The 114,097-nt window shown below is 66.0% G+C and carries 97 protein-coding genes, 1 tRNA gene, 1 other RNA gene and 1 pseudogene (1 of these 100 only partly in view); 41 read left to right on the plus strand and 59 right to left on the minus strand.

Annotation, left to right across the window (positions count from 1 at the left end; all coding sequences use genetic code 11):
- The 10 genes from ACZK3W_RS17735 to ACZK3W_RS17780 form a co-directional block, all read right to left on the minus strand.
- Positions 1-1,703, minus strand: the 5' portion of a protein-coding gene (locus ACZK3W_RS17735) for a tetratricopeptide repeat protein (RefSeq protein ID WP_197616971.1). Its footprint begins 136 nt before the window's first position; the window shows 1,703 of its 1,839 coding nt (coding positions 1-1,703); its start codon is at positions 1,701-1,703; the stop codon falls past the left edge of the window.
- Complete coding sequence (locus tag ACZK3W_RS17740; protein ID WP_197616969.1) at positions 1,700-2,704, minus strand: vWA domain-containing protein; 1,005 nt, start codon at positions 2,702-2,704, stop codon at positions 1,700-1,702. Before ACZK3W_RS17740 ends, ACZK3W_RS17735 begins: the two co-directional genes overlap by 4 nt.
- Positions 2,701-3,150 (minus strand): DUF4381 family protein, encoded by a 450-nt coding sequence (locus ACZK3W_RS17745; protein WP_197616968.1) that lies wholly within the window; start codon positions 3,148-3,150, stop codon positions 2,701-2,703. The genes ACZK3W_RS17740 and ACZK3W_RS17745 overlap by 4 nt, the downstream gene beginning before the upstream one ends.
- Positions 3,147-4,076 (minus strand): DUF58 domain-containing protein, encoded by a 930-nt coding sequence (locus tag ACZK3W_RS17750; protein ID WP_049422629.1) that lies wholly within the window; start codon positions 4,074-4,076, stop codon positions 3,147-3,149. The genes ACZK3W_RS17745 and ACZK3W_RS17750 overlap by 4 nt, the downstream gene beginning before the upstream one ends.
- A gap of 8 nt (positions 4,077-4,084) precedes the next feature.
- Entirely contained in the window at positions 4,085-5,110 is a 1,026-nt protein-coding gene (locus ACZK3W_RS17755; protein ID WP_032127852.1) for an AAA family ATPase, read from the minus strand.
- A gap of 196 nt (positions 5,111-5,306) precedes the next feature.
- On the minus strand, positions 5,307-7,280 hold the full coding sequence (locus tag ACZK3W_RS17760) for a type IV pilus secretin PilQ (RefSeq protein WP_049422631.1): 1,974 nt from the start codon (positions 7,278-7,280) through the stop codon (positions 5,307-5,309).
- A 21-nt stretch (positions 7,281-7,301) separates the two neighbouring features.
- Positions 7,302-7,808, minus strand: coding sequence for a pilus assembly protein PilP (locus ACZK3W_RS17765; protein ID WP_010484064.1), 507 nt, complete (start codon positions 7,806-7,808; stop codon positions 7,302-7,304).
- 26 nt (positions 7,809-7,834) lie between these two features.
- Positions 7,835-8,491, minus strand: coding sequence for a type 4a pilus biogenesis protein PilO (locus ACZK3W_RS17770; RefSeq protein WP_197616965.1), 657 nt, complete (start codon positions 8,489-8,491; stop codon positions 7,835-7,837).
- A complete protein-coding gene (locus ACZK3W_RS17775) occupies positions 8,488-9,384 on the minus strand; it encodes a PilN domain-containing protein (RefSeq protein ID WP_197616963.1) in 897 nt (298 codons plus the stop codon). The genes ACZK3W_RS17770 and ACZK3W_RS17775 overlap by 4 nt, the downstream gene beginning before the upstream one ends.
- Positions 9,384-10,442 (minus strand): pilus assembly protein PilM, encoded by a 1,059-nt coding sequence (locus ACZK3W_RS17780; RefSeq protein WP_010484061.1) that lies wholly within the window; start codon positions 10,440-10,442, stop codon positions 9,384-9,386. The genes ACZK3W_RS17775 and ACZK3W_RS17780 overlap by 1 nt, the downstream gene beginning before the upstream one ends.
- 219 nt (positions 10,443-10,661) lie before the next feature.
- On the opposite strand from ACZK3W_RS17780, the gene ACZK3W_RS17785 reads away from it, so the two are divergent.
- Positions 10,662-13,085, plus strand: a complete 2,424-nt coding sequence (locus ACZK3W_RS17785; RefSeq protein WP_197616961.1) for a penicillin-binding protein 1A — start codon at positions 10,662-10,664, stop codon at positions 13,083-13,085.
- Positions 13,086-13,515: 430 nt separating this feature from the next.
- Entirely contained in the window at positions 13,516-14,160 is a 645-nt protein-coding gene (locus ACZK3W_RS17790) for a hypothetical protein (protein ID WP_012511978.1), read from the plus strand.
- A 281-nt stretch (positions 14,161-14,441) separates the two neighbouring features.
- On the opposite strand, the gene ACZK3W_RS17795 is transcribed toward ACZK3W_RS17790, so the two are convergent.
- The 11 genes from ACZK3W_RS17795 to ACZK3W_RS17845 all read right to left on the minus strand — a co-directional run bounded on the left by ACZK3W_RS17795 (position 14,442) and on the right by ACZK3W_RS17845 (position 30,618).
- On the minus strand, positions 14,442-15,185 hold the full coding sequence (locus ACZK3W_RS17795; RefSeq protein WP_197616958.1) for a hypothetical protein: 744 nt from the start codon (positions 15,183-15,185) through the stop codon (positions 14,442-14,444).
- A gap of 69 nt (positions 15,186-15,254) precedes the next feature.
- Complete coding sequence (locus ACZK3W_RS17800) at positions 15,255-20,042, minus strand: ESPR-type extended signal peptide-containing protein (RefSeq protein ID WP_197616956.1); 4,788 nt, start codon at positions 20,040-20,042, stop codon at positions 15,255-15,257.
- A 61-nt stretch (positions 20,043-20,103) separates the two neighbouring features.
- Positions 20,104-20,811 (minus strand): pilus assembly protein, encoded by a 708-nt coding sequence (locus ACZK3W_RS17805; protein ID WP_197616954.1) that lies wholly within the window; start codon positions 20,809-20,811, stop codon positions 20,104-20,106.
- Between the two features lie 18 nt (positions 20,812-20,829).
- Positions 20,830-21,963, minus strand: coding sequence for a CfaE/CblD family pilus tip adhesin (locus tag ACZK3W_RS17810; RefSeq protein ID WP_197616952.1), 1,134 nt, complete (start codon positions 21,961-21,963; stop codon positions 20,830-20,832).
- A complete protein-coding gene (locus tag ACZK3W_RS17815; RefSeq protein ID WP_197616950.1) occupies positions 21,960-24,692 on the minus strand; it encodes a TcfC E-set like domain-containing protein in 2,733 nt (910 codons plus the stop codon). Before ACZK3W_RS17815 ends, ACZK3W_RS17810 begins: the two co-directional genes overlap by 4 nt.
- A gap of 51 nt (positions 24,693-24,743) precedes the next feature.
- Positions 24,744-25,253: a CS1 type fimbrial major subunit gene (locus ACZK3W_RS17820; protein WP_197616948.1), complete on the minus strand. Its 510-nt coding sequence runs from the start codon at positions 25,251-25,253 to the stop codon at positions 24,744-24,746.
- 496 nt (positions 25,254-25,749) lie between these two features.
- Positions 25,750-26,112 carry a NirD/YgiW/YdeI family stress tolerance protein gene (locus tag ACZK3W_RS17825; RefSeq protein WP_197617237.1) on the minus strand — a complete coding sequence of 121 codons (363 nt, stop codon included), beginning with the start codon at positions 26,110-26,112 and terminating at the stop codon, positions 25,750-25,752.
- A gap of 300 nt (positions 26,113-26,412) precedes the next feature.
- Complete coding sequence (locus ACZK3W_RS17830) at positions 26,413-27,483, minus strand: hypothetical protein (protein WP_125894095.1); 1,071 nt, start codon at positions 27,481-27,483, stop codon at positions 26,413-26,415.
- A gap of 291 nt (positions 27,484-27,774) precedes the next feature.
- A complete protein-coding gene (locus ACZK3W_RS17835) occupies positions 27,775-29,052 on the minus strand; it encodes a citrate synthase (RefSeq protein WP_032127838.1) in 1,278 nt (425 codons plus the stop codon).
- A 296-nt stretch (positions 29,053-29,348) separates the two neighbouring features.
- A complete protein-coding gene (locus tag ACZK3W_RS17840; protein WP_005418951.1) occupies positions 29,349-29,591 on the minus strand; it encodes a type B 50S ribosomal protein L31 in 243 nt (80 codons plus the stop codon).
- 88 nt (positions 29,592-29,679) lie between these two features.
- Positions 29,680-30,618, minus strand: coding sequence for a nucleoside hydrolase (locus ACZK3W_RS17845; RefSeq protein ID WP_032127836.1), 939 nt, complete (start codon positions 30,616-30,618; stop codon positions 29,680-29,682).
- Positions 30,619-30,842: 224 nt separating this feature from the next.
- On the opposite strand from ACZK3W_RS17845, the gene ACZK3W_RS17850 reads away from it, so the two are divergent.
- Positions 30,843-32,171 (plus strand): Fic family protein, encoded by a 1,329-nt coding sequence (locus tag ACZK3W_RS17850; RefSeq protein WP_197617239.1) that lies wholly within the window; start codon positions 30,843-30,845, stop codon positions 32,169-32,171.
- Between the two features lie 144 nt (positions 32,172-32,315).
- Here ACZK3W_RS17850 and recG read toward each other — a convergent pair whose 3' ends face one another.
- The 5 genes from recG to gmk all read right to left on the minus strand — a co-directional run bounded on the left by recG (position 32,316) and on the right by gmk (position 38,342).
- The gene (gene recG, locus ACZK3W_RS17855) at positions 32,316-34,427 is read right to left on the minus strand and encodes an ATP-dependent DNA helicase RecG (RefSeq protein WP_197617241.1); all 2,112 of its coding nucleotides are present in this window, start codon (positions 34,425-34,427) and stop codon (positions 32,316-32,318) included.
- A gap of 7 nt (positions 34,428-34,434) precedes the next feature.
- Positions 34,435-34,821, minus strand: coding sequence for a RidA family protein (locus ACZK3W_RS17860; RefSeq protein ID WP_005410875.1), 387 nt, complete (start codon positions 34,819-34,821; stop codon positions 34,435-34,437).
- A 177-nt stretch (positions 34,822-34,998) separates the two neighbouring features.
- Positions 34,999-37,161: a RelA/SpoT family protein gene (locus ACZK3W_RS17865; RefSeq protein WP_010484045.1), complete on the minus strand. Its 2,163-nt coding sequence runs from the start codon at positions 37,159-37,161 to the stop codon at positions 34,999-35,001.
- 105 nt (positions 37,162-37,266) lie between these two features.
- Positions 37,267-37,566 carry a DNA-directed RNA polymerase subunit omega gene (gene rpoZ / locus ACZK3W_RS17870; RefSeq protein WP_005410877.1) on the minus strand — a complete coding sequence of 100 codons (300 nt, stop codon included), beginning with the start codon at positions 37,564-37,566 and terminating at the stop codon, positions 37,267-37,269.
- 110 nt (positions 37,567-37,676) lie between these two features.
- Entirely contained in the window at positions 37,677-38,342 is a 666-nt protein-coding gene (gmk, locus tag ACZK3W_RS17875) for a guanylate kinase (protein WP_024958153.1), read from the minus strand.
- 290 nt (positions 38,343-38,632) lie between these two features.
- Between gmk and fdnG the strand changes: the two genes are divergently transcribed.
- Genes fdnG through ACZK3W_RS17890 form a run of 3 tightly spaced genes read left to right on the plus strand, consistent with a single transcriptional unit; the run spans position 38,633 to position 43,273 of the window.
- The gene (fdnG, locus tag ACZK3W_RS17880; RefSeq protein WP_478450133.1) at positions 38,633-41,701 is read left to right on the plus strand and encodes a formate dehydrogenase-N subunit alpha; all 3,069 of its coding nucleotides are present in this window, start codon (positions 38,633-38,635) and stop codon (positions 41,699-41,701) included.
- Positions 41,702-41,711: 10 nt separating this feature from the next.
- Positions 41,712-42,629 carry a formate dehydrogenase subunit beta gene (fdxH, locus tag ACZK3W_RS17885; RefSeq protein WP_012481154.1) on the plus strand — a complete coding sequence of 306 codons (918 nt, stop codon included), beginning with the start codon at positions 41,712-41,714 and terminating at the stop codon, positions 42,627-42,629.
- Positions 42,626-43,273: a formate dehydrogenase subunit gamma gene (locus ACZK3W_RS17890; protein WP_032127833.1), complete on the plus strand. Its 648-nt coding sequence runs from the start codon at positions 42,626-42,628 to the stop codon at positions 43,271-43,273. The genes fdxH and ACZK3W_RS17890 overlap by 4 nt, the downstream gene beginning before the upstream one ends.
- A gap of 202 nt (positions 43,274-43,475) precedes the next feature.
- On the opposite strand, the gene ACZK3W_RS17895 is transcribed toward ACZK3W_RS17890, so the two are convergent.
- A complete protein-coding gene (locus ACZK3W_RS17895) occupies positions 43,476-44,438 on the minus strand; it encodes an IS110 family transposase (RefSeq protein WP_107314971.1) in 963 nt (320 codons plus the stop codon).
- A 326-nt stretch (positions 44,439-44,764) separates the two neighbouring features.
- On the opposite strand from ACZK3W_RS17895, the gene fdhE reads away from it, so the two are divergent.
- The 7 genes from fdhE (at position 44,765) to ACZK3W_RS17930 (ending at position 51,652) form a co-directional block, all read left to right on the plus strand.
- Entirely contained in the window at positions 44,765-45,748 is a 984-nt protein-coding gene (gene fdhE, locus ACZK3W_RS17900) for a formate dehydrogenase accessory protein FdhE (protein ID WP_478450134.1), read from the plus strand.
- Between the two features lie 4 nt (positions 45,749-45,752).
- Positions 45,753-47,177, plus strand: coding sequence for an L-seryl-tRNA(Sec) selenium transferase (selA, locus tag ACZK3W_RS17905; protein WP_478450135.1), 1,425 nt, complete (start codon positions 45,753-45,755; stop codon positions 47,175-47,177).
- Positions 47,174-49,105: a selenocysteine-specific translation elongation factor gene (selB, locus tag ACZK3W_RS17910; RefSeq protein ID WP_478450136.1), complete on the plus strand. Its 1,932-nt coding sequence runs from the start codon at positions 47,174-47,176 to the stop codon at positions 49,103-49,105. The genes selA and selB overlap by 4 nt, the downstream gene beginning before the upstream one ends.
- A 24-nt stretch (positions 49,106-49,129) precedes the next feature.
- Positions 49,130-49,225: transfer RNA gene (locus tag ACZK3W_RS17915), tRNA-Sec, on the plus strand.
- Positions 49,226-49,251: 26 nt separating this feature from the next.
- The gene (selD, locus tag ACZK3W_RS17920) at positions 49,252-50,331 is read left to right on the plus strand and encodes a selenide, water dikinase SelD (RefSeq protein ID WP_478450137.1); all 1,080 of its coding nucleotides are present in this window, start codon (positions 49,252-49,254) and stop codon (positions 50,329-50,331) included.
- Between the two features lie 182 nt (positions 50,332-50,513).
- A complete protein-coding gene (locus tag ACZK3W_RS17925) occupies positions 50,514-50,870 on the plus strand; it encodes a Fic/DOC family N-terminal domain-containing protein (protein WP_478450138.1) in 357 nt (118 codons plus the stop codon).
- Complete coding sequence (locus tag ACZK3W_RS17930; RefSeq protein WP_478450139.1) at positions 50,855-51,652, plus strand: Fic family protein; 798 nt, start codon at positions 50,855-50,857, stop codon at positions 51,650-51,652. Before ACZK3W_RS17925 ends, ACZK3W_RS17930 begins: the two co-directional genes overlap by 16 nt.
- 151 nt (positions 51,653-51,803) lie before the next feature.
- Here the strand turns inward: ACZK3W_RS17930 and ACZK3W_RS17935 are convergent, their stop codons facing one another.
- A complete protein-coding gene (locus tag ACZK3W_RS17935) occupies positions 51,804-52,664 on the minus strand; it encodes a YicC/YloC family endoribonuclease (RefSeq protein ID WP_019661992.1) in 861 nt (286 codons plus the stop codon).
- Positions 52,665-52,788: 124 nt separating this feature from the next.
- Between ACZK3W_RS17935 and rph the strand changes: the two genes are divergently transcribed.
- The 7 genes from rph (at position 52,789) to pepQ (ending at position 60,035) form a co-directional block, all read left to right on the plus strand.
- Positions 52,789-53,514 carry a ribonuclease PH gene (gene rph, locus ACZK3W_RS17940; protein WP_012512000.1) on the plus strand — a complete coding sequence of 242 codons (726 nt, stop codon included), beginning with the start codon at positions 52,789-52,791 and terminating at the stop codon, positions 53,512-53,514.
- Positions 53,511-53,900 carry a VOC family protein gene (locus ACZK3W_RS17945; RefSeq protein ID WP_478450140.1) on the plus strand — a complete coding sequence of 130 codons (390 nt, stop codon included), beginning with the start codon at positions 53,511-53,513 and terminating at the stop codon, positions 53,898-53,900. The genes rph and ACZK3W_RS17945 overlap by 4 nt, the downstream gene beginning before the upstream one ends.
- The gene (gene rdgB, locus ACZK3W_RS17950; protein WP_014038346.1) at positions 53,897-54,493 is read left to right on the plus strand and encodes an RdgB/HAM1 family non-canonical purine NTP pyrophosphatase; all 597 of its coding nucleotides are present in this window, start codon (positions 53,897-53,899) and stop codon (positions 54,491-54,493) included. The genes ACZK3W_RS17945 and rdgB overlap by 4 nt, the downstream gene beginning before the upstream one ends.
- A gap of 56 nt (positions 54,494-54,549) precedes the next feature.
- Positions 54,550-55,776, plus strand: a complete 1,227-nt coding sequence (gene hemW / locus ACZK3W_RS17955; protein WP_253145461.1) for a radical SAM family heme chaperone HemW — start codon at positions 54,550-54,552, stop codon at positions 55,774-55,776.
- Positions 55,777-55,977: 201 nt separating this feature from the next.
- Positions 55,978-58,257: a DUF1631 family protein gene (locus tag ACZK3W_RS17960; RefSeq protein WP_253145464.1), complete on the plus strand. Its 2,280-nt coding sequence runs from the start codon at positions 55,978-55,980 to the stop codon at positions 58,255-58,257.
- Positions 58,254-58,628 (plus strand): PilZ domain-containing protein, encoded by a 375-nt coding sequence (locus tag ACZK3W_RS17965; protein ID WP_180838787.1) that lies wholly within the window; start codon positions 58,254-58,256, stop codon positions 58,626-58,628. Before ACZK3W_RS17960 ends, ACZK3W_RS17965 begins: the two co-directional genes overlap by 4 nt.
- Positions 58,629-58,703: 75 nt before the next feature.
- Positions 58,704-60,035 carry a Xaa-Pro dipeptidase gene (pepQ, locus tag ACZK3W_RS17970; protein ID WP_478450141.1) on the plus strand — a complete coding sequence of 444 codons (1,332 nt, stop codon included), beginning with the start codon at positions 58,704-58,706 and terminating at the stop codon, positions 60,033-60,035.
- A 504-nt stretch (positions 60,036-60,539) separates the two neighbouring features.
- On the opposite strand, the gene ACZK3W_RS17975 is transcribed toward pepQ, so the two are convergent.
- Together ACZK3W_RS17975 and ACZK3W_RS17980 are read right to left on the minus strand one after the other, a co-directional pair.
- Positions 60,540-61,862: an aminopeptidase P N-terminal domain-containing protein gene (locus ACZK3W_RS17975; protein WP_100437673.1), complete on the minus strand. Its 1,323-nt coding sequence runs from the start codon at positions 61,860-61,862 to the stop codon at positions 60,540-60,542.
- A 5-nt stretch (positions 61,863-61,867) separates the two neighbouring features.
- Entirely contained in the window at positions 61,868-62,416 is a 549-nt protein-coding gene (locus ACZK3W_RS17980) for a YecA/YgfB family protein (protein WP_032128368.1), read from the minus strand.
- Between the two features lie 153 nt (positions 62,417-62,569).
- On the opposite strand from ACZK3W_RS17980, the gene ACZK3W_RS17985 reads away from it, so the two are divergent.
- The 8 genes from ACZK3W_RS17985 (at position 62,570) to ACZK3W_RS18020 (ending at position 66,854) form a co-directional block, all read left to right on the plus strand.
- Complete coding sequence (locus ACZK3W_RS17985) at positions 62,570-62,791, plus strand: TIGR02449 family protein (RefSeq protein WP_478450142.1); 222 nt, start codon at positions 62,570-62,572, stop codon at positions 62,789-62,791.
- Complete coding sequence (locus ACZK3W_RS17990) at positions 62,788-63,084, plus strand: cell division protein ZapA (protein ID WP_005410899.1); 297 nt, start codon at positions 62,788-62,790, stop codon at positions 63,082-63,084. The genes ACZK3W_RS17985 and ACZK3W_RS17990 overlap by 4 nt, the downstream gene beginning before the upstream one ends.
- Positions 63,085-63,236: 152 nt before the next feature.
- A non-coding RNA gene (ssrS, locus tag ACZK3W_RS17995) (6S RNA) lies at positions 63,237-63,422 on the plus strand.
- 83 nt (positions 63,423-63,505) lie between these two features.
- The gene (locus ACZK3W_RS18000) at positions 63,506-64,099 is read left to right on the plus strand and encodes a 5-formyltetrahydrofolate cyclo-ligase (protein WP_107431543.1); all 594 of its coding nucleotides are present in this window, start codon (positions 63,506-63,508) and stop codon (positions 64,097-64,099) included.
- Complete coding sequence (locus tag ACZK3W_RS18005; protein ID WP_032128370.1) at positions 64,096-64,575, plus strand: EVE domain-containing protein; 480 nt, start codon at positions 64,096-64,098, stop codon at positions 64,573-64,575. The genes ACZK3W_RS18000 and ACZK3W_RS18005 overlap by 4 nt, the downstream gene beginning before the upstream one ends.
- A gap of 22 nt (positions 64,576-64,597) precedes the next feature.
- Positions 64,598-65,245: a ribose-5-phosphate isomerase RpiA gene (gene rpiA, locus ACZK3W_RS18010; protein ID WP_019338635.1), complete on the plus strand. Its 648-nt coding sequence runs from the start codon at positions 64,598-64,600 to the stop codon at positions 65,243-65,245.
- A 21-nt stretch (positions 65,246-65,266) separates the two neighbouring features.
- Positions 65,267-65,710 carry a DUF192 domain-containing protein gene (locus ACZK3W_RS18015; RefSeq protein ID WP_125894959.1) on the plus strand — a complete coding sequence of 148 codons (444 nt, stop codon included), beginning with the start codon at positions 65,267-65,269 and terminating at the stop codon, positions 65,708-65,710.
- 298 nt (positions 65,711-66,008) lie between these two features.
- The gene (locus tag ACZK3W_RS18020) at positions 66,009-66,854 is read left to right on the plus strand and encodes a SirB1 family protein (protein WP_010484022.1); all 846 of its coding nucleotides are present in this window, start codon (positions 66,009-66,011) and stop codon (positions 66,852-66,854) included.
- Positions 66,855-66,913: 59 nt separating this feature from the next.
- On the opposite strand, the gene ACZK3W_RS18025 is transcribed toward ACZK3W_RS18020, so the two are convergent.
- On the minus strand, positions 66,914-67,138 hold the full coding sequence (locus ACZK3W_RS18025; RefSeq protein ID WP_080291769.1) for a rubredoxin: 225 nt from the start codon (positions 67,136-67,138) through the stop codon (positions 66,914-66,916).
- 34 nt (positions 67,139-67,172) lie between these two features.
- Here ACZK3W_RS18025 and thiE point away from each other — a divergent pair, with 34 nt between their 5' ends.
- A complete protein-coding gene (gene thiE, locus ACZK3W_RS18030; RefSeq protein ID WP_182266644.1) occupies positions 67,173-67,799 on the plus strand; it encodes a thiamine phosphate synthase in 627 nt (208 codons plus the stop codon).
- A 16-nt stretch (positions 67,800-67,815) separates the two neighbouring features.
- Positions 67,816-69,105 carry a glutamate-1-semialdehyde 2,1-aminomutase gene (hemL, locus tag ACZK3W_RS18035; RefSeq protein ID WP_478445017.1) on the plus strand — a complete coding sequence of 430 codons (1,290 nt, stop codon included), beginning with the start codon at positions 67,816-67,818 and terminating at the stop codon, positions 69,103-69,105.
- Positions 69,106-69,236: 131 nt separating this feature from the next.
- Here hemL and azu read toward each other — a convergent pair whose 3' ends face one another.
- A complete protein-coding gene (azu, locus tag ACZK3W_RS18040; protein ID WP_049460658.1) occupies positions 69,237-69,686 on the minus strand; it encodes an azurin in 450 nt (149 codons plus the stop codon).
- 123 nt (positions 69,687-69,809) lie between these two features.
- On the opposite strand from azu, the gene ACZK3W_RS18045 reads away from it, so the two are divergent.
- Positions 69,810-70,412, plus strand: coding sequence for an HAD-IA family hydrolase (locus tag ACZK3W_RS18045; RefSeq protein WP_478450143.1), 603 nt, complete (start codon positions 69,810-69,812; stop codon positions 70,410-70,412).
- Between the two features lie 53 nt (positions 70,413-70,465).
- Here the strand turns inward: ACZK3W_RS18045 and ACZK3W_RS18050 are convergent, their stop codons facing one another.
- Entirely contained in the window at positions 70,466-71,692 is a 1,227-nt protein-coding gene (locus tag ACZK3W_RS18050; protein ID WP_006467246.1) for an acetylornithine transaminase, read from the minus strand.
- 63 nt (positions 71,693-71,755) lie between these two features.
- On the opposite strand from ACZK3W_RS18050, the pseudogene ACZK3W_RS18055 reads away from it, so the two are divergent.
- Positions 71,756-72,627: pseudogene (locus ACZK3W_RS18055) on the plus strand (ion transporter).
- A gap of 65 nt (positions 72,628-72,692) precedes the next feature.
- On the opposite strand, the gene ACZK3W_RS18060 reads toward ACZK3W_RS18055, so the two are convergent.
- The 3 genes from ACZK3W_RS18060 to ACZK3W_RS18070 form a co-directional block, all read right to left on the minus strand.
- Positions 72,693-73,658 (minus strand): YiiG family protein, encoded by a 966-nt coding sequence (locus tag ACZK3W_RS18060; RefSeq protein ID WP_071228198.1) that lies wholly within the window; start codon positions 73,656-73,658, stop codon positions 72,693-72,695.
- A 17-nt stretch (positions 73,659-73,675) separates the two neighbouring features.
- Positions 73,676-74,668 carry a YiiG family protein gene (locus ACZK3W_RS18065; protein ID WP_478450144.1) on the minus strand — a complete coding sequence of 331 codons (993 nt, stop codon included), beginning with the start codon at positions 74,666-74,668 and terminating at the stop codon, positions 73,676-73,678.
- Between the two features lie 93 nt (positions 74,669-74,761).
- On the minus strand, positions 74,762-75,580 hold the full coding sequence (locus tag ACZK3W_RS18070) for an SDR family oxidoreductase (RefSeq protein WP_071228178.1): 819 nt from the start codon (positions 75,578-75,580) through the stop codon (positions 74,762-74,764).
- A gap of 108 nt (positions 75,581-75,688) precedes the next feature.
- Here ACZK3W_RS18070 and ACZK3W_RS18075 point away from each other — a divergent pair, with 108 nt between their 5' ends.
- Positions 75,689-76,372 carry a hypothetical protein gene (locus tag ACZK3W_RS18075; RefSeq protein ID WP_478450145.1) on the plus strand — a complete coding sequence of 228 codons (684 nt, stop codon included), beginning with the start codon at positions 75,689-75,691 and terminating at the stop codon, positions 76,370-76,372.
- A gap of 141 nt (positions 76,373-76,513) precedes the next feature.
- Here ACZK3W_RS18075 and ACZK3W_RS18080 read toward each other — a convergent pair whose 3' ends face one another.
- From ACZK3W_RS18080 to ACZK3W_RS18100, 5 genes are all read right to left on the minus strand, one after another.
- Positions 76,514-77,017, minus strand: coding sequence for a hypothetical protein (locus ACZK3W_RS18080; protein ID WP_478450146.1), 504 nt, complete (start codon positions 77,015-77,017; stop codon positions 76,514-76,516).
- The gene (locus tag ACZK3W_RS18085; protein ID WP_478450147.1) at positions 77,017-78,021 is read right to left on the minus strand and encodes an RHS repeat domain-containing protein; all 1,005 of its coding nucleotides are present in this window, start codon (positions 78,019-78,021) and stop codon (positions 77,017-77,019) included. Before ACZK3W_RS18085 ends, ACZK3W_RS18080 begins: the two co-directional genes overlap by 1 nt.
- Before the next feature lie 14 nt (positions 78,022-78,035).
- The gene (locus ACZK3W_RS18090) at positions 78,036-83,294 is read right to left on the minus strand and encodes an RHS repeat protein (RefSeq protein ID WP_478450148.1); all 5,259 of its coding nucleotides are present in this window, start codon (positions 83,292-83,294) and stop codon (positions 78,036-78,038) included.
- Between the two features lie 183 nt (positions 83,295-83,477).
- On the minus strand, positions 83,478-83,966 hold the full coding sequence (locus ACZK3W_RS18095; RefSeq protein ID WP_428993073.1) for a DUF2867 domain-containing protein: 489 nt from the start codon (positions 83,964-83,966) through the stop codon (positions 83,478-83,480).
- A gap of 14 nt (positions 83,967-83,980) precedes the next feature.
- Complete coding sequence (locus tag ACZK3W_RS18100) at positions 83,981-84,643, minus strand: serine/threonine-protein kinase (RefSeq protein WP_049400706.1); 663 nt, start codon at positions 84,641-84,643, stop codon at positions 83,981-83,983.
- Between the two features lie 85 nt (positions 84,644-84,728).
- On the opposite strand from ACZK3W_RS18100, the gene ACZK3W_RS18105 reads away from it, so the two are divergent.
- Positions 84,729-86,723 (plus strand): bifunctional DedA family/phosphatase PAP2 family protein, encoded by a 1,995-nt coding sequence (locus tag ACZK3W_RS18105; protein WP_180838356.1) that lies wholly within the window; start codon positions 84,729-84,731, stop codon positions 86,721-86,723.
- Positions 86,724-87,031: 308 nt separating this feature from the next.
- Here the strand turns inward: ACZK3W_RS18105 and ACZK3W_RS18110 are convergent, their stop codons facing one another.
- The 3 genes from ACZK3W_RS18110 to ACZK3W_RS18120 all read right to left on the minus strand — a co-directional run bounded on the left by ACZK3W_RS18110 (position 87,032) and on the right by ACZK3W_RS18120 (position 89,863).
- Positions 87,032-87,610: an LON peptidase substrate-binding domain-containing protein gene (locus tag ACZK3W_RS18110; RefSeq protein WP_032128383.1), complete on the minus strand. Its 579-nt coding sequence runs from the start codon at positions 87,608-87,610 to the stop codon at positions 87,032-87,034.
- Complete coding sequence (gene mpl, locus ACZK3W_RS18115; protein WP_180838357.1) at positions 87,607-88,971, minus strand: UDP-N-acetylmuramate:L-alanyl-gamma-D-glutamyl-meso-diaminopimelate ligase; 1,365 nt, start codon at positions 88,969-88,971, stop codon at positions 87,607-87,609. Before mpl ends, ACZK3W_RS18110 begins: the two co-directional genes overlap by 4 nt.
- Before the next feature lie 328 nt (positions 88,972-89,299).
- A complete protein-coding gene (locus tag ACZK3W_RS18120) occupies positions 89,300-89,863 on the minus strand; it encodes an adenylate kinase (RefSeq protein ID WP_032128385.1) in 564 nt (187 codons plus the stop codon).
- 136 nt (positions 89,864-89,999) lie between these two features.
- On the opposite strand from ACZK3W_RS18120, the gene ACZK3W_RS18125 reads away from it, so the two are divergent.
- From ACZK3W_RS18125 to ACZK3W_RS18135, 3 genes are all read left to right on the plus strand, one after another.
- Positions 90,000-91,256 (plus strand): 6-phosphofructokinase, encoded by a 1,257-nt coding sequence (locus ACZK3W_RS18125; protein WP_125894981.1) that lies wholly within the window; start codon positions 90,000-90,002, stop codon positions 91,254-91,256.
- A gap of 205 nt (positions 91,257-91,461) precedes the next feature.
- On the plus strand, positions 91,462-92,256 hold the full coding sequence (locus ACZK3W_RS18130; protein ID WP_049400701.1) for a hypothetical protein: 795 nt from the start codon (positions 91,462-91,464) through the stop codon (positions 92,254-92,256).
- 120 nt (positions 92,257-92,376) lie between these two features.
- Positions 92,377-92,766, plus strand: a complete 390-nt coding sequence (locus ACZK3W_RS18135; RefSeq protein ID WP_032128407.1) for a DUF488 domain-containing protein — start codon at positions 92,377-92,379, stop codon at positions 92,764-92,766.
- Positions 92,767-92,838: 72 nt separating this feature from the next.
- On the opposite strand, the gene ACZK3W_RS18140 is transcribed toward ACZK3W_RS18135, so the two are convergent.
- The gene (locus ACZK3W_RS18140) at positions 92,839-93,342 is read right to left on the minus strand and encodes a hypothetical protein (RefSeq protein ID WP_032128388.1); all 504 of its coding nucleotides are present in this window, start codon (positions 93,340-93,342) and stop codon (positions 92,839-92,841) included.
- Between the two features lie 308 nt (positions 93,343-93,650).
- On the opposite strand from ACZK3W_RS18140, the gene ACZK3W_RS18145 reads away from it, so the two are divergent.
- Positions 93,651-95,678 carry a sodium-translocating pyrophosphatase gene (locus tag ACZK3W_RS18145; RefSeq protein ID WP_125894983.1) on the plus strand — a complete coding sequence of 676 codons (2,028 nt, stop codon included), beginning with the start codon at positions 93,651-93,653 and terminating at the stop codon, positions 95,676-95,678.
- A gap of 93 nt (positions 95,679-95,771) precedes the next feature.
- Here the strand turns inward: ACZK3W_RS18145 and ACZK3W_RS18150 are convergent, their stop codons facing one another.
- The 5 genes from ACZK3W_RS18150 to ACZK3W_RS18170 are packed head-to-tail and all read right to left on the minus strand — an operon-like array spanning position 95,772 to position 98,724.
- Positions 95,772-96,491 (minus strand): energy transducer TonB, encoded by a 720-nt coding sequence (locus tag ACZK3W_RS18150; RefSeq protein WP_125894985.1) that lies wholly within the window; start codon positions 96,489-96,491, stop codon positions 95,772-95,774.
- Positions 96,488-96,913 carry a TonB system transport protein ExbD gene (gene exbD, locus ACZK3W_RS18155; protein WP_478450149.1) on the minus strand — a complete coding sequence of 142 codons (426 nt, stop codon included), beginning with the start codon at positions 96,911-96,913 and terminating at the stop codon, positions 96,488-96,490. The genes ACZK3W_RS18150 and exbD overlap by 4 nt, the downstream gene beginning before the upstream one ends.
- Positions 96,914-96,922: 9 nt before the next feature.
- Positions 96,923-97,651 carry a tonB-system energizer ExbB gene (gene exbB, locus ACZK3W_RS18160; protein WP_107431601.1) on the minus strand — a complete coding sequence of 243 codons (729 nt, stop codon included), beginning with the start codon at positions 97,649-97,651 and terminating at the stop codon, positions 96,923-96,925.
- Positions 97,638-98,105: a YbaN family protein gene (locus ACZK3W_RS18165; RefSeq protein ID WP_125894989.1), complete on the minus strand. Its 468-nt coding sequence runs from the start codon at positions 98,103-98,105 to the stop codon at positions 97,638-97,640. Before ACZK3W_RS18165 ends, exbB begins: the two co-directional genes overlap by 14 nt.
- A gap of 31 nt (positions 98,106-98,136) precedes the next feature.
- Positions 98,137-98,724: a biliverdin-producing heme oxygenase gene (locus ACZK3W_RS18170; RefSeq protein WP_125894992.1), complete on the minus strand. Its 588-nt coding sequence runs from the start codon at positions 98,722-98,724 to the stop codon at positions 98,137-98,139.
- A gap of 106 nt (positions 98,725-98,830) precedes the next feature.
- Here ACZK3W_RS18170 and ACZK3W_RS18175 point away from each other — a divergent pair, with 106 nt between their 5' ends.
- Positions 98,831-99,088, plus strand: coding sequence for a DUF2789 domain-containing protein (locus ACZK3W_RS18175; protein ID WP_006390068.1), 258 nt, complete (start codon positions 98,831-98,833; stop codon positions 99,086-99,088).
- 96 nt (positions 99,089-99,184) lie between these two features.
- On the opposite strand, the gene ACZK3W_RS18180 is transcribed toward ACZK3W_RS18175, so the two are convergent.
- From ACZK3W_RS18180 to ACZK3W_RS18195, 4 genes are all read right to left on the minus strand, one after another.
- Positions 99,185-102,103: a TonB-dependent receptor gene (locus ACZK3W_RS18180; protein ID WP_478450150.1), complete on the minus strand. Its 2,919-nt coding sequence runs from the start codon at positions 102,101-102,103 to the stop codon at positions 99,185-99,187.
- Between the two features lie 267 nt (positions 102,104-102,370).
- A complete protein-coding gene (locus ACZK3W_RS18185) occupies positions 102,371-103,303 on the minus strand; it encodes a FecR family protein (RefSeq protein WP_293795551.1) in 933 nt (310 codons plus the stop codon).
- Between the two features lie 104 nt (positions 103,304-103,407).
- Entirely contained in the window at positions 103,408-103,908 is a 501-nt protein-coding gene (locus ACZK3W_RS18190) for an RNA polymerase sigma factor (protein WP_293795553.1), read from the minus strand.
- A 72-nt stretch (positions 103,909-103,980) separates the two neighbouring features.
- Positions 103,981-104,454, minus strand: a complete 474-nt coding sequence (locus ACZK3W_RS18195) for a hypothetical protein (protein ID WP_293795555.1) — start codon at positions 104,452-104,454, stop codon at positions 103,981-103,983.
- A 184-nt stretch (positions 104,455-104,638) separates the two neighbouring features.
- Here ACZK3W_RS18195 and ppa point away from each other — a divergent pair, with 184 nt between their 5' ends.
- Together ppa and ACZK3W_RS18205 are read left to right on the plus strand one after the other, a co-directional pair.
- Positions 104,639-105,175, plus strand: a complete 537-nt coding sequence (ppa, locus tag ACZK3W_RS18200) for an inorganic diphosphatase (RefSeq protein ID WP_005410935.1) — start codon at positions 104,639-104,641, stop codon at positions 105,173-105,175.
- Between the two features lie 152 nt (positions 105,176-105,327).
- Entirely contained in the window at positions 105,328-106,449 is a 1,122-nt protein-coding gene (locus ACZK3W_RS18205) for an HDOD domain-containing protein (RefSeq protein WP_100446678.1), read from the plus strand.
- A gap of 56 nt (positions 106,450-106,505) precedes the next feature.
- Here ACZK3W_RS18205 and ACZK3W_RS18210 read toward each other — a convergent pair whose 3' ends face one another.
- The 5 genes from ACZK3W_RS18210 to ACZK3W_RS18230 all read right to left on the minus strand — a co-directional run bounded on the left by ACZK3W_RS18210 (position 106,506) and on the right by ACZK3W_RS18230 (position 114,065).
- A complete protein-coding gene (locus tag ACZK3W_RS18210; protein ID WP_032128398.1) occupies positions 106,506-106,715 on the minus strand; it encodes a hypothetical protein in 210 nt (69 codons plus the stop codon).
- Between the two features lie 170 nt (positions 106,716-106,885).
- Positions 106,886-109,744 (minus strand): TonB-dependent receptor, encoded by a 2,859-nt coding sequence (locus ACZK3W_RS18215; protein WP_293795575.1) that lies wholly within the window; start codon positions 109,742-109,744, stop codon positions 106,886-106,888.
- A 49-nt stretch (positions 109,745-109,793) separates the two neighbouring features.
- A complete protein-coding gene (locus ACZK3W_RS18220; protein WP_293795578.1) occupies positions 109,794-110,693 on the minus strand; it encodes a helix-turn-helix transcriptional regulator in 900 nt (299 codons plus the stop codon).
- A 115-nt stretch (positions 110,694-110,808) separates the two neighbouring features.
- Positions 110,809-113,133, minus strand: a complete 2,325-nt coding sequence (locus tag ACZK3W_RS18225; protein ID WP_293795581.1) for a winged helix-turn-helix domain-containing protein — start codon at positions 113,131-113,133, stop codon at positions 110,809-110,811.
- Positions 113,134-113,393: 260 nt separating this feature from the next.
- Positions 113,394-114,065, minus strand: coding sequence for an ion channel (locus ACZK3W_RS18230; protein WP_032128402.1), 672 nt, complete (start codon positions 114,063-114,065; stop codon positions 113,394-113,396).
- Positions 114,066-114,097: the final 32 nt, after the last annotated feature.

Here is a 114,097-nt window from a genome sequence, read left to right on the forward strand (position 1 = left end):
TCGCTGCCTGGCACGGGCTTGCCATCCTGATCGCCTTTGCCCTCACGTGCCTGCTGAATGGCCTGCTGCATGCGCTGGCGCTGCTGCTCATCAGCCTGGGCCTGCGCTTTGGCATCCTCCACCTGTGGTGGCGCCTGCTGTCCATCGCGGCCTCGCTCGCCGGGCTGCGGGCTCGACTGGTTCTTGTCGTCACCGGGATTGGGCTGGCCCTGCTGACCCGACTGTGGCTGTCCCTGACCGGGATTCTGCTGGCCCTGCTGCGGCTGCTGGCCCTGCGGATTCTGCTGGCCCTGACCATTCTGCGGTTGTTTTTGCTGCCCGTTCTGCGGAGGCTTCTGCTGATCCTGGCCTTTGCCACCCGACTGCTTGCGCTTGCGCGCGGCATCGACCACGGCACGGTTGGCGACCGCATCTGCCATGCCGGGATGCAGTGCCAGCGCGCGGTCGTAGGCGGCAATGGCTTCGTCGTAGTTGCCCTGGCGGGCCAGCGTATTGGCCAGGTTGTACCAGCCCGCATCGCTGTCGATGCCCTCGAACTGCTTGCGGGCACTGGCGAAATCACCGTTGCGGTAAGCCTGCGCACCTTCGGCCAAGCGCTGGTACTGCACCTGGTCGGCGCGCTTCCACAGCGTGCCCGGCGCCGGCGGTGCGGCAGGCACCGCGGGCGCCTGCGCCTGCACATCACTCATCCATGGCAGCAGGCCCACCGCCAGCACCGCCGCCAGCAGCGCGCGGCGTCGGAAGGCCAACAGCGCCAGCAGCATCACCGGTGGCAGCAACCAGAACCCTTCATCACGCCATTGCTTGCCCTCGCCGGGCCGCTGCGCTGCAGTACCTTCGCGTGCATCAAGTACGCCCAGCGCACGCAGGTCACTGTCATCGGTGGCGATGCGGGCATAGCGGCCTCCGCCTGCGGTCGCCACCGCACGCAGGCTGCCTTCATCCAGCGCGGCCTGGCGGATCTGCCCAGTGCCATCCCGGTACGCCGCACCGGCAGATGTGCCCAGCCCCAGTACCGACACCTGCATGCCGAGGCTGCGCGCCTGCGCTGCGGCCAGTGCCGCTTCATCATCCGCCTGATCGCTGACCAGCAGGATCTGCCCCCGCAATGCCCCGATCTGGCGCATCAACCGCGTCGCCCAGTCGATGCCACGGTCGGCGCGTTGTCCGTCGCGCGGCATCACATCCGGCGACAGCGCGTCCAGATACAGCGCGACGTTGCTGCCGTCATCGGTCAGCGGTGCCACGGTGTAGGCATCCTCGGCATAGACCACCAGGCCCACCTGGCCACCCTGGCGGGCACGCAGCAGCTCGCCCACTTTCGCCCGAGCCTGCAGCAGGCGCGACGGCGGCAGATCGGTGGCATTGATCCGGCTGGACAGATCCAGCACGACCAGCAGCGGTGCGCTGGCCTGGAACATCGGTTGTGCCTGCTGCCGCCAACTCGGCCCGGCCATGGCCAGCGCTGCCAGGGTCCAGCCCAGCAGCACGGCCCAGGGCAGGCGTGCACGGCGGCGCGTGCCCGCAGCCAGCAGATGCGGCAACAGGTGGGCATCCACCGCTGTTCGCCACACATCGCTGCGCCGCTGCCGATACAACGCCACCACGATGATCAGCGGCAGCGCCAGCAACGCCCACAGCCATTCCGGGCGCAGGAAGTGCAGCGCGTTCCAGTCAGGAAGATTCGAAGCCAACGCGATCATCGACGGCGCTCCGGCCACAGCCAGGCCAATGCGCCCAGCAGCAACGCCAGGCCCAACGGCCAGGCATAACGCTCTTCGCGCGGACGCAGGCTCGGCCCCTTCGCAGCGATCGGCTCCAGCCGGTCCAGCTCGGCGTAGATGCCGGCCAGCTGTGCAGTGTCGCGGGCGCGGAAGAACTGGCCACCCGTCATGCTGGCAATCTTCTTCAAGGTAGCCTCGTCGACCGGATCCTGGTCGGCGGAAATGGGAATACCGAACAGGCGCATGCTGCCATCACCGCCAAAGGCGACGGTGTGGATACGCACACCCTCGGCACGCGCGACTTCGGCGGCACGCAGCGGTTCCAGCACGCCGGCATTGCTGACGCCGTCGGTCAGCAGAATCAGCACGCGCTGGCCTTCAGGCTGGCTGCGCAGGCGCTTCACCGCCAGGCCGATGGCATCACCGATGGCGGTCTCGCGCCCGGCCAGGCCGACCACGCTGTCGCGCAGCTGGTCGCGCACGCTGGCCAGATCGGCCGTAAGCGGCGTAAGCGTGTAGGCGCGGTCGCCGAAGATCAGCAGGCCGATGCGATCACCGGCACGACGATCAAGGAAATCGGCCAGCACCGCCTTCGCGGCAGTCAGGCGATCCACCGCCTGCCCGCCCAGCACCATGTCGCCCTCGCCCATGCTGCCGGACACGTCCATCGCCAGCATCATCTGCCGGCCCTCCTGCGGCGGCGTGATCGCTTCACCCAGCTGTTGCGGGCGAGCCAGTGCGACGCACAGCGCGCACCAACCCAGCCACAACAGCAGCGTGCGCAGCCACGACACATCAACGCGGCCGCCACCGGCCAGCGCTTCCAGTTCCGTCGCCGCATAGGGCACCCGCAGCGCAGCACCGGGATCGGCACGACGCTTCCACCAGCGCATCAGCAACGGCAACGGCAGCGCCAGCAGGGCCAACGGCCACGCCAGCTGCAGGTCCGGCCATGGCCAGTAACTTGCCAGCAGATTCATCGGCGCCGCTCCAGCAGCATGGCCAGATAGCGCTCGCGCGCCCAGCTGCGCAGCGCCGCCACATCGTTGGCGTCCACCCGTGGGCGATAGGCGCCTTCCGCCAGCAGACTGCGTCGTGCCGCGGGGAGCGTGCCTTTCGGATCCACGCGCTGCCACCAGGCATCATCGCGCAGGGATTCACTGCCGGGCTGCGCCTGGCGTGCGGCGCGACGCAGCAGTCCGGCGATGGCTGCCAGTTCCGCAGCAGCATCGGCGGTAGATGCCAGCTCCTGATCGAACAGCTGCAACCAGCGTTGGCGGCGACGGCGACGCTGCCACCAGAAGAAGGCCGCCACCACCAGCAACAGCAGCACCACGCCGCCGATCATCAGATAGCCCGGTGCCGGCGGCCACCATGATGGGGCGGGTGGCACCTGCACATCGCGCAGCGGCAGGTTCGCGCTCATGCCGGCACCTCGGTCGGTGATGGCGCCAGCCAGGCATCGCTGGGCGCGTCGGTGGACAGCACCTGCACATCGACGCGGCGCGCTCCCAGCTGGCGCCGCAGGTCCTGCAGCGGTTCGACGAAGTGGGCCTGCCAATGAGCCTGGACCTCGCTGCGTCGCAGGTCGAGGCCGATGCGCTGCTGCAGGGTCTGGAACTGCAGCGCGGCTGACGGAGGCTGCAGTTCCAATGGATCCACCAGCAGCACCAGACTGAGGTCGTGGTGCTGGGCCAGCGCACTCCAGCGCGCCGGCGGAATACGGATGGCCTGCTGCGGATCGGCCAGCACCAGCACACGTGCACCCGGGCGCAGGACGCGACCGGCATGGTCCAGCGCACGTTCCAGGCCAAGGTCATCGGCCGGGGGCTGCGCATACCAGCGGGTGAGCGCGTCCAGCACGCGCAATACGCCGCGCGGGCCGCCTGCCGGTGCAATCGGTGGTTCACGGTCGCTGCCACGCAGGGCGCCGATGCGATCGCCACGACGCTGCGCCGACCACGCGGCGACGGCACCCGCGCGTGCAGCCTGCACCGATTTGAAGCGCACGCGGGTGCCGAAGTACAGGGCCGGCGAGGTATCGGCCACGATCAGGCTGACCCGCTCGCGTTCGGCCTGGAACAGCTTGGTATGGGCACGTCCGGTGCGCGCGGTCACCCGCCAGTCGATATGCCGTGCATCATCACCGGCCACGTACTCGCGTGACTCGGCATATTCCATGCCACGCCCGCGCAGCGGCGACGGCGCCTGCCCGGCGTTGCCGGCACGGCCACGGCGTGGCGGCGGCGGTCGCTGTGCAAGGCGGCGCAGCGCCACCAGTTCGGACAGTTGCGGGCGCAGCCCGTCACCGTCACTGACGGAGGAGGCGTGGTGCAGGGATGGATCGGTCATGCGCAGGCTCAGGGTGCCGGCACCCGGGCCAGCAGCTCCTGCACCAGGCGTTCGCCATCCCAGCCTTCAGCGGTGGCTTCGTAGCTGGGCAGCACGCGATGGCGCAGCACGTCGGCAGCAACCGCACGCACGTCATCGGGGGTGACGAAATCGCGGCCGGCCAGCCAGGCGCGCGCGCGTGCACAGCGTTCCAGCGCGATGGAACCGCGCGGGCTGGCGCCCCATGCAATGCGGCGGCCAAGGCCAGCGTCATAGCGCGACGGATCACGCGAGGCCAGCACCAGCTCGATCAGGTAGCGTTCCAGCGCCGGCGCCATGTGCAGGTCCAGCACTTCGCGGCGGGCATCGAACACATCCTGCATCGGCAGCTTTTCCGGCGCTTGTGCGGCTTCGCCCAACGCACCACGGGCGCGCTCGCGGGCCAGGCGCAGGATCTCCGATTCGGCGGCCTGGTCCGGGTAGCCGATGCGCACATGCATCAGGAAACGGTCCAACTGCGCTTCCGGCAGCGGGAAGGTGCCTTCCTGCTCGATCGGGTTCTGCGTGGCCATCACCAGGAACAGCGGCGGCAGCGCATAGGTGTGGCGGCCCACGGTGACCTGGCGCTCGCCCATCGCTTCCAGCAGTGCCGACTGCACCTTGGCTGGCGCTCGGTTGATTTCATCGGCCAGCAGGATCGGATGGAAGATCGGGCCGGGTACGAATTCGAAGCGCCCTTCCTGCGGGCGCCAGATTTCGGTGCCGGTCAGGTCGGCCGGCAGCAGGTCCGGGGTGAACTGCACGCGGGCGAAGTCGGCCTCCAGGCGCGAGGCCAGCGCGCGGATCGCCGTGGTCTTGGCCAGGCCCGGAGCGCCTTCCACCAGCAGGTGGCCATCGGCCAGCAGCGCGATCAGCAGGCGTTCGACCAGCGCGGCCTGGCCGACGATCTCGGCCGACAATGCGTCGCGCAGCTGGCTGAAAGCGGCATGCAGGCGGGAGGTGGCCGGCGCGGACGGCGGCGAGACGGTTTCGGGCATCGGCGGTGGCAGGTTCATGGGGGCCTTTGACCGGCGCGGGACGGCACGGGTTCCCGACATCATCGCAGGGTGCCCTGCGAATGGCATCAAGAACGGCTGAACGACCCATCCACGCATGGCGTGGATCTACTGGACATGGGCGGCGTGAATCTACGGGCGGAAACGCAGAAGGGCCGCGCAGGGCGGCCCTTCTGCGTTTCGCGGAGGCGCGGGCTCAGTTCTGCTTGGCCACGCGCAGCACCTTCGGGGTCACGAACACCAGCAGCTCGGCCTTGTCCTTGTTGCGGCCGCGCTTCTTGAACAGGTTGCCCAGGAACGGCACGTCGCCCAGGAACGGCACCTTGCTGATGCTGCTGCGGTCGGTGAACTCGTACACACCACCGATGACCACGGTCTGCCCATCCTCGACCAGCACCGCGGTGTTGACCTCACGGCGGTTGATCGACGGTACCGTGCCATAGCCCTGCAGTTCGATCAGGCGGTCGACTTCGTCCTTCTTCACCTGCATGTTGAGGAACACGCGGTTGTCGTTGGTGATGGTCGGGGTCACCCGCAGTTCCAGCACCACTTCCTTGAACTGCACGTTCGGGGTGGAACCGGCGCCACCGGCAGCACCGGTGCCACTGATGGTGACGTAGCCGATTTCCTTGCCCTGCTTGATCATCGCCTCGCGCTGGTTGGTGGTGACCACGCGCGGGTTGGAGATCACCTCACCCCGCGACTCTTCCTGCATGGCCGACAGCTCCACGTCCAGCAGGTAGCCTGCGTTGAGGATCGACAGCGCCAGCGAACCCGGATTGCTGGCCGTAGCCACCGGCAGGTTCCAGTTCAGGCCACGCTTGATGGTCGGGCCGCTGGGAATCGGCGCCGGGCCGACGCTGCCACCGGCCTGCCACTCACGGACCGCCTTGGCGTTGGCCAGTGCGGTATCGACCTGCGACTTGCGGGTTTCCTCGTTGGCAGCGAGGCTGCCGCTGAAGTACACGTTGTCGCGGCTGCCGCTGATGCCGAACTTCGCACCCAGCTCGCGGGCGAAGGTATCGGTCGCGATGACGATGCGGCTTTCGATCAGCACCTGGTCGACCGGGCGGTCGATCACACTGATCAGCTCGCGCATGCGCGCGATCTTCTTCGGAATGTCGCTGATCATCAGCGTGTTGGTGCGCTCGTCGGCGACGATGCGGCCCCGCCCGGACAGGAAGCCACTCTCCTCCTGCGACGAGCCGCCACCACCGCCATTGCCGCCACCACTGCCGCCACCGATGCCCTTGGCCTCGGTCAGCGCTTTGAAGATCTGCGTGGCGCTGTGGTAGTTGATCTGGACGTAATCGGTGACCAGGTCTTCGCGGTTCTCGATGGCGATGCGCGCGTCTTCCTTCTCCTGCTCGAACTTGGCCAGCTCAGCCTGCGGAGCGACCCAGATCACGCTGCCATCGCGACGTTTGTCCAGGCCCTTGGCACGCAGCACGATGTCCAGTGCCTGGTCCCACGGCACGTTGACCAGGCGCAGGGTCACATTGCCCTGTACCGAATCGGAGGCCACCACGTTGAGATTGGATTCCTCGGCGATCAACTGCAGCACGGTGCGCACCGGCACGTCCTGGAAGTTGAAGGTCACCGGCTTGCCGGTGAAACCGCGCTGACCAACAGCCTTGGCAGCCTGGGTGACGCTGCCGGCGGTGACTGCACCGACGGCGGCCGGCGCCTGCCGCGGGCTGATCTCCACCACGTACTCGTTGCCACTCTGGTAGGCCAGTGATTCGACCGCACCGCCGGTGCTCAGCACCAGCTGGGTACCGGCACCGGACGGCTTGGCGTCGATGCGCTGCACCGGCGTGGCGAAGTCGATGACGTTCATCGGCTTCTGCAGGTTGGCCGGCAGTCGGGCGTTACCGACATCGACCACCACGCTGTTGCCCTGCGTACGCAGGTCCGGAACCGCGCCCTGGCCGTCAAACTGGACGATCAGGCGCCCGGCGCCATCATCGCCGCGCTTGAAATCGATCTTGGCCACCGACAGGCCGGCCGGCGCTGCCGCCGGTGCCACGGTGGCGCCCACCGGCTTTTCCGCCGGTGCGGCGGCCAGCGCCGGAGCGCAGGCCAGCATCAGCGCGACTCCCAACGCGCTGACACGGTTCAAGGTAAAGCGCCGGATGGGACGCAGCCCCTTGGCTTGGTGAAAGGTCATCGTGCTATCCCCAGTAAACGATCATTGATCTTCAAGCGAGAGCGTTGCCGGCCGTTCCAGCCAGCCACCCGCGCCATCCGGCACCAGTTCGATCAGCTCCACGTGGTCTTCGAAGACCGCCGTGACCCGCCCGTCGCTCTGCCCCAGGTAGCCGCCCGGGCGTACCCGGTAGGTCACCTTGTCCGGCCCCATCACCAGCGCCACGGTGGCGGCTCCGGTGCCGATGGTGCCGACCATGTCCAGTGCGTCCAGCGGGAAGCCTTCCAGCGGCTCCTTGCGCCGGTTCGGATCCGGACGCAATCCGCCATTCCCCTGCTGCGGATTGGTCCAGGCATCGGTGAACGGGTCGCGCAGACCCTGTGCGGAGTATTCGAAGGTTTCGAACTGCTGCATCACCGGCAGCGGCTCCAGCGGCTGTGCCGGTCGCGCACGCTCGCCTTCCACCCACTTTTCAAGGTTCGGCGCATCACCCGGCGTGCTGGTCACATCGCGGCCGCACGCGGCCAGCATCAGCACGACGGCAGCCATCCCACAACGCGCAAAGAGGGAACGGATCACTTCTTCTCCTCCTTGCCGGCGTCAGCCACCTGCTGTGCCTGCACCTCGGTCTCATCCAGATAGCGGTAGGTCTTGACCGTGCCGGACAGCTCCAGCGCACCGCTGCGGGCGTTGCCGCTGGTCTTGTCCTTGGGCTTGAGGTTGATGTCGTGCATGGTCAGGATGACCACGCGCGGCAGCGACGCCACGCCACTGACGAAGGCACCGAACTGGTGGTAACTGCCCACCATGCGCAGCTTGATCGGCTTCTCGGCGTAGAACTCCTTGACCTGCTCCTGTTCCGGCTCGAACAGCTCGTTGGTCAGGCCGCTGGACAGCGCGGTCTGCGAGATGTCGATGATCAGGTCCGGCATTTCGGTCTTGCTGGGCAGCTGCCGCAGCATCTGCTGCAGCACCTGTTCCATCTGTGCCAGCTGCTGCTTCAGCGGCGCCAGGTTCACCGCACGCTCCTGCTGCTTGGTGAACTCCGAACGCAGCTCGACTTCCTTCGATTCCAGGCCGGCCAGTTCCTCGCGCTTGCCACTGATCAGCAGCATCCACGCCACGAACATGATCACCAGCGCCAACAGCGAGCAGAAGACGATCTTGGCCTTCTGCGGCCAGTTGCCGATGTCGTTGAAATCCAGGTTCTTCAGATCGATTTTCTGGCTCATGCGCGATCCCCCTGCAGCGGGGCGTTGAAGGCCTGCGGCGGCTGCGCCAGGCGGCTGCCCTCGGACTTCGGCGCAGGCTTTGCAGCCGGGGCTGCCGGCTGGTTCGGCGTAGCCGGGGCCGGGGTGGCAGCAGGTGCGTTGACCGGCGCGGCGGCGGGTGCGGGTGCAGCCGGTGCAGCAGCGGGCTGGCCGGCGGCCGGTGCAGCAGGTGCCGCTGCATCCGGGCCGGCTGCAAGCGGTGCCACTGCGGGCGGAGCCGGCGTTGCCACCGAACCATCGGCGTTGAGGCCTGGCGTACCAGCCACTTCCTCACTCTGTGCCGGCAGCTTCACCTTGACCACGAACACATAGGGCAGCGCCTTGATGTCGGCCAGCGGGCCCACCTTGCCGTCCTTGTCCTTCTCGGGATCACGCGCTTCGATGATCGACAGTTCCGGGTTGGTCATCCAACCGGAGGTCTCCAGGTTGCGCATGTACGCCGAAACACGGGCATTGGACTGGGTACGGCCTTCCAGGGTCAGCACGTCGCCTTCCTGCTTCAGCGCGGTCAGCACCAGGCCATCGGGAATCGTGCGCACCAGCGCATCGAACAGGTGCACCATCTGCGAGCGCTTGGCCTGCAGTTCCTCGATCACCTTCTTGCGGGCCAGCAGGCGTTCCTTCTGCGCGTCGAGGCGGTCGATCTCCTTGTTCTGTTCCTTGACCTTCTCGATCTCGGCTTCCAGATAGGCGTTACGGTCCATCTGGCCGCTCACCTGGCGGTCGTAGTAGAACCAGATCACCAGCGACAGCAGCAGGCCACCGATCGCGGCCATGCCCAGCATTGCGTAGAACTCGCGCTGGCGTTGCTTGCGCCGTTCGGCGCGCCAGGGCAATAGATTGATGCGTGCCATCAGTCGAAGCTCCTCAGCGCCAGACCGGTGGCGATCATCAGCGCGGGGGCATCCTGGGCGAGCGCATGCGCGTTCACCTTCGGCCCCAGGGTCATCTGTGCCAGCGGGTTGGCGACCACGGTCGGCACGCCCAGCTGTTCCTCGACCATTTCCGGCAGACCGCCCAGCACGGCGCAGCCGCCGGCCAGCACGATGTGATCAACGCGGTTGAACTCGCTGCCTGCGTAGAAGAACTGCAGCAGGCGGCTGATCTGCTGGACCGTGGCTTCCTTGAACGGCTCCAGCACTTCCATCTCGTAGCTTTCCGGCAGCCCGCCCTGGCGCTTGGCCAGTCCGGCTTCCTCGTAACTCAGGCCGTAGCGGCGCATGATCTCGTCGGTCAGCTGCTTGCCACCGAACACCTGTTCGCGGCTGTACAGGCTGCGGCCGCCGCGCAGGACATTGAGGGTGGTCATGGTGGCACCGATGTCGACCAGCGCGACCACACCCTCGATGGATACCGGCAGCTCGCTGGCGACCAGGGCATAGGCGTTCTCGACCGCGAAGGCCTCCACGTCCATCACCTTGGCCTGCAGGCCACCCAGCTCCAGCGCCGACTGGCGCAGTTCCACGTTCTCCGAACGCGACGCGGCCAGCAGCACCTGGACCATCTCCGGGTTGTTCGGGATCGCCCCGATCACCTCGAAGTCCAGGTTCACTTCCTCGATCGGGTACGGAATGTAGTTGACCGCTTCCAGCTCGATCTGGGCTTCCATGTCGTTCTCGTCGAGCTCGGCCGGCATCGGGATCACCTTGGTGATCACCGCCGACCCAGCGACGGCGGCAGCGGCCAGCTTGGCCTTGCTCCCCGAGCGGTTCATCGCGCGGCGGATGGCCTCACCCACGGCCTCCACTTCCACGATGTTCTTCTCCACCACCGCATTCGGCGGAAGAGGTTCCACAGCGTAATGTTCCACACGAAAACGATTGCCACTGCGGGACAGCTGCAAAAGCTTTACCGCAGTCGAACTGATGTCGACGCCTACAAGCGGCGACTGACTTTTTGGGATGAGCCCCACGGTTTCTCCCCTGCCGACGGGCACTTGGACGCAAGACCTGCGCCCGAGCATTAATAACGTATTCTTAGCAAATGGCAACGGCCCTGCTGTGAAGTCCCTCACGGATTCACCATGCAGCCCCTGACTGTTCCCCTTGCGCTCCCCGGTGCCGACCCCAGCCGCCACCTTGCGTAATCTATACTCTGCGACCACGAAATTCGCAATCGGAATCTGAACCCGATGACTCGACTCCGCCGCTGGCTGCGCTGGATCTTCCTGATTGTCCTGGTCCTGGCGCTGATCGGCGCGGCCGCCGTGGGCGGTCTGTACTACGCCGTGTCCTCCAAGCTTCCCGACGTGCAGACCCTGCGCGACGTGGAAATGCAGGAGCCCATGTACGTCTATGCCGCCGACGGCAAGTTGATGGCGGTGTTCGGCGAGACCCGCCGTACCCCCATCACCATGAAGGACGTGCCCGAGCGCCTGAAGCAGGCGTTCCTGGCCACCGAGGATGCCCGCTTCTACGAGCATGGCGGTGTGGACTACATGGGCATCGGCCGAGCGGTGTGGCTGCTGGCCACCACCAACGACAAGCGCGTGCCGGGTGGCTCCACCATCACCCAGCAGGTGGCCCGCCAGTTCTTCCTCAGCTCCGAGTACAGCTACACCCGCAAGCTGGCCGAGATCCTGCTGGCGCGGAAGATCGAGTCCGAGCTGAGCAAGGACGAGATCTTCGAGCTGTACCTGAACAAGAGTTTCTTCGGCAACCGCGCCTACGGCGTGGCCGCCGCCGCCGAGTTCTACTACGGCAAGAAGCTGAACGAGCTGGACCTGGATGAAATGGCCTCGCTGGCCGGCATCCCCAAGTTCCCGTCTTCGGGCAACCCGATCTCCAACCCGGAACGTGCCCGCCAGCGCCGCGACAACTACGTGCTGCAGCGCATGGCCGACCTGAAGTTCGTCAGCCAGGCCGAGGCCGATGCGGCCAAGGCCGTGCCCATGCACGCCACCGCCCACGAGCCGCCGGTGCAGGTCGACGCGCCGTACGTGGCCGAGCTGGTGCGCCAGGAAATGATCGCCCGCTTCGGCGGGGATGTGGTCAACAAGGGTTACCACGTCACCACCACCATCGACTCCACCCTGCAGACCGCCGCCAACCAGTCGGTGCGCGACGGCCTGCTGCTGTACGACCACCGCCACGGCTGGCACGGCGTGGAGAAGCAGGTGCAGGTGGGTGCCGGCGAAGACGCCGCCGCCCTGGCCGAGCACCTGCGCGGCATGTACGGCCAGGCCGGCCTGCTGCCGGCGATCGTCGCCAGCACCGGCGCCGATGGCAGCGCCACCGTGGTGCTGGCCAACCGCAGCGAGATCGTGCTGCCGGCCGGTGCCGCCAAGTGGACCAACAAGACCCCGGGCAAGCTGGTGCAGCGCGGCGACATCGTGCGCGTGCGCGCCGGCGCCAAGGAAGGCGAGTGGCTGCTGGACCAGATCCCGCGCGGCCAGTCCGCGCTGGTCTCGCTGGATGCCCACAACGGCGCCCTGAAGGCGCTGGTCGGTGGCTTCAGCTTCTCCGGCAACAAGTTCAACCGCGCCACCCAGGCCCGTCGCCAGCCGGGTTCGAGCTTCAAGCCCTTCATCTACGCCGCGGCCTTCGACAAGGGCTACAACCCGGCCTCGATCGTGCTCGACGCGCCCGTCGTGTTCCGCGACCGCCGCGGCAAGACCTGGGCCCCGCAGAACGACGGCGGCGGCTTCCGCGGCCCGATGCGCCTGCGTGAGGCGCTGGTGCAGTCGCGCAACCTGGTTTCGGTGCGCCTGCTTGATGGCATGGGCGTGGACTATGCGCGCAAGTACATCAGCGAGTTTGGTTTCGCCGAATCGGAACTGCCGCCGAACCTGTCGATGTCGCTGGGTACCGCCTCGCTGACCCCGTTGTCGGTGGCCCGCGGCTACGCCGTGTTCGCCAACGGCGGCTCGCGCGTGGACACCTGGCTGATCGACCAGGTCAATGACCGCGACGGCAACCTGGTGTTCAAGGAAAACCCGGCACTGGCCTGCCGCGACTGCGCCGGCAGCAGCGACCAGCCGGTCAACCAGGTGGTGGATGGCTTCAACTTCGGTGCGCCGGCCCCGAAGGTGGACCCGGCCGCTGCCGCCAAGGCCGAAGCCAAGACCGAAACCCCGGCGGCGCCGGTCAACCCCGATGCCCGCACCGCCCCGCGCGCGATCGACGCCCGCACTGCCTACCAGCTGGTGTCGATGATGCGCGACGTGGTCCAGCGCGGTACCGGTGCCCAGGCCAAGGTGCTCGGCCGCGAGGACGTGGGTGGCAAGACCGGCTCCACCAACGACCACCGCGACGCTTGGTTCTCCGGCTTCGGCGGCCCGTACGTGACCACCGTGTGGGTGGGCCGCGACGACTTCCGCTCGCTGGGTTACCGCGAATACGGTGGCAAGGCCGCCCTGCCGATCTGGATCGACTACATGCGCACCGCGCTGAAGGACACCCCGATCGCACAGAACGAACCGCCCAGCGGCATGGTCCAGGCCACCCTCAACGGCGCCACCGAGTGGGTGAAAGTGGAAGACATGGACCGCCTGACCGACTACGACCTGAACCTCAATACCCCGCAGGCCGACGCCGCCGCGTTCGATATCTTCTGAGGAAGGGTACGGTGGGTGCCGCTCTGGTAGATGCCAACCTTGGTTGGCGCCGATGCGGCTCTGGTAGCTGCCAACCTTGGTTGGCGCCGATGCGGCTCTGGTAGCTGCCAACCTTGGTTGGCGCCCCGTGCCGACCAAGGTCGGCACCTACCAAAGCGTTGGTGGGTGCCAACCTCGGTTGGCGCCGATGCCGCCCCGGTAGTTGCCAACCTTGGTTGGCGCCCTGTGCCGACCAAGGTCGGCACCTACCAAAGCGTTGGTGGGTGCCAACCTCGGTTGGCACCGATGCCGCCCCGGTAGTTGCCAACCTTGGTTGGCGCCCCGTGCCGACCAAGGTCGGCACCCACCAAAGCAGTTGCATCCGCCATACCCACGCAGATGTCACATCCGTGCGCTAGTCTGTAGCCAGGTCGCAACAGGGAGTCATCGCATGCATCGCGCCCGTCAGCATGCTGCCAGCCAGACCCGCGAGCGGCGCCACCGCCTCGCCCACGAAGCCGCCCGCCTGATGGCCGAAGGCGGCATCCGCGACTACCACCAGGCCAAGTTGAAGGCCGCCAGCCGGCTCGGCATCCACGACGATGCCTCCCTGCCCCGCAACACCGAGATCGAAGACGCCCTGCGCGAGTACCAGCGGCTGTTCTCCGGGCCCCAGCACGGCAACGAACTGCAGCGCCGCCGCGAAGCCGCGATGCGCGCGCTGGAGTTCCTTCACGGCTTCGCCCCGCGCCTGGCTGGTCCCGTGCTGGACGGCACCGCCGACGCCAACAGCCCCGTGCAGTTGCACCTGCACAGCGACGACCCGGAGGCCGTGCACCGCTTCCTGGACGAACACGGCATTCCCGCCGAATCGCGAACCCGCCGCCTGCGCATGGACCGCGAACGCTGCCTGGATGTGCCGGTGTGGGTGTTCAGTGCAGAGGAGCTGACCTTCGACCTGGCGGTGTTGCCGTATGACGCCCTGCGCCAGGCACCACTGTCACCGGTGGATGAGAAGCCGATGCGACGCGCGTCGGTGGCACAGTTGCGGCAGGTGCTGGCCGAGGCGGAGATCACCGCGTACATCGGCGGGTGACGGTAGCGCCGGTCCATGGCCGGCGAGCGCAGCGGTGCCTGCCTTGGGTGGGTGCGGACCGTTGGTCCGCACTGTGCTTCGGGCATTTCGATGGCTGACCGGAGAGCAGTCGAGCATGGCTCGACTCTACAAGGGCGCTGCACCCGTGTTTGGTAGGTGCGGACCGCTGGTCCGCACTGTGCTTCGGGCATTTCGACGGCTGAGCGGAGAGCAGTCGAGCAAGCTCGACTCTACAAAAGCGGTGTTACCTGCTCTGGCAGATGATGCCCATCTTGCTCCCGCTACCAGACAAAACGGGTATCGCGCAGTGGGTCGCTGAGCAGCCGCGGCAACCACGGTGCGGGGGCACGCTGCGGATACTCCCGCATCATCTGTGCGTGCATGGCCTGCAGGTCCCGCAACACCCAGGACTGGTAGTAGATGTCGTTGAACCCATCCGACCAACCACTCTTCACCCGCTCATGCTCGTCTGCCTCCAACGGCGGCATCTGGTCCAGCGGCACCTCCAGGATCGTCGACAGCGCAGTGTTGATCTGCGCATTCTCAACACCCGCCTGGCGCACGTAGTCCAATCGATCGAGGACCCGCCGGCAATCGTAGGGGAAGCACCCGCCTGTGGCCATGATGTAGTCAGCGATGTCCGCCAGCATGTCGGCTTTCAGCCGCCACACCACTTCGCTGTCCATCACCTGCCGTACCCGCATCGTGCGCAGCGTGCTTGCCCGCACCTCCTCCGGCGTAGTGAACGGGGCACCCGGCGTGCTGCCCGCGTGGCGTACCAGCACGATGCGATGGATCGCCTCCCTGGTGACACCCTCGATGCGCAGCGCCGCGGTCTCCGGGTGCACGCGCGGCGTCGGCACGCTCAGCATCCGCCACATGTACCACAGCACCAGCAACAGACCGGCGATGCACAGCCCGCTCATCAGCGTCCACAGATCCAGGTTCCGCGTGTAGTAGCGATAGCGCGCCCGCCAGATATAGAACGTGCGATAGCTGATGATTCCCTTTACCCATCTGTACATCGCCATCTCCTGGGCAAGGACCCCGGCGCGGCGGGGTGGATTACGCGCGTCACGCCGGGGCTCCATGGCTTACCAGCCGATGCCCACACCGACGCCCATGCTGCGCTCACCGCTGTTGGTGAACGCACCATTGAGGCTGAAGGTGGCCGAGCCCTTCTCGTTGAGCACGCGCTGGTAGCCCACCGCCATCGCCGACTCACCCTCGCTGTAGCCCACACCCGCACCGAGGCGGTTGTAGGTGGCCAGGCCGGCGGTGTTCATCGCCATCGCCGTCTGCGCGCTGCTCATCGCGGCCATGCGGTTGAAGCGCTTGTCCATCTTGTCCAGGCGGCGCTCGACGTTGCTGATCGCCCCATCGGTGTACTCGTTGGCGCGGGCCAGCATCTTCTCCAGCTCGGCGGTGTCGACCTGCGGCTTCGGCGACTCGTCCTTGTTGGCCTTCGGCTGCGGCGCGGGCTTGTCGCCCTCGCCTACCGAGGCGACCTGCTGGGAGTCCTTGCCATCCGGTATCACAGGAGTTTCCTCGGCCTGCGGCGTCGGCACCGAGGACGACACCAGTGCACGCGGTGCCGGGGCATCGTCGATGCGCTGCTCCAGACCGTCCATGCGGCCGTTGAGCTGCTGCTGCATCGAATGCAGCTGGCCACCGTTGACCGCATCACGGCTGCCGGCCGCGATCAGGCCGTTGGCCACGTTGGAAATGACCATGCCATTGGCGCCGGCGAGGGTGAGCTGGTTGACGCCGTCGGCGCGGACCGAGGGAGTGTCCTGGAACACGGAGCGGAGCTGGGTTTCGACCTTGTCCACGCGCGAGGAGTTGTTGACGACCGCGCCATCCAGTGCCTCCAGTGCACCATTCAACGTGGACTGTGTCTGGCCTTGGACGTTGAAGCGCGGGCCCACGATATTGCCGTAGGCATCCACCTCGCCGCCGAGCGCGGAGAGCGCACCGCGCAGCTGGCCGATGGTGGCGGCGTTGTGGTTGGCGGTGCCGTTTGCGATGTTTACGAGGCGGCGCTTCATTCCAGCACCACCAAATGATGCAACTTCCGCCTCGTTTGCGTAAGAACCCGTACCGAGTGCCAGCGACCGATCCGCACCAGCTTCCACCCTGGCTGCCGCACCGATCGCCACACCTCCACGCGCACCGCCAGCGTCCCCGCCGACAAGTGCGCCGGCTCCCATTGCGAATCCACTCTCGGAATCCACAGAGACAGTTGAGCCTCTACCGATAGCAGTGGAGTTCTTCCCCATCGCCTCTGCAAACGTGCCTACCGCAGTTCCCCCGTCCAGTCCCGTCTTTGCTGAATTTCCGACCGCAACCCCTGCCACACCCGCTTCTGCGCGTTCACTAAAGGGGGCTGACCCGATACTCACAAACTGCGCAGCACCCTCAAGTTCCGAAATACGGCCATTGGTCTCATACAGCTGACTGCCGCGCACAACGTCCGAACTGTCAGCCGAAAGCTTCGCCTCGGCCACGCCAGTCAAACGCGCACCACCGAAGTCGATCGGGCCGTTTGCATCCATCTCTCTCACTGCCTGCTGCCTCATCTCCCGCTCCTTGCGCATCGCCTCCAGATCATTCCGATTCTGCGAGATCTTCTGCTCTGCGGCATACAGCTGGTTGCCCGTAACGGCATCACGGCTTCCCGGCGCCACTCGGCCGTCGGCAAGATTGCTCAACACCATGCCATTCACGCCATTCAGCGCAATCTGCCTCGTGCCGTCGGCACGGGCCGAGGGTGAATCCTGGAAGATCGAGCTCAGCTGACCTTCCACCTTGTCCGCGCGACGACCGGCGGTGACAACCGCGCCATCGAGTGCCGTCAGCGCATCCTCGACGGTGCTCTGCGTTCCGCCCTGCACCGTGTAGGTCGGGGCGATGATGTTGCCATTGGCATCCATGCCTGCGCCGCCGCCGAGTGTGGCGAGCGAATTCTTGAGCTGGGAGACAGTGGTGGCGTTATGGTCGGCCGTACCGCGCGCGACGTTCACAAGTCGCCGTCCCGTGCCCTCGCTACCAAACGAAGCGGTTCCACTTTCAGTGGCCACCGCGCCGGTCCCTAGCGCCAAGGAACCATCGGCCCCGGAAAGGACACTTGAACTCTCACCGATGGCAACCCCATTCCGGGTCCACACTTGCGCACCTGCTCCCATCGCAAAGCCACCCGCTGCCTCTCCAGAAGCCCAAGCGCCGCGCCCGACCGCTACTGAATTGACACCAAGCGCTGAGGAAAACGCCCCTAGCGCCACACCACCATCTATCCCAGTCTTTGCCGAATCGCCGATCGCCACACCGAGCACACCAGCCTCAGCACGGGCGCTGAATTCATCAGACCCAACACTCACAAATCGGCTCGCGCTTTCCAGATCCGACACACGCCCGTTGGTTTGGTGCAACTGCCTTCCTGACACGGCATCAGCACTGATAGCACTAATGACTCCATCCGCAACGCCACTGATCTTGCGATTGACATTGGCACTATTGCGTACATCCAAAGTTGTTCCGCTGTTCTTCTCGCCCAGACGCACATTGCCAGACGCAGATGCCTGCGCCACCAGCCCGCCCAGCGCCGCTGTCTCGGTCAGCGCCTTGGCTGCATCCGTCTTTGCTGCGACAGCTTCCGTACCCGCAGACCTGGCAATGCCCTCCACCGCCGCCACCTTGTCATTGGTCGCGTTGAGCTGCTTGCCGTTGACGGCCTCATAGCTGCCGGCGCTGACCACACCATCGGCCACACCGGTCAGCTTCCGATTCCCGTTCGCGCTGTTGCGTACATCCAACACTGTGCCGCTGTTCTTCTCGCCAATACGAACGTTGCCGTTGACAGCGACTTGACCGACAAGCCCCTTCAACACTGCAGTGTCAGCCAACGCCGAGTCCGCGCTGACCTTCGCTGCGCCGGCTTTCGCCTGTGCCGTAGTCACGTTCGCGTTGGTTTCATGGAGCTGCTTGCCGGTCACGGCCTCGTTGCTGGTCGCGCTGATGGCCCCATCGGCGACGCCCATAATCCTGCGGTTCGCATTGGCGCTGTTGCGCACATCCAGCTGCGTGCCACTGTTCTTCTGACCTAGACGAACACTGCCATTTGCAGCAGTCTGGTTGACCAGGCCACCCAGCACCACCGTCTCGGCCAGTGCCTTGCCCGACTCCACCTTTGCGGCAGTGGCGGTGGTCGTCGCGCCGTCAGCTGCTGTCTGGGCCTTGGTCACGGCCTGGTTGGTGGCATGAAGCTGGTTGCCGGTGATGGCATCCGTGCTGCCGGCACCCACCACACCATCGGCGATGTACTGGATCTTCCGCTTTCTGCTGGCGCTGCCAACCGATACCGAATTGGCCGACGCCGTCACTGCACCTGCACCCAAGGCAACGGCATTCTCATGCGAAGCCTGAGCGCGGTCACCCAGTGCCACGGAGCCTGTTTTCGTAGCCTTGGCCAGGTTGCCCAGTGCGCTGGCGTACTGCGCCGTCGCCTCGCTACCGCGACCCAGTGCCGTTGCCTGGCTGGCGCCTGCCTTGCTCAGATAGCCAACCGCCGTAGCGTGCTCAGCCTGGGCTTTGGCATCACCGCCTACGGCAATCGAGAAGTTGCCGCTTGCATTTGCACGGAAGCCGGTTGCAACCGCGCCGTTGGCGCTACGGGTTCCGGCACCGACCGAGACACCCGCGTTCTGGTTGGCCACCTTGTTCCCATCCGCATCCACGCCGGCGCGCGCGTCATCACCCAGCGCTACGCTGCGGCCGTTGTACGCTTTGGCATTGTTGCCGAGTGCGGTGCTGATGCCGAAGCTGCCATTCTCTGCGGTAGCTCCCTTGCCCAAGGCCAGAGTCGCGGCGTCGATCCGATTCGCGGCCGCCTGCGCGATGGCCCGTACCGCTGCCACGTCTACTTTCGCAGCATCTGCGGTCTTCTCAACAGTCCCCAACTTGGTGTTGGTGGCATGAAGCTGCTTGCCGGAAACCGCGTCGGTACTGCTTGTGCCCAGGGTGCCATCCGCTACGCCGGTAACTTTGCGATTGGCTCCCGTGCCATTGCGTACATCAAGCACGGTTCCAGTATTACCAGAGCCCAGCCTGATGTTTCCGGCCGCGGACGTCTGATAGATCATGGATTCGGTCTTCTGGCGCTCTTCATACAACTGCTTGCCCGTGACTGCGTCTGTGCTACCCGAATTCAAACGCGCATCCTGGACATTGACGATGCGGCGCTTCTCGCTGGAGCTGCCCACAGAGACGACATTGTCTTCGTTGGTGATTGCGTTGGCTCCCAGCGCCACCGAGTTCTGGTTCTGCGCGAGCGCGCCGCTCCCCAGTGCCACCGCATTCGTGCGGGTTGCACCGGAATCATTGCCCAGCGACGTTGACCCGAATCCTGATGCTCTGGATTTCGCTCCCAGACCCACACTGTGTCCACCCACAGCCTTCGATTGATAGCCTATGGCAACGTTGTCGACGCCATAGGTCTCCACCGAGTTGCCAAAGGCGGAACTGTTGTTGCCGTTGATGCGAATTCCGTGCCCGAACCCGGTTGTATTCTGCCCTATCGCTATAGCGCCACCACCTGTAAGCAAGGGTGCCGTCGAACTCAGCAGCGAGAATGCGCGGACGCCCGGAGCCGTCGCCGCCTTGTAGAGGCACCCCTCACGCCACGCCTCTTCCGCTCCGCAGTCAGGGCTCGCTACTGCAGCGGCGTGAGCGGCCACCGTGAGCGACTGGAAGGCTACAAGCAAAGCCACGCGCTGTGCGCCCTTGCGATGCTGCGACGATGCTCCGCACACCGTCTTGGCGAATTCACTGCCCACCACCCAGCACTGCTTGGCCACACTCCAGATACGTCGATAGATTCGATTCATGCTTGTTCTCCTTAACACCAAAGGGAAATGAAGCCCCGCGCTTGCGCGGGGCGATAGAAGGTCAGGCGCTCGGCGCCAGGGTCGTTACGTGATCGCGATAGCCGTCGTTCGACAGGCGGTACTGCAACTGCAGGGTGTTGCCGGGCTGGAGCTGGAACGGCAGGGTCAGCGCAGCGTCGGGGTAGAGGCTTTTCGACAGCTCACGCGGCGTACATACGCCACCGGCGCTGCACTCGGCAGCACCGGTAATGCCTACACGCAACGTGCCGGTGTTGCGCAGGGTGTTGCCCTGCAGTTGCAGATCCACGCGACCCTTGGCAGGCACGACGTTCACCAGCGCGCCCCAGATCAGGCTGACGCCGACGTTGGCCTGCGCCGCCTGCTCGTCGCCCTCCAGGATCGTGCCGTCGGGGCCATTCACGCCCTCGAAGTAGATGCGATAGGCCGCCTCTTTTTCGACGGTCTGCAGCGGAATCACCCGGATCAGGCGATTGCTACCGCCACTGAGTGCGAACTTGCCGGGGGTGATGGCAATCGCTGCATCGGCGGCTTCCACTTCGATCTCTTCCTCCCCCACCTGCGCCGGGTTGTTGATGCGCAGCAGCCGCGCCTGCACGTACTGTGGCTGGGTGGATTGCGAGTACACGCGGATCTTCGTGCCGTGCTTGGCGTCCACCGCGGCACGCATCGGATGAATGGACAGATTGGCCTGTGCCGGTGGGGCCAGCAGTGCACTCAACGGCAACAGGCAGAACAGCAGCTTCTTCATGATGAGCCTCCGGGGAGATCAGGGTTTGGCAGTCGGCACGCGCAGCTCTACCGTCAGCTCGCCGTCGTAGAGACCGGGACGTTTGCTGGCGATGGGCGTGGCCGGTGTTTCCAGCGTCAGTGGCGTGGGCACGCAGTACACGGGTTGGCTGATGCCCGGCAGCAGCACCATGCGTAGTTGCGCGCTGTCGATGCCACGCAGCAGCTGTTCTTCGCCGTGCTTCATTGCCAGCAGATTGCCGCCGTAGTTCAGGCCGACCTGGTAGTCGAGGCGCTGGGTGTCGTCGCTGCCGCCATCCTGATGCCAGACCGCGAAGTCCCGCCCAGGCGGTGGCCGCGACCCGCTGTCGCGCACGGTGACACCGAGGAATTCGCTCTGCGATCCCATGCCATCGTAGAGGCACATGTCCACGCCCTTGCGCCCGGCGACGACCTTGCGGATGGGGTCGTAGCGCAGGTCCATGTTGACCAGTGGCGCGACGCCATCGAAGCCCGGGAAGTAGATCGAGATCGCGTCGTAGTCGGTGACGGTGAAGTCGAAGTTGAAGGTGGCTGTGGCAACCGGTGCGGCGGATGGGTCAGCTTTGATGTTCAGACGCATCGTGGCCTTCCAGCGACCGGCGACAAGTCGCTCAAGCTCCGACTTGGGAAGAATCAGTTGAACGCCGGTTCCAATTGATTCATCTGGCGGGCATTGAAACCGTAGCGCCTCGTGAAGCATCCTCTCCGAGCCATTCCAATAGTCGCTCGTGCAAACGCGTCCCGACATGATTCTCCGCATAAAGCCCATCGCGTAGACTTCTGCTGGATAGCCCGTGCGCTCGTCCACTGTGCGCAGCCTAATTTGGGTATGGCCAAGGATCTGCCCCGGCGTACCCTCACTCGGGCAGCCACCCACACTTGAGTCAGAGTTCGACTCACAAACCACATGGATCTGCCCATACTTCATCGCCCGGTCGTGACTGAACCCCAACACCGTCCGCGGCGCCCACAGCTCCACATCACCCGGCACCGCCGAGCGATCCCAGGTCATCACGATGTCCCTGCTCTGATCCGTCGGGTGCGTTTCCGGCGGCCACTGCGCCCACGCCCTCGGCGCCAGCACCACCAGCGCACACACCAGCATCAACACCAACAACACTCGCCGGTTCATGGCGTTCCTCCTGCAGCAGCGGTCTGGGGCGTGGCGGCAATCAACGCGCGTTCCTGCAGCAGGCGGGTCACGCGGGCCTGCTGGCGGATCTGCGGCGGCAGCTGGGCCACGGCCAGCGGCTCGCAGTGCACGGCGCCGACCAGCAGCACCACCTGGCGGCGCTCGCGCACCTGCAGCGGGCAGTGCAGCAGGCGGTCGTCCTGCAGCAGGTACAGCGTTGTCTCGCGACGCGGGAAGTCGGCAACGAAGCCACCGTTGGCGCTGGTGCCGGGCACCGGCGCGTTGAGGATGCGGGCGCCACCCAGCGGCGCGCCGGCGAGATCCTTGGCGTTGCCGATGAAGGTGTAGGTCACCTCGATCGGCACCGGCATGCGCATCAGCCGCCCGGGGCTGAGGAACATCGGCCGTGCGCCACCGACGCCGGTCACGCGGATGGCGGCGATGCTGTCCAGCGTGCTGGCGTCCTGTACTTCGGCACGGTGCGATTGGTACGACGACAGCGGCAGCAACCGGCGCTCGCCAATCTGCAGGCGTTGCCGGCGCAGGCCGCCCACCTGCAGTTCGGCCGCCACGCCACGCAGGTCAACGTCGTCGGTGTCGGACACCTGTACGGCCAGGCCGGCGTCGGCGCCGTTGCTGCCGCTCCAGTAGAAGCCGCGCTTACCCAGTGCAAAGCCGGAGCTGTGCATGCCGCTGTAGGCGGTCTCGCTGCGGCCGCGCTGCTGGTAGTGCGCCAGCGTGGCGCCGCTCTGGCCCAGGCTGTTCTGCAGCTGGCCGCTGAGCGTGGCGCTGTAGCGATCACTGTTGTTGGCGCGCAGTTCGGTCGACAGCTCGCGGTACTGCGCATCGACGTCCTGGCGCAGGCTTTGGCCAACGCTGTAGTTGATGTCCGGGCGCTGGTGCTGCGGCTGCCGCACGTCCACGCTGTAGCGGCGCTGGCCGCTGCCGGCGGTGCCGCGCAGCAGGCGGGTCAGGCTCAGGTTGAAGTAGATGCCGCGGTCGCGTTGGTCACTGCCGCGCAGGCTGTCGCTGGCACGCTGCTGCCACACGCCCACGCGGGTGGAGACGCTGAAGTCCTGCCAGCGATGGCTGCGGCTGAAGCTGGCCTGCCAGGTGCGGCTGAGCTGCGGCTCGCGGCGCGGTTGCCACGGCGCCGGCGGCGGCAGCAGCGGGTCCAGCCCGGCCAGCGGGTCGTCTTCCGCACCCGGCAGGACACGCCCGGCGCGCCAGGTCTGGCGCCGCGTGTAGCCCACATAGGCGCTGCCACCGGCCAGCGGCAGCGCCATCGAGGCGCTGAGCGAATTGGCGCAGCCCAACTGGTCGCGGGCGTCGGCCTCGAACTGGCAGGCCTTGCCGCGCATGCGCTGCTGGTAGATGTTCCAGGACGCCGTGCGGCGGTACGACAGCTGGTGCTGCTGGCCGGTGCTGCCATCGTTGCCGCGCATGCCGCCGAAGCTGGCGCGCAGTTCCTGGCTGGCGTACAGGCGGCGCAGGTCGACGCGCAGCTCGCCGTAGCGGAAGCCGCCCAGGTCGGCGGCACCGGCCACCATCGCCACGTCGCGGCCCAGCGGCACGCGCATGCCGGCCACCGCCACGCGTTCGCCATCGAAGCGGTCACTGCGGCGCTCGTTGCGCCTGCCGCCCTGCACGAACCACTGCCACTGGCTGTTGGTCCAGTCGCCGCCCTTGTCGAACGGCGCATCTTCGCTGCGCACCAGCACGCCGTCTTCGTAGATGCGCAAGGTGACGTTGTAGTTGCCGAACGGGAAGTTGCGGGTGTCGATCTGGTTGATGCCGGCCTGCAGGTAGGAGGTCTGCAGCAGGCGCGTGCCGTCGTAGGCATCCACGCGTGCATCGCGCGCCAGCAGCACGGTCAGCGGCGTGGCCTGCACGGCAGCATCGGCGTCCACATAGGCCTGGGTGGTGCCCACGCGCAGGCCCTGCAGGCGGTCCAGCGGCAGCATGCTGAAACTGAAGGTGCCGCCCTGCGGGCTGGACAGGTTGCGGCGGTCCATGCGCCCGGCCTGCAGGTAGTGCGCCTGCCCCAGGTCGTGGCGGTAGTAGACGTTGTCGAACTGGAATTCACTGTCACTGCCACGGCTACGGTAGCGCTGCTGGTTGAAGTTCCATTCGGCGGAGACGTGCCCGCGATCGAACAGGCCCAGCACGCCGGTGCCGCGCGCGGACAGCGTCTGGTAGTCGCGGCTGCCGCTGACATTGATCACCTGCTGGTGCAGGAAGGCGTTCTCGGCGTTGGCGCTGACGGTGTGGAAGCGTTCGGCAGCGGGCTTACCGGGAATCCATTGGCGAGCAACGAACAGGCGCACCGCGCCCTCGCCTTCGTCGTACAGCGCGCGCACGGCAGCGGGGTCTTCTGGAGGATCGAGATAGCCACAGCCGGCGGTGGCTCCACCGAAGCGGCAGGCCAGATGGCTGTTGCGCGGCATCGGCTGGGACAACGCGGGCAGCAGCGCGGCCTGCGCCTCGGCGGGCAGGTCGAGTGCCTGCAGCACCTGCGCGGGGTCTTCCAGCTGCACGTGTTCCAGGGTCACGCGCACCGGCGACAGCCCGGCCGAGCGGCCGAACAGTTGGATGTCGAGTTGTTCGGTCTGGCCTTCGACCAGATCCTCGAAGCCGGGCGGGACGCCGCGCGCCGCCACCAGCGGCGTTGCCAGCGCCAGGGCGAGCGCGACCGCCAGCCGGGTGATGGCGGGGGCGTGTGGGGTCATGGGGGTACCGCTGGAAAGGCAGCCGGCCCGGCGTGCGGGCCGGCGCGGGGATTACGGCGTGGTGGCCTTCTGGTTCAGCACGATGTTGACGACGCCGGTGTAGCGACCTTGGGTGGTCAGGGGTGCCGGAGCGGTCTGCGCGATGACCAGCGGCATCGAGATCGACGCGCCCGGGGTCGAGCCAGCACCGGTGAACAGATCGACTGCAGCGTACTCAATCGGGGTCAGGCCCAGATCGCGACCGTTGAGGCTGACCTTCATCGGCACGGTGACCGTACCGTCACCGTTGGCCAGCACGAATGCACCACCGATCTTGGCTTCGATATCGGCGGCGCTATCGTTGGAGTGGATGCGCACGTGCTGGGTATCCGGAATCAGGCCACGCAGCGGATCGTGGGTCAGGGTGACGGCGTCCGGCAATGCGCTGCCGTCATCACGCAGCAGGGCCAGGGTCGGGTCGACGTCGGCGTAGACGGTGATCTTGGTTTCCACGGCGTGCGCGGACAGCGAAGCCGTGGCCAGCGCTGCAGCGAGCGCGGCCTTCTTGAGAATGGCGTGCATGGGTTGTCTCTCTCGGACAAGGGGGGAATGAGAAAGCCCCCCTCCCCTAAGGAGAAAGGGAGGGAGGCGCCGCCCGCAGAGGTGGTTGCGGGCGACGGAGAGAATGTTAGGAACCCATTGTCCTGCAGGCCATTCAAGCATTCCTAAAACGTTGAACGTTAAGAAGAATCTTTGAATTAGTTCAACGTTCCAGGCTTATGCAATTTCCCTCATTCGGTAAATGCAAAAAATCTCATTGCTTCGCCTTTGTAGAGTCGAGCCATGCTCGACTGCTGTTCGCGCTGTGCGTGCGAGTCGAGCATGGCTCGACTCTACAGTGGGCTATCCACGCATGGCGTGGATCCACCGGCCATGGCTATGCAATTTTCCTCATCCATTGAATACAACAAACCTCATTGCCTCGCCTTTGTAGAGTCGAGCCATGCTCGACTGCTGTTCGCGCTGTGCGTGCGAGTCGAGCATGGCTCGACTCTACATGTCGCAATGAGCGCGAGCCTCAGCCTGCGGGCACCACGGTCACGCGATCAACATCGATGTCGGTCGGCTTGAACCGATGCGTATCGACCTTGCCATGCAGTTCCACCACGGTGTCCGCACCAATGGCCTGCTGCGGCAGGTCTTCGTCATCGATCTCCACTTCGATCTGGCCACTGGCATCGCGGAACTGGTAACGCTCGTGGCCAAGCTTGGCGACGAGGTTGCCACGCAGCACCACCGGCTGGTCGTCGCGCTGGGCGCGCGCATCGGCCACGGTGCTGGCAGCGGTTCCTGCGCCTGGGCCGGTGTACTGGGCAAATGCGTGCGGGCTCAGCAGAGCCAGCGGCGTGGCGATGAGGGCAATGGCAAGCAGTCGGTTCATGGTGGTCTCCGTGGCTGAGTAAGTGCCCTCAGGTTCTATCGCCCCGGATGTGATGCCTATGCAATAGATCCGAAAAGATGTGAAAGCGACACTCAGTGTCAGAATTCGTTCAGATCCTGAAGCAAGGTTTTGTAGAGTCGAGCACGGCTCGACCCTACAAATACCCATCCACGCATGCGTGGACCTCGCATTGGCGCGCGATCAGAAGAAGATCGCGTACAGGATCAGCAGCGGAATCGGCACGCCCAACAACCAGAGCAGAATCATTTTCATGGCAGGTCTCCTTGCATGGAACGGGGGTTACAGGTCGCGACGGCGGCCGCCCCAGGTGGCGCTGAGGCTGGCGAAGAACGCGCCGATCAGCAGCGTGATGAACAGCCACAGCGCGGCATACGCTGCTGCCTTGCGGGCGTCGTCGGCCGCCTGCTTGGCAGTGTTCTTGGCCTTCTCCAGCGCAGCACGCATGCGCGTCTGCACATCGGTCACGCGCGCCTGCGCTTCGGCCTGACTCATGCCGGTCTCGCGCGCGATCAACTGGGACAGGTACTGGGTGTCGGCCGGATCCAGCCCATCTCCCTGCAGACTGTTGACGATGATGCGATTCACCTCGGCACGCACTTCACGGCGGTCAGCCACCGGGCCATTACCCGGCATCGGACGCGGCGGTGCGGCCATGCGCGCGTCGCGCGGGCCGACGCTTGCGACCGGCGGCGACGGGGCCGCATTCGGATCCATCGGCGCACCCGGCGGAGGCGGCGTTGCAGGATCAGACGGCCCTGCGCTGGTGGCGCTGCGGAACAGCGAGTCCACCCAGTAGTTGAGGTCGCCTTCCGGTGCAGCCGCCGCAACGCTACCGGCGCCCGCTGCGGCGACGCCGGCGGTGGATACTGCAGCACCAGCCGTGGCACCGGCCACTTTCGCGCCCGTGCCGAGTACGCCGCCGATGGCCGAGGTGAGCAGACCGGCGGTGAGCAGCGTGGCCACCGCCCACGACACGAAGCCATGTGCGGTATCGCGGAAGTAGGTTTCGTCGCCGTGGATCTGCGTCCACTTGGTACGCAGGCGTCCTGCCAGATAGCCACCCAGACCCGAAGCCGCCAGCGCAGTGAAGGTGAGCCAGATGATGCTGGACCAACCGAAGGTTTCCTTGCTGACGCCTTCGAACGACCACGGCGACACCGAGGACAGCCCCAGGCCCACGCCGAGAATCAGCAGGATGAGGGACAACGCGGCGGCGGCGGCGGCACCGGCGAAGATTGCACCCCAGGACACGGCGCTTTCGCTTGGCGGGGCGACGATGGGGGCGGCGACGACAGTGCCGACGTCAGGGCCGAGCGGGCCGCGCTCGGGTGGGTCGAATCGGGTACTCATGGGACGGACGCTCCGGATCAGATGCTGCGGATGCAGCTGGCGTCCTGAGGCTGCGCGAGCGCTTGTGAAGCTGGCGAGACCCTTGAATCACGCGGTCTTGGCGCGGTGAAGAGCGTGCCAACCAAGGTTGGCACCTACCGAAGGCGGATGCGGTGGTAGATCCACGCCATGCGTGGATGATTTTTCGCGGGCGCCGAAATCGTGCGGACCAACGGTCCGCACCTACCAGGTCCGCTCCAAAAAAAACGCCCCGCAGATGCGGGGCGTTCTCGGCACAATCTACGCGGGCGATCAGCCCTGGTAGTCGCGCACGTCGCTGCCGGTGTAGACCTGGCGCGGACGGCCGATCTTCATTTCCGGGTCAACCTGCTGTTCCAGCCAATGCGAGACCCAGCCGGAGGTACGGCCCAGGGCGAACATGACGGTGAACATTTCGGTCGGGATCTGCAGCGCCTTGTAGATGATGCCGCTGTAGAAATCGACGTTCGGGTACAGCTTGCGGGCGACGAAGTACTCGTCCTGCAGCGCGGCCTGTTCCAGCTTCACGGCCACGTCCAGCAGCGGATCCTGCACGCCCAGCTGCTTGAGCACCTTGCTGGTCATCTCGCCGATGACCTTGGCGCGCGGGTCGAAGTTCTTGTACACGCGGTGGCCGAAGCCCATCAGGCGGAAGCCGGAGGTCTTGTCCTTGGCCTTGACCACGGCGGACTCGACGTTGTCAGCGCTGCCGATCTCTTCCAGCATCTTCAGCACGGCTTCGTTGGCACCGCCGTGGGCCGGACCCCACAGCGCGGTGACGCCAGCGGCAACCGACGCGTACGGGTTGGCACCGGTCGAGCCGACCAGGCGCACGGTCGAGGTCGAGGCGTTCTGCTCGTGGTCGGCGTGCAGGATGAACAGCAGGTCCAGCGCCTTGACCACGTCCGGGTTCAGATCGTACTGGCCATCAGCCGACTCGAAGGTCTGCTTCAGGAAGCGGCTGACATAGTCCAGCGAGGTGTCCGGCTTGTTGGCCGGCAGGCCCTTGCCGTGGCGGTAGATCAGCGCCGACAGGGTCGGCACCTTGGCGATCAGGCGCACAGCGGCCTGGCGGCGCTGTTCGGCGTCGGACAGGTCCAGCGAGGCGTGGTAGATGCCCGACAGCTGCGCGATGGCGGCGGTCAGGATGGCCATCGGATGTGCATCCTTGGCGAAGCTGCCGATCAGGGTGTTGATCGACTCATCGACGTTGGCTTCAGCCGCCAGCTCGTCGGTGAAGGCCTTCAGCTGCTCGGCGCTCGGGCGCTCGCCGTTGATCAGCAGGTAGGCCACTTCGACGTAGCTCGACTTTTCCGACAGCTGTTCGATCGGGTAGCCGCGGTACAGCAGCACGCCCTTGTCGCCGTCGATGTAGGTGATGGCGGACTTGCAGCTGGCCGTCGCGGTGAAGCCGGAATCGTAGGTGAAATACCCCGTTTCCTTGGTCAGCTTCGCGATGTCGACGCAGTCGTTGCCAAGGGTGGGTTTGATGACGGGCAGAACGACCGACTTATCGCCGGCGTTGAGCGTGACCTGATCAAGATCGGACACTGTGTGCGCTCCTTCATGGGAAGGCGCCTGCCCAAGCGCATTGGTCAGGCACGTGAATGACGTCCTCGGCCTGTGCCGGGGATCACGCCATTATCGCACAGCAGCATTTGCCCGGCGCTAGACAGAAGTCGTATACGACAGGCGGCCAGACGCCGGCCGTTGAGCGGCCCGGATCGGCAAAAGCGTTGTCACACGAACGCAGTGTTCCGTCCATCCAAACGCCCGTTGGGTTGGCGTTGGGGAAAAACAAACGGCCGCGCAGAGCGCGGCCGTCGGTTCGAAGCTGGATCGACAGATCAGCGCGCGTAGCGCTTCTGGAACTTGTCGATACGGCCCGAGGTGTCGATGACCTTGTGCTTGCCCGTGTAGAACGGGTGCGAAGCAGAGGAAATTTCAACCTTGACCAGCGGGTATTCGTTGCCGTCTTCCCACTGGATGGTTTCCTTCGTGCCCATGGTCGAGCGGGTCAGGAACTTGAAATCGGAGGTGACGTCATGGAAGACGACGTCGCGGTAGTTCGGATGGATATCGGCCTTCATGGGCTCACACCGTAAATGGGCTGGTGGTCAAGAGCGGCATTATAAGCACCGGTTGCCGCTCGGGGCAACCGGTGCGGGCCAACAGACTTCAGTCCGCGCCCAGGGCCTGGCGCACCAGGGCCTCGAAACGCTGCTGGTCGTAGGCCATCAGCAGATCGCAGTTGTCCGGCTGGCCGGTCTGGCGGTTCCAGTCGACGATGGTGGCGCCGCGGCTGAACGTACCGTTCAGCTCCACGTTCAGCGGCCGCGATTCGACCTGCAGCTGCCCTTCCGGGTTCAGCGCCCAGGCCATGGCGACCGCATCGGCGGTATACCAGCGGCCACCCTTGCTGTCTTCGGACAGGCCACGGGTCTTGCGCGAGATCAGCTCGTAGAAACGGGCGCGATCGGAATCGGCCTGCAGCCACTTTTCAGCATCCTGCAGCGGCAGGCCATGGGCAACGGTGGCCTCCCAGTCCGACACCAGCAGGTGCTTGAACGAAGTGAACACCACGTGCGCCGCTTCCGGATCGAACGCGATGTTGAATTCGGCCGCCGGGGTGATGTTGCCGTGGCAGGTGACCGCACCGCCCATCACCACGATGCGCTTGATGCGCTCGGGAAGGGTCGGGTCCAACTTCAGTGCCAGGGCCAGGTTGGTCAGCGGGCCAAGCATCACCAGCATCAGTTCACCGGCGTGCTCGTGCGACAGGCGCAGGATGGCCAGTGCGGCGTGCTCGGCTTCAGCCTGGCGGCTCGGCGGCGGCAGGTCCACGTCGCCGTAGCCGTCACGGCCATGCACGTGGGCGGCGTCAACGGAGGGATGCAGCAGGGGATCCGGGCTGCCGGCAAACACCGGTACGTCGGCGCGGCCGACGATGTCGCAGAGCTTGAGGGCGTTGCGGACGGTGTACTGCAGGCCGACATTGCCAGCGGCGATGGTCAGGGCGACCACGTCATGCCGTTCATCGGCAAAGGCCATCAGCAGGGCCAGGGCGTCGTCCACACCGGGGTCGGTGTCGATCAACAGGGGGATCTTGTGGGTCATCGTTGCCGTCTTCAGATCGGCAACGAAGTGTGGACCGGGATGATGACCGTTGCAATACCGGTCTGCCCCGGCGGCAAAGATGTAGTGGAGAGGGTTGGATCCGTTGCCCCCACCAACGCCCTCGCCCAACGCACTCACGAACATGAACAGATTTAGTTCGGGTCGCTTGGAGCGCCCAACATCATTTGCTATAAAAAGTGATGAACATTTTATAGAAAACAACCATGAAGCTGCCCGCGCCAGCTCCCGATCTGGCAACCCTCACCCGGAAGTACATGGAGACCCTCGGTACCATCCTGGACGCCCGGATCGGGCCCGAGGTGAACGGCGCCTATGAGCACTGGGACAAAGTCCGCCACAGAGCGCCACCGGCGGGCCTGAACGCGGAGCAGTGGTGGCTGGGCATCACGTGGACGCGCGCAGCATTGCTGAAGCCGCTACCGCTGTTGCTGGACAAGACGCAGCAACCCTTCAAGCTGGCACTTACCGATTCAATGCAGCGGCACCTGCACTACATTGATCGGGAGGCCGCAGGCTCGGTGAAGGGTGTGGATGCTGCCAGCGGCCAAGGACGGTTCCTGATCCGCTCGCTTATCGAGGAAGCGATGACCTCATCGCAGCTGGAGGGCGCCTCGACCACGCGGGCGGTGGCAAAGGAAATGCTGAGCACAGGCCGTGCGCCGCGCGACCAGTCCGAGCGCATGATCTACAACAACTACGTGGCAATGAACGTGATCCGCGAGCGCGGCATACGCCCGATCACTCCCGGCGAGATTCTGGAGCTGCACAGCATCCTCACCGACGGCACGCTGGAGCTTCCAACCGACAGCGGGCGTTTCAGAACCGCCGAAGACAACGTTGCGATCTTCGATCGCGGCTCACCACCTACGCTGCTGCACATCCCTCCTCCGGCCGAGGAAGTGCCCGCACGGATCGAGCGGCTGTGCACGTTCATCAATGAGGAAAGCACACCGTTCATCCATCCTGTCGCCAAAGCCATCGCACTGCATTTCCAGATTGGCTATGACCATCCTTTCGTGGATGGCAATGGCCGTACGGCACGCGCACTGTTCTACTGGGCGATGATGAATGCCGGATATTGGATGACCGAGTACTTCTCCATTTCCAGCGTGTTGAAGGAGTCCCCAGGCAAGTACATGCGGGCCTACCTCTACACCGAAAGCGACAACCGGGATCTTGGCTACTTCGTGGCGCAACAACTGGAGGCGATTGAGCAATCGATCCAGGGTTTGCATGCCTACATCGCCAGGAAGCATGCGGAGGATCAGGCAGCGCGACGCGTGCTGCGAACCGCCCGGCTTGGCGGTGTGCCTCTCAATCATCGTCAGCGCGCGTTGCTGGCCAACGCGCTGAAGGATCCTGACCGGACCTACACCGTCGCCAGCCACCAGGCGGCACACACCATTACCTATCCGACCGCGTTGAAGGATCTGAACGGATTGGTGGCTTCCGGGCTTGTCAGCAAAGAGCGCGTCGGGAAGGCGTCCGAGTATCTCGTGCTACCCGGTCTGTCGGAACGTTTGGCGCTGTAGATCTACGCCATGCGGGGATGACGGGAAGGTGATCGAAAGCGCTGTCTGTAGAGTCGAGCCATGCTCGACTCACGCGCGCGGCGCGCAGTAGATCCACGCCATGCGTGGATGTGTGGACCAGGGTCCACACCCACCAATGCGGCATTACGCCGAGGCGTAACGCACGGCGGTGCCGATCCAGCGCTGCACCACGCGATCGGCCAGCGCGGGTTGCTGGGCCAGCAGGCGTTCGGCCAGGTCATGCACGCCGGGCAGCAGGCCGGCATCACGCGCGAGATCGGCGATGCGGAAACCGGCCAGGCCGGTCTGGCGGGTACCGAGCAGTTCACCGGGGCCACGCAGCTCCAGATCCTTCTCGGCGATGACGAAGCCATCGTTGGTTTCGCGCATGGTCTGCAAACGCTCGCGCGCCATCTGCGAAAGCGGCGCCTGGTACAGCAGCACGCAGCGCGACACCGCCGAACCGCGGCCCACGCGGCCGCGCAACTGGTGCAGCTGGGCCAGGCCGAGGCGCTCGGCATTCTCGATCACCATCAGCGAAGCGTTCGGTACGTCCACGCCCACTTCGATGACCGTGGTCGCCACCAGCAGATCGATCTCACCCGCCTTGAACGCCACCATCGTCGCCAGCTTCTCGGCGGCTTTCAGACGGCCATGCACCAGCCCCACGCGCACGCCCGGCAGCAGCGCCTGCAGCGATTCGTAGGTGGCCTGCGCCGGGGTGGCGTCGAGCTCTTCGCTTTCCTCGATGAGCGTGCACACCCAGTACACCTGCCGCCCTTCCTGGCAGGCCAGCGCGATGCGCTCGATCAGCTCGGGACGACGATCGTTGTTGAGTGCCACGGTCTGCACCGGCGTGCGGCCCGGCGGCAGTTCGTCGATGGCCGAGACATCCAGATCCGCGTATTCGGACATCGCCAGCGTGCGTGGAATCGGCGTGGCGGTCATCACGAGCTGGTGCGGCACGCTGTTGCCACCCGCGCCCTTGTCGCGCAGGGCCAGCCGCTGGTGCACGCCGAAGCGGTGCTGTTCGTCGACGATCGCCAGGGCCAGGTCCTGGAACACCACCGCCTCCTGCATCAGCGCATGGGTGCCGACCACCACCTGCGCTTCGCCGTTGGCGACCTGCTCCATCACCTTGGCGCGCGCCTTGCCGGTGACCTTGCCGGCCAGCCACGCGATGCGCACACCGAGCGGCTCCAGCCAACCGCGCAGGTTGTTGAGATGTTGTTCGGCCAGCAGCTCGGTGGGCGCAGCCAATGCAACCTGCTTGCCCTGCTCCACCGCCAGCATCGCCGCCAGCGCGGCGACCACGGTCTTGCCGGAGCCCACATCGCCCTGCACCAGCCGCAGCATCGGGCTGGGCCGCGCGAGGTCTTCGCGGATCTGCTTGAACACGCGCGCCTGGGCGCCGGTCAGCGCGAACGGCAGCTGCTTCAGCAGCGCCTTGGCCAGCTTGCCGGGGCCGGCCAGCGGCGGCGCATGGTGCGCCTGCAAGGCGATGCGCTGGCGGCGCAGGCTGAGGTGATGGGCCAGCAGCTCTTCCATTGCCAGACGACGCTGCGCTGGATGGGTGCCTGCGGCCAGCGCGGCCAGATCGGCATCCGGCGGCGGCCGGTGCACAGTGAGCAACGCGCTGCGCAGTGACGGCAGGCCAAGGCCATCCAGCCAACCGCTGGGCAGCAGTTCCAGCGTGCTTTCCTCGGGCAGGCGGTCCAGCGCCTGGCCGATCAGCTTGCGCATGGTCATCGGGCCAACGCCTTCCACGGTGGGATACACCGGGTCGAGGCGGTCGCCGAGTTCGGGATCGTCATTGCGGCCCAGCACCTGGTAGCTGGGGTGGACGATTTCCAGGCCGAGATGGCCGGGTTTGGGGGTGCCGAAGCAGCGCAGCCGGTTGCCGACCGCAAACTGGCCGACCTGCTGCTGGCGGAAGTGGAAGAAGCGCAGCACCAAAGTGCCCCGCCCTTCGTCTTCCACCGCCACTTTCAGCATCGGCCGGTAGCGCATGCCGCGCTCGACCGCGACCACCCGCCCTTCCACCTGCGCCGGTACGCCGTTGCGCAGGTCTTCGATGCGGGTCAGCCGGGTCCGGTCTTCATAGCGCAGCGGCAGATGAAGCCAGAGATCCTGCAGGGTGGCCAGGCCACGCGCCTGCAGTTTGGCGGCCACGGCCGGACCGACGCCCGCGAGCATCGCCAAGGATGCTTCGCCGGACGGTGACAGGACCGGGGTGACCGCCGCCTTGCGTGCCACGTGGCGGTCAGTCGATGACCATCACCGCGTCGACCTCGAAGTTGGCGCCCTTCGGCAGGCCGGAGACTTCGATGGTGGAACGGGCCGGGTACGGGGCCTGGAAGTAGTCCTGCATGACGGCGTTGACCTTGGCGAACTCGCCCAGGTCGGTCAGGTACAGGCCAAGGCGCACGACCTTGTCCAGCGAGCCGCCGGCGGCTTCGGCCACGGCCTTGAGGTTGTCGAAGGCGCGGCGGGCCTGCGCTTCGACGTCACCGGCGCCGACGATGTCACCGGTGGCCGGGTCGAGCGGGATCTGGCCGGAGAAGTACACGGTGTTGCCGGCGCGCACGGCCTGCGAATACGGGCCGATGGCGGCGGGAGCCTTTTCGGTGTTGATGATCTGGCGGGACATGGGTCGCTCCGGTGCTTGGGGGAAAACAGAGCGGTGATTGTACCGGGTGGGGGTGCATCCACGCATGGCGTGGATCTACCGCGCCGCTTCGGTAGTGCCGGCCGCTGGCCGGCAAACCCATGAACGTCGGAAGCATCGCGAAGTTGCCGGCCAGCGGCCGGCACTACCGGGTTCGCGTTACTGGCGGCGTACCGACTGCACGACCGACAGCCGGCGCAGGCGGCGCATCACTTCGGCCAGATGGTTGCGGTCGCGCACCTGGATGTTGAACGCCAGCACGGCGGCGTTGAAATCACGGTCCAGGTAGTCCACGCGCTCGATGTTGGAATGGCTCTGGGCGATGGCAGCGGCCAGCTGCGCCAGCACGCCGGTGCCGTTCTCTACTTCCACCACCAGCGAAGTGTCGTAGTCGCCGGAGACGGTGGTATCCCAGCCGATCGGCACCCAGCGCTCGGGCGACTTGCGCAGCTCGGCCAGGTTCGGGCAGTCCATGCGGTGCACCACGATGCCCTTGCCGGCGGTGTGGTAGCCCATGATCTCGTCGCCGGGAATCGGCTGGCAGCAGCCGGCGAAGGTAACCACGCCGCGCTCGCTGCCGTTGATCAGGATCTTTTCCTGCGAATGGTGGCGCGAATGCGGGCCGCCACGCAGTTCGGCGTAGGCCATCAGCGCCTGCGCGGCCTGGGTCGGCATCCAGTTGCCCAGCGCGACCTCGGCCAGCAGCGCCTCCAGGCGCGGGAAACGATGCTCGGCCAGGAACGCATCCAGGCGCCCCTTCGGCAGCCGTTCCAGCGACGAATCCATCGCCTCCAGCGCACGGTCGAGCATGCGGTGGCCGAGCTGCACGGCGTCTTCGTGCTCCAGCTGCTTGAGCTGGTGGCGGATGGCGGTGCGCGCCTTGCTGGTAACCACGAATTCCAGCCACTGCGGTTTCGGCGTGGCCGAGCGTGCGGTGATGATCTCCACCGACTGGCCCGACACCAGCTTGGTGCGCAACGGCACCAGCTTCTTGTCCACGCGCGAGGCCACGGCCATGTTGCCGACGTCGGTATGCACGGCGTAGGCGAAGTCCAGCGCGGTGGAATTGCGCGGCAGGGCCAGGATCTTGCCCTTCGGGGTGAACAGGTAGACCTCGTCCGGGAACAGGTCGACCTTGACGTTGTCGAGGAACTCCAGCGAGGAACCGGCGGCACGCTGCGAGTCGATCAGCTCAACGATCCAGGCGTGTGCGCGGCTCTGCGCGCTGTTCGGTGAATCGCCGCCGAACTTGTAGGTCCAGTGCGCGGCCACGCCACGTTCGGCGATCAGGTCCATCTCTTCGGTGCGGATCTGCACTTCGATGGGCGAACCATACGGCCCGAACAGCACCGTATGCAGCGACTGGTAACCGTTGGCCTTGGGAATGGCGATGAAATCGCGGAAGCGGCCATCCAGCGGTTTGAAGGTGGCATGCACCGAACCCAGCGCGTGGTAACAGCTGGGCACGCTGCGCACGACCAGGCGGAAGCCGAACACGTCCATCACCTGGTCGAAGGATTTGTTCTCGTCGCGCATCTTGTTGTAGATGCTCCACGGGGTCTTGATGCGGCTGACCAGGCGGTGCTCGATGCCTTCCTTCGCCAACCGCTGCGACAGCTGCACTTCCACCTGCGCCAGCGCTTCACGGCGGACCACCGGCTGGCTGCGGATGTGCTTTTCCAGGATCGCGTGGCGCCACGGATACAGCGCCTTGAAGCCGAGGTTCTGCAGCTCGCTCTTGACCAGGCTCATGCCCAGGCGCTGGGCGATGGGCGCGTAGATCTCCAGCGTCTCGCGGGCGATGCGGCCGCGCGCTTCGCGGCTCTGCGCGCCCAGCGTGCGCATGTTGTGCAGGCGGTCGGCCAGCTTGATCATGATCACACGCAGGTCGCGCGACATCGCCAGCAGCATCTTGCGGAAGCTCTCGGCGGCCGCTTCCTGGCGGTCGCGGAACTTCAGCTTGTCCAGCTTGGTCACGCCGTCGACCAGTTCGGCCACGGCTTCGCCGAACTCGGCGGCCAGCGCCTCACGGGTCAGCGGGGTGTCTTCGATGGTGTCGTGCAGGATCGCGGCGATCAGCGCTTCCACGTCCAGGCCGAGCTCGGCCAGCACCTGGGCCACGGCCACCGGATGGGTGATATAGGGCTCGCCCGACTTGCGCGTCTGCCCGGCGTGTGCGGCGGCTCCGACTTCCCAGGCACGGCGCAACAGCGGCAGCTGTTCCGGCGGCAGGTAATGGGCGGCGCGTTCAAGCTGGAGGACGTAGTCGGGTACGGCGGCAGCGGGGGCTGCGGCGACCTTGGCAGTGGGGCCTGGGTTCATGCCCGAAGCCTATTCCAGCGCGACGTTTACGGCAAATCCTGAATGCGAAACAGCCCGCACGGGGCGGGCTGTTCGGCGATCCAGCAATGACGTTGATCGATGCGATCAATCGTCGTTCTTGGACATGTCTTCGTCGGCGACCACTTCGGCGGCAGCCCACTCCAGCGCTTCGCGCTCGGCGCGCTCACGCTCGGCCTTCTCGACTTCGTCGATCAGCGCGTTGTCGATCTTGCGGGCGGCGATTTCGCGCAGCGCCAGCACGGTCGGCTTGTCCTCGGTCTCGCTGTTGTCCAGCGTGGCCTGCACGCCGTTGGCGAGCTGGCGGGCACGCTTGGAAGCCATCATGACCAGTTCGAAACGGTTGTTAACGACTTCCAGGCAATCTTCTACGGTGATGCGGGCCATACGGGCTCCCGGCGACCGGTCGGCCGCTCAGTCGAATGAGGGAAAGGGGACGGAGTGTACTGGCAGGGGCTGGACAAAATCAAGCCAACCCCCACCCGATTCTTTTGGAATCAGTCAGTTGCACCCGGATCGGGGGTCAGCAGGGCCTGGATCAGGCCGGCGTGGCGGACCTTCTGGGCCTCCCGGCGCAGGCGGCTGGCGGTGAAGATGGCGCACAGCTCGTCCACGGCGGTGTCGAACACCTCGTTGACGATGACGTAGTCGAACTCGTTGAAGTGCAGCATTTCATCGCGTGCCGCGCCCAGGCGCTGGGCGATGACCGCCTCGCTGTCCTGGCCGCGCTTGCGCATGCGGTCCTGCAGGGCCTGCTTGGACGGCGGCAGGATGAACACGGTGACCGTGCCCGGCACCAGCTGGCGCACCTGCTGCGCGCCCTGCCAGTCGATTTCCAGCAGCACGTCCTGGCCGGCGGCCAGCTGCGGCTCCACCGACTGCCGGGCGGTGCCCTTCCAGTCGCCGTGCACCCAGGCATGCTCGAAGAAGTCGCCGGCGGCGATCATTTCCTCGAACCTCTCCGCAGAGACGAAATGGTAGTGCCGGCCGTTCACTTCACCCGGGCGCATCGCGCGCGAGGTGAAGGAGATCGACAGGGCGATCTGCGGGTCACGCGCCAGGGTGGCATTGACGATGCTGCTCTTGCCGGCACCGGACGGGGCGGCAACGATGTACAGCGTGCCGCGCGCAACGGCGTCCGACGGCTTCGACGGGGCGCTCATGCGGGGGATCCAACGGGTTGATTTCGCAAAATTTTTCCTCGGTGTTCCAGATCCGGCGCGGAGGATCGCGCCAGGACGGCGGGGGCTGCGCGGAACATCCTGGAACCAGGCCCGGCAGACGCTTTCCCCGGGGGCGGGCACGCAACTTTACCAGAGCGGCCCCGTTGCGCGCCCGTCTGGCGGGCGCCGGGCCTTGTGCCACATGGGCGTACGGGGGCCTGTGCTATAACCGGGCCGTACCCAACGACAGCCCGGAGGCCTGCGCCTCCCCGCCATCCCAGGAGAACGGCATGCCATCGATGAGCCGCCGCCAGTTCCTGAAAGTGACCGGGACAACCCTGGTCGGCTCCAGTCTGGCATTGATGGGCTTCGCGCCCGGCATCGCGCTCGCGGAGGTCAGGCAATACAAACTGACCCGCGCGACCGAGACCCGCAACACCTGCACGTACTGTTCGGTGGCCTGCGGCATCCTGATGTACAGCCTCGGCGATGGCGCCAAGAACGCCGAGCCGAGCATCTTCCATATCGAGGGCGACCCGGACCATCCGGTCAACCGCGGCACACTGTGCCCGAAGGGTGCCGGCCTGGCCGACATCATCCACAGCAAGTCGCGCCTGCTCTACCCCGAGTACCGCGCACCGGGCTCGAACGAGTGGAAGCGGCTGAGCTGGGACGATGCGCTGGACCGCATCGCGCGGCTGATGAAGGAAGACCGCGATGCCAACTTCGTGCAGAAGAACGAGGCCGGGCAGACGGTCAACCGCTGGCTGACCACCGGCATGCTGGCGGCCTCGGCCACCAGCAATGAAACCGCGGTGCTGACCCACAAGGTCGTGCGCTCCCTTGGCATGCTGGCATTCGACAACCAGGCACGTGTCTGACACGGCCCGACGGTGGCAGGTCTTGCCCCGACGCTAGGCCGTGGTGCGATGACGAATCACTGGGTCGACATCAAGAATGCCGACCTGATCCTGATCATGGGTGGCAATGCCGCCGAGGCGCACCCGTGCGGGTTCAAATGGGTGACCGAGGCCAAGGCACACAACAAGGCACGCCTGATCGTGGTCGATCCGCGCTTCAACCGCTCGGCCGCGGTGGCCGACGTGTACGCGCCGATCCGCACCGGTACCGACATCGTGTTCCTGGGGGGCCTGATCAACTACCTGTTGACCGAGGACCGCATCCAGCACGAGTACGTGCTGAACTACACCGACATGTCGTTCCTGGTGAAGGACGAGTTCGCCTTCAAGGACGGCCTGTATTCGGGCTACAACGAAGAGAAGCGCAGCTACGACCGCTCCAGCTGGGACTACGCCTACGGTGACGATGGCTTCGTGCGCAGCGACCCGACGCTGAAGGACCCGCGCTGCGTCTACACCCTGCTCAGGCAGCACTACGCGCGCTACACCGTGGAGATGGTCGAACGCATCTGCGGGACGCCGGCGGACAGCATCCGCCAGGTCTGGGAGATGATCGCGTCCACCGCCGGCAAGGACAAGGCGATGACCATCCTGTACGCGCTGGGCTGGACGCAGCATTCGATCGGTGCGCAGAACGTGCGTGCCGGCACCATGGTGCAGCTGCTGCTGGGCAACATCGGCGTGGCCGGTGGTGGCATGAACGCCTTGCGCGGGCACTCCAACATCCAGGGCCTGACCGACATCGGCCTGATGTCCGACCTGCTGCCCGGCTACCTGACCCTACCGAAACAGGACGAGCAGGACTACGAGGCCTACATCGCCAAGCGCACGCAGAAGCCGCTGCGCGCCAACCAGATGTCGTTCTGGCAGAACTACCCGAAGTTCCACGTCAGCCTGATGAAATCGTGGTGGGGCGACGCCGCCACCGCCGACAACAACTGGTGTTTCGATTACCTGCCCAAGCTCGACAAGCCGTACGACATGCTGCAGGCGTACGAGCTGATGAACGAAGGCAAGATCCACGGCTACATCTGCCAGGGCTTCAATCCGCTGGCCTCGGCGCCGAACAAGGGCAAGCTGATCAGCGCGTTCTCCAAGCTGAAGTTCATGGTCAGCATGGACCCGCTGGAAACCGAGACCATCGCCTTCTGGCAGAACCACGGTGCGTTGAACGACGTCGACCCGAGCACGATCCAGACCGAAGTATTCCGCCTGCCGACCACCTCCTTCGCCGAGGAGAACGGCGCGGTGGTGAATTCCTCGCGCTGGCTGCAGTGGCACTGGAAGGGTGCCAACCCACCGGGAGAAGCGCGCAGCGACATCGAGATCATGTCCGAGCTGTTCCATCGCATCAAAGCGATGTACGAGAAGGACGGCGGTGCGTGGTGGGAGCCGGTGCGCGACCTGGCCTGGAACTACGCCAACCCTGAGGTACCCACGCCCGAAGAACTGGCGATGGAATACAACGGCAAGGCGCTGACCGACGTGTTCGATCCGAAGGACCCAACCAAGCTGGTGCGCAAGGCCGGCGAGCAGTTGGCCGCATTCGGCGACCTGCGCGACGACGGCAGCACCGCCTCCGGCTGCTGGATCTACATCGGTGCCTGGGGCCCGACCGGCAACATGATGGCGCGGCGTGACAACAGCGACCCCACTGGCATCGGCAACACGCTGGGCTGGGCCTGGGCGTGGCCGGCCAATCGTCGCGTGATGTACAACCGCGCCTCGTGCGACGTCGCCGGAAAGCCATTTGATCCACGGCGCACGCTGCTGGCGTGGAACGGGAAAAACTGGGGCAGCGTGGACGTGCCCGACTTCAAGGCCGACGAAGATCCCGCCGGCGGAATGGGCCCGTTCATCATGAACTCGGAGGGCATCGCCCGCTTCTTCGCCAAGGCCGGCATGGCCGAAGGCCCGTTCCCGGAGCACTACGAACCGTTCGATACACCGCTGCGCAGCAACCCGCTCAGCCCCGGCCAGGCACTGACGCTGAACAACCCGGCCGCCCGCGTATTCGCCAGCGATCGCGCACAGATCGGTTCACCGGACGAGTTCCCGCATGTGGCCACCACCTACCGCCTGACCGAGCATTTCCACTTCTGGACCAAGCACGGCAAGTTGAACGCCATCATCCAGCCCGAGCAGTTCGTCGAGATCGGCGCGGCGTTGGCCGACGAGCTGGGCATCAACAACGGCAGCCGCGTGCGGGTCAGTTCCAAGCGCGGCCACATCGAAGCGGTCGCCATGGTGACCAAGCGCATCAAGGCCCTGCAGATCGATGGCCGGACCGTGCACCAGGTGGGCGTGCCGATCCACTGGGGCTTCCTCGGTGCGGCCAAGCCCGGATACATCGCCAATACGCTGACCAACGCCATCGGTGACGGCAACTCGCAGACGCCCGAATCGAAGTGCATCCTGGTCAAGGTCGAGAAGGTGTAGGAGACACGCCATGTCACTGCAATCCCTGGACATCATCCGCCGCTCGGCCACCACCACGCCCTCGCCGGAGGCGCGTGGCGCGCACACCGGCCAGGTCGCCAAGCTGATCGATGTGAGCAAGTGCATCGGCTGCAAGGCCTGCCAGGTCGCCTGCATGGAGTGGAATGATCTGCGCGACGAGGTCGGCAGCTGCGTTGGCAGCTACGACAACCCGCCCGACCTGAGCGAACAGTCGTGGACGGTGATGAAGTTCCGCGAGTACGAGGACGAGAAGGGCAAGCTGGAGTGGCTGATCCGCAAGGAAGGCTGCATGCACTGCAGCGATCCGGGCTGCCTGAAGGCCTGCCCGTCGCCGGGCGCGATCATCCAGTACGCCAACGGCATCGTCGACTTCCAGGAAGAGAACTGCATCGGCTGCGGCTACTGCGTGACCGGTTGCCCGTTCGACGTACCGCGCATCTCCAAGAAGGACCACAAGGCCTACAAGTGCACGCTGTGTTCGGACCGGGTGGCGGTGGGCCAGGAACCGGCCTGCGTGAAGACCTGCCCGACCGGTGCGATCACCTTCGGCAGCAAGCAGGCGATGACCGAGCACGCGGCGGGACGCGTGGAAGACCTGAAATCGCGCGGCTACGAGAACGCCGGCCTGTACGACCCGCAGGGTGTGGGCGGCACCCATGTGATGTACGTGCTGCAGCACGTGGACAAGCCGGAACTGTATGCCGACCTGCCGAAGGACCCGCGCATCAGCCCGATGGTGGAGGTGTGGAAGGGCGTGGCCAAGCCGCTGGGCGTGCTGGCGATTGCCGCTACCGCCTTCGCCGGCTTCCTGCATTACATCGGCATCGGCCGCAACACGGTCAATGACGAGGAAGAAGAGGAAGCCGAGCACGAGGCGAAGAAGATCGAAGAGGAGCAGCGGCCATGAAGTACGCCCCGCACCCGCGGCAGATCATCCGCTACCGCGCGCCGACCCGCATCAATCACTGGATTGTGGCGATCTGCTTCGTGTTGACCGCGCTGTCCGGGCTGGCGTTGTTCCACCCTGCCCTGTTCCCGCTGACCCAGTTGTTTGGCGGTGGGCCATGGACGCGCATCCTGCACCCGTTCATCGGCCTGGCCATGGTCGTCGGCTTTGCGCTGCTGGCGTTCCGCATGTGGCGCGACAATCTGCCGACCGCCGACGATGGCAAGTGGATGCGCGGCATGCGCGATGTACTGCGCAACGAGGACGAGAAGCTGCCACCGGTGGGTCGCTTCAATGCCGGCCAGAAGCTGCTGTTCTGGGCGATCATCGGTTGCCTGTCGGCGCTGCTGCTGACCGGCTTCGTGATCTGGCGGCAGTACTTCAGCCACTTCTTCCCGATCGGGGTGATCCGCTTCTCGGTGCTCGCCCATGCGCTGTTCGGCTGGGTGCTGGTCTGCGCGATCGTGGTGCACATCTATGCAGCGATCTGGATCAAGGGCTCGGTGCGGGCGATGACCCAGGGCAAGGTGACCTACGGGTGGGCGTACAAGCATCACCGGCAGTGGTTCCGGGACATCCTGCGCGGACGGCGGGAAGAGGGGTAGCGGCAGGGCCTGCGGCCCTGCACCCGCTGGATCAACGTCAACATCAACGTCAAGAGCGGGTTTCCTGAGGGATGGCGCGGTGGGTCCGGTCCCCCTCGACAGGTCCCCGGTGCTTTTGGTGGGTGTCGACCTTGGTCGACACGATGAACACGGCAATGATCGAAACCGGCTTTTTTGTAGAGTCGAGATCCTATGTTCGCGGTCAAGCCTGCTGGAAGCAGGCTTGACCCACCTTCAGCATGGCCGGATCGAAGTCCCGGCCGCTTTTGAAGACACCCCAGGCGATCCTGGCCAGCTTTCTGGCCAGGATGTTGAAGACGGCGGTGCTGGGGTGACCGCGTTTTGACAGCTCGTCGTAGAGCGGTTGCCCCCGGCGACACCGCTTGAGCCCCATTGCGGCCATGTAGAGCATCTGGCGCAGCACTGGCGCGCCCTGTTTGGACAGCCGACGCCGTCCCGTTCTGCCGCCAGACTCGTTGGGCCGGGGATCCAGGCCGGTGCAGGCGATCCACGCGTTGGCGTTGGCCAACGGCCAGCGCGTCATGTAGTAGATCAGGTGAGCGGCGACGGCAGGGCCGATACCAGGGATGGTCAACAGGCGCTTGTAGAGCGCGCCATGCTCTCCATCGCGACCCAAGCGCTGCAGTTCGCTTTCCAGCTCGGACAGCGTCCCAGCCAGAGCGCAGAACAGATCTGACAGCTCCCCGGGGGCACTTTTGCTTACCCCGAAGGATTGCTCCAGGCGCGCGCGTGTCTTTACCAGCGTCTGCCGCTTGCGCAGCAAATCGTGCATCTGTTGCTGCTCGTCGGTACGCGGTACGTATTCACGCAGGCGATCGTTCTCCTTCTTCACGTACCGGGCGATCGCTTCGGCGTCCATGGCGTCCGTCTTGCCACGCGAGCCCGTCGCCCGGCCGTAGTGCTTGATCAGACGTGGATTGATCACATAGACAACGTGGCCTGCTTGGCCAGCCATCCGAGCCAACAACTCGTAGTACCGCCCCGTCGCCTCCATGCCAATCCGGCATCGCTGGGGCAAGGTGTTGAGCCACTGGGCTATGCCGGCCCGGGTGTTGGCGATCCTGTCGCCGGCCTTGCGGTCGGCCACTGCCGGTACGAACTCCTTGGAGTCCACGTCCACGCCAATATCGAGAGAATCAGACATTTGTACGGCTCCCAGCTATCTTTAAGGGGCTGGGGTGGTACCGCACCGACGTTAGCTTGCCTACATCGACGATCCCCTTTGGGGGCCGTACGATCCTTTATCGACGTTCGTGTGCGGGATGGGGATCGCTCGACTCGTCTGTCGGCTAGTATCCGCAGATGCATGCTTGACGGTCCCTCCACCCTGGCTCCTACATACCGCGTAGGAGCCGGGAGGAACATACAAGCCATGCTCGACTGCTTTGCTCGACTGCTTTGCCTGGAACACGCTGGACGCCAGCGTCGACAACGGCGAGGATGGAGCCTGGTTCTTCTGGCTGGCCCTGCATGGCGCAACGCATCCTTGAACCCGGTGAGATCGAGACGCTGGCCTCGCGCGATGTTCCGCGCATCATCCTGCCCGATACCGCGTCGCTGTTTGCCGGACGTGCGGACCGCCTGCGCAGTCTGGCTGCACACAGTGCCATCGGTGGTTACCTGCAGCTGCTGGCGGCGTTGGCCGATGCGCAGCAGGCGCTGCTGGAGGATCTGACACCGCAGCAACGCGAGGAACTTCAGGCACAGGCGCGTGCACAGCAGTCGAATGCGGCGGCCGGCGCCGGGATGCCGTTGCGGCCGACCAACACACTTCAGCTGGATGGCTGTTGGCGCGGCTGGCTGCGCACGCTATGCCAACACTGCGCTGAAGAAGCCGGCCTGCCGGCGGAAACCCGCCAGGAACTGCAGCGCGTTGCTGCTGCCGATGACGGGTGGCTGGATGCGCAGGCGCATGCGGTGCTGGAGCGTGATGACGCGCCGTCGGTGGATGCGGTGGCTGCGCTGCTGGTGATGAACGCGCTGCAGGTCTACTGGGCGGTGCTGGCGGACAGCTTCCGCCCCACCGAGCTGAAGCCGCTGGCCGATGCACCGGGGCTGTGCCCGCTGTGCGGCACCCTGCCGGTGGTCAGCGTGGTGCAGGCGCGGCCGCCCTATGCCTCCTACCGCTACCTGTCGTGCTCGCTGTGTGCCTGCCAGTGGCACTACGTACGCGTGCAGTGCAGCCAGTGTGGTGCCGCCGGCAAGGACATCGCCTATCGCGCCCTGGCCGATGTGGACGGCGACAGCGGCGAGGCGGTGCGCGAGAGCGCGGTCCGTGCCGAGACCTGCGACCACTGCCACAGCTACCGCAAGATCCTGTATCTGGAGAAAGACCCGTCGCTGGAGCCGGTGGCCGACGACCTCGGCACACTGGCGCTGGACCTGCTGCTGGGCGAGGAAGGGTATGCGCGCGCCAGCCAGAATCCGCTGCTGTGGCAATCCGACGGCGAGTGAGGCGATGACAGCCACGCCCCCCACCCCGGCATCGGCCGCTGCCCTGCCCTCGCTGGACCGGTTGCTGCGTCTGCCTGCCTTGGCAGCACTGATCGAGGGCCACGGCCGCAGCCGTATCACCCAGCTGCTGCGTTCGCACCTGCAGGTGCTGCGCGACCGTATCAGCGCCGGCCAGCTCTCGGCCACGCAGCTGCAGGAAGCGGTTGACGGCCCGGCGCTGGTGGCAGCAGTCGAGGCCGCACTGGCCGCTGACGCACGGCAGGATCTGCAGCCGATGTTCAATCTGACCGGCACCGTGCTGCACACCAATCTCGGCCGCGCCTTGCTGCCGGATGCCGCCGTGCACGCGGTCACCCGCGCGATGACCGCACCGGTGGATCTGGAGTTCGACATCAGCCGCGGCCGTCGCGGCGACCGCGATGCACGGGTGCAGGCATTGATCTGCGAACTGACCGGCGCAGAAGCCGCCACCGTGGTCAACAACAATGCGGCGGCGGTCCTGCTGCTGCTCAACAGCCTGGCCAACCGCCGCGACGTGGTGGTGTCACGCGGCGAGCTGGTGGAGATCGGTGGCGCCTTCCGCATTCCCGATGTGATGCGCAGTGCCGGCGCGCGGCTGCTGGAAGTCGGCACCACCAACCGCACTCACCCGGCCGACTTCGCCAATGTCATCGGCACGCGCACCGCGCTGCTGATGGAGGTACACGCCAGCAACTATGCGATCACCGGCTTCACCGCCAAGGTCGACACCGCGGCGATGGCAGCCATCGCGCACGAGCACGGCCTGCCGCTTGTGGTGGATCTGGGCAGTGGCAGCCTGTGCGTTCTGGCGGCCTTCGGCCTGCCGCACGAGCCCACCGTGCAGGAAACGCTGGCGGCCGGCGCCGACCTGGTGTCGTTCAGTGGCGACAAGCTGCTGGGCGGGCCGCAGGCCGGCATCATCGCCGGCCGCGCCGACCTGATCGCGCGGATCAACCGCAACCCGCTGAAGCGGGCACTGCGCATGGACAAGATGGGCCTGGCCGCACTGGAAGCGGTGCTGGCCCTGTACCGCGAGCCGGAGCTGCTGGCACAGCGACTGCCGACCCTGCGCACCCTGTCACGCACGCAGGAGGACATCGATGTGCAGGCCCAGCGCCTGCTGCAGCCGATGCGTTCCGTGCTCGCGGCCGACTACGATCTTGAACGGTCACCAATGCAGAGCCAGATCGGCAGCGGCGCCCAGCCACAGGCGCAGCTGGCCAGCGCCGGACTGCGCATTACCAGCGCGCGCCGTGGCGGACTGGATCGCCTGGCCAAGCGCTTGCGTCAGCTGCCGCGACCCGTGCTGGGCCGCATTGCCGATGACGCGCTGTGGCTGGACCTGCGCTGCCTGGAACCGGCCGACGAAGCCGACTTCCTCGCCCAGTGGAGCACGCTGCAGGCATGATCGTCGGCACCGCCGGGCATATCGACCATGGCAAAACCAGCCTGGTACGCGCACTGACCGGCATCGAAACCGATCGCCTGCAGGAAGAGCGAACGCGCGGTATATCGATCGAACTGGGCTACGCCTATGTCCCGGTGGAAAGCAGGGACGCCGAAGGCCCGGCTGCGACGCTGGGTTTCGTCGACGTGCCAGGCCATGAGCGCTTCGTGCACACGATGGTGGCCGGCGCCACGGGTATCGATGTCGCCCTGCTGGTGATCGCTGCCGACGACGGCGTGATGCCACAGACCCGCGAGCATCTGGCCATCCTGCAGCTGCTGGGCGTGGATCGCGGCGCGGTGGCGCTGACCAAGATCGACCGTGTGGATGCGGCGCGCCTCGCCCGGGTCGAGATCGAGATTGCTGCGCTGCTGGCCGCGACACTGCTGCAGGAATCTCCTCTGTTCGCCTGCAACAGCACCGCACCCGACGATGCCGGCATCAGCGCACTGCGTACCCAGCTGCACGCATGGGCGGCGGACGATGCCAGTACACGCCAGGCCGAACTGCGCAGCGAACTGTTCCGCATGCCGGTGGACCGCGTGTTCTCGCTGGCCGGCCACGGCACGCTGGTGACCGGCGCGGTACATGGCGGCATCGCCGCGGTGGGTGAGCATCTGCAGCTGATGCCAGCCGCCACCGACGTGCGCGTGCGCAGCATCCATGCGCAGAACCAGGCCAGCGAGCACGCGATGGCTGGGCAACGCTGCGCGCTGAACCTGGCCGCCATCGCCCGCGACGACATCCGCCGTGGCGACTGGATTGCCGATCCACGCGCGCTGCTGGCCACCACCCGTGTCGATGTGCGCCTGCGGCTTTCCGCGCGGGAAGTCCCTCTGCGCGACTGGGCGCCACTGCATATCCACTGGGGCACGATGCACCGGCAGGCCCACGTGGTGCTGCTGGAGGACCATGACCACGGCAATGGTCAGTTGGTACAGCTGGTGTTCGACGCACCAGTCTGCGCGATGTGCGGCGACCGCTTCATTGCCCGCGATTCGGCCGCGACCCGTACCCTGGGCGGTGGTGTAGTGCTCGATCCAGATCCCCCGCAGCGGCGTCGGCGCAGCCCGGCGCGGCTCGCGTGGCTGGGTGCGCTGGAGCAACTGGCGGCCGCCGCTGGAGTTGGCCCGCTGCTGCAGCAGGCACCCGCCGGCATTCCCCTCGGCGCCCTGCAGCGCTACTGCCGGCGTGCCGCCGACCGGATCGACCTGCCCGACGACGCGCGCCGCATCACTACCCGCGAAGACACGGTGATCATTCTTGCCCCGCACTGGCAGGCGCTGCGCGAACAGGTGCTCACCTCGCTGCGCGGCTGGCATGAGCACCGCCCCGACGAACCCGGCGTCGACAGTGGACGCCTTCAGCGCAGCACCCTGCCTGCGCTGGCAACCAGCCTGTGGAACGCCCTGCTGCAGGACCTGCTCGACGATGGCAGCGTGCAGCGCGCGGGTGCATGGTGGCGCTTGCCCGGCCACGATCACGCACCGCCGGAACGCGAACGCCTGCTGCTCGAACGCGTGCTGCCGCAACTGCACGCGGGCGGTTTCGATCCGCCGTGGATACGTACCCTGGCGGCCGACATCGGCCTGCCCGAGGATGAGGTCCGCGCGGTCCTGCGCCGCGCTGCCGCGCGTGGTGAACTGTTCCAGGTGGTGCCCGACCTGTTCTATGCACCGGCCCGCATCGCCGAGCTGGCCGCGATCGTCGCGCAGCTGTCACAGGCCAGCGGCACGGTGGATGCGGCGGCGTTCCGCGATGCCATCGGCCTCGGCCGCAAGCGCAGCATCCAGATCTTGGAGTTCTTCAATCGCGTTGGCTACACTCGACGCGTCGGTGACCAGCATCGGCCGCGCGGCGACCTGCAGTGGAATGCAGCCCGCGACTGAGCCCACCGGCATTGCCGTACTTTCGGAAGGCATGCGCATCCGGGCATGCGGCTGGGCTTCAAACCCAGTAGGGGGCGTCGATCGTTCCCTGGTAGGTTCGACTCCTGCTGCCTTCCGCCATTCGTGTTTCCGCAGGAGATGTCGGCATGGCCACGCACGTGCAGTCCCCCGCTCCTTCAACGGCCGATGCCCCGCAACGACTGACGTCTCTCGCGCATGGCGGTGGCTGCGGCTGCAAGATCGCGCCGGGGGTGCTGACCGAACTGCTGCGTGGCGTTCCAGCGCTTCCGGCACCGGCCGAGCTGCTGGTCGGCCGCGAGACCAGCGACGACGCCGCGGTGTATCGCCTCGATGACCGGCAGGCAATCGTCGCCACCACCGATTTCTTCATGCCGATTGTCGACGACCCGTTCGACTTCGGCCGCATCGCCGCCACCAATGCGCTGTCGGACCTGTATGCGATGGGCGCGCGCCCGCTGTTCGCACTGGCCATCGTCGGCATGCCGATCAATACGCTGCCGCAGGACACGATCCGCGGCATCCTGCTGGGTGGCGAACGCGCCTGCGCCGATGCCGGCATCGTGGTGGCTGGCGGCCACAGCATCGATTCGGTGGAACCCATCTACGGCCTGGCCGCGATTGGCGTGCTCGACCCGCAGCGGCTCAAGCGCAATGCCGATGCACGCGCCGGTGACGTACTGGTGCTGGGCAAGCCGTTGGGCGTGGGCGTGTACTCGTCAGCCCTGAAGAAAGAAGTCCTGGATGCCGAGGGCTACCGGCAGATGGTCGCGTCGACCACCCGCCTGAACAGCGTGGGCGTGCCGCTGGCCGCGCTGGACGGCGTGCACGCGATGACCGACGTCACCGGCTTCGGCCTGCTCGGCCACCTGCTGGAAGTGTGCCGCGCCAGTGGCGTGGCCGCCGAGGTGGACAGTGCACAGGTGCCGCTGCTGCCGCAGACCCTGGACCTGCTGCAACGTGGCTGCGTAACCGGCGCCTCCAACCGCAACTGGGCCTCGTATGGCGCCGAGGTGCGCTTCGCCGAGGGCTTGGCCGCCCACTGGCAGCCACTGCTGACCGACCCGCAGACCAGCGGCGGCCTGCTGGTGTCCTGTGCGCCGGAAGCGTTGGATGCGGTGCTGGCCTGCTTCAACGATGCGGGGTTCGGCCAGGCGGCCGTGCTGGGGCGCTTGAGCGAGGGAGCCGCGGGCGTCAGGGTGGTTTGAGATGTTCTTGCCTCGGGCGCGCATCCCCCGTCGTTGAGATCCGCAGCCATGGCGGCGGCACCACTTCATCGGTTTGCTCGGATAACGTGCCACTGGGAGCAACCTCAGCACTATTAAAGCATGCTTTAATAGCGGCCGGGATTCTTAAAGATCCCTTTAACAACGCCTCGCCAGGAGCGCAAATGCCCAGGACCACCGGCACTTACACCACCACCGATTCGGGCGGCGAGCTTGTCAAGGCCTTCGTGCCCCATCCATTGCCGCCCACGATGCCGCCCCTTGATCCTGCTTGCTACATGGCCAATGCGGCAGCCGAGGCGGCGCTGGGACGGCTCTCCGCCATGTCAGGTTTGGTCGCTTCTGCTGAATGGCTGATCTACAGCTCCATCCGCAAGGAGGCCTTGTTGACCTCCCAGATGGAGGGCACTCAGGCGACACTGACGGATCTGCTGGATCAAGAATCCGGAATCGACGTGGCCAGTACCACGGACGTCAGCGACGTGACCTGCAAGCGTTCGCGTATGTGCGAGACCAGCTGAAACACGATTGGGGCCTGCCGATCTCAACGCGCCTGTTGTGCGAAGCACATAGCATCCTTTTGAACAGTGCGCGCGGCGAGCAGAAGTTACCTGGTGAAGTGCGCCGCTCCCAGAACTGGATCGCAGGTACCCGGCCAGGCAATGCTCTTTACGTCCCCCCTCCTCACATGGAAGTCGGACGGTTGCTGGGTGAGATGGAGCGCTATATCCACGAGCCTACGACAGACCTTCCTCCTCTGGTCCGCATTGCCTTGATCCATGCACAGTTCGAAACGATCCACCCGTTCCTTGATGGCAATGGGCGCATAGGCCGCTTGCTGATTGCAGCATTGCTGGAAGACTGGAAGCTGCTGCCGGAGCCACTGCTCTATGTCTCTGGCGAACTCAAGAAACATCAAGACGAGTACTACCGGCTTCTGTCGGCCATCCGCGCCGATGGCGACTGGGAGAGTTGGATCCGCTTCTTCCTCGACTGCACGACCGAAGCCGCCGAGAACGCCCAAAGAAACATCATCGACATCGCCTCACTCATCGCAGCCGACCGGAGAAAGGTCATGGCTGCGAAAGACGGCACGGTGCAGGCGATCCGCTTGTTCGAAATGCTGCCTACGATGCCGCGCTTCACCATTACATTTGCAGCTGAAAGGCTGGGGGTGACATTTCCCACCGCCAGCGCGGCTGTCAAAGTCCTGCAAAGCGTTGACGTCCTTGTCGGTACCGGGAATCAGAAACGGAACCAGCAGTTCAGCTACAAGCAATACACCGAACTGCTGCAGCGCTAGGGAGGTAGGCGCAGCCCGTGCATCGAAGTGGAGACGTTGAATATCCCCCAAATGCGTACCCAGGCGGATCAATGATCACCCATCACACGCTCGTCCCAACCGCCAGGGCACGCATCTTCGATGACCTGACGGCACGCCCGGCCACGCCCTATCACTCGATGTTCTGCACCTGCTCGCGGATCTGGTCGATCAGCACCTTCAGTTCCACTGCCGCATTGGACGTACGGCTGTCCACCGACTTCGACCCAAGCGTGTTGGCTTCGCGGTTGAACTCCTGCAGCAGGAAGTCCAGGCGGCGACCGACCGGCTCGCGCTGCTTGAGCACGCGGCGGATCTCGACGATGTGGCTGCCGAGGCGGTCCAGCTCTTCATCCACGTCCAGCTTCTGCAGCCACAGCACCAGCTCCTGCTCGGCGCGGCCGGGGTCGACCGGGTGCGGCAGGTCAGCCAGGCGGGCGGCCAGCTTGGCGCGCTGGCCGTCGCGAATGGCCGGAATCAAGGTGCGCACTTCGGTGGCGATGCGTTCGATGCCGTCCACGCGCTCGCTGATGGCCGCGGACAGCTTGCCGCCTTCGCGCTCACGGGCCTCGACGAAGCCGTCCAGCACCTGGTCCAGCAGGGCCAGTGCCTCGACCTGCAGGGCGGCGGCATCGGTGGCCTCGCCGCGGGTCACGCCCGGCAGCTGCAGCAGGTCGGTGAAGCTGACCTGCAGGTTGGGGAAATCGGAGGTCAGGCGGTGCGCCAGGCGCCCCAGCTGGCCCAGCAGGGCCTCGTCCACCTGCAGGTTGGCGGCCGCTTCCGGCGCGCGCAGGCGCATCACCAGATCCAGCTTGCCGCGGCTCAGGCGCGCGGCGATGCGCTCGCGCAGCTGTGGTTCGAGCGCCCGCAGTTCCTCGGGCAGGCGGGTGCCGACCTCCAGAAAGCGGTGGTTGACCGAGCGCAGCTCGCAGCCCAGCGTGCCCCACGGGGTGACCCGCTCGCCGCCGGCATAGGCGGTCATGCTTCGAATCATGGATTGTGTCCGGTGCGTGCAAAGGGGGAATGGTACCCTAGCGCCCTCACCAGAGCCCCCTTGCCCGCCCCGTGAAGGCCGCGGGCGTGGCGGCGTACTCCCTCGCCATTACGGAACCCGCACCATGTCCGATTCCCGCCCCAGCGGCCGCCAGCCCGACCAGCTCCGCCCGGTCGTCATCCAACGCGGCTTCACCCGCCACGCCGAAGGTTCGGTGCTGGTGTGCTTCGGTGAAACCCGTGTGCTGTGCACCGCCAGCGTCGAGAACCGCGTGCCGGGCTTCCTGCGCGGCAAGGGCGAAGGCTGGGTGACCGCCGAATACGGCATGCTGCCGCGCGCCACCCACACCCGCAGCGACCGTGAAGCGGCCCGTGGCAAGCAGGGCGGCCGCACGCTGGAGATCCAGCGCCTGATCGGCCGCAGCCTGCGCGCGTGCGTGGACCGCAACGCGCTGGGCGAACGCACCATCACCCTCGACTGCGACGTGCTGCAGGCCGACGGCGGCACCCGCACCGCCGCCATCACCGGCGCCTACGTGGCCCTGGTCGATGCGGTGAATGTGCTGATGAAGCGCGGCGACATCAAGCGCAACCCGATCCTGGGTGCAGTGGCAGCGGTGTCGGTGGGCGTCTACCGCGGCACCCCGGTGCTGGACCTGGACTACGCCGAAGACAGCGACTGCGACACCGACATGAACGTGGTGATGAACGACGGCGGTGGCTTCATCGAGCTGCAGGGCACCGCCGAAGGCCATGCCTTCCGCCGCGATGAACTGGACGCGCTGCTGGGCCTGGCCGAGAAGGGCGTGCGCGAGCTGCTGGACGCACAGCAGGCGGCGCTGTCGGCATGAACCGGCGCATCGCCCTGACCACCCTGGTGGTGGCCGACTATGACGAAGCCATTGCCTGGTACACCGGCAAGCTCGGCTTCGCACTGCTGGAGGACATCGACCAGGGCCACAAGCGCTGGGTGGTGGTGGGGCCGACCGACGGCAGCGCTGCCGCCCTGCTGCTGGCCCGCGCCAGCGACGAGGAACAGCGCAGCCGCATCGGCAACCAGACCGGTGGCCGCGTCGCCTTCTTCCTCAACACCGACGACTTCCACCGCGACCACACGGCGATGCTGTCCGCCGGGGTCGAATTCCTGGAAGCGCCGCGCGAAGAACCCTATGCAACGGTCGCGGTGTTCCGCGATCTGTATGGCAACACCTGGGACCTGCTGGAGCCCCGTCAATGAAGAAACTGGTACTGGCCAGCCACAACGCCGGCAAGCTGGTGGAGATGCAGGAGATCCTCGCCGACCTGCCGCTGCAGATCACCTCGGCCGCCGAGCTGGGCCTGGGCGACGTGGAAGAGACCGGCCTGACCTTCGTCGAGAACGCGCTGCTGAAGGCGCGCGCGGCCTGCGAAGCGACCGGCCTGCCGGCGCTGGCCGATGATTCGGGCCTGATCGTCGATGCCCTCGGCGGTGCACCGGGCCTGTACAGCGCGCGCTATGCCGGCCACCCGACCAATGCCGCGGCCAACAACGCCAAGCTGCTGGAGGCGATGGCCGACGTTCCCGATGGCCAGCGCGGCGCCCGCTTCTATGCGGTGATCGTGCTGCTGCGCCACGCCACCGATCCGCAGCCGCTGATCTGCGAAGGTCGCTGGGAGGGCCAGATCATCCGTGAACTGCGCGGCACGAATGGATTCGGCTACAACCCGGTGTTCCTTGACACCACCCACGGCCTGACCGCCGCGGAGATGGAGCCGGCCCTGAAAAACGCCATCAGCCACCGTGCCATTGCCCTGCAACAGCTCAAGCAGCAGCTGGCGACGCTGTACTGACGCCACCCGATCGAACCAGGGAAGCTGGCCAGCGGCCGGCACTACCGATGAAGCCCATGCCGCACGCCCACGACCACTGCAACCACCTGCCCGGCGAAGCCTGCTCCGCTGACCACGACACCTCGCCGCGGCTGGTACCGCCACCGCTGTCGCTGTACGTGCACCTGCCGTGGTGCGTGCGCAAGTGCCCGTACTGCGATTTCAATTCGCACCAGGCCAAGGGCGAACTGCCGTTCGATGCCTACATCGATGCGCTGCTGCGCGACCTGGACCAGGACCTGCCGCTGGTCTGGGGCCGGGTGGTGCACAGCGTGTTCTTCGGTGGCGGCACGCCCAGCCTGTTCCCGCCGGAAGCGATCGACCGCTTCCTGCAGCAGGCCAGCGCGCGCCTGCGCTTCGCGCCCAACGCCGAAATCACCCTGGAAACCAACCCGGGCACGGCCGAGCATGGCCGTTTCGACCGCTACCGCGCAGCCGGCGTGAACCGCCTCAGCTTCGGCATCCAGAGTTTCGACGACGCCATGCTCAAGCGCCTGGGCCGCATCCACGACAGTGGCGAAGCCGAGCGCGCGGTGAAGATGGCGCAGGACGCGGGCTACGACAACTTCAACATCGACCTGATGTACGCGCTGCCGGAACAGACCCTGGCCGGTGCCGAGGCCGATCTGGAACGTGCGTTCGCGCTGCAGCCGGCACACATCTCGCACTACCAGCTGACCCTGGAACCGAACACGGTGTTCTTCGCGCGGCCGCCGCAGGGCATTCCCGATGAAGACAACGCCTGGGACATGCAGGAACACTGCCAGGCCCTGCTGGCGCAGGCAGGCTTCGGCCAGTACGAGGTGAGCGCCTACGCGCGACCCGGTCGGCAGAGCGCGCACAACCTGAACTACTGGCGCTTCGGCGATTACCTGGGCATCGGTGCCGGCGCGCACGGCAAGATCAGCTCCGGTGCAGAGGAACACGTGCTGCGACGCTGGAAGCTGAAGCATCCGCAGGCTTATCTGGACAGCGCGGGCACCCCGGCCTCGTTCGGGGGTGACGATGTAATCGCTCCTGAGCGCCTGCCCTTCGAGTACATGCTGAATCTGCTGCGCCTGCACGAAGGCTTCGGCCTGCGCGATTTCGAGTCGCGTACCGGGCTGTCGCGCAGCGTGCTGGATGCACCGTTGGCCGAGGCCGTGCAGCACGGCTGGCTGGACGTGACCGATGGCCATGTGCAGCCGACCGAACTGGGCCGCCGCTTCACCAACGATGTGGTGAGCCTGTTCCTGGAGGAGTGAGCGTCTTGCAGTAGCGGGTAGTGCCGGCCGCTGGCCGGCAGCTCGATCGGCGCGGATTGCCGGCCAGCGGCCGGCACTACCGTTCATCGGTCGGGCCATGCCTGGCGAACGGGATGCACATTCGCCCTAAAGTAGCGCCGACAGCGGCCGACACGGTAGATTCACCAGATCGATCCGCGGGAATCCGGATACCGCCTGCCGATGTCAGCTGTCTTTTCCATCACTCCTGCCGACAAGAACCGCCTGGCCGCCAGCGACCTGCCACCGCGGGTACGTGAGCTGCTGGGCGCGCTGATCGGCCTGTGCCGGCAGACGCTGGCCGCGCCCCTGATCCTGACTGTCGAAGCGCTGGAGCAGACCCTGCTGCACGACGCCGATCGCGCACGCAATCCGCAGCAGCAAGCCGAACTGATGGCCCAGCGTGGACAGCTGCACGCCTTCGCTGGCCACTTCGCCGACCGCATGCTCGATGCCGTTGCCGACGCCCTCGCACGGTTGCGCGAACCGGCCAACGGTGTCAGCACCAGTGCTACGCCGCCAGCGCTGCCGGGCATGCTCGGGCTGTCGCTGGTTGATGAGCACGAAGTGGATCGCGACCTGCTGCTGACCGAGATGGTGCGGCGCGAAACCCTGCGTTCAACCAACACACTGAACCTGCTCGGCCAACGCCTGGGGGTACTGGCGGCGGCGCCGGCCTTCGAGGCCGACACCCTGCCGCTGGCGCCGCAGGCACTGTGCGCGATGGTGCGCCGGATTGCCGAACAGGACGCGCTGAGCGTCGAGGTACAGCTGGCGCTGTATCGCAGTTTCGAACGACAGGTGCTGGAACGGCTGGGCGATATCCTTGACCGTGCCAATGCCCTGCTGGCCCAGTCCGGCGTACTGCCGGGGCTGGTCTACACCCCCTACCTGGCACGCTCGTCGAGCACGCGGCGGATCATCACCCAGTCGGTGGGTGGCGGCCGCACCACGCAGCCGGCCAAGCGCAGCGCGGCCCCACTGACCGGCTGGAACGGTTCGGCACCGGCCGGCTCCTGGTCCAGCCTGGTACAGGACGCCTTCCACGAGGGTGGTGCAGCCGGCCCCGCCACGCCGGGCGTGACCACATCCACCGGCAGTGCTTTGCATGAGCTGCTGCAGCAGGCCCGGCACGCCAGCCCTGCCCCGGCGGACAGCGGCGCAGTGCCCAGTGCGGCAGTCGACGCGGTACTCGCGCGTCTGCAGGCTCAGTCCAGCGCGGCAACCGGCGTGGCCGACCTGCAAGCGGCCGTGGTCGCGCAGCTGCGCAGCGAGCATGGTGCGCAGGCCCAGCTGGGCAGTCACGACCGGGACAACCTGGACCTGCTGCGCATGCTGATGCAGCAGGTGCAACATCAGCAACGTCCCGATCCGGTGCCGGCCGCCCTGCTGGCCCGCCTGCAGGTGCCCCTGGCACGCGCGGCCATGGCCGACCCGGGCTTCTTCGTACGCGACGAACATCCCGCGCGTGAGCTGCTCAACCAGATCGCCGAAGTCGGTGCCAACTGGCTGGGCGACGACGATGTCGATCCGCAGCTGCTGCAGCGCATGGCGCAGAGCGTGCAGGGCCTGCTCGGCCAGGATGCACGCGCGCCGGAAGCCTTCGCCGCTGCCAACGAAGACGTGCAGCAGCACCAGCGCGCGGCGGCCCATCGTGCCGAACTGGCCGAGCGCCGCCACGTGGAAGCCGCGCGCGGCAAGGAACGATTGGAACTGGCCCGTCGCCAGGCCACCGCACAGATCGACCAGTGCTGCGACACGCAGTCGCCACCGCGCTTCGTACAGACCCTGTTGCGCCAGGCCTGGGCCGATGCACTGACCCTCACCCGCCTGCGCCATGGCGATGATTCGCCACAGTGGCAGGAACGCCTGCAACAGACCGAGCGCATCGCTGCCATCACCGCACAGGCCATCGACGCCCCCGGCGGCACCGATACCGCGTTGGCAGCGGACGTGGAGGCCGCACTGCTGCAGGTCGGCTACCACGCCGAGGAAGCCGCCGCCGTCGCGCGCAGGCTGGCCACGCCCGGCGGCGAGGATGAAAGCACCTCGCGTACCGAACTCAGTGCCCGCCTGAAGGCACGTGCGCGCCTGGGCGAACACGCCGGCGCGCCCACCGGCACAGCGCCTGCAACGCCCCGCAGCAGTGCCGAAGAAGCCGCCTACCAGCAACTGTCCACGCTGCCGTTCGGCAGCTGGTTCGACATCGATACCGGTGATGGCACGCTGCGCCGCCAGCGCCTGTCCTGGTACAGCCTGCTGACCGGCCACGCCCTGTTCGTCAATCCACGCGGGCAGAAGATCACCGATACCGACCTGGATACGCTGGCACGGCAGATCAGTGCCGGGCGCGCGCAACTGGTCACCGAAGACAAGGGTCGGCTGGTCGACCGTGCCTGGGAAGCCAGCCTTGGTGCGCTGCGCGCACTGGCCACAGGCCGCGCACAGGAGACCCCCGCATGAAAGCCGTACCGCCGCAGGACACCCGCCGCGCGCCGCGCCGCCAGGTCTCGGACCTGGTGCCGGTCACCGACCAGATGCGCGAGTGCGTGGTCGGGCGCCTCGGCAATGTCTCCGAAACCGGCATGCTGATGCTGGCCAGCGTGCCGCTGCGCGAGGATGCGCTGTACCAGCTGCGCTTCCCGTTGCCGCTGGGTGATGGCCGCCAGCAGGCCATCGACGTGGGCGTGCACCTGCTGTGGAGCGAGCCCGCACACGTTCCCGGCCAGAGCTGGACCGGCTTCCGCTTCCTGACCCTGTCACGCGAACATCGGCAGCTGCTGCGCCAGTGGGTGGGCGAGGACAGCGACGAGGGACCGGTTTCGACGGTCTGAGTGCCGGTTCCGGCACAGCGGTTTTTCGCGGTATGCGGCAGAATCTAGGGCCGTTTTCCGTGTCGAGCCACCGCAATGATCCAGCAAGACCCCGGCGCCCTGTATCCCGACCACCTGGCCGTGCTGTGCCGACGCGCCGAACAGGCGCTGGCCCGCGGCGGCTTCGATCACCTGGTGGTGCCCAGCGGCACCCTGCACTACCAGGTGTTCGACGACCGCGACTACCCGTATGCGGTGAATCCGCAGTTCAAGGCCTGGCTGCCGCTGACCCGCGTGCCCAACAGCTGGATCGTGTTCACCCCCGGCAAGCGTCCGGCGGTGATCTTCCACCAGCCGTTCGATTACTGGCACGTGGTACCGGACGCACCGAGTGGCTGGTGGGTGGAGCACTTCGACATCCACATCATCCGCAAGCCCGAAGAGGCGCTGGCCCTGCTGCCGGCCGACCCGTCGCGCTGCGCGATCCTCGGCGAGCCGCAGAGCACGCTGGGCAACTACGTGCCGAACAACCCGGCGCCGGTGGTGAACTACCTGGAATGGCACCGCGGCAGCAAGACGCCGTATGAAATCGCGCTGATGCGCCAGGCGCAGGTGCTGGGCGTGCGCGGCCACCGCGCCGCCGAAGCCGCGTTCCGCAACGGCGCCGACGAGTTCAGCATCCACATGGCGTACTGCCAGGCCGTCGGCCAGGACGCCAACGAGCTGCCCTACGGCAACATCGTGGCGTTGAACGAACATGCCGCCGTGCTGCATTACACCGAGCTGGGCCGCAAGGCGCCGCAGCCGCTGCGCAGCTTCCTGATCGATGCTGGTGCCAGCGCGCACGGCTACGCCAGCGACATCACCCGCACCTACGCCGCGCAGGGCCACGACGAGTTCGCCGCGATGATCGCCGCCGTCGACGCCGCCCAGCAGCAGATGTGCGCAGCGGTGCGCCCGGGCTTCGACTACAAGCAGCTGCACGTGGACGCACATCTTTCGCTGATGGGCGTGCTGAAGGACTTCGGCGTGATCAAGGTCTCGCCGCAGACCGCAGTGGAAACCGGCGTCAGCGCCGCGTTCTTCCCGCATGGCATCGGTCACCTGATCGGCCTGCAGGTGCACGACGTGGCCGGTTTCGCGGCCAGCGACGAGGGTGGCCGCATCGAGCGCCCGGCGGGCCACCCGTACCTGCGTCTGACCCGCGTGCTGGAACCGGGCATGGTGGTGACCATCGAACCGGGCCTGTACTTCATCGACATGCTGTTGAATGAAGTGAAGGATGCCGGCCATGGCGATGCGATCAACTGGGAGCGCGTGGATTTCTTCCGTCCGTATGGCGGCATCCGCATCGAAGACGAAGTGCTTTGCACTGAGGGCGAGGCGGACAACCTGACGCGGCCGGAGTTTGCGGCGGCGAACGGCTGAGCCCCTTGTGGTTGGTCGCAGAAGTCAAAAGCCGCGCTTGGCGGGGCGGGGTGGGTTCGCGGGGGACGCCGTGAACCCACCCCGCCCCGCCTCTGACAGTTTCCTGCCGCGTTCAACCACGGAAAAGAAAAAAGAAAAGCAGAAGCGGGTCGCTCGCTGCGCTCGCTCTGTGTCGACCAAGGTCGACACCTACCAACAGCCGCGCGTTCCAACGGCCGCAGTGGCCAGTAGATCCACGCCATGCGTGGAGGATTCATTCGATATCTGACAGATGTGCCGACCAACGGTCGGCACACACCAACAGCCGCCTGAACCTGTCAAAGGCGGGGCACTGTGGGTTTGCGGGGTGTGAGCCGCATGGATGCGGCGACCAAGCCTACAGGGACGTACTTGCGGCGTCCCCGCAAACCCACAGTGCCCCGCCCTCCCACGGAATGCCGCTTCGGCTTTTGACGTTGCCGTTGATTGCAGCAGGTGCAGGGCTGCAAGCCCTGCCGAAACCCCTTACCCCGCCATCACCGCTTCAATCTCGTCGGCGCTGCGCGCCAGGCCTTCGGTCAGCACGCGATGCCCGTCATCGGTGATCAGCACGTCATCCTCGGTACGGATGCCGATACCGCGCCAGCGCGGTTCCACCGTCGTATCGTCCACGCCGATATACAGCCCCGGCTCGATGGTGAACGCCATGCCCGGCTCCAGCAGCCGCGAATCGCCGGCCAGGCGATAGTCACCCACGTCGTGCACGTCCATGCCGATCCAGTGCCCGGTCTTGTGCCGGTAGAAACGCTGGTACAGGCCCTCGGACAGGTTCTTTTCCAGCGTGCCCTTCAGCAGGCCCAGCCGCAGCAGGCCTTCGGTCAGGGTCTGCACCGCCGCCAGGTGACCCATCTCGTAGGCCACGCCCGGCTTGGCCTGGGCCAGTGCCGCGGCCTGCGCGTCACCGACCAGGTCGTGCAGCGCGCGCTGCTCGGCGCTGAAGCGGCCGTTCACCGGGAACGTGCGGGTGATGTCGCTGGCATAGCCGCGGTATTCGGCACCGGCGTCGATCAGCACCAGCTCACCATCGCGCGAACGTGCGTTGTTGTCGCGGTAATGCAGGATGCAGCCGTTGCGACCTGCACCGACGATGCTGCAATAGGCCGGCACCGCGTCGTTGGCGCGGAACACGCGTTCCAGCTCCGCCTGCAGTTCGTACTCGTGGATGCCGGCCTTCGCCGCCTTCATCGCTGCCAGATGTGCACGTACACTGATCTGCGCGGCGTGGTGCATCAGCGCCACTTCGGCGCCGGACTTGAACAGGCGCTGCTCATGCAGCAGGTGGCCCAGCTCCAGGAACTCATGCGGCGGCTGCGCGCCGTGGCGCACCTGCGAACGCACGCGGTTGACCCAGCCGATCAGCTTCAGGTCGAAATCGGCGTCGCGACCGAAGTGGTAATAGACGCGCGAACGCCCTTCCAGCAGGCCCGGCAGGATGTCGTCCAGATCGTCGATCGGGTACGCATCGTCCATGCCGTACTGCGCCACCGCACCTTCCTGGCCGGCGCGGCTGCCGTCCCAGGCCTCGCGCTCGGCATCGCGCTCGCGGCAGAACAGGATGGCCTCGCCGTGGCGGCGGCCCGGGATCAACACCAGCACCGCTTCCGGCTCCGGGAAGCCGCTCAGGTACTGGAAGTCCGAATCCTGCCGGAACGGGTAATGGGTATCGAGGCTGCGCACCTTCTCGGCGGCGGCGGGAAGCACCAGGATCGCATCCTCGCCGGCCATGTCCATCAGCTGGCGGCGCCGACGCTTGTATTCGCCGGCCGCGATGCCGGTGCGCTGCTTGATGTCCATCAGTTCAGGCGCTGCCGATGGCGCGAGGCCAGCACCACGTCACCGTGCAGCAGCAACACCGCCACGCGGATGAATTCCTCGATCTCGGACAGGGCTTCGTCATCGTCATCGCCGCCGGCCTCGAAATCCTCGCTGGAGGCACGCGCCAGGCTGGCCATGTCGGTCAGCGCTTCTTCGCCCTCTTCGGACAGGGTCGGGCGGCGGCCGCCGCTGCCCAGGCCGAAGCCGCCCAGGAAGGAACGGGTCCAGCTGAACATGGCATCAGCCTGCGCGGACACGTCGTCGCCATCGGTCAGCAGCAGTTCGAAGGCGAAATCGCGGTCTTCCAGTTGCTTGATGGTGACCTGCAGCAGCTGCCCCAGCACGCTGTCGGCGGCCACCGGCGGCAGGTTGTCGTCGGCCAGCACACGCGCCGGCCAATCATTGCCGGGGGCACCACCGGCGGCCAGCCAGCCGCACAGTGCGCCGTGCAGCTCGGCAGCGGTGGCGCCCAGGCCCAATTCCTGGCTGGCGCGGGTAACGTCGTCGACGGAGGGAAGTTCGGTCATCGTGCGGCTCGTTCGGAAAGGAAACCCGGGGCGCGCACGCGCGCGCCCGTGAGACCCCGTAGTGTAGCAACCCGACGGCATCCTCTCTGCGACCGTCAGGCCTTGCTGCGACAACGCTTGACCGCCCTTACCCGGCTTGCCTATCGTGCCCGTATGGAACCCCCCGATCCCCTTGCCCAGCTGCAGGACTTCGCTGCCCGCGTGGAAGCGTTGCTTGAACGCAACCAGCGCCTGGCCGAGGAGAACCGCAGCCTGCGCCACCAGCAGGAACAGCTGGTGGCCGAGCGTTCCACGCTGCTGGCCAAGAACGAGCAGGCACGCTCGCGGGTGGAAGCAATGATCAGCCGGCTCAAATCCCTGGAGCAGCACACATGAGCGCCGAACCGGTCAGTGTCCGCATCCTCGATCGTGAATACACCGTGGGTGTCGGCGGCGATGAACGCGATAGCCTGATGGCCGCCGCCCGCCTGCTCGATGCGCGCATGCGCGAAATCCGCGGCAGCAACCGCATGGCCGCGGTCGACCGCGTCGCCGTGCTGGCGGCGTTGAACCTGGCCCATGAACTGCAACTGCTGCGCGACGAGAACGCCCGCCAGGCAGTCGCCCTGCAGCAGACGCTGGCCGACCTGAACCGGCGCCTGGACCGCGCGATCGACGGCACCCCGTAGAAGAGGGGACGGAGGGAATCAAGGCGCATTCGCCCCTTCCGTGCCGGAAACGTCTTAATCCCCTCCGTCCCCTTTTCTCATATCTGAATTGGCACGGACTGTTGCCGACGAACGGCCTATCCAGATCCTGCGTGCTGGCTATAATGGCCACGCGTTCTCTGCGGTACTCGACGGCATGTGCAAACATTCGCCTTGTCCCTTAAGAACGACACCGGGAGCGCGACAGCGCCGGGAGTGCAGGTCCGCCTTGTAGCGGGAAGCCCGATGGTTCTCCAGCGTTCCCACTTGAGCCCCCGGGTTCAAGGTCGTTTCGCATGCATCGACATTGCGGAGAATGCAATATTCCAGCAAGGGCGGCGTCTTCGGGCGTCGCCCTTGTTCTTTCCGGCACAATGACGGCTGATCCTTGCCGCACGCTGCCATGACCGACCCGCGCCAGGCCCTGCGCCACGACCTGCGGCAACGCCGCCGCGACCTTTCCGCCGCTGAGCGCATCGCCGCCGCCGAATCGCTTGCCGATGCCCTGCTGGCCCTGCCGTTCGCCCCGCGCGAAGGCGCCGTGGCCGGCTACTGGGCGCTGGATGGCGAAATTGCCCTGCACCGCTGGCAGTTGCAGCTACCCGACACACTGACCTACTGCCTGCCGGTACTGGCGGGTGACGTGCTGCGCTTCGCACCGTGGCGCCCCGGGCAGCCGCTGACCAGCAACCGCTATGGCATTCCTGAGCCGGACGTGGCGGTGGAAGACACCCTGGAACCGGCGCAGATGGCGCTGGTAGTGACCCCGCTGGTGGGTTTCGACACACAGTGCCGGCGGCTGGGCATGGGGGGCGGCTGGTATGATCGCAGCTTCGCCTTCCGCCACGACCGGCCGGCGCCGCCCTGGCTGGTCGGCGCTGCATTCGCGGTGCAGCAGGTCGAGTCCTTGCCGGTGGCGTCGTGGGACGTGCCGGTGGATGCGATCTGCACCGAAGACGGCACCCTGTTCCCCTCCGCTGCCCCCGTGAACGCATGACCGCCCGCAAGCGCTACTGGCTGATGAAGTCCGAACCGGACGCCTTCTCCATCGATGACCTGGCCAAGGTCAAGGTCGAACCCTGGAACGGGGTGCGCAACTACCAGGCGCGCAATTTCATGCGCGATGGCATGCAGGTGGGCGACGGCATCCTGTTCTACCACTCCAATACCAAGGTGCCCGGCATCGTCGGCCTGGCCACGGTCGCCAGCCCGGCCTATCCGGACGACACCCAGTTCGACCCGAAATCCGACTACCACGACCCCAAGAGCACGCGCGAGAACCCGCGCTGGATGCTGGTGGACGTGGCCTTCGACCGCAAGCTCAAGCAGGTGATCGCGCTGGACGAGATCAAGCTGCACGCCGAAGAACTCGGCGAGGGCTTCCCGCTGGTTGCCAAGGGCAACCGCCTGTCGGTGTTCCCGGTGACCGCCGCGCAGTGGAAGCTGCTGCTGTCGCTGGAAAAGAAATCCTGATTCCCTGCCTGAGAGTTCTCCCATGTCCGAAGCCAAGCGCCTGGCCGCCGAGAAAGCCATCGAGTACGTTGAAGACGGCATGATCGTCGGTGTCGGCACCGGTTCCACCGTGGCCTATTTCATCGATGCCCTGGCCCGCATCCAGCACCGCATCAAGGGTGCCGTGTCCAGCTCCGAACAGAGCACCGCGCGCCTGAAGCAGCACGGCATCGAGGTGATCGAGCTGAACCACAGCGGCAACCTGTCGCTGTACGTGGACGGCGCCGATGAGTGCGATGCCAACAAGTGCCTGATCAAGGGTGGCGGCGCCGCACTGACCCGCGAGAAGATCATCGCCGAGGCCAGCGAGCGCTTCATCTGCATCGTCGACCCGAGCAAGCAGGTGCCGGTGCTGGGCAGGTTCCCGCTGCCGGTGGAAGTGATCCCGATGGCGCGCAGCCTGGTCGCCCGCCAGATCCGCGACATGACCGGCGGCCAGCCGACCTGGCGCGAAGGCGTGGTCACCGACAACGGCAACCAGATCCTGGACATCCACAACCTGCAGATCACCGATCCGGAAAAGCTGGAGCGCGAGCTCAACCAGCTGCCCGGCGTGGTCTGCGTCGGCCTGTTCGCGCGCCGTCGCGCCGATGTGGTGATCGTCGGTGGTGAGCCGCCGGTCGTGCTCTGACCCTTTCGAAGGATCCTGACGATGTCGCTGTTGCGTTCGCTGCTGATGCTTCCGCTGCTGGCCCTGGCCGGCTGTGCCACCGATGCGGCCCGCCACTGGGTCGAGCTGGATGGTGCGCGCTACCAGGTGGAGCTGGCCACCAACGATGAAACCCGCGCGCGCGGGCTGATGTTCCGCGACCAGATGGCCGCTGACCACGGCATGTTGTTCATCCACGACCGCGAAGAAATGCAGGCGTACTGGATGAAGAACACCAAGCTTGCGCTGGACATCCTGTACTTCGACAGCCAGCGCAAGCTGGTCAGCCAGCAGCGCGACGTGCCGCCGTGCTCGGCCGGCGACATGTGCCCGCCCTACCCCAGCGGTGGCCCGGCGCGCTATGTACTGGAGCTCAACGCCGGCCAGGCCGAGAAGCTCAAGCTGAAGGACGGCACCGAGCTGACCTTCGGCCCGGGCATCGAGTAACAGGGTTCTGCCGGGCTGCGCCCGGCACCCGCCGAATCAACATCAAAGGCAAAAGCTGGGTTACCGAGGGATGGCGGGGCGGTGTGGACTTGCAGGACACGCCGTAAACCCGTCCCTGGGGGCTCGTAGGCGCCATCCATGGCGCCTGCGGTCCTGCAAGCCCACACCGCCCCACCTCTGACAGTTGGCCGGCGGCTGTTGGTAGGTGTCGACCTTGGTCGACACGACATTTCCAAGGCGATGTTCTTTTCACGCGGCACCGCTTGAAACCGCCTGCGAATGACGCCAGTCTGTGGTCATGCAGGACCGGATCTCACTCCCCGACTGGGATGCACTGGCCGACCTCGAAGACGAGGCGCTGCCACTGTTGCCGACCGCGCTGCTGATCGCGCGCGATGAATACCCCGATCTGCAGCCGTCCACCTACGACGCGCTGATCCAGAGCCATGTCGACCACCTCCGTTCGGAAGTGGACAGCATCGACAACAGCCCGCTGAAGATGGCGGCGATCAACCGCCACCTGTTCGACGAGCTGGGCTACAGCGGCGACCACGACGAGTACTACGACCCGCGCAACAGCTACCTCAACCAGGTATTCGAGCGCCGCCTGGGCAACCCAATCTCGCTGGCGCTGGTGCAGATGGAAGTCGCGCGCCGGCTGGGAATCCCGCTCGACGGCGTGTCCTTCCCCGGCCACTTCCTGGTGCGCCTGCCGGTGGACGACGGCGTGCTGGTGATGGACCCGTTCAATGGCGGCCGCCCGCTGGACGTGGACGAACTGCGCGAGCGGGCCAAGTCACACCTGGGCGGGCAGATGCCCGACGACCAGGTGCTGGCGCAGATCCTCGATCCGGCGCCGGCGCGCGCGATCCTGATGCGCATGCTGCGTAACCTGCACGGCGTGTATGCCGAAGCCGGCGAATGGGACCGCGCCGCACGCAGTGCCGACCGCCTGCTGAAGCTGGCCCCGGAGCAGGACGACGCGTTGCGTGATCGCGGCCTGGCCTACCTGCAGCTGGAGTATCTGGCCGGTGCCCGCCACGACCTGGGGCAGTATCTGAAGCGCAACCCGGAAGCCAGCGATGCGCAGTGGCTGCGCGAGAAGCTGATCGACCTCGGCGGGCCGGTACCGCGGCTGCATTGAGGGTGTCCGGTGTGCGGACCAACGGTCCGCACCCACAGAAGGGCCTGCAGGCCCCGCCATCAATCGACCTCGACCATCTCGAAATCGGCCTTGGTCACGCCGCAATCCGGGCAGGTCCAGGTCTCGGGAATGTCTTCCCAGCGCGTCCCCGGCGCGATGCCTTCTTCCGGCAAGCCTTCCGCTTCGCTGTAAAGAAAGCCGCAGACCACGCACATCCAGGTACGCAAGGTGGTGGGGGTGGCATCGCTCATCGGATAATCAAGGCTGGATTCACGGGCCGCCATTGTCCCATCGCGGCTCACTCACCGGTAGCCATCGATGACCTCTGCTTCCCCGGCGCCCCGCGGCGTCTACCTGATCACCCCGGACGAGCCCGATACCGCACGCCTGCTGGCCCGCACCGCGCCGCTGCTGGCCGCCGGCGCCACCTGGCTGCAGTACCGCAACAAGACCGCCAGCGACGCGCTGCGGCGGGAGCAGGCCACCGCCCTGCAGGCGCTGTGCGCGGAACACGGCGTGCCGCTGATCGTCAACGACGACCCGGCGCTGGCGAAGGCGGTCGGCGCCGCCGGCGTGCATCTGGGCGGCACCGATGGCGATATCCCCAGCGCGCGTGCCCTGCTCGGCGCGGACGCCATCATCGGCGCGTCCTGCTACGACCAGCTGGCCAACGCCGAGCAGGCCGTGGCCGCCGGCGCCAGCTACGTGGCCTTCGGCGCGTTCTTCCCGACCACCACCAAGATCACCAGCAGCCGCGCCCACACCGACCTGCTGCGGCAAAGCGCCGCACTGGGCGTGCCGCGGGTGGCGATCGGCGGCCTGACGCCGGACAATGTCGGTCCCATCATCGACGCCGGCGCCGATCTGGTCGCCGTGGTCAGCAGCGTGTTCGCCGCCGAAGACCCGGTTGCGATCCAGCGCGCCTACCTCGCCCAGTTCGCGTAATGCCCAGGAAATCCGCATGAACCACGACCAGTCCCACGCCCTGTTCTCCCGCGCCCAGCAGCTGCTGCCGGGCGGCGTCAATTCGCCGGTGCGCGCGTTCAAATCGGTCGGCGGCGAACCGTTCTTCGTCGAGCGCGCCGATGGCGCCTACCTGTACGACGTCGATGGAAACCGCTACATCGATTACGTCGGTTCCTGGGGCCCGATGATCGTCGGCCACAACCACACGGCGGTGCGCCAGGCGGTGAAGAAGGCGATCGACAATGGCCTGTCCTTCGGCGCGCCCTGCGCGGCCGAAGTGACCATGGCCGAGACCATCACCCGACTGGTGCCGTCGTGCGAGATGGTGCGCATGGTCAACTCCGGCACCGAGGCTACGTTGTCGGCCATCCGCCTGGCGCGCGGTGCCACCGGCCGCAACCGCATCGTCAAGTTCGAAGGCTGCTACCACGGCCACGGCGACTCGTTCCTGGTCAAGGCCGGCAGCGGCATGCTGACCCTGGGCGTGCCGACCTCGCCGGGCGTGCCGGCCGGCCTGAGCGAACTAACCCTGACCCTGCCCTACAACGACTTCGAAGCGGCTACTGCCCTGTTCGAACAGCAGGGTGACGACATCGCCGGCCTGATCATCGAACCGGTGGTTGGCAACGCCAACTGCATTCCGCCACGCGAGGGTTACCTGCAGCACCTGCGCGACCTGTGCACGAAGCATGGCGCGCTGCTGATCTTCGACGAAGTGATGACCGGTTTCCGCGTTGCCCTTGGCGGTGCACAGGCGCACTACGGCATCACCCCGGACCTGACCACCTTCGGCAAGATCATCGGCGGCGGCATGCCGGTGGGTGCTTACGGCGGCCGCCGCGAGCTGATGCAGCAGATCGCCCCGGCCGGCCCGATCTACCAGGCCGGCACGCTGAGCGGCAATCCGGTGGCGATGGCCGCCGGCCTGGCGATGCTGGAACTGATCCAGCGGCCGGGCTTCCACGCCGACCTGGCCGAGCGCACCGCGCGCCTGTGTGCCGGCCTGGAAGCGGCCGCCGCCGACGCCGGCGTGGCGGTGACCACCACCCACGTGGGCGCCATGTTCGGCCTGTTCTTCACCAGCGAGAAGGTGGAGACCTATGCGCAGGCCACCGCCTGTGACATCCCGGCGTTCAACCGCTTCTTCCACGCGATGCTGGACCAGGGCGTGTTCCTGGCACCGTCGGCGTACGAGGCCGGCTTCCTGTCCAGCGCGCACGAGGATGCGGTGATCGAGGCCACCCTCGCCGCCGCACGCGTGGCGTTCAAGGCCGCCAAGGGCTGAGCCCGCTCTGCACGAAAAAGGGGACGGAGGGGATTAAGTCGTTTGTGCACAAACGACTTAATCCCCTCCGTCCCTTTTTTCATCCACGCATGGCGTGGATCTACTGGTAGAGCCACGCCATGCGTGGCTGCTCAACCGAAGACGAACTTGCCCTTCATCATCGCGAAGTGGCCGGGGAACGAGCAGAAGAAGGTGTAGTCACCGCCCTTCTGCAGGCCCTGGGTAGAAAAGCGCACGCGCGCGGTTTCACCACCGCCGATCACCTTGGTGTGCGCCAGCACGCGCTTGTCGGCCTTCGGCAGGTAGCTGTCGGCCAGGGTCATACGCATGCCAGCCATCGCCACCGGCTGGTAATCCGCGCTGCGGGTCAGCACCCAGTTGTGGCCCATCGCGGTAGCGGCCAGCTTGCCGGTGTGGCGCAGGGTCAGATCCACGGCGGTGCAATCAGCGGCCACCTTGATCTCGCGGCTGCTGAAGCTCATCTGGTCGGTGCTGTCGATGCTCACCGCACACACCCGCGCCATCGCTGACGGCGCCAGCATCAGCGCGCCCAGTCCCACTGCCACCATCCAAGCCTTCATCGTTGCATCTCCTGCGGATTCAAGCGCCATTCTAGGCAGGCCCCTGCGGCCGCGTCTGCGACCGTCTGTCGCATGGCTGCTCCAGGGTTTCCCGCGTGTTCACTGCAATGGCATGCTCGGCCAATGCGGATCGGCCTGTTGCTGCTGGATGTGGATGGCGTGCTGGTGCAGTACCAGCGCGCGCAGCGCGTGCTGCACCTGGCGCGGGCGCTGGATGTCGCGCCGGAAACCGTGCAGGCCGCGCTGTACGACAGCGGGCTGGAAGCGGCACATGACGATGGCACGCTCGATGGCCGGGCCTATCTGGCGCAGCTGGGAGAGCTTCTAGGCACGACGGTCGATGTGACTGCTTGGACCGCGGCGCGGCGGGCCGCCAGCCATCCGCAGGCTGCCGTGTTGCAGCGACTGCAAACACTGCAGTTGCCGATGGCAGTGCTGACCAACAACGGCGCGCTGATGCAACAGGCCTTGCCCACCCTGCTGCCGGAACTGTTCCCTGCCCTGCAGGACCGCGTGTTCTGCAGCGCCGATTTCGGCCTGCGCAAACCGGCGCCGGAAGTCTTCCTGCGCACGCTTGAGGTACTCGGCGTGGCACCTGCGCGCACGCTGTTCGTCGATGACCTGTTCGCCAACGTGCGCGGCGCACGCGCCGCCGGCCTGCACGCGGAAACCGTGCGCGATGGCCGGGGATTGGGCAAGGTGTTGAAGCGTTACGCGGTGAGCTGATCGGGGTCAGAGCCCTCTCCGCAGGAGAGGGATCCGACCCCAGCGCCGCGGCGTCAGCGCGCGGCGATGAACGCAGCAATCGCTGCGCGCAGGCGCTTGAGGCCTTCGGCCACTTCTTCGTCGGTGATGTTCAGCGACGGCACGAAGCGCAGCACATCCGGGCCGGCCTGCAGGGTCAGCAGGCCCTGCTCGGCGGCGTGGTCGAGGATCGCACCGGCCTGGCCGGCGAAGTCCTTGCTCAGCACCGCGCCCAGCATCAGGCCACGGCCACGCACGTCGCTGAACACACCGAACTCGTCGTTGATGCGGGCGAAGCCATCGCGCAGCGCCTTCGACTGGCGGCTGACGTTGGCGGCGATCTCCGCCGAGGCCAACTTGCGCAGCGCCACGCGGGCCACCGCAGCAGCCAGCGGGTTGCCACCGAAGGTGGTGCCGTGCGCGCCGAACTGCATGGTCTCAGCCACCTTCGGGCCGGCCAGCATCGCGCCGATCGGGAAGCCGCCGCCGAGCGCCTTGGCCAGGGTGACCATGTCCGGTACCACATCGTCCTGCCAGTGCGCGAACAGCGTGCCGGTGCGGCCCATGCCGGCCTGGATTTCATCCAGCACCAGCAGTGCGTTGTGCTGGTCGCACAGTTCGCGCACGCGCTTGAGGAAACCGGACTTGGCCGGCATCACGCCGCCCTCGCCCTGGATCGGCTCCAGCATCACTGCGGCCACGTCGCCGGCGGCCATCGCGGTTTCCAGCTGCACCTCATCGTTGAAATCGATGTAGCGGAAGCCACCGGGCAGCGGCTCGTAGCCTTCCTGGTACTTCGGCTGGGCGGTGGCGGTCACCGCGCCCATGGTGCGGCCGTGGAAGCTGCCGCGGAAGGTGATGATGACGCGCTTGTCGGCCGGGCGGCCCTGGCTGGAGGCCCACTTGCGGACCATCTTGATCGCCACTTCGTTGGCTTCGGCGCCGGAGTTGCACAGGAACACGCGCTCGGCGAAGCGGCTGGCCTTCACCAGCTCCTCGGCCAGGTGCAACGGCGGCGCGCTGTAGAACACGTTGCTGGTGTGCCAGAGCTTGCCGGCCTGCTCGACCAGCGCGGCGACCAGGTCCGGGTCGTTGTGGCCCAGGCCACACACGGCGATGCCGGCGGCCAGGTCGATGAACTCACGGCCCTGGCTGTCCCACACGCGGGCGCCCTGGCCTCGTTCCAGTACCACCTGGCGGGGCTTGTAGACCGGCAGGTAATAGTGCGAAAGGGAGATCAGCGGATCGGTAGCGGCGGTCATGGCAGTCGGCAGGGTTCAGGAATCCCCATTCTCGCGCCGGAACCCCTGCGGCACAATGCGCCCATGCGACCGTTTTCCGCCCCCAGCTGAACCCCGCCACCGAGACCGGCTGGCGCCGTCGGTGGTTCGACATCATCTACCGCCACGACACCCGGCCTTCGCGCAATTTCGACCTGATCCTGGTGGTGGCGATCATCGCCAGCATCCTGGTAGTGATGATCGACAGCGTGCAGCACCTGCATGCCGAATGGTCCACCGGCCTGTACATCCTGGAATGGGGCTTCACGATCATCTTCACCGCCGAGTACCTGCTGCGGCTGGCGGTGGTCAAGCGCCCGCTGCGCTACGCGGTGAGCATCTGGGGCATCATCGACCTGCTGTCGATCCTGCCCGCCTACCTGTCGATGTTCATCCCCGGCGCGCAGAGCCTGCTGGTGGTGCGCGCGCTGCGCATCCTGCGCGTGTTCCGCATCCTCAAGCTGACCCGCTACATCGAGGAAAGCGGCGTATTGATGACGTCACTGTGGCGCAGCCGGCGCAAAGTGCTGGTGTTCCTGTTCACGGTGATCACCATCACCATCATCGCCGGTGCGCTGATGTACGTGATCGAGGGCCCCGAACACGGCTTCACCAACATCCCGGCCAGCATGTACTGGGCGGTGGTGACCATGGCCACGGTCGGTTTCGGCGACATCGTGCCGCAGACCGTGCTCGGCCGCTTCGTCACCTCGGTGCTGATCCTGATCGGCTACAGCATCATCGCCGTGCCCACCGGCATCTATACCGCCGAGCTGGCCAGCACCATGCGTGAAGCCGAGCAGGCCGCGCGCCGCGATGCACGTGGCTGCCCGGACTGTGGGCTGGAAGGCCATGAACCGGATGCACTGCACTGCCGCAAGTGCGGCGGCAAGCTGCCGGATGCGTTCAACCATTGAGGTACATGCCGGCCAGCGGCCGGCACTACCTCTCGGCGGTTACGCATGGATGCGTGTGCCGTTGCTCACCGCATGCGGTTGCTGGTGGTCACCAGATCGTTGTATGCGGCGAGGATCGTTGACTGCGCCCCTTCCGGGTCGGTGGTGAGCCAACTGCCCGACGCCTTCCGCTCTGCCGCCAGTGCTTCGGCGGTGATCGGCTTGTGCTGCTCCAGGCGCTCGACGCCACGTCCCGCAGTACGCACCAGCTTGTCCGCCGAACGCTGCACGTGGCCCCACATCGGGTCGTCCTTGCCGACACCGCCGTTCTGGATTTCCGTCACCAGTGCCTGATAGTCAGCCAGCTGCACGCGCAGCGCCGCAACGTCCGGTGCGTCGTCCTGGAACGCCGTGGCCAGTAGCTTGCCGTCGCCCAGCAGGCGAAGGTGATAGTAGGCCAGCGAGCGCCCTTCGCTCTCCTCGATCTGCTTCAGCTGCGCGGCACGGCGATCGTTCTCGTTCTTTTCCAGCGCCACATCCATCGCTTCGCTGGCCTTGAAGAAATCAGCATAGGCCTGCATCAGCGGGGCATGCTGGCTGCGCATCCCTTCACCGCCATCACGACGATAATCCTCGCGGGTGAAGTATCCATCGGCGCGCTCGACCAGGGTGTTCAATGCCTGGAAGGCCTGCTGATAGTCACGCGCGGGGCCATCCATCGGCAAGGCCGGGGTCTTCGCCAGCGCGTCGGTCAGTGGCTGGCCGCAGTACTCGACGCGGTGCGACAGCACCTTCCCGGGCGAACGCGGTTGCGCTTCCTTGCCGGTCGGGCCGGCTTCAGGGTCCTTCATCCAGCTGGTGTAGGTCTGGAAACCCTCGTGAATGGGTTGTTCAACGCCGTTGTAGCACTCGATGTAGGCGTTCACCTTCTCCAGGCTGGGGTCGGCCAGCGACAACCCTGCCGGTTTGTTGCAGCCGCTCAGGCCAGCCACAGCGCCGATCAGCAGCAGCGGCGCGATACGCAGACAGGAAGTCGTCATGGTCTCTCGCATGGGTGCTGGCGCGCCGGTCACTGGCGGTTGCTCTGGAAAACGAGCGTGTTGTATTCCTGCATGAGCTTGCTGGCAGAGCCACGCGGCGCCATCGACGGCGAATCAAGCATGCGTCGTTCGAAATCGGTGTAAGGCTTTTTCTCGCTGACGCGCTGCAGCCGCTCCTTGCCTTCGCGCCGGAAATTCTCGGCCCCACGTTCGAAGCCTTCCCAGTCCGACTTGCCCGGCTCCTGGTCGGCAACCTTGGCGTGCGCTTCATCGGAAATGCGGTTGAAGGCATCCAGGCGTTCGCGGGCCTTGGCCTGATCGAAATCATCCTCGCTCATCAGATCCATGATGGCCTTGGCTTCCAGCATCATCGCCAGACGGTAGTACTCGCGCGTGCGCCCCTCGGCCTGTTCCAGCGCCTTGAGCTGCTCGCGCTGGGCAGCGTCGTTCTGGCGCTCCAGCTCGGCATTGAACATTTCGCTGGCAGCCACGAAATCCTTGAAGGCGGCCATCAAGGGCGCGTGCAGCTGCTTGCCCTTGGCGAACTGGTCGTCTTCGTAGTCCTGGCGATCGTAGTAGTCATGCGCGCCCTTGCTGACCGGCACCAGCGCCTTCAGCGCCTGCTGGTAGTGACCTGCAGCCGCATCGAGTTCGGCCAGCGCCGGCTTGGCAGCAATCGCCTCGGTCACCGGAGCGTCGCACTGCTTCATGTCGTAGTCGCTGATCTCGAACGGGCCGTACACGTGCGTCTCGCGTCCGGTCGGGCCAGCGTCGACATCCTTGATCCAGCGCGTGTAGGACTGGATGCTGCCGTGGGTTTTCGAATCCAGCGCGTTGAAGCAGCCGATGTAGGCGTTGAGCTTGGCGGTCAACTGCTGCTGTGTATCGGACGGGGCCGTGCTGGCGTCCGGCGTGCCGGAGGCAGCGGCGCCGCCCGCAGCTACGGGTGCCTTGCCACCGCAGGCGGCCAGGATCAACGACAGCGAAGCGGCCAGCGCCGCGACGGAAAGAGTGCGTGACATGTGCTCACATCCTTGTTGAAAACGATTACAGCCACGCATTCTAGCGCAGCAGGCCGAGGGTCGCAGCCCTCGGCTTCTTCCGGCGACGCGCGGTCAATCCAGGAACAGATCCGGCAGCAACGGCCGCGACGGATCCACCGCGTATCCGGAAAGATCGGTGATACCGGCCTGTGCCAGCACTTCATCGTCGATCAGGAACTGGCCGTGGAAGCCGGCCGCTTCACGCACCAGCACCGCATGTGCGGCATCGGCCATGATCTGCGGCGTGCGGCAGCCAGCCGCATCCACGCCCGGAATCATGTTGATCGCATCGGTGGCGATCACCGTGCGCGGCCACAGCGCATTCACCGCCACGCCCTGCGGACCGAATTCGGCGGCCAGGCCCAGGGTGACGAAGCTCATGCCCATCTTCGCCAGCGTGTAGCCGGTGTGCGGTGCCCACCACTTCGGCTCCAGGCTCGGCGGCGGCGCCAGGGTGAGGATGTGCGGGTTCGGCGCCTGCAGCAGGTACGGCAGGCAGGCCTGCGCGCACAGGAAGCTGCCACGCGAATTGACCTGCTGCATCAGGTCGAAGCGCTTCATCGGCGTATCCAGCGTGCCGCGCAACCAGATCGCGCTGGCGTTGTTGATCAGGATGTCGATGCCACCGAAGGTATCGACCGTGGCCGCCACCGCCGCCTGCACCTGCTCTTCCTCGCGGATGTCGCACTTCAGGGCCAGGCCCTGGCCGCCAGCCGCCGTTACCGCTTCGGCCGCGGTATGGATGGTGCCCGGCAGCTTCGGGTTCGGCACCGACGACTTGGCCGCAATGGCCACATTGGCGCCGTCGCGCGCAGCGCGCAGTGCGATGGCCAGGCCGATGCCGCGCGAGGCACCGGTGATGAAAAGCGTTTTGCCCTGCAGACTGCCCACGTTCCACACTCCAGCGTATGCAATGAGCCGCTAGTATGCCGCGCCGACGCGGAGTTCACCCGGCCTTGACGATACTCGGGCCTCCAGTCAACGCACGAGGTCCACGCCATGCGCCGTTCCCGCCTGTTGCTGCCTGCCCTGGGGCTTGCCCTGCTGACCGCCTGCCAGGGCCGTTCGCCGGAACCGGGCAAGGAGCCACCTGCCGGTGACACGCCCAGCGCAGAGAAGGCCGCCGCCGACGGCAAGCTGCGCTGGAGCGAGGCCGTGGTGTGGGATGGCGACCTCAACGCCTGCCGCCAGGGCGAAAATGCGGCCACCCGCGAGTGCCTGCGCGATGCGATGCGCGCCGGTGGCGCCAGCGCCGATGCCATTGCTGCCGCCGAGCAGTTGTCCACCGGCGGTGAGCTGGCCTATGTGACGGCCTGGCACGAGAACGAAGGCCTGGGCATTGCCACGGTCGAGTATCCGTTCCGCGCCAACACCAACGAAGGCACCCGCCTGGTCGATGCCAGCGGCAAGCGCATCGATGTGGATGCCGTGCAGTTGGACGACACCCTGCGTGCCGACCCCGCTGTGCAGGAACTGCTGAAGGCCAACCCGCAGGCCACGCCGTTCGCGCCGGCACAGTCGGCCGGCGCTTCGCCATTGGACAACGGCGGCATCCGCCTGCTGTACCGCACGCCGCTGCGCGACTGCCACGCCTGCCCGGATGTGGGGCAGTTGCAGATCGCCTATGACTTCGATGCCAAGCGCAACTTCATCGGCCAGCAGGTGGTGCCGGCAACGCCGTAAGGCGTTGAGCGTCGCGATGCTGTGGTCGCCGGGCCATGCCCGGCGACATCGACCGAGCGGACCGTGGATATTGGCTTTCCCCTGACCAAAAGCCGAACGACGACCAGAGCGGCAGTACCTCATATTTCGCGACGGAGAGAATCAAAGGGATCGTCGATAGAATGATTCAGTCGCCAACCGGCTTTCAATTACCGATCTAACATAGGTAGCCCGCGCCTTGCCGGACTGTGAGTACTCGGCAAAAATCGCCATTGCCTCGGACCTCATCTCGGCACCACCGGTGGCCGTAAATACGAAAAATGAGGGCTCAAGATAACCAACAGTCTCTCGCATGAATCGCCTGCACTCATCAAGCGGAAAATCTATGGCGTAATCCGCCCAATCGATGTAGCGCCTCCAGAAAGCAGAAACCCCCCATTTCCCGCGTTTCTCATCAACAAAGAGCTTCAACTCAGAGAGCATGTTGGCGCATGCATCTACAGTTTCGTCATCCAAATCCAGGAAAGCGACGCGACCGGGATCAACCGCCTGCCAACAAAAAACCATAAAGTCTGCAACAAAGTCCTCTTCACAACCTTCGAAGAAATTGCTCTTATACCAAGCAATAGTTTTAGCCACATCAGCCAATTCATCAGAATCAATCATCATCTCACCTTTCCGGCGACATTAACGCCTGCATTGACTATCTCACCGTTCCGCACATGAACCCAAACCTGCGCCCCTCCTCTCATCGTCTGAGTGTACGTACTGACGCCAGCCGAGGCTGCATCTTGCGTCATTAGCCGCGCGGCAACGGCATCCACCCTTAGGTTCGCTGGGTTTGCGCTAACACGCTGAAAAAGGCCAACAAATCTCATCTGTGAAGCAAGTGTGCCGGGGTTTACATGTCCCGTGGCGCTTCTAAATACATGCCCTGTTCGTACCGCAAAGTTGAATCGAGCAAGCATTGGAATTGCAACAGGAGCAGAAGCCAGCCCTCCACCACCTCGCGAGTACATTGCAGGTATCGCGACATCATGAAAGAGGGCGCCGATATCAAAGATGTTTCCATTCTTTGTCAGATCTCCCGACAAGCCAAGACGCGATTTCATCTCCTGCCAGCTGGAATTTGATTCTCCTCCAGATACTAAGCCCGGAGATGAACCTGAGGATGGCGCCCTCGGAATCGGCGATTCAGATGATGTAGGCCCAGTGGCCGTCGTATTCCCACCTGTACTCTTACATGTACCATCGCTATTCGTGATTCTAGACCCAGTACAGCGACCATCTGGATCAAAGAAAGTATAGGGATTCAACGCCGAATACATGTATCGGTTAAACAGCGCCCCGTTGTTCAAGCCCACGTCGACCGGATCTGTCGATAGGAATATCCCGATCAACGGATCATAGTACCGCTGCTGCATGTACGTCAGCCCCGTCGCCGAGTCCGACACATGCCCTGTGAACCCCGGCAGGTCTCCCTTCGCGTCACCTACGACCGCACCATAGGGCTCGTACACAGTGCGCTCGATGATCGCGCCGCTCGCGTCGGAAATGGCAACCGGGGAGCCCAGCGCATCGGTATGCACGTACTGGATGATTTCCTGCGCAGCGACTTGTCCGCTCAGGATCAGGCCAAGCCACATAAAACACGAAGCAAATAACTTCATTCCATTGCGCCTCATCACCGCGGCACCCCGCCGCCGTCTTCATCCAGATCGCCCAGGTCGTAGATGGGCTGTGCGTACGGCGGGTCAGACCACGCAGAACATCCACTCGCGTTGCAGGCCCGCACGACATGCGAAGGCGCGCAATAGGCCGATGAGGAGACGTTGGACGACACTTCGGTCGCGGGACCGTCGTACTGCTTCATACCGCCAGGCACTTGCAACTGATAGCTGGCTGCGCCCGCGCTGGCGGTCCATGTAACCTCACAACGCTGTTGTCGCAGACGCTTGAGTCGCCACGTGGTCTGCAGCGAGTGGGTAATCTTCGGGGTCGCTGGCGGCGGTGTGGAGTTGATGCTGGCAACCGCAGAGTACCCGCTGCAACCCGAGACATTGCAGGCCTTGACCCTGTAGCCGTAAACCCCATAGCCAAGACCGCTGCGATTCGACTGTGTCGATCCATCGTTCTGGACCAGTGACCAAGCGCCACTGTTGATACGCTCTTCAAGCATGTAGTTGATTGCCATGGAAACAGCACTCCAACTCACCACGGCAGTACCTGATGCCGTCGCTGCTGGCGCGCTGATCACGGGAGAGGCCGGCGGTCGGATTACAGAAACGACAGCAGAAGCCGAGTAGACGCCCCAGCCAGCATCGTTGCCCGCGCGAACCCGATATCCATAGTTTCCGGTCCCCTTGCCACTGAACCCCTGGCTTGTACTGCTGACCGAAGCCACGGCTTTCCATGCGCCGCCATTGACGTTCTCCTCAAGCGAATAGCGGGCTGCGCCTGCAACGCTGCCCCATGAAATCGTGTAGCTGCCATTGAGGCTTTGTGCCGGAACAGTGATTGATGTAGCCGCAGCGGGTGGATAGATCACCGTGGTCGAAGCGATGGCTGATTCAGGACCGCATCCAGCCGGATTGCAGCCATAGATGCGGTAACCATAACTGCCGGCCGTCTTACCTGAAACTGCACGGCTACGTACAGCGCTTTCCTGCACACTCTGCCAAGCCCCCGAACCGACACGCTCCTGCAAGCGATAGGTGGCGGCGCCAGCCACCTCCGTCCAACTCACCACATAGCTCCCGTTGAAGGCGGTTGCCGGCACCGAGGCCACGGCCTTTCCCGTGGGAGCACGCTGCACCACCACGCTGGCCGTAGCAGACCAACCGCTGCAACTGTTCTGCTGACAGGCCCTAACGGCGTAGCCAAAGGTCCCCTCTGCCTTCGCCGATACATTCCAACTGCGGTCAGCACCGGTGTAGGCAGTAGCCCAAGCCCCCGAACCGCTCTGTTCACGCAGCTCATAGCGCGTAGCATAGGATACCGCCGTCCATTGCAATGCATAGGCACCATTGCTGCTGAAGACGGGTGCGGTCAGCACCGGTGTAGTCGGCGCCACAATCTGGATAGCCTGAGCAATCAAGCTGCCGTTGAGGTGAATGTACTCGGTGTTGCGGCCTTCCCTGGCATTCTCCTGGCGACGCAACACGCCATCATTGCCATACAACGAACGGATGTTCGAGTTTTCGCCAGTCCCCGTGGATAGAATGCGTCGACCGTGAGCGTCGTAGCGATATCGCTCGGCACTGGCCACTGTTCGCAGACGATTTCCGAAGTCGAAGCTGTAGGCTACGCCGCTGCGATTGGACAGATTGCCTTGCACGTCGTAGCTCAGGCCAAGTGTGGTTGCACCACCACTATTCTGTACATTGGTCAATCGATTCTTGGCGTCATACCAGTAGACATGGTCCTTGACGCCAGCCAACTTGGCCGAGCGCAGATTATCCACAGCATCGTAGGTGTAGCGATAGACGCCGTCGCCCCCGAACGACGGCGACGTAGCCTGGATCAATCGGTCCAGGCCATCGTATGCCATGGTCCGGGTCCGCTTGGCGTCCAGATTGTCGACAATACGAGCGACATTGCCGTTCGCGTCGTACTCGTATGTGCTATCGAGGGCTCCCTTGCTGTCGGTGACGCGGGTGGGCAGCTGCCGCTGGTTCTGAGCCATCGTGTGGACGATGCCATTGCCATAGGTGAACTGCTTCATGCCGCCATTGGGATAGTAGGTGACGCTGGATGCAAAGCTACCCGCCTTGGTGGGCTGGCCAAATGCGTTGGGCGCATAGTCAACGAAGCGACCGCTCGGATAGGTAAGTGCGGACAAGGCACCATTGGTGTCGTAGGCATACCCGAGCGCCTGTATGCCAAGCGTGCTGTCACTGGATGTTTCCGCCGTCAACAGACCACGCTTGTTATACGTAAAGGTGTTGATCGACTGAGTGGCCCCACCATCGTTGACGGTGGTCACGGTCGCGGGCCTTCCGTCCTTGGTATAGATCCAGCTCTGGTTGCCATTCTTGTCAGGGAAACCCAACGTCGACAGCCGATTGCGAGCATCATACCCACGCACGACCTTACGCGCCGCCACGCTCGCCGCCCCGGAATCGCAAGCAGTGGCACTGGGTAGATCCAGGCCTGCCGCACTCCACGCGAGATTGCCTGCTGCGTCATAACCCATGACGGTCGCACCGGTTTCCGGCTCTATGCTCTTGCAAAGCTGCTGATTACCGTCATACACGTAGCTACGGACAATCTTGGTGCTGCTGTCCTGGCTGCGGCGCGCGATCGAGCGCGGCTTGCCGAAGATGTCGCGCCCGATCTCGGTAAAGGTGCCCGCAGGGTGGGTGATCGATACCGGCGCCTCTGTCGAGGGTGCACCGAAGGCCTGGAATGTGGTCACCGTGGCGTTGCCCTTCGGGTCAACCACCTTCAAACCACCACCGTTCAGATAGCTGGTCAGGGAGGTCAGAATCCCTGTCTCACCGTCGACCGAAACCGAGGTTTGCCGCCCCAGTGCATCGTAGCCCGTCCAGGTACCCGTGCTCAGTGACGCGGATCCACCAACGTGCGAAGCGAACACCTGCCTTCCCGCTTCGTCATAGGCGAACCGCTGATAGCGCTGGGTGGTGCTACGGGCGGAATCGTCATATTCCTCCGTCAGCAGCGGTCGCCAGAAGGCATCGAAGAAGACACTGCGGCGGGAATTCCCGGTCGCAACGACCTGTCTCCAGTGACCTGCCGCAATACCGTACTCATCACCATTGATGGGAGCAAACTGCTGCGTCGTACGCGCCCAGGCAACGCTATCACCTGCTGGCCAATCAATGGCTGCGACGCGCCCCATTGCATCGTAGCTGTACTGGGTAGCCGCACCATTTTCATCGGTGATGCTGGCGACCCAGCCGTTATCGTCCACCACCGCCGACTGCGTAGCGCCGTCGGCAAACTGGATCTGCTGTGGCGTGCCGCGCTTCCAGCCGGAAAGCGTGGTGCGGTTGCCGCGACCATCAGCAACCGTGGCAATAGTTCCGTCCGCGTTGTAGGTCAGTATCTGCTTCAGAGCCCCATAGGAGCGCACTTCGGCCGGCCGCATCAGACCATCAAACGCCGTTTGTTCAACCACCACGCCAGTGTTTTCGTTGGTGATCTTCGCCGTCGCCCCCAGTATCCACCTGTTGCGGTCGTCCGCGTACTGGGTCGCGTCGGTCCTGTTTCCCAAAGGACTGGAACTGTTGACACGCAACGGGCGAGCCAGGTCGTCGAAGGACAATATGCTGGTCTGATAGTTGACGCCGTCCTGCTGAATGGCTTCGGCCACCACTGGACGCACCTGGGCTGTACTGGGCTCGTCACCGCTGTAGATGATTCCATACAGCGGAACAAACGGTTGACTCTTGGCTTCATCGCTCGACATGTAAACCGATGTCGATGTTCTGAGCGTTTTTCCGGTCGCATCAACTACGCTGCTGCCCAGCAGGCGGCCCTCATTGAGGGCGTACTGCGAGCCATAGCGATAGAGCGTGCGGGTTCCGTCAGGATTAACTACAGAAACCTGCTTTTCCTGCTTGCAGTTCGTGCACGGATAGATTGCCGGCCCTCCGGCCCCGCCCCAGAGCGCCTCGAATCCATCCCCATAGCCATATTGCCACTGGAGGGCTTTCGACAGCCCTGGCCCCCAGATCTTCTTCGAGTAAAGCGAGACAACATCGAAGAAGTAGGGCATAGCGACTTCGTAGTAGTACTGCGAGTTGGAGATTCGCCGGACACACTCGCTTGCGTGCAGACCGCTTCGGTACTGGCGCCCATTGGAGAAGCTGAACTCCCCTGTCGCACCAGATGGATGCTGGATGGTCATGATCAGCCGGCCATCGCGCGGCGGCGGCTGTTCGAGGCAATCGGGTCGGCTGTTGCCATCCCATGCGATATCATCGAACGCCTTCAACGCACTCGAATACGAGTAGCGCCATGCACTTCCATCCGGCAGCGCGACATGATTGAGGCGGTTCTGCCCTTCAACCTGCCCATAGGCATAAGTCCACGTGCGCCCCGCTGCCGTCACAGAGGCCAACAGCGAGCCATTATAGGAAAGTGATATCTCGCGCCCATCGCTGGACCAGATACGTACAGGATGCCCATTGCCGTTGTACTGGTACTGCACCCAGTTACCGGAACGATCCTCCACGCGGCTTGCCATCAGATACATCCGCATGCGTGCGATCTGGCTGCGGTCACCCAGACCGCCGGATTTCACCAGCGTCCCGCCGTAACGACTGAACGCAGTATCGAAGAAATAGCTCACCCCTGCAGTGGTCTTGACCCGGTATCCTTCACCAGCCAGACCTGACTTCATCGGTATGCAATCGATCGCGTCCCGTTGCGACGTGGTCCATTTCCTGGCAATGCCATCACTCGGCACTGGCTGGTTCTGCCAGATTCCCAGCATCGTCCGATCGCCGCCCTCAGGCACGTGCACGACGTTTCCTTGCCAGACTTCGTTGAGACGGAAGGTAATGGGACCGCGCGGAACCATATTTACACTGCAGCGATCATTGGCCCATGAGTTGGCTCCCGGCAGCATCGCCACAATGTAGGGAACGTCCACCTCCCAACCGCCGACTCCCTCGATGTTGGCGTTGAAGCTTCCAGCCCCCACCAGATCCATCTCGACGCTGAAGCGACGCCGCATCTGCACAGGCAGTGCGTTGTTGCCGGGCAGGCTGACATCGGTCACGGCAAATTCGGTCTTGCCGTTGTAGAGGCTGACACTCTCACCAAAGAGATCGTCCTTCAGCGCGGTCAGATTCTGTGCGGACTCGATGAGCTTGCGATACTCCTGATACGGCTGGACCGCCGAGACCGTTCCCGCACCCACACACAGCACCAGTACCGCAACTGCGCGGTACTGCCAAGTAGAAAATCGACTCACAGCATTCCCCTCGCGTCCGCATGCGAACCCGCGCCAGGGCGGCGCGACGACGCTTCCATGCGACTCTCTCGCTCTCGATTCTAGGTGAGTACCACGAGCAGATGAAAGATGTTTTCAGCGCCAATTATCTGGCGTCTGTGCGCAATCATTGAATTGCGAACAGCACCCACGCATGGCGTGGATCTACCGGTACAACTGCACCTTCTTTTTCAACAGATGCGGCACGATCAGCCGATGCACGGGCGCAACCGGCAGCATGTACACGCGCCCGAACGCGTTGTGCGTATGCACCACGGTCGCCACTTCCAGCACGTCGCCCTGCCACTGCAGCGCCAGCTGCACGCGCAGGTGGCGGTCGTCGTCTTCCAGCACGATGGCATCGTCGTCCAGCGACTGCAGGGTGAAGATGCCCAGCCGCTGGCCGGGTTGAGGATCCGCAACAACCTGCACCGCCCGCAACGAGCCCAGGTGCTTCATGCCGAGCAGGCGCATGCCGTGGTTGCGCAGCGCCATCAGCCCATCGAACCAGCCGGGAATGGTCGCGGCCATATCGCGGTAGGCCTGCAGGGCCGAGCGCCCATCGCGACGAGTCGTCGCCTGGCAGGCGTGCACGAAGTCGGCACCGGGCAATTGCGCACGCAGCACACTGCAGGCAGTTGGCGGCCTGCTCACGACGGACGCACTGCTCACGGCTTCGGCCCCTGCCCTTCGTTGTCTTCCCAATGCAGGATGCGGCGGGTCACGAAGCGATAGACCGGCTTGCCGGTAGCGAACCACAGTTCGCGCACCCACGAGGTGCGCTTGAGCACGCGCTTCTCCACCGGGGTGAGCGATTCACGGCAGTACATGCGCTTGTGCTTGAGCAGGTGGCGCAGGTCCTCGCGGGCCAGCAGCCGCATCCAGCGCGAGCGCGGGTTGCCGATCACCGCCAGCTGGAAGTCGATCAGCGCCGGACGACCGTCTTCGGTGACCAGCCAGTTGGCTTCCTTGGCCAGGTCGTTGTGGGCCACGCCATTGCGGTGCAGCTGCTGCAGCAGCCGACGCGCCGAGCGGAACCAGGCCAGGTCACCGCGTGGTGGACGCTGGTACATGGCGTCGCCGGCCATGAAACTGCGATCGAGATGACGGCCATCCCACGCCAGCAGCTGCGGCACATCGGCCATGCCGTGGATGTGGCGCAGCGCGCGTGCTTCCCGGCGGGCCAGCCACCAGGCCGGCAGCCGCAGCCACAGCGGCGTGGCGCCCAGATCACGGCGCACGAAGGGGCCATCGGGCCCTTTCACAAGAAGGATCTGGCCGAAGCTGTCGGCCTTCAAAGCATGCGGTGGAGCGTCTGGCGTATGCGGCATGAGCCCATTCTAGGCGATGGCGCCGGTTGCAAACGGTCACGAAGCGGCTGGGAACCAGTCACCTTCACGCCCCTATAATCGGGCAATGGACTCTTCATGGATCGACGCCACGCTCGCGTGGATTGCCGCTCACCCCGTGTTGGCGGGTGCCGTTATCTTCCTCATCGCCTTCTGCGATGCGGTCATCATTCTTGGCGCCATCGTGCCGGCGCTGCCGTTGCTGTTCGCGGTGGGCGTGTTCATCGGCCTGGGCCAGATCTCCGGGCCGTACGCGGTTGCGGCTGCAGCCCTGGGCGCCTTTGCCGGCGACGGCATCAGCTACTGGATCGGCCGCCGTTGGGGTGACCGACTGCGCGGCGTCTGGCCGTTCAGCCGCTACCCGCAGCTGCTCGACCGGGGTGAGAACCTGTTCCGCCGCAATGCGTTCAAGAGCATCCTGATCGCACGCTACGTCGGCGCGATCCGCCCGTTCGTGCCCGCCATTGCCGGCATGATGAAGATGCCAGCCAGCCGTTACGTGCAGGCCAGCGGCATCGCCAGCATTTCCTGGGCGGTGCTGTTCCTGGCGCCAGGCTGGATCCTCGGCGAAGCCTACGACGCAGTCGCGGCGGTGGCCGGGCGTCTGGTGGTGGTGGTCGGCCTGCTGGCGGTGATCCTCAGCCTGGTCTGGGCCATCGTGCTGTACGGCTACCGCTGGTCGGCCGCGCGCATGGACAACTGGCTGGCGCGCCTGCTGGACTGGTCCAACCGTCATCCGACGCTGGGCCGCTACACCGTTGGCGTGCTGGACCCGAAGCGCCGCGAGTCGGTGCCGCTGGCGATGCTGGCACTGATGCTGCTGGTGCTGGGCTGGGGCTGGTTCGCGCTGCTGACCGTGGTAGTTGCGCATGGGGAGCCGCTGGCAATCGATCTGCTGGTGCACCAGGCCATGCTGGCACTGCGCAACCCGCTGGCCGACTACCCGATGGCCGCGCTGGCTTCGCTGGGGGCGTGGCAGGTACTGCTGCCGGCCACCGCTGCGGCGATGGGCTACCTGATCTGGCGCCGGCGCTGGATGGCGGCCGCGCACTGGCTGGCCGCCCTCGCCTTCGGCCTGGCGCTGACCATGCTGCTGGGCGCCACCGTGGATGTGGTGCGCCCGATCGATGCCAGCAGCGGCTTCGGCTTCCCGTCGGTGTCGGTGACCATGGCCACCATCACCTTCGGCTTCTTCGCGGTGCTGATCGCCCGCGAGATGCCCGGCCGCACCCGCGTCTGGCCGTACCTGGTGTCGGGCATCGTGGTCAGCCTGATCGGCTTCTCGCGCCTGTACCTGGGCGCGCATTGGCTGAGCGATGTGATCGGCGGCATGCTGTTCGGCACGTTCTGGCTGCTGGTGCTGGGCATCGCCTACCGCCGCCGCTTCAACCGCTCGTTCTGGGTGAAGCCGGTGGCCTGGCTGTTCTACGGCGTATTCGCCGTGGCGGCGATGTGGTACGCGCCGCGCCACATTCCGGTGAAGCTGGAGCGTTTCGAGCCGACCCTGCCGGCACCGCAGGCGATGGATGCGCAGGCCTGGTGGCAGCACGACTGGGCCACGCTGCCGGCGCGCCGCAACGAGTTCGACGACGACCAGCGCTGGCCGCTGGACGTGCAGGTGGCGGGCCCGCTGGCGCCGCTGCAGGCGCAGCTGGAAGCCCGCGGCTGGAAGCGGCAGGAGCAGGCCGGCTGGCAGCAGGCGCTGCTGATGCTGGACAAGAACACCGGCGCCGATGAGCTGCCGGTATTGCCGGCAACGCTGGACACCCGCGTGGAAGCCTTGCTGATGGTGCGCCAGGGCGCGAAGCCGGATGAGCGCTATGTGCTGCGCTTGTGGCCGGCACCCGCGCAGCTGCAGCCGGGCAACACGCCGCTGTGGCTGGGCAGTGCACAGACCCTGCGTTACGAGCGCCACTTCGAATGGATCGGCATGTGGCACCCGCTGCGGGGTGTCGACCCGGCGTTGAACGCGGTGAAGGACGCCGTGCAGGACCTGCCGCAGCGGGAGGATGTGCACAGCGAAACCGGGCTGCCGGTGTTGCGGTTGAAGACCATGCCGTGATCGAGCCGGTGCTTCTCTGGTAGTCGCCAACCTTGGTTGGCGCTTCGGGTGAAGGCTGCCAACCAAGGTTGGCAACTACTGGTTCCGGCGCGCTCTGTCCGTCGCCAACCCTGGCGTTTCCCGGTTCCGCTGCGCTCTGGTAGTCGCCAACCTTGGTTGGCGTTTCCCGGTTCCGCCGTGCTCTGGTAGTCGCCAACCTTGGTTGGCGTTTCCCGGTTCCGGCGCGCTCTGGCTGTCGCCAACCCAGGTTGGCGTTTCCCGGTTCCGCTGCGCTCTGGTAGTGGCCAACCTTGGTTGGCGGTTATCGGCTACGGCATCCAGCCCAGCAACTGCTGCAACCGCTGGTGCGGGTCATCCATCTGCAGCAGCTGCAGGCGCTGCTGCTCGCTCAGCGGCAGCAGTTCGGCCAGCCGCCAGCCGACCCAGCTGGCCTGGTCCAGCAACGCCGGGTTGGCCGGCGCATAGGCCTCGCCGGCCTGTTCGATGATGTGACCCAGCACCGTGGCCAGCAGCGCATGCTGCGGCCGTAGCTCATCGTCCGGGTCTTCATCACACCAACGCACGTCGGCCACCACCAGGCCGTTGTCGCGCACGCGGGTGCGCTCGACATGGAAGCGGCGGGTGCCACGCAGGCGCAACTGCAGCACGCCGTCGGCGCCGACATCGAAGTCTTCGATGCGTACCTGCACGCCATAGGCGGCCGGCGTTGCTGGTGCGCCGACTTCCTCGCCATCGAGGATCAGACAGACACCAAACCCCTCACCACTGCGGCCGCTGTCGCGGACCAGGTCCAGATAGCGGCGCTCGAACACGCGCAGGCCTACCGCCGCACCCGGCACCAGCGTGGTGTGCAGCGGAAACAGCGGCAGCGAACCGTCGACGCTCATCGGGCCTGCAGCGCGGCCAGGAAACGGCGCGGTGCACCGTCGAAGCCACCATTGGACATGAACACCACGTGGTCACCACTGCGCGCGCTGGCCTGCAATTGCGCCAGCAGCGCGTCGGTATCGGGCACGGCGTGCGCTTCGCCACGCACCGCAGCGATCACCGCAGCGGCATCCCAGGCCAGTTCCGGACGATGCAGGAACACCACTTCATCGGCCAGCGCCAGCGACGGTGCCAGCGCCTGCGCATGTGCGCCCAGCCGCATCGAATTGCTGCGCGGCTCCATCGCGACCACGATGCGCGCATCACCCACCTTGGCACGCAGGCCTTCCAGTGTGGTGGCGATCGCGGTCGGGTGATGGGCGAAATCGTCGTAAATGGTGATGCCGTCATGCTGGCCGATCACTTCCATGCGGCGCTTGACGCTGCGGAAGCGTGACAACGCAGGAATCACGTCGGCCGGTGCCACGCCCACCGCATGCGCGGCAGCCAACGCAGCCAGGCCGTTGAGCACGTTGTGGCGGCCCAGCAACGACCACTGCACGTCGCCCATTGCCTGCCCGCGGTGATGCACGCGGAAGGCGCTGCCATCGGCGGCCAGCAGCTCGGCATGCCATTCCAGCGACGGATCGAATCCGAAGCGTTCGACCGGCGTCCAGCAGCCCATCGCCAGCACTTCGGCCAGATGCTGATCCTCGCCGTTGACGATCAGTCGGCCACGCGCCGGCACCGTGCGCACCAGATGGTGGAACTGGCGCTGGATCGCGGCCACGTCGGGGAAGATATCGGCGTGGTCGTATTCAAGGTTGTTGAGGATGGCCACCAGCGGCCGGTAGTGCACGAACTTGCTGCGCTTGTCGAAGAAGGCGGTGTCGTACTCGTCGGCCTCGACCACGAACTCGCGGCCCTGGCCCAAGCGGGCCGAGACGCCGAAATCCTCGGCGACGCCGCCGATCAGGAAACCGGGTGAACGACCGGCGCTTTCCAGCAGCCAGGTGAGGATGGTGGTGGTGGTGGTCTTGCCGTGGGTACCGGCCACGGCCAGGGTGTCGCGGCCCGGCAGCACCTGTTCGGACAGCCACTGGGCGCCGGAGATGTAGCGCTGGCCGGCGTCGAGCACGGCCTCCACGGCCGGGTTGCCGCGCGAGAGCGCGTTGCCGATCACCACCTCGTTGGTGCCGGCCGGCACGCTGTCGGCGCGGTAACCCTGGTCCAGGGTGATGCCCAGCTGTTCGAGCTGGGTCGACATCGGCGGATAGATGGCCTGGTCGCTGCCGCTGACCGTATGACCCAGTTCCCGCGCCAGGGCGGCCACGCCGCCCATGAAGGTGCCGGCGATTGCAAGGATATGTACGCTGCTCATGACCGAGGATTGTGACCGATGACGGCTGTATAGGGCCAATGTCCGATCCGGGGTAAGACAAGTCCTACACAGGATGTGAGAAAACTCCAATCATCTGTCAGGGAAATCCCGATAGCGATGTTCTGTGAACCCGGACACAATTCGAACTGCCAGCCGCAGTACCCGAACCGGTCCTACTCCCCAAGAGGCCATCCCCAAGGGAGCTCATGCTGCGGGGCCCTGAGCAAGCCCTCTGCTGGCGCCTATCAAACGACACAGGCCTGGTCCTCGCGGACCAGGCCTGTGCTTTTTGCGCCCGAAGGACCGGCAGTGCACCGGCCCTGCAGGATCAACCCTTGATCGCCGCCAGGATGCGGGCTTCGATCTCATCCAGCTCACCGACGCCGTCGACGCGGGCCAGGGTGCCACGACCGGCGTAGAAGTCGACCACCGGGGCGGTCTGGTCGTTGTAGACCTGCAGGCGCTGGCGCACCGCTTCCGGCGTGTCATCGGCGCGGCCCTGCTCCTTAGCACGACCGGCGATGCGCTCGACCAGCAGCTCGGTGGCCACGTCCAGCTGCACCACGGCATCCAGCGGCTGGCCGATCTTGGCCAGCAGGCCGTCCATCGCATTGGCCTGGGCCACATTGCGCGGGTAGCCATCGAGGATGAAGCCCTTGGCGACATCGGCCTGGGTCAGGCGCGACTCCAGCATGCCCAGCAGGATGTCGTCCGACACCAGGTTGCCGGCATCCATCACCGTCTTGGCCTGCTTGCCCAGCTCCGTGCCCGCGGCGATTTCCGCGCGCAGCATGTCACCGGTCGAAATGTGGGCGATCCCCAGCTTTTCCTTCAGGCGCGTCGCCTGTGTCCCCTTGCCCGAACCGGGCGGTCCCAACAGAACCAATCGCATTGACCTGACTCCAACGTGTTGAAAACAAAGAAGGTTCGCGTCCCGGACGGACCGGTATCGCTGCACCGCAATAGCGCCACTTTACCGCATCCGGGTAATGTCCCTGCAATGTCCCCTCCCCCGAGCAGGTAGAAGCATGCGCAACGGTACTCTCCTCTACGCCCAGTCCGGCGGTGTCACCGCGGTCATCAACGCCACGGCGGCGGCGGTGATCGAGCAGGCCCGGGCCAAGGGCATCAAGGTTCTGGCCGCCCGCAACGGCATCCTCGGCGCCCTGCGCGAGGAGCTGATCGACACCAGCAAAGAGAGTGCCGCCGCGATCCGCGCGCTGGCCCATACCCCGGGCGGCGCCTTCGGCTCGTGCCGGGTCAAGCTGAAATCGCTGGACGCCGACCGTGCCCGCTACGACCGCCTGCTGGAAGTGCTGCGCGCGCACGACGTGCGCTGGTTCCTCTACAACGGCGGCAACGACTCGGCCGACACCGCGCTGAAGGTCTCGCAGCTGGCCAAGGCCTCCGGCTACGACCTGACCTGCATCGGCGTGCCCAAGACCATCGACAACGATCTGGCGGTGACCGACACCTGCCCCGGCTTCGGCTCGGCGGCCAAGTACACCGCGGTCTCGGTGCGCGAAGCGGCGCTGGACGTGGCGGCAATGGCCGAGACCTCCACCCGTGTCTTCATCTACGAGGCCATGGGCCGCCACGCCGGCTGGCTGGCGGCGGCCGCCGGTCTGGCCGGCAACGGCGATGACGAAGCGCCGCACATCATCCTGCTGCCCGAACGCGCCTATGACGAAGCGGCGTTCCTGGCCAAGGTCAAGGCGGTGGTCGAGCGCGTCGGCTACTGCGTGGTGGTGGCGTCGGAAGGCATCGCCACCGCCGATGGCCGCTTCGTCGCCGACGCGGGCGGCGGCAAGGACTCGTTCGGTCACTCGCAGCTGGGCGGCGTGGCCGCGCACCTGGCCGGCCGGGTCAAGGACCAGCTGGGCCTGAAGGTGCACTGGGCGCTGCCCGACTACCTGCAGCGCTCGGCCCGCCACCTGGCCAGCAAGACCGACTGGGAGCAGGCGCAGGCGGTCGGCAAGGCCGCCGTGCAGCTGGCGCTGAAGGGACAGAACGGCGTGATGCCGGTGATCGTGCGCAGCACCGATGCGCCCTATCGCTGGAAGATCGAAGCGGCGCCGCTGTCGAAGATCGCCAATCATGAAAAGAAGATGCCCGCCGGCTTCATCCGCCGCGACGGCTTCGGCATCACCGCCAAGGCACGCGCCTACCTGTCGCCGCTGATCAAGGGCGAAGCCCCGCTGCCGTACGGCACCGACGGCCTGCCGAAGTACGTGACGCTGAAGAACGTGGCCGTGAAGCAGAAGCTGCCGGCCTTCGAGGGCTGAGCCGAAAAAGGGGACGGAGGGGATTAAGTCGTATACGCCCCTCTGTGCTGAGCCCTGTGCGGAGCGCAGGGCACATTGCGGCGGCCGCCGAAGCACCCCACAATCGGGCTCCGGCCCGGGGCAAAGGGGCCGCCGCAAGCCAGATTCGACGCTGCCCGGCCTTCAAGGCCCGGGCCTGTGCTGCCATTTCACAAGGACTGTAACCATGAAGCACCCGATCCTGATCGCCGCGCTGCTGTGCGGTGCTGCCGCGCCGGCCTTCGCTGCAACCTGCGAAAGCAACTTCCAGAAGAAGGGCAATCCCTTCGTCGGCACGACCTTCACCTCATCGGTCACCCATCCGGACCTGACCGTGGCCAGTGCCATCGGCCAGATGCGGGTGATCGCCAAGAACGCCAACATGGACGTCCTCAGCGAGGACGTGGAAGGCGGCTCGATGCTGATCGAAGAGCCGGAATCCATGGCCCACAAGCCGATTCCGATGATCATCAGTGCCACCTCCGAAGGCGGCCAGGGCACCGTCGGCATGGTGGTGAAGGTCAACAAGGGCGCCATTGCCTCGGCCGACGGCGTGCGCGAAGAAATGTGCAAGCTGCTCAACCAGATCAAGCCGGGCAAGGCTGGCGAACAGGCAGCCAAGGCCACTCCGCAGGCGTCGGTGGTAACGATTGCCGCCGACCGCTTCGGCTTCCAGCTGCGCAACCAGAACAAGGACAACCCGGCCGCGGTCGAGCCGCGCTACAAGGGCAAGACCTACGCCATCACCGGTCGCATCACCTCCGTGCTGCGCAGTGGCGGCACCTACAACACCAGCTTTGACCTGCCCAGCGATGGCAGCATCGACTTTGAGCGCGTGGCCATTTCCTGCTCGTTTGCAGCCAACCAGGCCGCGTATGCGCTGGCCCTGCGCCCGCGCGAGAAGGTGACGCTGACCGGCGTGGTCGACAGCTACGACCAGATTGGTCGTGTGTTGTGGTTGAAGGACTGCCGCGGCAACTGATCGCTGCCAGCATGGGAAAAGGCCCGGGTGCGCAGGCGCCCGGGCCTTTTCGTTTCCACAGCGGTTCACGCCTGGCGCACGTGCATCGCAGGATGATGGATGCCCCGTCCGGAGGTCATCATGGCACTGCGTGTTGTTCGACTGGGTACGCCGCGCCACCCCGGCGAAGGGCTGCGCATCGGTACCGTGCGGCGGCCGCCACGCGGCGTGCCGCGCAGTGAGTTCGCGGAACAGGACTGGTACGACGTCTGGTTCCCGACCCTGTCACCCAGCGCGGAACTGGTAAAGCGGGCGCACGAAGCGAAAACCGCGGCCGACTGGAATGCGTTCTTCCGCCACTACAAGGCCGAGATGAAGGCGCCGGACGCGGCCCACGCGCTGGACCTGCTGGCCGCGATGTCACAGCACAGCGACATCAGCGTGGGGTGCTACTGCGAGGATGAAGCGCATTGCCATCGCAGGGCCCTGCGAGAGCTGCTGGTGGCGCGCGGGGCGACGCTGGCGGAGTGATGATTGCAGGGTTGCCGGCCAGCGGCCGGCACTCCCCGTGGATGACCGCGCGGGTACATCGCCCACGCAATTTCAATTGCAGGCCTTGCCTTCCATCTGCAGCTGCGCGGCGAACATCGTCACCTGCGGAATCTGGCCGGCAGCGGCCTGCTTCTTGGCCTCTTCCAGATAGATGCGCGACTGGCCCTGCCCGTCCAGCTCGACCTTGTTGCTCGACGGCAGGCGCCACACCCGCACTACCGCCTGCTGCGCCGGGCACGCGGCATTGGGTACGCGGATCACATCATTGAGCTTCCAGCCCTTGTCGGCGCTTGGCTGCGCCTTGGCATAGTCGACGAAACGCGCGCGCGGCTGGCACTGCTCGCTGGTCCGCACCGGCGCGAAGCGATACGGCTCGGCCGCCTGACCGGTGAAGGCACCTTCCAGGCGCGCGCAGGCCTCGGGAATCTGCCGCAGGGTGTGCACCGCGCCCACGGCCTGGGGGGCACCCACGGCGCGCTGCAGCTCCGGGGTTTCCGCGGCGAGTGCCGGTACGGCCGGGACCAGGGCGGCAAGCATCAACAGGGACAGGCGCATGGGGAATCTCCTACGGGACTGGGCGCAGGCTTGCAGAGGCTGGCTTAACGGGGTGCAAAGGCCTGTGGCTTTCGAATCATGCCCATGGACTGGCGGCATGCGGCGGGGCTCGTAAAAACCAGTCGAGCACGGCTCGACTCTACAGTGCGCGGCACGCATACTGCGGGCACCAGGGAATGCTGAACACCGCCATACGTCGGACGACCACCAAGGTCGGTACGGGTTGGTTCCAGGCTGCAGCCCGTCGTCCCCCTCGTGGTGCCGTTCATCGCCACTGGATGCCTACATCCATTCTGCGGAGGGGTCTAATGCTGGAACGTCACGGGCTGTCATTGGCGCTGGGCTGCGCCATTCTCGCGATCCTGTTCGGAATCGTCTCGGCGCGCTGGATCCTGCGCCAACCCACCGGCAATGAACGCATGATCGCGATCGCCACCGCGATCCAGGAAGGTGCGCGTGCCTACCTCAACCGCCAGTACCTGACCATCGGCGTGGCCGGTGTGGTGCTGTTCGTGCTGGTCGGCATCTTCCTCAGCTGGTACACCGCGATCGGCTTCGCCATCGGTGCGGTGCTGTCCGGCGCGGCCGGCTACATCGGCATGAACGTGTCGGTACGCGCCAACGTGCGCACCGCCGAAGCTGCCCGCCACGGCATCAGCGCGGCGATGGACGTCGCCTTCCGCGGCGGTGCGATCACCGGCATGCTGGTGGTCGGCCTCGGCCTGCTGGGCGTGGCCGGCTACTACGCGCTGCTGCTGCGCATGGGCCTGCAGATGGACCAGGCGCTGCATGCACTGGTCGGGCTGGCGTTCGGCTCGTCGCTGATCTCGATCTTCGCGCGCCTGGGCGGCGGCATCTTCACCAAGGGTGCCGACGTCGGTGCCGACCTGGTCGGCAAGGTCGAAGCCGGCATTCCCGAAGACGATCCGCGCAACCCGGCGGTGATCGCCGACAACGTGGGTGACAACGTGGGTGACTGCGCCGGCATGGCCGCCGACCTGTTCGAGACCTATGCGGTCACCGTCATCGCCACCATGCTGCTGGGCAGCCTGATGCTGGCCGAGGCAGGCGCCAATGCGGTGCTGTATCCGCTGGTGCTGGGCGGCGTGTCGATCATCGCCTCGATCATCGGCGCGCTGTTCGTCAAGGTGAAGCCGGGCGGCTCGATCATGGGCGCGCTGTACAAGGGCGTGATCGTGTCCGGCGTGCTGGCCGCGATTGCGTTCTACCCGATCACCACCGGGTTGATGAGTGACAACGTGCATGGGCCGATGGCGCTGTATGGCTGCGCATTGATCGGGCTGGTGCTGACCGGCCTGATCGTGTGGATCACCGAGTACTACACCGGCACCCAGTACAAGCCGGTGCAGCACGTGGCACAGGCCTCGACCACTGGGCATGGCACCAACATCATCGCCGGCCTTGGCATTTCGATGAAGTCCACCGCGCTACCGGTGGTGGCGGTGTGTGCGGCAATCTGGGGCGCGTTCGCGCTGGCTGGCCTGTACGGCATCGCCATCGCCGCCACCGCGATGCTGTCGATGGCCGGGATGATCGTCGCCCTCGATGCCTACGGACCGATCACCGACAACGCCGGTGGCATCGCCGAGATGGCCGAGCTGCCCTCGGAGATCCGCGACATCACCGATCCGCTGGATGCGGTGGGCAACACCACCAAGGCAGTGACCAAGGGTTATGCGATCGGCTCTGCGGCACTGGCGGCACTGGTGCTGTTCGCCGACTACACCCATAACCTGCAGGCAGCACATCCGGGGCAGGAATTCCGCTTCGACCTCAGCGACCACACGGTGATCATCGGACTGCTGATCGGCGGCCTGATTCCCTACCTGTTCGGTGCGATGGCGATGGAAGCGGTTGGCCGCGCCGCCGGTGCGGTGGTGGAGGAAGTGCGCCGCCAGTTCCGTGAGATCCCCGGCATCATGCAGGGCACCGGCAAGCCGCAGTACGACAAGGCGGTGGACATGCTGACCCGCTCGGCGATCCGCGAAATGATCGTGCCCTCACTGCTGCCGGTGGCGGTGCCGGTGGTGGTCGGCCTGCTGCTGGGGCCACGCGCACTGGGCGGCCTGCTGATCGGCACGATCGTGACCGGCCTGTTCGTGGCCATCTCGATGACCACCGGCGGCGGTGCCTGGGACAACGCCAAGAAGTACATCGAGGACGGCCACTTCGGCGGCAAGGGCAGCGAAGCGCACAAGGCGGCGGTAACCGGCGATACCGTCGGCGATCCCTACAAGGACACCGCCGGTCCGGCGATCAATCCGCTGATCAAGATCATCAACATCGTGGCGCTGCTGCTGGTGCCGCTGCTGTAGATCCACACCATGCGCAAACCCGTAGAGTCGAGCTTGCTCGACTGCTTCTGGCCCACACCGCAAGAGCAGTCGAGCAAGCTCGACGCTACGAGGTCAACGCCCGCGCAGGAAGAACGACACCGGCACCATCACTTCCACCGGGTCGCCGGCCACTTCGGCCGGCGGCGCCGGTACCGGGCTGGCCCGCTGCACGGTGTCCAGCGTCTCCTGGTCGAGCAGCGCGAAGCCACTGCTGCGGCCCAGTTTCAACCCCGAGACCGCGCCATCGCGGGCAACCGCAAAGCGCACGTAGACCACACCCTGCTGGCGCAGCCGCTCGGCCTGGCGCGGATAGCGGCGGTGTTTCTGCAGGTGCCCGAGCAGGCGTCCTTCCCAGGTCGCCTCGGCACGACTGCGTTCGCCGGCCGTGGTCTGCGGTGCGGTGTAGCGTGTGGCCGCGTCAGCCGCCACCTGCGGCGGTGCGCTGGTCTGCGCGACGTTGGCGTCAGCGGTGTGCGGCGACGGCGTCGGCTCCGGTGTACGCGGCGGTGGCAGCTCACCGTGCGGCTGCACCGGCGCCTTGGGTTGCTCGCGCAGGGCCGGCTTCGGCGCCTGCCGCTGCTGTTGCTGCTGCAGCGGCCCGGTGGCGACCTCGCGCGGCGGCACCGGCGGTGCCTGCGCCATCGGCGCCAGTTCCAGCATCAGCGCCGCAGGCGGAACCGCAGCCGTCAGCGCTGGCGCACGAGCCGCCCACCAGCAGGCCGCGCCGATCAACAGCGCATGCACCAGCAGCACGATCGCCAGGCTGGTCGCCCAGCGCCGCAGTCCACTCATCGTGCGCCCTGCTCCAGGCCGACCAGCGCCACCTTCTGGTAGCCGGCCACTCGCAGCGCATCCAGCGTGGCCATCAGTTCGCCATAGGGCACGCGGGTATCGGCACGCAGGAAGATGCGCTGCGTGGTCTCACTGTGAGTGGCCGCCTGCAATGCAGCCGCCAGCCCGTCGCGCGCTACGGCCTGTTCGCCAACGCGCAGCGACAGATCTGCCTGCACGGTCACGTACACCGGTGCCTGTTCCGGCGGCGTGGCACTGGCATTGCTGGCCGGCAGCTGCACCGGCACCGACACGGTGGCCAGCGGTGCGGCCACCATGAAGATGATCAGCAACACCAGCATCACGTCGATGAAGGGCGTGACATTGATCTCATGCGCTTCTTCCGGCGCATCGTCACGGTCGGACGCGGTCCTGATCGCCATCGTCGCGCCTCAGTGCACCGCACGCAGCGGCGCCGCTGCGGTACGCGGAACGGCACGATCGAGATCGCGTGAGACCAGTTGCTGCACGGCCGCCGACAGATCACCGAGCAGACCCCGCAGGCCGGCCAGTACACGGCTGAAGTGGTTGTAGACCAGCACGGCGGGAATCGCTGCGACCAGACCCAGCGCGGTCGCCAGCAGAGCCTCGGCGATGCCGGGCGCAACCACCGCCAGGTTGGTGGTGTTGCTGTGCGCGATGCCGATGAAGCTGTTCATGATGCCCCACACCGTGCCGAACAGGCCGACGAACGGCGCCACCGCGCCGATGCTGGCGAGCACGCCGATGCCGCGTCGCTGCACGCGCGCGGTTTCCAGTTCAATGCGGTCCAGGCGCGAGGCCACGCGCTCCTTGATGCCGTCGCGGCTATCCAGTTCCTGCGACAGGCGCAGTTCGGTGCGCGCTGCGTCCAGCATGGCGAGTGCGGTACCCTGCTGCATACTGGCGTCGGCGCTCTCGCCGGGCAGGCTCGGCGCCTGCAGCAGCAGCGCACGCGCTGCGCGCAGCTGCCGTGCCTGGCGGGCCAGTTCCCAGCCCTTGGCCAGCAGCACGGTCCAGGTGGCCAGCGACGCCAGCGCGAGCGCGATCATCACTGTCTTCACCACCACGTCGGCGGCCAGATACATGCCCCAGGGCGTCAGTGCAGGGGCAGCCACGGGGGCCAGGTCAGCAGGCAGCATCGTCTCGGTTTCCATCAGCATCAGGGGTCGCTGCACGGCGGCGTACCGTGCGCGGATCATTGGCGTCGTCCACTTCCACGACCGGGTTGGGCTCCAACCGCGGTGCGGGCCGACTGAGCACGTAGCCGGCGCTGACCGCGAAGAACAGGCCCACGCCCAGCAGCAGCCGCCAGGACGGATGTGCGCCCCAACAGAACAGCGCGAAGCCCACCGCCATGCCGGCGCTGGCAAACGCCTTGCCCTTGCGCGACACCGCGCCCTGCTCGCGCCACAGCCGCAGTGACGGGCCGTAGCGCGGGTGCGCCAGCAGGCGTTGCTCGAACTTCGGCGAACTGCGCGCGAAGCAGCCCACGGCCAGGATCAGGAAGATGGTGGTCGGCATCACCGGCAGCAGCGCGCCGATCACCCCGAGGCCGACCATCAGCCAGCCCAGCGCGAACCAGAGCCAGCGCATCAGCGTTGCGCCGATAGGCGGGAGGCGTGCATCAGGCGAATTCCACTTCGACGTGGCCGTGCACGCTGCGGAAGGCGGCGTCCGCCGCATCGATCACCTGCTGCTCCTGCTCGGCGCTCAGCGGCACCGCATCCAGCGCAGCGGTGAATTCACGCCAGTGGCGCGCCGCGCCATCCGGGTGCGCGGCCAGGTGACGGGCGCCGAAATCGCGGTCCAGGCCGAGCTTGGTGGCCATCTTGTACAGCACGGTGCCGCCCAGGTTGGATCCTTCGGCCACATACAGCCACCCCAATGCGGCGGGTAGCTCCAGATCGGACGGCAACGCCGCGATGTCGGCCCCCGGCAGGGTCTGCTCCAGATCCTGCAGGTCGCGCGCCACCTGGGTCAGGCGGCGGCGTTCGCCCAGATCGGGCAGCAGTGCGTCCAGCGCAGGGTTGGCATACAGCGCATCGATGCTGCGGTGGAAGCGGTACTGCACGCGCAGGAAACGGGCGAAGTTGCCGCGGTCGGCGAAGATGTCGCCGGCCATGATGCGTTTGTCCAGCGCGCCATGGCTGTCGCGGGTGGCGGCCTTGAGCCGCAGGCTGCGGCTGTCTTCAGGGGCGATGTGTGCGTTCATGGGGGATGCCAAGGGGGTCGTCCTGCTGTAGACGTTCGCCACGGGGCTTTCCCCAAGGCCATGTGCACCGATAATGGCGTATCCCTTCTTCCCGCAGGAACCGACGATGATCACCACCGAACCGCGCATGACCAACCTGTTCCTGCAGCTGGGCCTGGATGCCAGCGCCGAGGGCATCGCCCGCTTCATCCGCGAGCACCAGCTGGCCACCGATGTGGAAGTGGTCGAGGCACCGTACTGGAACGATGCCCAGCGCCAGTTCCTGTCCGAGTCGCTGCAGGCCGATGCGGCATGGACCACGGTGGTGGATGAGCTGAACGAGTCGCTGCACGAAGATGCGGTGAAGGCGGCGACCGGGCTGTAATTGGCTGGAGGAAGGCGCCGGGCATGGCCCGGCGCTACCGTTGTCTCCCGCTGGGGTCAGAGCCCTTTCTGCAGGAAAGGGATCCGACCCCGACGATCAATACTTCCAGGTCAGCGCCAGCCGCGCGGTACGGCCCGGGGCCGGCATCACGCCCAGCGCCAGCGGATCCAGGTAGTAGCGGTCGGTGACGTTGTCCACGCCCGCCTCCACCGACAGCTGGTCGTTGAAGCTCCAGCTGGCGAACAGGTCGACCAGGGTGGTCGGCCGGTACAGCTGCTGGATCGCCGACAGGCCCACGTTCCAGTCCTTGTCCAGCTTGCTGATCGGGCCGGCGTTGTGGACCACGCGGGTACCGAAGGTCAGGCGCTCGTCGAACAGGCGCGAGCCCAGGGTCAGGTTGACCATGTAGCGCGGCGGGTTCTGGGTATTGGTGTACGAGCCCTCGAAGCCGCCGTCCACACAGTTCGGCGTGTTGGCCAGTTCATCGTTCCTGCGCTGTGCACCATAGGCACGGCGCTCGGCTGCGATGTCCGGTGCGCAGGTCTTGGCCTTGAAGTAGTAGTGCGCGGACAGATCAGCAAATACCTTGCCGCTGTCATAGCTGGACTGGAACTCCATGCCCGAGACCTTGAACTGGTCGACGTTGCGGATCAGGCCGGCCGAGAGCGTGCGGTAGTCACGCGTGATCAGGTCGTCGATGCGGGTATCGAAGTACGCCAGCTTCAGCGCCAGGCGGTCGCCGGCGGTGAACAGGTCATAGCGGATGGTGCTGGCACCGATCTCCCAGCTGCGCGCACGCTCCGGCTTCAGCTCGCCCACCGGCTTGGCGGCGGTGAACAGGCCCAGCGTGGTCTCGAACAGGCTCGGCAGCTTGGTGCCTTCGGCATACTTCACGTAGACCATGGTGTCTTCGCTGAAGCGGTAGGCCACGCTGGCGGTCGGCGAGAACGCGGTGTCGCGGCGACGGATCGGCTGCGACCAGCTCCAGCTGACCGGCACCTCCAGGTCTTGCGCCTTGCCGGCGTCGTAGAAGTTCCAGCCACCGATGTCGCCCACCGTGCCCTTCTTGTACGGTGAAGCCAGCAGCGATTCCTGGGTGAAGTTGCCGTTGGCATCCGGATACCAGTTCAGCAGCGCGATGCGCTTGGCCCGCCACGACGGCAGCGCCGGGTTGCCATTGAGCAGCTCGGTGTAGCGGTACTGGCCCTGCACCTCGTAGGCATCGGGCGTGGCCAGGCGGTTGCGGTCATGCACATCCACGCGGTTCCAGCGGCCGCCGGCCAGCAGTTCCCAATGCTCATCGGGCTGCCACTTCAGCGAGGCCACGGCACTGTATTCCTTGCGCTCGGCGTTGCGCAGGAAGCGGTTGTTGATCAGGTCATCGTGCATGACCGGCCCCGAGCTGCCCGGTGCGATGTCCTCATCGCTGTAGGACAGGCCGTAGTCGAGGGTGAATGCACCGGCGCGGGTATCGAACTTCGAGGTATTGCTGGCATCCAGGCCGAAGCGCTTCTGCCGCAGCGGATTGCGGTAGGCATCCTTGTAACCGGGGTCGCCACTGAAGCTGGGCGCGTCGTACCACTCGGTGCGGCGATCGAAGTACCAGGGGGTGATGCCGGTCAGGCTGTTGTACATCACGCTGTCGGTGTCGGTGTACGTGGCGTTGACGCGCAGGTCGACCAGCTCGCTGTCCGGGTTGAAGCGATAGCGCAGGGTATAGCTGTCCATGTCGACGTGGCCCGGGTCCCATTGCGGAATGCGGTCACGATCCACACGGATGATCTGCGAGGCCATTATCTCGCCGGCGGTGCCCTCGTAGCGGCGGTAGCCCGCTTCCAGGGTCTGTGCATCGTCGATGCGCCAGGTGCCCTTGAGCAGCGCCGACTTTGAGCGCGCCGAGGTATTGAAGACCTCGGTACGCGGCGGGTTCAGCGGCGCCAGCGTGCGCCGGGTCTGCGGGAAGTCGTCGTAGCCGTGCTTGCCGGAGAAGTAGTTGCCATTGTCGCGGTAGGCGTAGGCGGCGACCAGATCGAAGCGATCCCAGTGTCCCGCAGCGGCGACGTTGAAGAACTGGCTGCCGGTGGCGCTGCGATCGGTGCGCGGCGCGGCGCTGTAGGACGGCAGGTTGTTGGCGCTGTTGTTGGCCAGGCCGCCACGCACGCGCACGCCGAAGTCCCGGCCTTCGCGCAGCACGTCACCGATCTTCAGCGTCTCCATCTCGACCACGCCGCCGATGCCACCGGAGGCGTTGGCCTGCAGGCTCGGGCCCTTGGTGATGGTCAGGCTGGAGATCAGGTCCGGGTCGAGGTAGGTGCGCTGCGACTGGCCGGCATAACCACGGTAGGTATCCATGCTGGACTGGCCACCGTCGATGATCACCGGCACGCGGCCCTGGCCCTGGATGCCACGGATGTTGACGTCAAAGCCGTTGCCCACGCGCGGATCACCGGCGGTGACGCCAGCCACGCCCTTGACGATGTCGCCGTTGGACGTACCGCGGAATCGCTCCAGGTGCGTGCGGTTGAGCGTGGTGGTGGAGCCGACGCTGCGATAGCCGTCGAGCAGGCGCGCCTCGTCGCTGGTTGCGCCGCTGTCGATACGGTCGCCGGCCACGCTCAGCGTATCGGTGACGATCACACCGCTGTCGGCCTGCGCCGACGCTGCCGCTTCCAGGGTCACCGCATCGGCACTGACCCGGCGCACCGCCAGGCCACTGCCCTGCAGCAGATACTGCAAAGCCTCGCTGGCCGACAGGCTGCCGCTGACCGCACGCGAGGTCACACCCCGGGCCAGGGTGGCCGGGTACACGACCTGCACACCGGACTGGCGCATGTAGCTGCGCAGCGCCTCGTCCAGTGGCTGCGCGGGGATATCGAAGCGCTGCACGGCAGCGTGGTCACCGCTGGCATCCTGCGCGAGTACGGAGGGCGCGGCGCTGGCCAGGCCGGCCGCCAGCAGGGCGATGCACAGGCGGGACGGGCGCGGCATGCGGCCCGGACGATGGAAATCGAACATGGGGGAACCTGTCAGGTAATCGGTGCCGCGGGCGCGGCGACATCCGCAACACGGGCGGACACGGCGACGTACTGGCGGCGGCGGGTACGTTCGCGGAGTAAGACGGATGAAAGCGCGGCAACCCCAAGAGCGATTTGCGGCCGCGGCAGGTGCCGACCGTGGGTCGGCTGGTTGCCGCGGTGGGTGCCGACCGTTGGTCGGCTGCTTGCAGTGGTGGGTGCCGACCGTTGGTCGGCACAGGGACGGTCATCCACGCATGGCGTGGATCTACTGCACGATGGCGACGCCGAATGGAAGACGAGTAACCCGAAGACCTGCTGTTGCCGCCAACGCGTCCAGCGCCTGTTCCGGGCGATCGATGCGCAATGCTGCACTGACCGCCGGCAGCTGCGACAGATCGCCACGCACGAAGGTCGGGCCAGCGCGGTAGCGCCCGACCCACTGCACGGCGTCGGCGACGCTGGCCTGCTCCAGCAGCAGTTCGCCCTGCCGCCACGCGCCGACACTGTCGGCCACCACATCCTGCAGACGCGTCACGCCGCTGTGTTCGCCATAGACCACACGCTGTCCCACCTGCAGATAGGTCCAGCCACCGTCGACCGGGCTGGCCACACGCACCCTGCCCTGCCCGACCTGGGTTTCCACCCGGCCATCGCTGCGTGCCACGCTGAAGGCAGTGGAGATGTCTTCGACCAGGCCATTGCCCGCGCGCACGCTGAAACGCCGCTGGGCATCCGGGCTGACCTCGAACCAGGCGCGCCCGCGCAGCAGCTCGATCCGGCGTGCATCGGCATCAAACCGCACGGCGATCGCGCTGTCCGCATCCAGCACGGCGCGACTGCCGTCGGGCAGTTGCACGTTCTGCACGACATGCGTACTGCGATGGTCGGCCTGCAGCCGCAACCAGGCCTCCGGCCATGCCACCAGCATCGCCAGCGCAGCTGCAGCGGCCATTGCCCAGCGCAGCCGCCGCGGGCGCCGGCGTTCGGCGGGCCGGGCCTGCGGGCGTGGTCCGACGCTGCGCCACAGCGCGCGCTCGTGCTCGAAGGCCCGACGGTGCCCCGGCTGTGCCAGCCAGCGTTCGAACTCATGCATGCGCCCCTCGCCGATGTCACCCGAGGCCAGCCACGCGATCCAGCCCCGGGCCTGTTCGGCCAGGGCATCGTCATTGGCGGCGGGCAGCGTGTTCGGCGGGCTCATCGGCTGGCGGACAGGCGCATTCAAGCGCGGGCGGAGGAACTAGACCGCATCCACGGTCCAGTGATCAAGACGTTTCAGCGAGGGCCAGCCCCAAGCCGGGGCGATCATCGGCCGCTGCGCGCCCAGGCCAGGCGTTGCAGCGCGGTGCGCACATGGTTCTCGACGGTAGTCACCGACACACCCAGACGGCGGGCGATCTCGGCCTGGGTCAGGCCCTGCAGGCGGTTGAGCCGGAAGATGGTGCGGGTCGGCTCCGGCAGGTGTCCCGCCGCGTCGAGCACCCGCTGCAGCTCGTCCTGTGCCATCGCCTGCTCCTCAGTCGAGATCACCTCGTCCGGCCCCCAAAGGTAGTGGTCGGCCAGCAGACGGTTGCGCCGGGTCGATTCGCGGCCATGGTCGGTGGCCAGGTTGGCGGCCAGCCGGTACAGATAGGCGCGCGGGTTGTCGATGGCCTGGCTGTCATCGACGCCACGTGCCTTGAACCACACCGCCTGGATCACGTCCTCGGCGCCGTTGTCGCCCCCCAGGATGCGTTGCACCCGGCGCAGCAACGCAGGCCGCTCGCGGATCAGCAGTTCGGTGAGGGAGACGGCATTGGAGGACATGCGCGGAACCGGGACGACAGACGGAAGGCGCCGCGCATGCTACTCCGTTAATGAGAATCAGTCACGTTCTCATCAATGGATGCACCCGGTCAGCCCGTCATAGACGCTCTGCGAGGTCCCCGGCAGCGGGTCATGCAGTGGATTGCGCGCGGCGAGTGCGGCATGGAAGGCTTCCACCGGGGTTCCCGCCACCAGCGGCAGGCGGCACAGCCAGGTCGGTTGCCGGGCCACGATCGCGCCATCGTTGCGGGACACGTCCAGATCGCTGGCGGCGAATGCCCACAGGCATTCATGCACGGTTCCCCGCACCGCATCCACCGAACAGCGCAGGCGCAGGGCGCGGATATCGCTGTATTCGCCCTCGCAGAAGGTGTCGCCACAGATGGCATCGAAGCCATGCTGCAAACGGCCTTCCAGGGCAAAGGAGCGGTCCCAGTTGGCCTCCTGGTGCGGGTAGTCGATCAGGTCGACATAAGGGGACGCCTGGGCCAAAGGCGCAACCAGCAGCATGCAGGTCAGGCCAAACGGCAGGGCAGACACGTTCATGGGCAGACTCCTTGGGAAGGTTGGTCCAGCCTGCGCTCCCATGCCGGCCGCTCCCATCAGCCAATCCCGGCCTGCCGGGTAGGCCCCCGCTCCGCAGCGCCGTCGGCCCCTCCCTCTGCACAGCGCCCGGCAAAGGCATAAAATGGGGGGCTATCCGTCTACATCCCCCACCTGGAGCACGACCATGGGTCTGGAACTCGTCTCGCCCGGCAAGAACCCGCCGGAAGAAATCAACGTCATCATCGAGATCCCGAAGGACTCGGAGCCGGTGAAGTACGAAGTGGACAAGGAAACCGGCGCGATCTTCGTCGACCGTATCCTGTCCACCCCGATGCGCTACCCCTGCAACTACGGCTACGTGCCGAGCACCCTGTGCGGCGACGGCGATCCGGCCGACGTGCTGGTGGTGCTGCCGCTGCCGCTGGTGCCGGGCTCGGTCGTGCGCTGCCGTCCGGTCGGCGTGCTTAAGATGAGCGATGAGGCGGGCAGCGACGAGAAGATCCTGGCCGTGCCGGTGTCGAAGATCTTCAGTGGCTATGCCCACGTCGAAGACATCGCCCAGGTGTCCAGCCACTGGCTGGAGCGCATCGGCCACTTCTTCGAGCACTACAAGGACCTGGAGAAGGGCAAGTGGGTCAAGCTCGACGGCTGGGGCGGCGCCGCTGAGGCCAAGCAGATCCTGATCGAGGCGCACCAGCGCCATCTCGACAGCAAGGCCTGAGCCTGAACCGGATCGCTCCGGCGGCACCCCGCTGGAGCGATGCGGGTCACGTTTCATGACGACGGCACATCACACGTGCCGCCGTATTAGGTAAATTGCGTCACTTCACACGTCGTCGACATCCATCGTCGAGACAGCCAGGGGAATGTGTCGTGCGTATTCTGCTTGTTGGGGATGCAGCCAGCCTGCCGGCCGAGCTGACCGAATTCATTGCCGATCTTGGGGAAGACTGGCAGCCGCTGACCGCCACTGATGGCCAGACCGCGATGACCGCGGTGGCTACGCAGGGCGTGGATGCGGTGATCGTCTGCCCGCAGCTGCCGGACCTCAATGCCACCACGCTGCTGGGCCAGATCCGGACCTTGCGCCCGGAAACCATCCGCATTGCGCTGGTGGATGCCCAGCATGGCAACCGGCCGCCGCCGGCACGCCTGATCGGTGTCGCCCACCGTTTCCTGCCGTTGCCACTGGCACCGGAAGTGCTGCTGGAGGCACTGACCAGCCTGGAAGAGCTGCGCGAAGTGCTGGACAGCCCACGCCTGCGCGATGCCATCGGCCGTATCGAGAAGCTGCCCTCGCCGCCGCACCTGTACCTGAGCCTGACCCAGGCGCTGGAGCATGACGACGACGCTGACAGCGCCGACGTCGCCAAGCTGGTGGCGGCCGACCCGGCCATTGCCGCGAAGGTGCTGCAGCTGTCGAACTCGGCGTTCTTCAGCCAGGGACGCACCATCGCTGACCTGCGCACGGCCGTGACCCGCCTGGGCCTGTCGACGCTGCGCGACCTGGTGCTGGCCAGCGAGGTGTTTTCCGCACCCACGTTGTCCACCGCCGAACGCAATTCGCTGCAGCAGCGCGCCCTGCTCGCCTCGCGCCTGGCCGCGCGCCTGCTGCCCGAATCCAGTGCCGAACTGGGCGCGACCGCCGCCCTGCTGGCCGACATCGGCCTGCTGCTGCCCGGCGTACGCAACGAGCGCAGCGAACCGTCGCTGGCCGGTGACACCCGCCCCGGCCATGCCGAGGCCGGCGCCTACCTGCTGGGCCTGTGGGGCCTGCCGATGCCGATCATCGAAGCGGTTGCCTTCCATCTGCAGCCGCAGCGCGCCAATACGCGCAGCTTCTGGGTGACCGGTGCGGTGCATGTGGCGCTGGCGCTGGTCAACGGCGATCCGGTGGATGAGGACTACCTGCAGCGCGCAGGTGTACTCAACAGGCTGCCGCAGTGGCGCGAGCATGCCAATGCGTTGATGGGACTGGTACCCAGCGAGGCCTGAGCTGTCAACGCAGGAACAACCTCGAAGGCGCGCCCAAAGGCGCGCCTTTTTTTGCATCAGCGCGCGCCGCAGGCATCCTGCACGCAGTGGCGATACTGCAGATCGCACATGACCTTCGAATTGCCTGCAGCCAGGCATTGCTGGCGCAGCTCTTCGCAGTACAGCCCGCCCCCACAGACGCCACCGGTCTGGGCGAACACCGCACCCACCAATGTTGCATAGATCAGTGCAGCAGCAGACAGTTTGTGCAACAGCGTGCTCTTCATCGCTCTCTCCATGTGCAAGTGTCCGCAAGTGGACCCAGCAACTGTGTTGATTGCGACACGACAGGAACGTGACTCTGCTCACCTTCCACGACATTTCGGAATTCCCCTACAAAAAAAGAGGGCGGACCTTGCGGTCCGCCCTCCCTGTATTGCTATCGCACTTCGAACGATCAGAAGCGCTGGGTGTACTTCATGTACAGGAAGCGACCGACGTCGAAGCCACCGTAGTAGGCGAAGCTCGAGTTCGGCGCCGAGTACTGCAGCGCACCGCGGTGATCGAACACGTTGTTCGCACCCAGGGCGATGGTGGCATCCCACGGAGCCTTCCAGCTGACCTGCACGTCGTGGAAGGTGTTGGAGCCGGTGTGGCGCAGCGGATCCGGCTCACCATTGGCGTAGTGGTTCGGGGCGTCGCACCATGCGTCGTCGATGCAGCTTTCCTTCATGCCCGAGTAGTAACGAGCAGTCCAATTGACACCGAAGTCACCCAGCTCCCAGTTCACGCCCAGGTTCGAACGGACGCGGAACAGGCCCGGCTCACCAACGCGACCGATGGTGATGTTCTCACCCTTCTTGTTCTGGCCGGCTTCGTCGTACTTGGCCAGGTAGCTGGTCTGCCAGTCGATGCTGAACTTGCCGATCGACAGTTCCGGCAGGCGGTACTTGACACCCAGGTCGTAGCCTTCGGTCTCCATCGAGCCGAGGTTGGCCAGGCCGTAGGTCAGCGCCTCGATATGGCCATCGGCGGCACGGGTGACGCCTTCGCAGCGAGCTGCGTTGCCCAGCACGTAGCAGTCACGCAGGATGCGATCAACGCTGTCAGCGATGATCATGTTCTTCAGCTCGTAGCGGTACCAGTCGAGCGAGATGTCCAGGCCCTGCACCCAACGCGGGCTCCAGACCAGGCCAACCGTCTTGCTCTTGGAGGTTTCCGGCTTCAGAGCCGAATTCGAACCGCTGACGAACTGGTCCGGGGTCGCGCACGGGAAGGTGCTGCAAGGCGCGAAGCCCTGGCCGACCTGCACGTAGTTGGCCGGCACGCCAGCCCCGGCGCAGGCAGCATTGCCAGCGACGTTGCCCGGCGAGGTCGAACCGCACGGATCGGTGTAACGCTCGAAGCTCGAGTTGGTGCCGCCGTACAGATCGTCGACGGTCGGCGCGCGGAAGCCTTCTGCGTAGGTACCGCGGACCAGCAGCTCTTCGATCGGGCGCCACACCAGGCCGAACTTCGAGTTGATCGTGTCACCGAAGTTGCTGTAGTCGGAGTAGCGGCTGGCGACGTTGAAGGTCAGTTCCTTGGCAAACGGCAGGTCCGACAGGATCGGCACGTTCAGTTCCAGGTAGAACTCATCCAGCGAGTAGTTGCCCGAGGTGGTGGTCGACGCCAGGCCGGTCGACTGGCCCGACTGACGGAAGGCGTCCGGCACGAAGCGGCCTTCTTCCTTGCGGTGCTCGTAGCCCATGGCCACGCCCAGGTCACCGGCCGGCAGCTCGAACAGCGAACCGGACAGGTTGGCGGTGTAGCTGGTGGTCTTGGTCACACCGGTGTCGGTGTAGGTCGGGAACAGGAAGTTCTGCAGATCACGGTCGGCAAGCGAGCCCTGGCCGTTGACGCCATACGGCAGCAGCGGGTTCCACGGACGGCACTGGCTCAGCGGGATCGGGTTGGCGTCGGTGCCGCACTGGGCAACACCCTGGCCGTTGATGAACGACTTGCCAAGTGCCTGCTCGGATGCGATCAGGCTCATGTCGCCGTAGCCGGTCTTGGTCAGCTCGTTGCGGTTCCACAGCGCGCCGACGTCCCAATCCCAGGTCTTGCCAGCGAATTCGAAGAAGCCGCTCAGGCTCGGCGCGAAGCGCAGGGTCTTGAGGTCGCTCTTGGTGGTACGCGGCACTTCCCACAGGCGGCGACGGAACTCGACGTCCTGACCGATCGGGTTGAACGCGCTGTCCTTCGACAGCGGGGTACCGAACGACAGCGACTGGTACGGGTAACCCGCGATCTGCTGGTCGGTGGTGCGCTGGTTGTACAGCACGTCAGCATTGAAGGTGATCGAGTCGGCCAGATCGTAGCTGCCGTTGACGTACACGGACTTACGCTCGATGCCGGTCTGCACCATCATCTGCTGGTTGGCATTGGAGTACTCGGCCGGGGTCAGCTGGTGGTAGTCGGCCGCATTCTTCGGGTCACCGCCCGGGTTCAGGGTCATCCACTCCGGCTGCGGCTGGCCTGCAGCGCGCGGCTTGCAGTCGCCCCACACGCGCGGGTCGCACCAGGTGCTGTTCTGGCTCAGCGGGCTCCAATCACCGGAGGTGGTGTTCGGGCCCAGGCCGCCGTCGCGGCTGAACCAACGATCCTTCGCCCACACCGGATCCTGCTTGGAGTATTCGGCCGACAGGGTCACGCCGCCACGCTCGCCTTCGGAGCCGAGGGTGAACGAGTAGGTGTTGGTGTCGCCGTCGCCGCGGCCGTACTGGCCGACGTAGACGCTGGCTTCAGCACCGTCGAAGCGCTTGCGGGTGATCACATTGACCACGCCAGCGATGGCGTCCGAACCGTAGATGGCGGAGGCGCCATCCTTCAGCACTTCGATGCGCTCGACGGCGGCCATCGGAATCTGGCTCAGATCCTGGTAGCCGGCAGTGGTCGCGCCCAGGCGCTTGCCGTTCATCAGCACCAGAGTGCGCTGCGCGCCCAGGTTGCGCAGGTCGACGTAGTAGCCGCCAACGTTTTCGCCGGAGGACAGCGAGTCCGCACGGGAAATGGCCGGCGAACCTGCCGAGGTCAGGTTCTGCAGGACATCGGCGACGGTGGTGTAGCCCTGCTTTTCCAGGTTCTCACGGCTCAGGGTGAGGACCGGCTGCTGGGTCTCCATCGAGGCGCCGCGGATGCGCGAGCCCGTGATTTCGATGCGATCCAGGGTGGTCGCATCCTTTGCTTCCTGTGCAGAAGCAAAGGCGGGCGTCAGCGCCAACGCAATGCCAGCCGGCAGAAGGCCCAGCCGCACTGCGGGATTACGAACGTTCATCTATCTCTCCAAGGTACGTGTTAGCAGCGTGTTAAAACACCCCAGCACGTTACGATTGCGTTGCAGCGCTGTATTTGCGCGAACCAACCGGAGACTTTGCAGATTGTGGCGGCAGCAAGCCGCCGTTCTCCCTGAAGCGCGATGCGGACTGGCCGTAGCGGGCGCGGAACGCACGCGCGAAGCTGCAGCAGTTGTCGAAGCCACTGGCTGCAGCAACTTCGCCGACCATCATGTCGGTGTCACGCAGCAGGTCGGCAGCGCGCTCAAGGCGCAGCCGCGCCGAAAGCGACTGCGGGCTTTCCTCGTACAGGCTCTGGAAGGTCTTGGAGAGATACCAGCTGGAGAAGTTGGTCAGCTCGGCCAGTTCACAGATGCGCACCACGCGGTGGCTGTTGCCTTCCAGGTACAGGCGGGCGCGCTGCATGCGGCCGAACACCTGGCGCTTGCGGCTGCGCGAGCGCCCCGGGCAACGCTGCACATTGTCGGCCAGCCCACGCTGCAGGCCCGCCAGGTGCAGCAGCAGCGGGCGCAGTGCCTGTGCCGGCTGGCCACTGGCCAGCGCATCGCGCCACAGGCGCAGCGCAACGCGGGCATCGCCACGGTTCATGCGGCCACGCCCGGCATACAGACCGCAATCGGCCATCTCGGCCAGCACGCGCAGCGCTTCGACCGTCAGGTTCAGGCCAACGCACAAGCCGTTGCGACCGGCCTGCACCAGCGGCCGCGACTCCTTCTCGAAGGCGATCCACTCGCCCTGGCGCAAGCGGAAGCGTCCTTCCTTGGCTTCCACCCAGGAGCTGCCGCGCACCTGCATCCACACAGTGAAGCTGCTGCCTGCGGTCTGCAGGCTGCCGAGCCGGGCCACGCCCAGGCAGGTCGGCGCAGCATCGTCGAGCGACCGGTCCAGAGAGACGGTTTGGCCGCGATCGGCCAGCGAGAGTTGACGCATGGGGGCACCACGGATTTGCCTAGTACAGGCCTCCGTTTTGCCAAATCAGGCGGCACCACGTCAGGAAAGTCAGACGAGATCGCCACGAATTCGCGGCGAGGTCGCCACGAAGAAATTACGAAGGCCCATTTCCGTTGAACAACAACAACTTGGAGAACGCCGGAAGCAGCGTCGGCGAGCGCTCGGGCAAACGCATCACACCGATGTCGGCACCGTCGCTGACCGCCATTGCCACGAACAGGGTGCGCCCATCGGCGCCGGCACTCAGCCCGTTGCCGGCACTGAGGCGTTCCGCATCCAGGCAGCGTTCCGGTTCCTCGCGCCCGGCCTGGATCAGCACCAGTGTCGTACCGCAGCGGGTGGACGTACCGAGATAGCCGATCGCACTGTTGCCGGCCACGGTCCAGGCCCGGTACCGCCACCGGCTGGGCTGGTCATCGCTGATCTGCTGCACGCTGCCTGGCGCCAGCGCCGCATCCACCGACCACAGGCCACCTGCCGCCAGGCGGGTGAACAGCACTCGCCCGCTGCTGCGATCGAACCGCGCCTGAGAGACGCCCTCGATGCTGGCAAGGCGGCGCCAAGGCTGCACGCTTCGATCAAACAGGCTCAGCCGCGTCTGTTGCTGGTCATCGCGCTCGACTACCAGCAGCTGGTCCGGGTTTGCGCCGTACAGTGCCTGCAGCGGCTGCTCCGACGGTACCGGCAACGGCTGGACGCGTTCGTCACGCGGTGCGATCTCATAGACCACCGTGCGTCCGTGTTCGTCGCGCCCGACCACCAGCAACCGCCGGCTGTCGGCCGACCAGTCCGGTGCCTGACGTGCCTCAGGCCGCAATCCTTCGATAGGCCGCAGCGAATCGGGGCGCTCCATGTCCGCCCACCACAGCGCGAAGCTGCCTGAACGATCGGACGTGAACACCAGTTGGCGTCCATCCGGCGCCGCCATCGGCTGCCCATCCCGGCCGCTGGACGCAAACAGACGCTGCGGGGGTGAACCGCCCTCCATCGGCACCTTGAAGATGCCGAACTGCGCGCGGCGGTGAACGAAGGCCAGCATGCCCGCGCGGCGCGCCGTCGCCGGCCATTGTGCGTCGTCGAGCCCGGCGTCGCGCAGCGTGCGGCTCTCGACGTCCAGGTAATACAGGCGCACCTCACTGTCGACACGGCGTCCAAACACGATCGTCCGGCCATCACGCAACCAGGCCCAGCCACGCAGTTCAGCGGCCTCGTTGGTCAGCTGCTCGGGCGTGCCACCTGCGGCCGGCATGCGCCACAGGTCGCCCAGCTGCGGATTGCGCACGAATACCAGCCACTTGCCATCAGGCGAGTAGCGCGGCGCATAGTCGAAGTCATCCTCGGCGACACCGTAGTCCAGCGCCCCCCATTGGCCACTGGCCAGATCAAGCTTGCGGATGCCGCGATGGGCATAGCGCCCCACCATGCTGCCGAACACCAGGCCACGGCCGTCCGGCGTCCAGTCGAAACTGAGCAGCTCGGTGCCATCGCACCGTGTGGCCTGGCGTAGGGCACCACCGGTCGCGCTGGCGATCAGCACCTGGCAACCGCCGTTGTTGCTGAACCGCGCGAAGGCGATCTCGCGCCCATCCGGCGACCAGCTCGGGAAGCGATCGACCGAGCCGGCCGGCGGAGCCAGCAGCTGCCGCGCAGGCGCGTTGCCGGAGGTCTGCACCTTGATCGCGCCACCGCCCTGCCCGTCTTCGTTGGCGCCCTCATAGGCCACCAATGAACCATCGGGTGAAAGCGTGGGATAGGTTTCAAAGCCGCTGGTCGCGGTGATCAACCGATAGGGACGCTGCGGGCTGCCGATCACGCGCGTGCCGTTCTCCACGGCCGCGTCCACAGCTGAACTGCTGGCCGGTGCCCGCCGCAGCAGCAGCGCGGTCAGCACCACCACCGTGGCCAGCATCAGCACGCCCAGCACCAGCAGTACGCGCCGGCGGACGTGGCGCCAGCGGCGGCGCGATGCCTGCACGTGTGGCGGCATCATCTCGGCGATGGCCATCGCCGGTTGCATGTCCACGATTTCGTCATCGGCTCCCGCGGGCGGCGCCGGCTCGACATCGTCCAGTACCTGCACCGGCACCAGCAGGCGATAGCCGGTCTTGGCGATGGTCTCGATATAGGCCTGGCCGTTGTCGTCATCGTTGCTGAACGCCTTGCGCAGCTGGGTGACGGCCTGGGTAAGCACATCATTGGTCGGCAGCGTGTCCGGCCAGACTTCCGCGAACAGTTCATCGCGGGTGACAACACGCCCCGGCTGGCGCAGCAGCACACGCAGCACGCCCAGCGCCTTCGGCGTCAGCCGACGCGGGCGACGCGCACCGACGACCTCGACTTCGCGCGAGGACAGAGTGACAGTGCACTCTCCTATCCGGATCCGATCGAATCCGGGGGGCTGGTTTTCACTGCTGTTCATTTTCCGCTACACAGTAGAGACAGGTCCGGGGCAGCGTTTGCCTTCGATACCCTCCCGTCCTGGGAACAGCAAAAAGCCAGACTCCGCACAAAGCATCGGCGCATACCGCAAAAACAATGAAGCGGGCGAATACTAGCCTATGCGGGTTACCTCGCCTATCGCGTGGTCGACATCCAGGCTCTCTCTCGCCGACGCATTCACATAATTTGCTGCACCATTCGCGCCCTGCGGGGCGCGAAATTTTTATCTGGCGTTCATTTTCACATGCGCCGCAGCATGGTCAATCCAACCAGTCGCGAAACCACCAAAGCTACGTACATCACGCCTGAAAACTGCTCCAGCATGACCAAGGCGCGCGCCTGCGGATGCAGTGGCACAACGTCGCTCAAGCCAACACCCGAGAGCAAACTGAAGCTCAGATAAAGAAGCTCCATCCAGGTGCGCTGCGCGCCACCACCGGTGCCCTGGAAACTGCCCGGATACCATTGCTGGCACACGGCGAAAGCAAACGCGAAGGCCCACGCCAGCAACGTGAATGTCGCACCTGCTGCGAACAGTTCATCGCGGGTGACTTTATGGTCCTGGAGCATGTAGGCGATGAGCGCACCGGCCGTATAGAAGTACAGCAGGCTTTCCAGCAGCTGCGCGGTGGTCAGCAGCGCACTGCGATCCAGCAGTGCGCCGGCCAGCGAGAACACCACCGAAGGAATGGCCAGCAGCAGTGCCAGCCAGGTGCCCAGCGGACTGCGCTGGACCACCCACAGCGCCAGGCCGAGTACCGCCATGCCGAACATGCCCAGTGCCGCACGGCCGCCGGCGGTGTCATCAAGTGCGGGATACAGCAGCACCGCGATCAACTGGGCACCCAGCAGCCAGGCCGAAGGATGGCGGCGGGCAATGGCCAGCCAGCGGGTGGTGATGGCAACGGGCATGGCGTCCTTCCCCAGGGTGATGGGCGGAGGAT

It is taken from the genome of Stenotrophomonas sp. 80084_Sma (genome assembly GCF_056481995.1).

What these genes read in the sequence shown, in the direction of transcription:
- ACZK3W_RS17740 (WP_197616969.1), bottom strand. Translation starts at nt 2,704, where the DNA reads ATGAATCTGCTGGCAAGTTACTGGCCATGGCCGGACCTGCAGCTGGCG.
- ACZK3W_RS17745 (WP_197616968.1), bottom strand. Translation starts at nt 3,150, where the DNA reads ATGAGCGCGAACCTGCCGCTGCGCGATGTGCAGGTGCCACCCGCCCCA.
- ACZK3W_RS17750 (WP_049422629.1), bottom strand. Translation starts at nt 4,076, where the DNA reads ATGACCGATCCATCCCTGCACCACGCCTCCTCCGTCAGTGACGGTGAC.
- ACZK3W_RS17755 (WP_032127852.1), bottom strand. Translation starts at nt 5,110, where the DNA reads ATGAACCTGCCACCGCCGATGCCCGAAACCGTCTCGCCGCCGTCCGCG.
- ACZK3W_RS17760 (WP_049422631.1), bottom strand. Translation starts at nt 7,280, where the DNA reads ATGACCTTTCACCAAGCCAAGGGGCTGCGTCCCATCCGGCGCTTTACC.
- ACZK3W_RS17765 (WP_010484064.1), bottom strand. Translation starts at nt 7,808, where the DNA reads ATGGCTGCCGTCGTGCTGATGCTGGCCGCGTGCGGCCGCGATGTGACC.
- ACZK3W_RS17770 (WP_197616965.1), bottom strand. Translation starts at nt 8,491, where the DNA reads ATGAGCCAGAAAATCGATCTGAAGAACCTGGATTTCAACGACATCGGC.
- ACZK3W_RS17775 (WP_197616963.1), bottom strand. Translation starts at nt 9,384, where the DNA reads ATGGCACGCATCAATCTATTGCCCTGGCGCGCCGAACGGCGCAAGCAA.
- ACZK3W_RS17785 (WP_197616961.1), top strand. Translation starts at nt 10,662, where the DNA reads ATGACTCGACTCCGCCGCTGGCTGCGCTGGATCTTCCTGATTGTCCTG.
- ACZK3W_RS17790 (WP_012511978.1), top strand. Translation starts at nt 13,516, where the DNA reads ATGCATCGCGCCCGTCAGCATGCTGCCAGCCAGACCCGCGAGCGGCGC.
- ACZK3W_RS17795 (WP_197616958.1), bottom strand. Translation starts at nt 15,185, where the DNA reads ATGTACAGATGGGTAAAGGGAATCATCAGCTATCGCACGTTCTATATC.
- ACZK3W_RS17800 (WP_197616956.1), bottom strand. Translation starts at nt 20,042, where the DNA reads ATGAATCGAATCTATCGACGTATCTGGAGTGTGGCCAAGCAGTGCTGG.
- ACZK3W_RS17805 (WP_197616954.1), bottom strand. Translation starts at nt 20,811, where the DNA reads ATGAAGAAGCTGCTGTTCTGCCTGTTGCCGTTGAGTGCACTGCTGGCC.
- ACZK3W_RS17810 (WP_197616952.1), bottom strand. Translation starts at nt 21,963, where the DNA reads ATGAACCGGCGAGTGTTGTTGGTGTTGATGCTGGTGTGTGCGCTGGTG.
- ACZK3W_RS17815 (WP_197616950.1), bottom strand. Translation starts at nt 24,692, where the DNA reads ATGACCCCACACGCCCCCGCCATCACCCGGCTGGCGGTCGCGCTCGCC.
- ACZK3W_RS17820 (WP_197616948.1), bottom strand. Translation starts at nt 25,253, where the DNA reads ATGCACGCCATTCTCAAGAAGGCCGCGCTCGCTGCAGCGCTGGCCACG.
- ACZK3W_RS17825 (WP_197617237.1), bottom strand. Translation starts at nt 26,112, where the DNA reads ATGAACCGACTGCTTGCCATTGCCCTCATCGCCACGCCGCTGGCTCTG.
- ACZK3W_RS17830 (WP_125894095.1), bottom strand. Translation starts at nt 27,483, where the DNA reads ATGAGTACCCGATTCGACCCACCCGAGCGCGGCCCGCTCGGCCCTGAC.
- ACZK3W_RS17840 (WP_005418951.1), bottom strand. Translation starts at nt 29,591, where the DNA reads ATGAAGGCCGATATCCATCCGAACTACCGCGACGTCGTCTTCCATGAC.
- ACZK3W_RS17845 (WP_032127836.1), bottom strand. Translation starts at nt 30,618, where the DNA reads ATGACCCACAAGATCCCCCTGTTGATCGACACCGACCCCGGTGTGGAC.
- ACZK3W_RS17850 (WP_197617239.1), top strand. Translation starts at nt 30,843, where the DNA reads ATGAAGCTGCCCGCGCCAGCTCCCGATCTGGCAACCCTCACCCGGAAG.
- ACZK3W_RS17860 (WP_005410875.1), bottom strand. Translation starts at nt 34,821, where the DNA reads ATGTCCCGCCAGATCATCAACACCGAAAAGGCTCCCGCCGCCATCGGC.
- ACZK3W_RS17865 (WP_010484045.1), bottom strand. Translation starts at nt 37,161, where the DNA reads ATGAACCCAGGCCCCACTGCCAAGGTCGCCGCAGCCCCCGCTGCCGCC.
- rpoZ (WP_005410877.1), bottom strand. Translation starts at nt 37,566, where the DNA reads ATGGCCCGCATCACCGTAGAAGATTGCCTGGAAGTCGTTAACAACCGT.
- gmk (WP_024958153.1), bottom strand. Translation starts at nt 38,342, where the DNA reads ATGAGCGCCCCGTCGAAGCCGTCGGACGCCGTTGCGCGCGGCACGCTG.
- fdxH (WP_012481154.1), top strand. Translation starts at nt 41,712, where the DNA reads ATGTCACTGCAATCCCTGGACATCATCCGCCGCTCGGCCACCACCACG.
- ACZK3W_RS17890 (WP_032127833.1), top strand. Translation starts at nt 42,626, where the DNA reads ATGAAGTACGCCCCGCACCCGCGGCAGATCATCCGCTACCGCGCGCCG.
- ACZK3W_RS17895 (WP_107314971.1), bottom strand. Translation starts at nt 44,438, where the DNA reads ATGTCTGATTCTCTCGATATTGGCGTGGACGTGGACTCCAAGGAGTTC.
- fdhE (WP_478450134.1), top strand. Translation starts at nt 44,765, where the DNA reads ATGGCGCAACGCATCCTTGAACCCGGTGAGATCGAGACGCTGGCCTCG.
- selA (WP_478450135.1), top strand. Translation starts at nt 45,753, where the DNA reads ATGACAGCCACGCCCCCCACCCCGGCATCGGCCGCTGCCCTGCCCTCG.
- selB (WP_478450136.1), top strand. Translation starts at nt 47,174, where the DNA reads ATGATCGTCGGCACCGCCGGGCATATCGACCATGGCAAAACCAGCCTG.
- selD (WP_478450137.1), top strand. Translation starts at nt 49,252, where the DNA reads ATGGCCACGCACGTGCAGTCCCCCGCTCCTTCAACGGCCGATGCCCCG.
- ACZK3W_RS17925 (WP_478450138.1), top strand. Translation starts at nt 50,514, where the DNA reads ATGCCCAGGACCACCGGCACTTACACCACCACCGATTCGGGCGGCGAG.
- ACZK3W_RS17935 (WP_019661992.1), bottom strand. Translation starts at nt 52,664, where the DNA reads ATGATTCGAAGCATGACCGCCTATGCCGGCGGCGAGCGGGTCACCCCG.
- rph (WP_012512000.1), top strand. Translation starts at nt 52,789, where the DNA reads ATGTCCGATTCCCGCCCCAGCGGCCGCCAGCCCGACCAGCTCCGCCCG.
- ACZK3W_RS17945 (WP_478450140.1), top strand. Translation starts at nt 53,511, where the DNA reads ATGAACCGGCGCATCGCCCTGACCACCCTGGTGGTGGCCGACTATGAC.
- rdgB (WP_014038346.1), top strand. Translation starts at nt 53,897, where the DNA reads ATGAAGAAACTGGTACTGGCCAGCCACAACGCCGGCAAGCTGGTGGAG.
- hemW (WP_253145461.1), top strand. Translation starts at nt 54,550, where the DNA reads ATGCCGCACGCCCACGACCACTGCAACCACCTGCCCGGCGAAGCCTGC.
- ACZK3W_RS17960 (WP_253145464.1), top strand. Translation starts at nt 55,978, where the DNA reads ATGTCAGCTGTCTTTTCCATCACTCCTGCCGACAAGAACCGCCTGGCC.
- ACZK3W_RS17965 (WP_180838787.1), top strand. Translation starts at nt 58,254, where the DNA reads ATGAAAGCCGTACCGCCGCAGGACACCCGCCGCGCGCCGCGCCGCCAG.
- pepQ (WP_478450141.1), top strand. Translation starts at nt 58,704, where the DNA reads ATGATCCAGCAAGACCCCGGCGCCCTGTATCCCGACCACCTGGCCGTG.
- ACZK3W_RS17980 (WP_032128368.1), bottom strand. Translation starts at nt 62,416, where the DNA reads ATGACCGAACTTCCCTCCGTCGACGACGTTACCCGCGCCAGCCAGGAA.
- ACZK3W_RS17985 (WP_478450142.1), top strand. Translation starts at nt 62,570, where the DNA reads ATGGAACCCCCCGATCCCCTTGCCCAGCTGCAGGACTTCGCTGCCCGC.
- ACZK3W_RS17990 (WP_005410899.1), top strand. Translation starts at nt 62,788, where the DNA reads ATGAGCGCCGAACCGGTCAGTGTCCGCATCCTCGATCGTGAATACACC.
- ACZK3W_RS18000 (WP_107431543.1), top strand. Translation starts at nt 63,506, where the DNA reads ATGACCGACCCGCGCCAGGCCCTGCGCCACGACCTGCGGCAACGCCGC.
- ACZK3W_RS18005 (WP_032128370.1), top strand. Translation starts at nt 64,096, where the DNA reads ATGACCGCCCGCAAGCGCTACTGGCTGATGAAGTCCGAACCGGACGCC.
- rpiA (WP_019338635.1), top strand. Translation starts at nt 64,598, where the DNA reads ATGTCCGAAGCCAAGCGCCTGGCCGCCGAGAAAGCCATCGAGTACGTT.
- ACZK3W_RS18015 (WP_125894959.1), top strand. Translation starts at nt 65,267, where the DNA reads ATGTCGCTGTTGCGTTCGCTGCTGATGCTTCCGCTGCTGGCCCTGGCC.
- ACZK3W_RS18020 (WP_010484022.1), top strand. Translation starts at nt 66,009, where the DNA reads ATGCAGGACCGGATCTCACTCCCCGACTGGGATGCACTGGCCGACCTC.
- ACZK3W_RS18025 (WP_080291769.1), bottom strand. Translation starts at nt 67,138, where the DNA reads ATGGCGGCCCGTGAATCCAGCCTTGATTATCCGATGAGCGATGCCACC.
- thiE (WP_182266644.1), top strand. Translation starts at nt 67,173, where the DNA reads ATGACCTCTGCTTCCCCGGCGCCCCGCGGCGTCTACCTGATCACCCCG.
- hemL (WP_478445017.1), top strand. Translation starts at nt 67,816, where the DNA reads ATGAACCACGACCAGTCCCACGCCCTGTTCTCCCGCGCCCAGCAGCTG.
- azu (WP_049460658.1), bottom strand. Translation starts at nt 69,686, where the DNA reads ATGAAGGCTTGGATGGTGGCAGTGGGACTGGGCGCGCTGATGCTGGCG.
- ACZK3W_RS18045 (WP_478450143.1), top strand. Translation starts at nt 69,810, where the DNA reads ATGCGGATCGGCCTGTTGCTGCTGGATGTGGATGGCGTGCTGGTGCAG.
- ACZK3W_RS18050 (WP_006467246.1), bottom strand. Translation starts at nt 71,692, where the DNA reads ATGACCGCCGCTACCGATCCGCTGATCTCCCTTTCGCACTATTACCTG.
- ACZK3W_RS18060 (WP_071228198.1), bottom strand. Translation starts at nt 73,658, where the DNA reads ATGCGAGAGACCATGACGACTTCCTGTCTGCGTATCGCGCCGCTGCTG.
- ACZK3W_RS18065 (WP_478450144.1), bottom strand. Translation starts at nt 74,668, where the DNA reads ATGTCACGCACTCTTTCCGTCGCGGCGCTGGCCGCTTCGCTGTCGTTG.
- ACZK3W_RS18075 (WP_478450145.1), top strand. Translation starts at nt 75,689, where the DNA reads ATGCGCCGTTCCCGCCTGTTGCTGCCTGCCCTGGGGCTTGCCCTGCTG.
- ACZK3W_RS18080 (WP_478450146.1), bottom strand. Translation starts at nt 77,017, where the DNA reads ATGATTGATTCTGATGAATTGGCTGATGTGGCTAAAACTATTGCTTGG.
- ACZK3W_RS18085 (WP_478450147.1), bottom strand. Translation starts at nt 78,021, where the DNA reads ATGAAGTTATTTGCTTCGTGTTTTATGTGGCTTGGCCTGATCCTGAGC.
- ACZK3W_RS18100 (WP_049400706.1), bottom strand. Translation starts at nt 84,643, where the DNA reads ATGCCGCATACGCCAGACGCTCCACCGCATGCTTTGAAGGCCGACAGC.
- ACZK3W_RS18105 (WP_180838356.1), top strand. Translation starts at nt 84,729, where the DNA reads ATGGACTCTTCATGGATCGACGCCACGCTCGCGTGGATTGCCGCTCAC.
- ACZK3W_RS18110 (WP_032128383.1), bottom strand. Translation starts at nt 87,610, where the DNA reads ATGAGCGTCGACGGTTCGCTGCCGCTGTTTCCGCTGCACACCACGCTG.
- mpl (WP_180838357.1), bottom strand. Translation starts at nt 88,971, where the DNA reads ATGAGCAGCGTACATATCCTTGCAATCGCCGGCACCTTCATGGGCGGC.
- ACZK3W_RS18120 (WP_032128385.1), bottom strand. Translation starts at nt 89,863, where the DNA reads ATGCGATTGGTTCTGTTGGGACCGCCCGGTTCGGGCAAGGGGACACAG.
- ACZK3W_RS18125 (WP_125894981.1), top strand. Translation starts at nt 90,000, where the DNA reads ATGCGCAACGGTACTCTCCTCTACGCCCAGTCCGGCGGTGTCACCGCG.
- ACZK3W_RS18130 (WP_049400701.1), top strand. Translation starts at nt 91,462, where the DNA reads ATGAAGCACCCGATCCTGATCGCCGCGCTGCTGTGCGGTGCTGCCGCG.
- ACZK3W_RS18135 (WP_032128407.1), top strand. Translation starts at nt 92,377, where the DNA reads ATGGCACTGCGTGTTGTTCGACTGGGTACGCCGCGCCACCCCGGCGAA.
- ACZK3W_RS18140 (WP_032128388.1), bottom strand. Translation starts at nt 93,342, where the DNA reads ATGCGCCTGTCCCTGTTGATGCTTGCCGCCCTGGTCCCGGCCGTACCG.
- ACZK3W_RS18145 (WP_125894983.1), top strand. Translation starts at nt 93,651, where the DNA reads ATGCTGGAACGTCACGGGCTGTCATTGGCGCTGGGCTGCGCCATTCTC.
- ACZK3W_RS18150 (WP_125894985.1), bottom strand. Translation starts at nt 96,491, where the DNA reads ATGAGTGGACTGCGGCGCTGGGCGACCAGCCTGGCGATCGTGCTGCTG.
- exbD (WP_478450149.1), bottom strand. Translation starts at nt 96,913, where the DNA reads ATGGCGATCAGGACCGCGTCCGACCGTGACGATGCGCCGGAAGAAGCG.
- exbB (WP_107431601.1), bottom strand. Translation starts at nt 97,651, where the DNA reads ATGCTGCCTGCTGACCTGGCCCCCGTGGCTGCCCCTGCACTGACGCCC.
- ACZK3W_RS18165 (WP_125894989.1), bottom strand. Translation starts at nt 98,105, where the DNA reads ATGCGCTGGCTCTGGTTCGCGCTGGGCTGGCTGATGGTCGGCCTCGGG.
- ACZK3W_RS18170 (WP_125894992.1), bottom strand. Translation starts at nt 98,724, where the DNA reads ATGAACGCACACATCGCCCCTGAAGACAGCCGCAGCCTGCGGCTCAAG.
- ACZK3W_RS18175 (WP_006390068.1), top strand. Translation starts at nt 98,831, where the DNA reads ATGATCACCACCGAACCGCGCATGACCAACCTGTTCCTGCAGCTGGGC.
- ACZK3W_RS18180 (WP_478450150.1), bottom strand. Translation starts at nt 102,103, where the DNA reads ATGTTCGATTTCCATCGTCCGGGCCGCATGCCGCGCCCGTCCCGCCTG.
- ACZK3W_RS18185 (WP_293795551.1), bottom strand. Translation starts at nt 103,303, where the DNA reads ATGAGCCCGCCGAACACGCTGCCCGCCGCCAATGACGATGCCCTGGCC.
- ACZK3W_RS18190 (WP_293795553.1), bottom strand. Translation starts at nt 103,908, where the DNA reads ATGTCCTCCAATGCCGTCTCCCTCACCGAACTGCTGATCCGCGAGCGG.
- ACZK3W_RS18195 (WP_293795555.1), bottom strand. Translation starts at nt 104,454, where the DNA reads ATGAACGTGTCTGCCCTGCCGTTTGGCCTGACCTGCATGCTGCTGGTT.
- ppa (WP_005410935.1), top strand. Translation starts at nt 104,639, where the DNA reads ATGGGTCTGGAACTCGTCTCGCCCGGCAAGAACCCGCCGGAAGAAATC.
- ACZK3W_RS18210 (WP_032128398.1), bottom strand. Translation starts at nt 106,715, where the DNA reads ATGAAGAGCACGCTGTTGCACAAACTGTCTGCTGCTGCACTGATCTAT.
- ACZK3W_RS18215 (WP_293795575.1), bottom strand. Translation starts at nt 109,744, where the DNA reads ATGAACGTTCGTAATCCCGCAGTGCGGCTGGGCCTTCTGCCGGCTGGC.
- ACZK3W_RS18220 (WP_293795578.1), bottom strand. Translation starts at nt 110,693, where the DNA reads ATGCGTCAACTCTCGCTGGCCGATCGCGGCCAAACCGTCTCTCTGGAC.
- ACZK3W_RS18225 (WP_293795581.1), bottom strand. Translation starts at nt 113,133, where the DNA reads ATGAACAGCAGTGAAAACCAGCCCCCCGGATTCGATCGGATCCGGATA.
- ACZK3W_RS18230 (WP_032128402.1), bottom strand. Translation starts at nt 114,065, where the DNA reads ATGCCCGTTGCCATCACCACCCGCTGGCTGGCCATTGCCCGCCGCCAT.